The organism is Algoriphagus boseongensis, assembly GCF_004362805.1.
In the GTDB taxonomy this organism is placed as follows: Bacteria; Bacteroidota; Bacteroidia; order Cytophagales; family Cyclobacteriaceae; genus Algoriphagus; species Algoriphagus boseongensis.
On the sequence record NZ_SNYF01000007.1, the window covers coordinates 288,358 to 403,700 of the forward strand.

At 41.4% G+C, this 115,343-nt stretch carries 94 protein-coding genes (2 of these 94 only partly in view); 41 read left to right on the forward strand and 53 right to left on the reverse strand.

Annotation, left to right across the window (positions count from 1 at the left end; genetic code table 11):
* Together ftsH and rsfS are read right to left on the reverse strand one after the other, a co-directional pair.
* On the reverse strand, positions 1-685 hold the start of the coding sequence (gene ftsH, locus DFQ04_RS12710; protein ID WP_133556429.1) for an ATP-dependent zinc metalloprotease FtsH. Its footprint begins 1,394 nt before the window's first position; only the first 685 of its 2,079 coding nucleotides appear in the window; the start codon lies at positions 683-685; its stop codon lies off the left edge, out of view.
* Between the two features lie 67 nt (positions 686-752).
* Positions 753-1,100: a ribosome silencing factor gene (rsfS, locus tag DFQ04_RS12715; RefSeq protein ID WP_133556431.1), complete on the reverse strand. Its 348-nt coding sequence runs from the start codon at positions 1,098-1,100 to the stop codon at positions 753-755.
* A gap of 58 nt (positions 1,101-1,158) precedes the next feature.
* Between rsfS and DFQ04_RS12720 the strand changes: the two genes are divergently transcribed.
* Positions 1,159-1,923: a biotin--[acetyl-CoA-carboxylase] ligase gene (locus tag DFQ04_RS12720; protein WP_133556433.1), complete on the forward strand. Its 765-nt coding sequence runs from the start codon at positions 1,159-1,161 to the stop codon at positions 1,921-1,923.
* A gap of 75 nt (positions 1,924-1,998) precedes the next feature.
* Positions 1,999-3,318 carry an adenosylhomocysteinase gene (gene ahcY, locus DFQ04_RS12725; protein ID WP_133556435.1) on the forward strand — a complete coding sequence of 440 codons (1,320 nt, stop codon included), beginning with the start codon at positions 1,999-2,001 and terminating at the stop codon, positions 3,316-3,318.
* A 48-nt stretch (positions 3,319-3,366) separates the two neighbouring features.
* Here ahcY and DFQ04_RS12730 read toward each other — a convergent pair whose 3' ends face one another.
* Positions 3,367-4,164, reverse strand: a complete 798-nt coding sequence (locus tag DFQ04_RS12730) for a hypothetical protein (RefSeq protein ID WP_133556437.1) — start codon at positions 4,162-4,164, stop codon at positions 3,367-3,369.
* Positions 4,165-4,240: 76 nt separating this feature from the next.
* On the opposite strand from DFQ04_RS12730, the gene DFQ04_RS12735 reads away from it, so the two are divergent.
* Positions 4,241-5,113, forward strand: coding sequence for an SDR family oxidoreductase (locus DFQ04_RS12735; RefSeq protein ID WP_133556439.1), 873 nt, complete (start codon positions 4,241-4,243; stop codon positions 5,111-5,113).
* Between the two features lie 41 nt (positions 5,114-5,154).
* Here the strand turns inward: DFQ04_RS12735 and DFQ04_RS12740 are convergent, their stop codons facing one another.
* The gene (locus tag DFQ04_RS12740; protein ID WP_133556442.1) at positions 5,155-6,216 is read right to left on the reverse strand and encodes a PAS domain-containing protein; all 1,062 of its coding nucleotides are present in this window, start codon (positions 6,214-6,216) and stop codon (positions 5,155-5,157) included.
* 82 nt (positions 6,217-6,298) lie between these two features.
* Here DFQ04_RS12740 and DFQ04_RS12745 point away from each other — a divergent pair, with 82 nt between their 5' ends.
* Complete coding sequence (locus tag DFQ04_RS12745; protein WP_133556444.1) at positions 6,299-6,910, forward strand: HD domain-containing protein; 612 nt, start codon at positions 6,299-6,301, stop codon at positions 6,908-6,910.
* A 36-nt stretch (positions 6,911-6,946) separates the two neighbouring features.
* Here the strand turns inward: DFQ04_RS12745 and DFQ04_RS12750 are convergent, their stop codons facing one another.
* Positions 6,947-7,438: a DUF4494 domain-containing protein gene (locus DFQ04_RS12750; RefSeq protein WP_133556446.1), complete on the reverse strand. Its 492-nt coding sequence runs from the start codon at positions 7,436-7,438 to the stop codon at positions 6,947-6,949.
* A gap of 186 nt (positions 7,439-7,624) precedes the next feature.
* On the opposite strand from DFQ04_RS12750, the gene DFQ04_RS12755 reads away from it, so the two are divergent.
* Positions 7,625-9,898 (forward strand): patatin-like phospholipase family protein, encoded by a 2,274-nt coding sequence (locus DFQ04_RS12755; RefSeq protein ID WP_133556448.1) that lies wholly within the window; start codon positions 7,625-7,627, stop codon positions 9,896-9,898.
* Here DFQ04_RS12755 and DFQ04_RS12760 read toward each other — a convergent pair.
* Positions 9,895-10,374 carry an Mpo1 family 2-hydroxy fatty acid dioxygenase gene (locus tag DFQ04_RS12760; RefSeq protein ID WP_133556451.1) on the reverse strand — a complete coding sequence of 160 codons (480 nt, stop codon included), beginning with the start codon at positions 10,372-10,374 and terminating at the stop codon, positions 9,895-9,897. The two genes, DFQ04_RS12755 and DFQ04_RS12760, sit on opposite strands and share 4 nt — an antisense overlap.
* Before the next feature lie 76 nt (positions 10,375-10,450).
* On the opposite strand from DFQ04_RS12760, the gene DFQ04_RS12765 reads away from it, so the two are divergent.
* The 3 genes from DFQ04_RS12765 to DFQ04_RS12775 are packed head-to-tail and all read left to right on the forward strand — an operon-like array spanning position 10,451 to position 13,686.
* The gene (locus DFQ04_RS12765; protein ID WP_133556453.1) at positions 10,451-11,578 is read left to right on the forward strand and encodes an NAD(P)/FAD-dependent oxidoreductase; all 1,128 of its coding nucleotides are present in this window, start codon (positions 10,451-10,453) and stop codon (positions 11,576-11,578) included.
* Between the two features lie 51 nt (positions 11,579-11,629).
* Positions 11,630-13,087 carry a Na+/H+ antiporter NhaC gene (nhaC, locus tag DFQ04_RS12770; protein ID WP_133556455.1) on the forward strand — a complete coding sequence of 486 codons (1,458 nt, stop codon included), beginning with the start codon at positions 11,630-11,632 and terminating at the stop codon, positions 13,085-13,087.
* Positions 13,084-13,686 carry a 3'-5' exonuclease gene (locus DFQ04_RS12775; RefSeq protein ID WP_133556457.1) on the forward strand — a complete coding sequence of 201 codons (603 nt, stop codon included), beginning with the start codon at positions 13,084-13,086 and terminating at the stop codon, positions 13,684-13,686. The genes nhaC and DFQ04_RS12775 overlap by 4 nt, the downstream gene beginning before the upstream one ends.
* Here DFQ04_RS12775 and DFQ04_RS12780 read toward each other — a convergent pair.
* Positions 13,676-14,290, reverse strand: coding sequence for an IMPACT family protein (locus tag DFQ04_RS12780; protein WP_133556459.1), 615 nt, complete (start codon positions 14,288-14,290; stop codon positions 13,676-13,678). The two genes, DFQ04_RS12775 and DFQ04_RS12780, sit on opposite strands and share 11 nt — an antisense overlap.
* Before the next feature lie 90 nt (positions 14,291-14,380).
* Between DFQ04_RS12780 and DFQ04_RS12785 the strand changes: the two genes are divergently transcribed.
* The 3 genes from DFQ04_RS12785 to DFQ04_RS12795 are packed head-to-tail and all read left to right on the forward strand — an operon-like array spanning position 14,381 to position 16,684.
* Entirely contained in the window at positions 14,381-14,824 is a 444-nt protein-coding gene (locus tag DFQ04_RS12785; RefSeq protein ID WP_133556461.1) for a sugar 3,4-ketoisomerase, read from the forward strand.
* Complete coding sequence (locus tag DFQ04_RS12790) at positions 14,814-15,734, forward strand: hypothetical protein (protein WP_243739680.1); 921 nt, start codon at positions 14,814-14,816, stop codon at positions 15,732-15,734. Before DFQ04_RS12785 ends, DFQ04_RS12790 begins: the two co-directional genes overlap by 11 nt.
* Entirely contained in the window at positions 15,734-16,684 is a 951-nt protein-coding gene (locus DFQ04_RS12795) for a glycosyltransferase family A protein (protein WP_133556463.1), read from the forward strand. Before DFQ04_RS12790 ends, DFQ04_RS12795 begins: the two co-directional genes overlap by 1 nt.
* Here DFQ04_RS12795 and DFQ04_RS12800 read toward each other — a convergent pair.
* The 5 genes from DFQ04_RS12800 to DFQ04_RS12820 form a co-directional block, all read right to left on the reverse strand.
* Positions 16,681-17,739, reverse strand: a complete 1,059-nt coding sequence (locus DFQ04_RS12800) for a M16 family metallopeptidase (RefSeq protein WP_243739681.1) — start codon at positions 17,737-17,739, stop codon at positions 16,681-16,683. The two genes, DFQ04_RS12795 and DFQ04_RS12800, sit on opposite strands and share 4 nt — an antisense overlap.
* Positions 17,740-17,951: 212 nt before the next feature.
* On the reverse strand, positions 17,952-19,169 hold the full coding sequence (porV, locus tag DFQ04_RS12805) for a type IX secretion system outer membrane channel protein PorV (RefSeq protein WP_133556467.1): 1,218 nt from the start codon (positions 19,167-19,169) through the stop codon (positions 17,952-17,954).
* Complete coding sequence (gene porU / locus DFQ04_RS12810; RefSeq protein ID WP_133556469.1) at positions 19,166-22,399, reverse strand: type IX secretion system sortase PorU; 3,234 nt, start codon at positions 22,397-22,399, stop codon at positions 19,166-19,168. Before porU ends, porV begins: the two co-directional genes overlap by 4 nt.
* Positions 22,396-23,088 (reverse strand): CDP-diacylglycerol--serine O-phosphatidyltransferase, encoded by a 693-nt coding sequence (pssA, locus tag DFQ04_RS12815; RefSeq protein ID WP_133556471.1) that lies wholly within the window; start codon positions 23,086-23,088, stop codon positions 22,396-22,398. Before pssA ends, porU begins: the two co-directional genes overlap by 4 nt.
* A complete protein-coding gene (locus DFQ04_RS12820; RefSeq protein ID WP_243739682.1) occupies positions 23,085-23,795 on the reverse strand; it encodes an MBL fold metallo-hydrolase in 711 nt (236 codons plus the stop codon). Before DFQ04_RS12820 ends, pssA begins: the two co-directional genes overlap by 4 nt.
* On the opposite strand from DFQ04_RS12820, the gene DFQ04_RS12825 reads away from it, so the two are divergent.
* From DFQ04_RS12825 to DFQ04_RS12835, 3 genes are read left to right on the forward strand one after another with little or no spacing between them, the layout of a single operon-like run.
* On the forward strand, positions 23,776-24,840 hold the full coding sequence (locus DFQ04_RS12825) for an NAD(P)/FAD-dependent oxidoreductase (RefSeq protein ID WP_243739683.1): 1,065 nt from the start codon (positions 23,776-23,778) through the stop codon (positions 24,838-24,840). The two genes, DFQ04_RS12820 and DFQ04_RS12825, sit on opposite strands and share 20 nt — an antisense overlap.
* A gap of 20 nt (positions 24,841-24,860) precedes the next feature.
* Complete coding sequence (locus DFQ04_RS12830) at positions 24,861-28,148, forward strand: biopolymer transporter Tol (RefSeq protein ID WP_133556473.1); 3,288 nt, start codon at positions 24,861-24,863, stop codon at positions 28,146-28,148.
* Between the two features lie 11 nt (positions 28,149-28,159).
* On the forward strand, positions 28,160-29,038 hold the full coding sequence (locus DFQ04_RS12835) for a YicC/YloC family endoribonuclease (RefSeq protein WP_133556475.1): 879 nt from the start codon (positions 28,160-28,162) through the stop codon (positions 29,036-29,038).
* 9 nt (positions 29,039-29,047) lie between these two features.
* Here the strand turns inward: DFQ04_RS12835 and DFQ04_RS12840 are convergent, their stop codons facing one another.
* The 17 genes from DFQ04_RS12840 to DFQ04_RS12920 form a co-directional block, all read right to left on the reverse strand.
* Positions 29,048-30,616: an N-acyl-D-amino-acid deacylase family protein gene (locus DFQ04_RS12840; RefSeq protein WP_133556477.1), complete on the reverse strand. Its 1,569-nt coding sequence runs from the start codon at positions 30,614-30,616 to the stop codon at positions 29,048-29,050.
* Positions 30,617-30,686: 70 nt separating this feature from the next.
* On the reverse strand, positions 30,687-31,358 hold the full coding sequence (locus DFQ04_RS12845; protein WP_133556479.1) for an energy transducer TonB: 672 nt from the start codon (positions 31,356-31,358) through the stop codon (positions 30,687-30,689).
* A gap of 122 nt (positions 31,359-31,480) precedes the next feature.
* Positions 31,481-32,161 (reverse strand): energy transducer TonB, encoded by a 681-nt coding sequence (locus DFQ04_RS12850; protein WP_133556481.1) that lies wholly within the window; start codon positions 32,159-32,161, stop codon positions 31,481-31,483.
* A 69-nt stretch (positions 32,162-32,230) separates the two neighbouring features.
* Complete coding sequence (locus DFQ04_RS18500; RefSeq protein ID WP_394345583.1) at positions 32,231-32,563, reverse strand: VanZ family protein; 333 nt, start codon at positions 32,561-32,563, stop codon at positions 32,231-32,233.
* A gap of 47 nt (positions 32,564-32,610) precedes the next feature.
* Positions 32,611-32,988: a glycine cleavage system protein GcvH gene (gcvH, locus tag DFQ04_RS12860; RefSeq protein WP_133556484.1), complete on the reverse strand. Its 378-nt coding sequence runs from the start codon at positions 32,986-32,988 to the stop codon at positions 32,611-32,613.
* 55 nt (positions 32,989-33,043) lie between these two features.
* A complete protein-coding gene (gene sov / locus DFQ04_RS12865) occupies positions 33,044-39,982 on the reverse strand; it encodes a T9SS outer membrane translocon Sov/SprA (protein ID WP_133556486.1) in 6,939 nt (2,312 codons plus the stop codon).
* Between the two features lie 210 nt (positions 39,983-40,192).
* Positions 40,193-40,789, reverse strand: coding sequence for a Holliday junction branch migration protein RuvA (gene ruvA, locus DFQ04_RS12870; protein WP_133556487.1), 597 nt, complete (start codon positions 40,787-40,789; stop codon positions 40,193-40,195).
* Positions 40,786-43,059 carry an NADP-dependent malic enzyme gene (locus tag DFQ04_RS12875; RefSeq protein ID WP_208110534.1) on the reverse strand — a complete coding sequence of 758 codons (2,274 nt, stop codon included), beginning with the start codon at positions 43,057-43,059 and terminating at the stop codon, positions 40,786-40,788. Before DFQ04_RS12875 ends, ruvA begins: the two co-directional genes overlap by 4 nt.
* Before the next feature lie 20 nt (positions 43,060-43,079).
* The gene (locus DFQ04_RS12880) at positions 43,080-44,171 is read right to left on the reverse strand and encodes a DUF4837 family protein (protein ID WP_133556489.1); all 1,092 of its coding nucleotides are present in this window, start codon (positions 44,169-44,171) and stop codon (positions 43,080-43,082) included.
* A 100-nt stretch (positions 44,172-44,271) separates the two neighbouring features.
* Positions 44,272-45,663: a LysM peptidoglycan-binding domain-containing protein gene (locus DFQ04_RS12885; RefSeq protein WP_133556490.1), complete on the reverse strand. Its 1,392-nt coding sequence runs from the start codon at positions 45,661-45,663 to the stop codon at positions 44,272-44,274.
* Positions 45,664-45,676: 13 nt separating this feature from the next.
* Positions 45,677-47,104 carry an Asp-tRNA(Asn)/Glu-tRNA(Gln) amidotransferase subunit GatA gene (gene gatA, locus DFQ04_RS12890; protein WP_133556492.1) on the reverse strand — a complete coding sequence of 476 codons (1,428 nt, stop codon included), beginning with the start codon at positions 47,102-47,104 and terminating at the stop codon, positions 45,677-45,679.
* Between the two features lie 19 nt (positions 47,105-47,123).
* Positions 47,124-47,321 carry a twin-arginine translocase TatA/TatE family subunit gene (gene tatA, locus DFQ04_RS12895; RefSeq protein WP_026951369.1) on the reverse strand — a complete coding sequence of 66 codons (198 nt, stop codon included), beginning with the start codon at positions 47,319-47,321 and terminating at the stop codon, positions 47,124-47,126.
* 110 nt (positions 47,322-47,431) lie between these two features.
* Positions 47,432-48,673, reverse strand: a complete 1,242-nt coding sequence (locus DFQ04_RS12900) for a murein hydrolase activator EnvC family protein (RefSeq protein WP_133556494.1) — start codon at positions 48,671-48,673, stop codon at positions 47,432-47,434.
* A gap of 3 nt (positions 48,674-48,676) precedes the next feature.
* Positions 48,677-49,414, reverse strand: a complete 738-nt coding sequence (locus tag DFQ04_RS12905; RefSeq protein ID WP_133556495.1) for a DUF4292 domain-containing protein — start codon at positions 49,412-49,414, stop codon at positions 48,677-48,679.
* On the reverse strand, positions 49,407-51,155 hold the full coding sequence (locus DFQ04_RS12910; protein WP_133556497.1) for a tetratricopeptide repeat protein: 1,749 nt from the start codon (positions 51,153-51,155) through the stop codon (positions 49,407-49,409). Before DFQ04_RS12910 ends, DFQ04_RS12905 begins: the two co-directional genes overlap by 8 nt.
* A 96-nt stretch (positions 51,156-51,251) precedes the next feature.
* On the reverse strand, positions 51,252-52,757 hold the full coding sequence (locus tag DFQ04_RS12915) for a lipopolysaccharide biosynthesis protein (RefSeq protein ID WP_133556499.1): 1,506 nt from the start codon (positions 52,755-52,757) through the stop codon (positions 51,252-51,254).
* Positions 52,758-52,772: 15 nt separating this feature from the next.
* The gene (locus tag DFQ04_RS12920; protein ID WP_133556837.1) at positions 52,773-53,558 is read right to left on the reverse strand and encodes an enoyl-CoA hydratase/isomerase family protein; all 786 of its coding nucleotides are present in this window, start codon (positions 53,556-53,558) and stop codon (positions 52,773-52,775) included.
* Between the two features lie 210 nt (positions 53,559-53,768).
* On the opposite strand from DFQ04_RS12920, the gene DFQ04_RS12925 reads away from it, so the two are divergent.
* From DFQ04_RS12925 to DFQ04_RS12955, 7 genes are all read left to right on the forward strand, one after another.
* Positions 53,769-55,223 (forward strand): NADP-dependent isocitrate dehydrogenase, encoded by a 1,455-nt coding sequence (locus DFQ04_RS12925; RefSeq protein WP_133556501.1) that lies wholly within the window; start codon positions 53,769-53,771, stop codon positions 55,221-55,223.
* A gap of 334 nt (positions 55,224-55,557) precedes the next feature.
* The gene (locus DFQ04_RS12930) at positions 55,558-56,847 is read left to right on the forward strand and encodes a glycosyltransferase family 4 protein (RefSeq protein ID WP_133556502.1); all 1,290 of its coding nucleotides are present in this window, start codon (positions 55,558-55,560) and stop codon (positions 56,845-56,847) included.
* 10 nt (positions 56,848-56,857) lie between these two features.
* Positions 56,858-57,919 (forward strand): DegT/DnrJ/EryC1/StrS family aminotransferase, encoded by a 1,062-nt coding sequence (locus tag DFQ04_RS12935; RefSeq protein WP_243739684.1) that lies wholly within the window; start codon positions 56,858-56,860, stop codon positions 57,917-57,919.
* A 45-nt stretch (positions 57,920-57,964) separates the two neighbouring features.
* Positions 57,965-59,098 (forward strand): DUF819 family protein, encoded by a 1,134-nt coding sequence (locus DFQ04_RS12940; RefSeq protein WP_133556507.1) that lies wholly within the window; start codon positions 57,965-57,967, stop codon positions 59,096-59,098.
* 255 nt (positions 59,099-59,353) lie between these two features.
* On the forward strand, positions 59,354-60,208 hold the full coding sequence (locus DFQ04_RS12945; RefSeq protein WP_133556508.1) for a bile acid:sodium symporter family protein: 855 nt from the start codon (positions 59,354-59,356) through the stop codon (positions 60,206-60,208).
* Between the two features lie 27 nt (positions 60,209-60,235).
* Positions 60,236-60,763 (forward strand): GNAT family N-acetyltransferase, encoded by a 528-nt coding sequence (locus tag DFQ04_RS12950; protein ID WP_133556510.1) that lies wholly within the window; start codon positions 60,236-60,238, stop codon positions 60,761-60,763.
* A gap of 31 nt (positions 60,764-60,794) precedes the next feature.
* The gene (locus DFQ04_RS12955; protein ID WP_133556512.1) at positions 60,795-63,158 is read left to right on the forward strand and encodes a tetratricopeptide repeat protein; all 2,364 of its coding nucleotides are present in this window, start codon (positions 60,795-60,797) and stop codon (positions 63,156-63,158) included.
* Between the two features lie 12 nt (positions 63,159-63,170).
* Here DFQ04_RS12955 and DFQ04_RS12960 read toward each other — a convergent pair whose 3' ends face one another.
* Positions 63,171-64,526, reverse strand: a complete 1,356-nt coding sequence (locus DFQ04_RS12960; RefSeq protein WP_133556514.1) for a glucoamylase family protein — start codon at positions 64,524-64,526, stop codon at positions 63,171-63,173.
* Positions 64,527-64,603: 77 nt separating this feature from the next.
* Here DFQ04_RS12960 and DFQ04_RS12965 point away from each other — a divergent pair, with 77 nt between their 5' ends.
* The 4 genes from DFQ04_RS12965 (at position 64,604) to DFQ04_RS12980 (ending at position 68,006) form a co-directional block, all read left to right on the forward strand.
* Positions 64,604-65,848, forward strand: a complete 1,245-nt coding sequence (locus DFQ04_RS12965; RefSeq protein ID WP_133556515.1) for an alkaline phosphatase family protein — start codon at positions 64,604-64,606, stop codon at positions 65,846-65,848.
* Positions 65,849-65,851: 3 nt separating this feature from the next.
* Entirely contained in the window at positions 65,852-66,262 is a 411-nt protein-coding gene (locus DFQ04_RS12970; protein WP_133556517.1) for a group III truncated hemoglobin, read from the forward strand.
* Positions 66,263-66,375: 113 nt separating this feature from the next.
* Complete coding sequence (locus DFQ04_RS12975) at positions 66,376-67,428, forward strand: hypothetical protein (RefSeq protein WP_133556519.1); 1,053 nt, start codon at positions 66,376-66,378, stop codon at positions 67,426-67,428.
* Between the two features lie 332 nt (positions 67,429-67,760).
* Complete coding sequence (locus tag DFQ04_RS12980; RefSeq protein WP_133556521.1) at positions 67,761-68,006, forward strand: acyl carrier protein; 246 nt, start codon at positions 67,761-67,763, stop codon at positions 68,004-68,006.
* A 74-nt stretch (positions 68,007-68,080) separates the two neighbouring features.
* Here the strand turns inward: DFQ04_RS12980 and DFQ04_RS12985 are convergent, their stop codons facing one another.
* The gene (locus tag DFQ04_RS12985; protein WP_133556523.1) at positions 68,081-69,040 is read right to left on the reverse strand and encodes a DUF1295 domain-containing protein; all 960 of its coding nucleotides are present in this window, start codon (positions 69,038-69,040) and stop codon (positions 68,081-68,083) included.
* Between the two features lie 88 nt (positions 69,041-69,128).
* Between DFQ04_RS12985 and DFQ04_RS12990 the strand changes: the two genes are divergently transcribed.
* Entirely contained in the window at positions 69,129-70,163 is a 1,035-nt protein-coding gene (locus tag DFQ04_RS12990) for an ATP-grasp domain-containing protein (protein WP_133556525.1), read from the forward strand.
* Positions 70,160-70,999, forward strand: coding sequence for a TauD/TfdA family dioxygenase (locus tag DFQ04_RS12995; protein ID WP_133556526.1), 840 nt, complete (start codon positions 70,160-70,162; stop codon positions 70,997-70,999). Before DFQ04_RS12990 ends, DFQ04_RS12995 begins: the two co-directional genes overlap by 4 nt.
* Here the strand turns inward: DFQ04_RS12995 and DFQ04_RS13000 are convergent.
* Complete coding sequence (locus DFQ04_RS13000; RefSeq protein ID WP_133556528.1) at positions 70,996-71,817, reverse strand: glycosyltransferase family 2 protein; 822 nt, start codon at positions 71,815-71,817, stop codon at positions 70,996-70,998. The two genes, DFQ04_RS12995 and DFQ04_RS13000, sit on opposite strands and share 4 nt — an antisense overlap.
* Positions 71,818-72,407: 590 nt before the next feature.
* On the opposite strand from DFQ04_RS13000, the gene DFQ04_RS13005 reads away from it, so the two are divergent.
* Positions 72,408-73,805 (forward strand): membrane dipeptidase, encoded by a 1,398-nt coding sequence (locus DFQ04_RS13005; protein WP_133556530.1) that lies wholly within the window; start codon positions 72,408-72,410, stop codon positions 73,803-73,805.
* A gap of 59 nt (positions 73,806-73,864) precedes the next feature.
* On the opposite strand, the gene DFQ04_RS13010 is transcribed toward DFQ04_RS13005, so the two are convergent.
* The 9 genes from DFQ04_RS13010 to DFQ04_RS13050 all read right to left on the reverse strand — a co-directional run bounded on the left by DFQ04_RS13010 (position 73,865) and on the right by DFQ04_RS13050 (position 85,176).
* Complete coding sequence (locus DFQ04_RS13010) at positions 73,865-76,825, reverse strand: DNA polymerase III subunit alpha (protein ID WP_133556532.1); 2,961 nt, start codon at positions 76,823-76,825, stop codon at positions 73,865-73,867.
* Between the two features lie 226 nt (positions 76,826-77,051).
* Complete coding sequence (locus tag DFQ04_RS13015; protein ID WP_133556534.1) at positions 77,052-78,515, reverse strand: sodium:solute symporter; 1,464 nt, start codon at positions 78,513-78,515, stop codon at positions 77,052-77,054.
* A gap of 16 nt (positions 78,516-78,531) precedes the next feature.
* The gene (locus DFQ04_RS13020) at positions 78,532-79,464 is read right to left on the reverse strand and encodes a dihydrodipicolinate synthase family protein (RefSeq protein ID WP_133556536.1); all 933 of its coding nucleotides are present in this window, start codon (positions 79,462-79,464) and stop codon (positions 78,532-78,534) included.
* 14 nt (positions 79,465-79,478) lie between these two features.
* Entirely contained in the window at positions 79,479-80,486 is a 1,008-nt protein-coding gene (locus tag DFQ04_RS13025) for a sialidase family protein (RefSeq protein ID WP_133556538.1), read from the reverse strand.
* Positions 80,487-80,563: 77 nt separating this feature from the next.
* Positions 80,564-80,920 (reverse strand): helix-turn-helix domain-containing protein, encoded by a 357-nt coding sequence (locus tag DFQ04_RS13030; protein ID WP_133556540.1) that lies wholly within the window; start codon positions 80,918-80,920, stop codon positions 80,564-80,566.
* 3 nt (positions 80,921-80,923) lie between these two features.
* A complete protein-coding gene (locus DFQ04_RS13035) occupies positions 80,924-81,232 on the reverse strand; it encodes a type II toxin-antitoxin system HigB family toxin (protein ID WP_133556542.1) in 309 nt (102 codons plus the stop codon).
* A 34-nt stretch (positions 81,233-81,266) separates the two neighbouring features.
* Complete coding sequence (locus DFQ04_RS13040) at positions 81,267-82,451, reverse strand: glucuronyl esterase domain-containing protein (protein ID WP_133556544.1); 1,185 nt, start codon at positions 82,449-82,451, stop codon at positions 81,267-81,269.
* Positions 82,451-83,890, reverse strand: coding sequence for a PhoPQ-activated pathogenicity-related family protein (locus tag DFQ04_RS13045; RefSeq protein ID WP_243739685.1), 1,440 nt, complete (start codon positions 83,888-83,890; stop codon positions 82,451-82,453). The genes DFQ04_RS13040 and DFQ04_RS13045 overlap by 1 nt, the downstream gene beginning before the upstream one ends.
* 50 nt (positions 83,891-83,940) lie before the next feature.
* The gene (locus DFQ04_RS13050) at positions 83,941-85,176 is read right to left on the reverse strand and encodes a hypothetical protein (RefSeq protein ID WP_243739686.1); all 1,236 of its coding nucleotides are present in this window, start codon (positions 85,174-85,176) and stop codon (positions 83,941-83,943) included.
* 167 nt (positions 85,177-85,343) lie between these two features.
* Here DFQ04_RS13050 and DFQ04_RS13055 point away from each other — a divergent pair, with 167 nt between their 5' ends.
* Complete coding sequence (locus DFQ04_RS13055; RefSeq protein ID WP_133556547.1) at positions 85,344-87,497, forward strand: glycoside hydrolase family 97 protein; 2,154 nt, start codon at positions 85,344-85,346, stop codon at positions 87,495-87,497.
* An 83-nt stretch (positions 87,498-87,580) separates the two neighbouring features.
* On the opposite strand, the gene DFQ04_RS13060 is transcribed toward DFQ04_RS13055, so the two are convergent.
* From DFQ04_RS13060 to DFQ04_RS13085, 6 genes are all read right to left on the reverse strand, one after another.
* Positions 87,581-88,018: a hypothetical protein gene (locus tag DFQ04_RS13060; RefSeq protein WP_133556549.1), complete on the reverse strand. Its 438-nt coding sequence runs from the start codon at positions 88,016-88,018 to the stop codon at positions 87,581-87,583.
* Between the two features lie 54 nt (positions 88,019-88,072).
* Positions 88,073-88,714, reverse strand: a complete 642-nt coding sequence (locus DFQ04_RS13065; RefSeq protein WP_133556551.1) for a phosphoribosyltransferase — start codon at positions 88,712-88,714, stop codon at positions 88,073-88,075.
* Complete coding sequence (locus DFQ04_RS13070; RefSeq protein ID WP_208110535.1) at positions 88,707-89,384, reverse strand: alpha/beta family hydrolase; 678 nt, start codon at positions 89,382-89,384, stop codon at positions 88,707-88,709. The genes DFQ04_RS13065 and DFQ04_RS13070 overlap by 8 nt, the downstream gene beginning before the upstream one ends.
* Before the next feature lie 150 nt (positions 89,385-89,534).
* Complete coding sequence (locus tag DFQ04_RS13075) at positions 89,535-90,698, reverse strand: sialidase family protein (protein WP_243739687.1); 1,164 nt, start codon at positions 90,696-90,698, stop codon at positions 89,535-89,537.
* Positions 90,699-90,771: 73 nt separating this feature from the next.
* Positions 90,772-92,223, reverse strand: coding sequence for a sulfatase-like hydrolase/transferase (locus DFQ04_RS13080; RefSeq protein WP_133556553.1), 1,452 nt, complete (start codon positions 92,221-92,223; stop codon positions 90,772-90,774).
* 1 nt (position 92,224) lies between these two features.
* Positions 92,225-93,655, reverse strand: coding sequence for a sulfatase (locus DFQ04_RS13085; protein WP_133556555.1), 1,431 nt, complete (start codon positions 93,653-93,655; stop codon positions 92,225-92,227).
* 198 nt (positions 93,656-93,853) lie between these two features.
* Here DFQ04_RS13085 and DFQ04_RS13090 point away from each other — a divergent pair, with 198 nt between their 5' ends.
* From DFQ04_RS13090 to DFQ04_RS13100, 3 genes are all read left to right on the forward strand, one after another.
* Positions 93,854-96,280, forward strand: a complete 2,427-nt coding sequence (locus DFQ04_RS13090; RefSeq protein WP_133556557.1) for a TonB-dependent receptor — start codon at positions 93,854-93,856, stop codon at positions 96,278-96,280.
* Between the two features lie 135 nt (positions 96,281-96,415).
* A complete protein-coding gene (locus tag DFQ04_RS13095; RefSeq protein WP_133556559.1) occupies positions 96,416-98,095 on the forward strand; it encodes a sulfatase family protein in 1,680 nt (559 codons plus the stop codon).
* Between the two features lie 44 nt (positions 98,096-98,139).
* Positions 98,140-99,819 carry a sulfatase family protein gene (locus DFQ04_RS13100; RefSeq protein WP_133556561.1) on the forward strand — a complete coding sequence of 560 codons (1,680 nt, stop codon included), beginning with the start codon at positions 98,140-98,142 and terminating at the stop codon, positions 99,817-99,819.
* A gap of 47 nt (positions 99,820-99,866) precedes the next feature.
* Here the strand turns inward: DFQ04_RS13100 and DFQ04_RS13105 are convergent, their stop codons facing one another.
* A complete protein-coding gene (locus DFQ04_RS13105; protein ID WP_133556563.1) occupies positions 99,867-100,304 on the reverse strand; it encodes an RrF2 family transcriptional regulator in 438 nt (145 codons plus the stop codon).
* Between the two features lie 110 nt (positions 100,305-100,414).
* Positions 100,415-100,969 carry a fasciclin domain-containing protein gene (locus DFQ04_RS13110; RefSeq protein WP_133556565.1) on the reverse strand — a complete coding sequence of 185 codons (555 nt, stop codon included), beginning with the start codon at positions 100,967-100,969 and terminating at the stop codon, positions 100,415-100,417.
* 243 nt (positions 100,970-101,212) lie between these two features.
* On the opposite strand from DFQ04_RS13110, the gene DFQ04_RS13115 reads away from it, so the two are divergent.
* Together DFQ04_RS13115 and moaCB are read left to right on the forward strand one after the other, a co-directional pair.
* The gene (locus DFQ04_RS13115; RefSeq protein WP_133556567.1) at positions 101,213-102,460 is read left to right on the forward strand and encodes a pyridoxal phosphate-dependent decarboxylase family protein; all 1,248 of its coding nucleotides are present in this window, start codon (positions 101,213-101,215) and stop codon (positions 102,458-102,460) included.
* Positions 102,460-103,371: a bifunctional molybdenum cofactor biosynthesis protein MoaC/MoaB gene (moaCB, locus tag DFQ04_RS13120; RefSeq protein ID WP_133556569.1), complete on the forward strand. Its 912-nt coding sequence runs from the start codon at positions 102,460-102,462 to the stop codon at positions 103,369-103,371. Before DFQ04_RS13115 ends, moaCB begins: the two co-directional genes overlap by 1 nt.
* A gap of 147 nt (positions 103,372-103,518) precedes the next feature.
* On the opposite strand, the gene DFQ04_RS13125 is transcribed toward moaCB, so the two are convergent.
* The 4 genes from DFQ04_RS13125 to DFQ04_RS13140 all read right to left on the reverse strand — a co-directional run bounded on the left by DFQ04_RS13125 (position 103,519) and on the right by DFQ04_RS13140 (position 107,358).
* Positions 103,519-105,783: a TonB-dependent receptor domain-containing protein gene (locus DFQ04_RS13125; RefSeq protein WP_133556571.1), complete on the reverse strand. Its 2,265-nt coding sequence runs from the start codon at positions 105,781-105,783 to the stop codon at positions 103,519-103,521.
* A 76-nt stretch (positions 105,784-105,859) separates the two neighbouring features.
* Positions 105,860-106,237, reverse strand: a complete 378-nt coding sequence (locus tag DFQ04_RS13130; protein WP_133556573.1) for a hypothetical protein — start codon at positions 106,235-106,237, stop codon at positions 105,860-105,862.
* Positions 106,230-106,604, reverse strand: coding sequence for a hypothetical protein (locus DFQ04_RS13135; RefSeq protein ID WP_133556575.1), 375 nt, complete (start codon positions 106,602-106,604; stop codon positions 106,230-106,232). Before DFQ04_RS13135 ends, DFQ04_RS13130 begins: the two co-directional genes overlap by 8 nt.
* Entirely contained in the window at positions 106,579-107,358 is a 780-nt protein-coding gene (locus tag DFQ04_RS13140) for a hypothetical protein (protein WP_133556577.1), read from the reverse strand. The genes DFQ04_RS13135 and DFQ04_RS13140 overlap by 26 nt, the downstream gene beginning before the upstream one ends.
* Before the next feature lie 239 nt (positions 107,359-107,597).
* Between DFQ04_RS13140 and DFQ04_RS13145 the strand changes: the two genes are divergently transcribed.
* From DFQ04_RS13145 to ric, 7 genes are all read left to right on the forward strand, one after another.
* A complete protein-coding gene (locus tag DFQ04_RS13145; RefSeq protein ID WP_243739688.1) occupies positions 107,598-107,873 on the forward strand; it encodes a DUF302 domain-containing protein in 276 nt (91 codons plus the stop codon).
* 362 nt (positions 107,874-108,235) lie between these two features.
* Positions 108,236-108,814: a TetR/AcrR family transcriptional regulator gene (locus DFQ04_RS13150; protein ID WP_133556579.1), complete on the forward strand. Its 579-nt coding sequence runs from the start codon at positions 108,236-108,238 to the stop codon at positions 108,812-108,814.
* 17 nt (positions 108,815-108,831) lie between these two features.
* Positions 108,832-110,148 (forward strand): TolC family protein, encoded by a 1,317-nt coding sequence (locus DFQ04_RS13155; RefSeq protein WP_133556581.1) that lies wholly within the window; start codon positions 108,832-108,834, stop codon positions 110,146-110,148.
* A 3-nt stretch (positions 110,149-110,151) separates the two neighbouring features.
* Positions 110,152-111,201, forward strand: coding sequence for an efflux RND transporter periplasmic adaptor subunit (locus DFQ04_RS13160; protein WP_133556582.1), 1,050 nt, complete (start codon positions 110,152-110,154; stop codon positions 111,199-111,201).
* A gap of 10 nt (positions 111,202-111,211) precedes the next feature.
* Positions 111,212-114,322, forward strand: coding sequence for an efflux RND transporter permease subunit (locus tag DFQ04_RS13165; RefSeq protein ID WP_133556584.1), 3,111 nt, complete (start codon positions 111,212-111,214; stop codon positions 114,320-114,322).
* Between the two features lie 178 nt (positions 114,323-114,500).
* Entirely contained in the window at positions 114,501-114,932 is a 432-nt protein-coding gene (locus DFQ04_RS13170; RefSeq protein WP_133556585.1) for an RrF2 family transcriptional regulator, read from the forward strand.
* 41 nt (positions 114,933-114,973) lie between these two features.
* Positions 114,974-115,343, forward strand: the 5' portion of a protein-coding gene (ric, locus tag DFQ04_RS13175; RefSeq protein WP_208110536.1) for an iron-sulfur cluster repair di-iron protein. It continues 350 nt past the right edge of the window; the window shows 370 of its 720 coding nt (coding positions 1-370); it begins with the start codon at positions 114,974-114,976; its stop codon lies off the right edge, out of view.

Here is a 115,343-nt window from a genome sequence, read left to right on the forward strand (position 1 = left end):
GTTTGGTGAATTTGGATGGGTTTTTAAGGAATTCTACAATTTCCTGGATTTCTTCTTTTGCCTCATCTAGACCTGCCACATTGTCAAATGTGATTTTGACTTTGTTTTCCGCGTCGAAAAGCTGCGCCCTGGATTTTCCGACATTGAATATTTGTCCTCCAGGTCCTGATGGGCCTGACATTCTTCTCATCATAAACCAGAAGAAAACGAATAGAAGAATCAAAAATCCAAAGCTGCTAAACCAGTTGCTCCAGTTTTCCTCAACAGAAACCGTAAAGGAAATTCGCTGATCTTCCGGCATTTTTTCTTCCAAAGCCTGAAAATCCTCTTGAAACTTGTCCGTGGTAGTTACCTGCAAAGAATAATGAGGTCCAGCCGGGTTGAAAAAGGCTGAATTGGATTCCAGTTCAGTTTTGTATTTACTGTTTTGGAGGGCTGCTGGCTTCAAAGTCACATCGACCCGATTCATATTTCGGATGATTTCAACTTTGGCCACATCTCCTGCCAAATACATGTCTTCAAATCTCTTTTGGGTAATGTCAATTACCGAACCCCGCTGCTGAATCCAGGTTAAACCCAGCAATACTAAAACCGCTGTAATGATCAGCCAAAGCTGAAAATTGGGCTTTTGGGGAGCTTTAGGGACGAAATTCTTATTTTTATTACTGCTATTTTTATCACTCATCGTAGTGTATGTAATTCTGTAAACTTATGCTAAAACGGATTCGAGCCTGTAAAGTTTGTCCGTCAAATTATTTGATTCTTGTAGTTTTGGCGTCTCCCCAAAGCTCCTCCAAACCATAAAATTCTCTCATGTCTTTCAGAAAAATATGGGCGACCACATTGACATAATCCATTAGAATCCACTGTCCGTTTGCCTTTCCTTCCACTTTCCAGGCCGGAGATTCTCCAGCTTTGTGCACTTGTTCTTCAATAGATTTGGAAATTGCATCAATTTGGGTGTCTGAATTTCCTGAGCAAATCACAAAAAAGTCAGTTACTGTATTTTTTATATTTCTGAGGTCCATCACTAGAATGTCTGAAGCTTTTTTTTCCTCCATTCCCTTGACGATTATCTTGCTCAGCCCTTCTGCTGTCATATTTATGAGTTAATTTTACGCTTCGTTCTTTTCCTTATAAAAGACGAACCGAAAAATAATGTATAAAATTCTTGCCAACACGATTTTTTTGGGGAAAGATGTTCTTTTCCTGCCAGAGTGTCACTCAACCAATGACGAGGCTTTGTCAAAGATTAGATTTGGTCAGGCCATTGAGGGCAGCATTGTCATTACTGATCATCAAACTAAAGGAAAGGGGCAGCGAGGAAATACTTGGGAAACCCAAGAAGGAAAGAATCTTACTTTTTCCCTAATCCTAAGACCAAACTTTTTAGATATCTCTGAGCAGTTTTATCTGAACATGATGGTTTCAAATTCAATTTTAAAGCTTTTCCAAGAATACCTTCCTTACCTGAAGGTCAAATGGCCAAATGATTTGATTGTTGAAAAAACGGGGAAAATCGGAGGCATTTTGATTGAAAACACATTTGGGGCTTCAGGTTGGGAGTATGCTGTAGTAGGTATTGGATTAAATATTAACCAGATAGATTTTGGGACATCCACTGCAACTTCCTTGGCTAGACTGACAGGAAATCAATTTGATCTTCAAGAATTATTCAGAATGCTAATTGTTTCCATTGAGCAGGGCTACATACAATTGAAAAAAGGGAAGCATCAGGAAATTAGAAAAGAATACCTGAGGCACCTTTATTTGAAAGATCAATGGGCTGAATTTTCTAAGGGAGAAAATCAATTCCAGGGAAAAATTGTTGATATCACAGAGGATGGGAAACTGATAATCGCTCTTGAAAATGGTGAAAAGGAGATTTTTGGATTGAAGGAAATTACCTTCCCATCATTCTAGATTGGTTTTCAATTCCCGATTTTATAAGGTAACTTTGCGCCTCAATACGATTCTAATTCTTTAACAATCAATACTATGTCAGAAATTAAATCTGAAAAATTTATCCAATACAAAGTAAAAGACATTTCCTTAGCTGAATGGGGGAGAAAAGAAATCAGGCTAGCTGAAGCTGAAATGCCGGGTTTGATGGCCTTAAGAGAAGAGTTTGGTGCTTCTCAGCCATTGAAAGGAGCCAGAATTGCGGGCTGTCTTCACATGACCATTCAGACTGCTGTTTTGATTGAAACTTTGGTGGCCCTTGGAGCTGAAGTGACTTGGTCTTCTTGTAATATTTTTTCTACTCAGGATCATGCAGCTGCAGCAATCGCTGCTGCAGGAATTCAAGTTTATGCTTGGAAAGGTATGACAGCTGAAGAATTCGACTGGTGTATTGAGCAAACTTTATTCTTTGGAGAAGAGAAGAAGCCTTTGAATATGATCTTGGATGATGGTGGTGATTTGACCAATATGGTTTTGGATCAGTATCCTGAGTTAGTTTCTGGAATCAGAGGACTTTCTGAAGAAACTACCACCGGTGTTCACAGATTGTACGAAAGAATGAAAAATGGAACACTTCCATTGCCTTCAATCAATGTCAACGATTCTGTAACCAAATCTAAGTTTGATAATAAGTATGGTTGCAAGGAGTCATTGGTTGACGCGATCAGAAGAGCAACTGACGTGATGATGGCTGGAAAAGTAGCTGTCGTAGCTGGATATGGTGACGTTGGAAAGGGTTCTGCAGCTTCTTTGAGAGGTGCTGGAGCACGAGTGATCGTGACAGAAATTGATCCTATTTGTGCGCTTCAGGCTGCTATGGACGGTTTTGCTGTGAAAAAAATGAAGGATGCTGTGAAAGAGGCTGATATTGTTGTTACTGCTACTGGAAACAAAGACATCATCACAGGAGAGTATTTCAAGGCGATGAAGGACAAGGCGATTGTTTGTAACATCGGCCACTTTGACAATGAAATAGATATGGCTTGGTTGAACAAAAACTATGGCCACACCAAAAATGTAATCAAACCTCAGGTCGATCTTTATGAGTTAGACGGTAAAGAAATTATCGTTTTGGCGGAAGGAAGATTGGTTAACCTTGGTTGTGCTACTGGTCACCCATCTTTTGTAATGTCAAATTCCTTTACCAATCAAACTTTGGCTCAATTGGAATTGTGGCAAAATCATGAAAATTATCAGCCGGGAGTATATGTACTTCCTAAGCATTTGGATGAAAAAGTGGCAGCGCTTCACTTGTCTAAGCTAGGAGTAGAGCTTGATACACTTTCAGATGATCAAGCTAAATATATTGGCGTGGAGGTTCAGGGACCATTCAAGCCTGAATACTACAGATACTAAAATGAATTTTTAGAAATCAAAAAGCTCCGGAATTTTCTGGAGCTTTTTTTATGGCTTAATATCATAGGTTCTCCCATCAGGCAGAATGACTCTAACCTTGGTATTGCAATCTGATCCGGAGGAAAAACTTACCTGATATCCAATATCATTTGATCCTCTGGAAACCTTCCAATTCTCTTTCCCGACAGTTGCTAGAATATAGCCATCACTGTAGCAATTAATATATTTTTCTTTGGCCTCGGTGATAGATTGGGTGAAGTTTCTGCCGGCTGGATTGATTCCTTCATGCCTTCCCACATAACTTATTCCGAATGGGCGAAAGCCAAATCTGGATATGAAGTAGGTGTATCCACCAGAGATGTCAAAACTCAGATTTTTATCAGTTGTGATTTTCAAATTATTAAACGTCTCGGCATTTTGACTGGTAGAAAGTCTGGTGAACTCCCTTTTTCCTTTGATATGAGTTTTTTGATAAGCGTATTCTACATATTCCAAAAACCATAGACCGGGACTTGAGTTAGATTGTGAAAAGTCCAGAATTATTTTTCCAGTTCGGCTTGCAAGATTCGCCTGAGGACAAGAATCGGTTTTGGAATAGTCCAAGGTTATTTTTCTGAGTTGAGTATCAATTTGCATTTCCGGACAGCCAGGAAGACTTTCAGGGAGTGTCCTAAAGAAATCCCCGTAGGTTAAATTTCCCAAATAATTACTTTCCCCTACTATCTCAGAGAGTAGAAAAAACTGATCTGCTTCCTGAACCAATTCGGTTTGAATTTCATCGCTGATGTCCTCGCTACAACTAGCAAGAAACCAAAAAAGAAAAATGGCCAAAAAGGAATATTTCATTTTCTATGCTTGATAAAAGGCTCTTTCAATTAACGGGCTTGATCACTAACTTGTCCAGAAACTAATTGATTTGACTATGAACTTTAACAGTGGAATGCTTCGGGAAGATGCACTAAAAGATAAAAATATACTAATAACTGGTGGAGGAACTGGCCTGGGAAGGTCGATGGGGGAGTATTTTTTGGAGCTTGGGGCAAATCTCGTGATCACTTCCAGAAAACTGGATGTTTTGGAAGGTACCGCTAATGAAATGATGTCTCAAAAAGGGGGTAAAGTAATACCGCTTGCTTGTGATGTTAGAGATATTGCCCAAGTCGAGGACATGTGGTCTCAAGCTACTTCCCAATTAGGTAAAGTTGATGTGGTGCTGAACAATGCTGCAGGAAACTTCATTAGCCCAACAGAGCGCTTATCTACAAATGCCTTTAATACGGTTCTTGATATTGTTTTAAAGGGTACTTCACAAGTGACCCTTACAGCAGGAAAAGATTGGATTGCAAAAAAACAGGCAGGAGTTTTCTTAAATATTGTGACTACCTATGCCTGGACTGGCTCTGGATATGTAGTTCCTTCTGCGGCTGCTAAAGCAGGTGTTTTAGCCATGACCAGATCATTGGCGGTTGAATGGGCCAAATATGGCATAAGATCAAATGCCATTGCTCCTGGGCCATTTCCTACCGAGGGTGCTTGGAGTAGGTTACTTCCTGGTGATTTGGTGAAGAAATTTGATCCTGCAAAGAAAGTCCCTGTTGGTAGAGTAGGGGAGCATCAAGAATTAGCCAATTTGGCTGCCTATCTAGTTTCAGATTTTTCAGCCTACGTCAACGGAGAAGTAATTACTATTGATGGAGGAGAATGGCTAAAAGGAGCAGGAGAGTTCAATAATCTAGACCAAATTCCCCAAGAATTATGGGATATGATGGAGGCTAGTCGCGGAAAAAAGCAATGAGCCCCAAAGTGATTTGGGGCTATCTAAAGGCTAAATGGAAATTAAGAGATATTTGATCCGGAGGAACTAATCCCTCTCTCAAGAATTTCGTTTTGTTGGACCGATTCTTTGATACTTTTTTTCAAGGATTGGTCCAGCATTTTTACTTCTCTTTTTATAATGCCTAAAAGCTTTTGTGCCTCTGAACCGAGGCTTTCGGTCTCCATGATTTCAAGGATTCCGCTGATATTGGCAACCCTGGCTCTCAAGGAATGAGACTGTTGAAAAGCTAGTTCTTGCAAAAAATAATGATGCTCTTTAAGCCAAAGTTCTTGTTTCTTTTTTTCTGTAATATCGATCAATAAACCTTGAACCTTGAGAGGTAAGCCCTCTTTAGACCACTTGGAGGTTTTTCCAAATCCAACAACCCAAGTAACCTGATTCTTTTTTGAAATTAGCCTGAACTCTTTTTTAAAAGGGATATTTCCAGAAGTTTTAAGATGTTGTTTTAATTCTCTGACTAATGGGCGGTAATCTTCTTGATGAATATGCTTTTGCCAGGAAATTGGAACTGAGCTGTTTAAATCTTCAGGTTGATAACCTAGCATCTGAGCCAGGCCAGTACTAATCTGGTCTTCTTGCTTTTCTTGATCGAATTCCCAAAATCCAAGAAGTTTATTTTCCAGTAGGCTATCAAGTATTTCATTTTTCCCACTGTTACCTTCAATGAATTCTCCAAGACCAAGGCTATAAGGCATGGTAGGATCCACAGGATGCCCAATACCCAAACAGGTTCCATAATCTTCTGAAATAAAGAAAAACTCCCACTTTGTTAAAGTTGTGGAGTCTTCTGGATGGTTGATTTTTTGAAGTTCAACCAAAAAGGATTGATGTCTACTTTTCCAGGCTTTTATCCGCTGATTCTCGTATTTTGCCCAATCAGAAGAAAGAAAGCAATCTGTAAAATTGATGGGTTTGTGTTGATGGTCAAAAAGTGTTGGTACTGGTCCAATTCCTGAATCCGAGGAAATTACCTTCCCGGATTTGTCCAAGGTTACTTGCAGAAAATATTCTGAAGTAATCGCCATTTGACTTAGTACGTTAATGGATTCCCAGCTTTGCACGTGGTAAATTTATGGAAATTTAGTTTTAAATTCTTCTAAAGAACAAAAATATTTATTCAAAATACATAAAAATATATTTAAAATGGAAAATCATTCCTTATTTCTTAATAGAAGCGAATTTGGTGACCCAAAAAATCATGGTAACGTTCTTTCAATTCAAGACGCAAAGGGCTTATTAGATGATTGGGTCAAAAATGAAAAGTTGAAAGTCCATATGAAGCAAGTGGCTCATTTGATGAAAAAGTGGGCTGAATTCAAAGGGTATCCAGATCAGATTCAATACAAGTGGTACCTCGCAGGTTTACTTCACGATGCAGATTGGGATCAATGGCCAGATCAGCATTGTAAAAAAATCATAGAAGAGCTGGAGTCCCGTTCTATTGATCCCGAAATAATAAGAGCAATCGCATCCCACGGACATCGGTATTTTGGCGTAGAGCCAGTTTCAGAAATGGATAAAATGCTTTATGCCTTTGATGAGTTGAGTGGTTTCGTACATGCTTATTCTTTAATGAGACCAGAAGGTTACCAAGGAATGGAAGTAAAAGGAGTGAAGAAAAGACTTAAGGATAAGACTTTTGCAGCACAGGTAAGTAGGGAGGATATTTCAGATGCTTCCGAGAGAGCTGCCATATCTCCAGAGGAGTTAATCCAATTTGTGATTTCGAATCAGGCAGATGCAGATTTGAACTAAAAAGAAGGCCTTGATTTTAAAATCAAGGCCTTCTTTTTATTCTTCGTCTGATGTTTCCAAAGGTCTAAAATTTCCTGGAGGAAGCTGCTCTGCTACCTCATCTTTTTCAAAAGGAAACACTTCAATTATTGGACTTTCGGTTATATCCGGAACCCTAAAACTCACCAACATATTACTCAAACTTTCCTGGATACGATCGTAAGCTTGCTTGACATCTTCAGCAGTTACAATCATGTATTGAGTAACTTTCTTTTCTTTCCCAGAATCAGCATCCGCTATCAAATAAGTGACCTTGCACTTGTGCCAAACATCAGCGTCTTCATAAAAGAAGACATCAACGATATTGCTTTTACTGATTCCTGTCACTTGAAAATCACCTCTGATCTGCGAGCCTAATCTGTCATAAAGAATCGCTTCAGCCTCTGTAAAGGATACAGCATCAACCAAATATTGCTCAGATATGCTTTTCAAAAGGCCTTCTTCAGTCTCTTTCGCATACTTTACTTTACACAAAAACCAGGTTCTCATCGCTTCATTTTTTTGAAGTCCGAAAGTACCCTTTCTGAGGCAAAGCCACCAGTATTTTAAGCACTAAAATTCCATATTTTTTTCTTGAGGACTCAATCCTTTGGAAACCAAAAAATTGAGTGGAGGATTGAAAGTGGTATTCATTAGGTTAGGAAAAAGCTTTAACTTAAGTTGCTTTACTAACCCATGAACGAGAAATTTCTTTACAGCTTTCCAATCCAGCTTTTTTTACTTCATCTCCGGAAAAATCTTGCCTTGATTCTGGTTTGGGTGATTTTGGCAGGAATTGTTATGGAGAATTTTGGAGTAACTCTGGGGATTCCTTTTCTTTTTTTAGATCCTGAATATCTTCATCAGACTTCCTGGCTGAGCTTTTTTTTAATGGGTGTGGGCTTGGCTATTCTTACCATGGCTTTCCACATGACAACTTATATCATGGACGGGAGGAGATTCAAGTTTTTGGCGGTTGTGCCAAAGCCTTTTATCCACTTCTGCATCAATAATTCCCTCTTTCCACTTTTCTTTTATCTGATCTACACCATAAAATTTGTGGTTTTCCAATTGGATAATGACTTGCAATCCGATTGGGAAGTCTTGAAATATTATGGGGGATTTACCCTGGGAAGTTTGATTTCCTATACCTTGATTTTTGGGTATTTTTCTTTAACCAACAAGGACTTTTTCGTCCTTTTTGCAGGAAGTGTTGACAAAAGACTGCGTAAAGTCCGTCTGGCCAAAGTAAACCCACTTGCACGAATCAAAACCTCAAAAGAACATGAGGAAAAGGTCCGAACCTACTTGGATGTTCGACTAAAACCACATACGGTTAGGCCGGATATTTCCAGATTTGAAACCATGAAACTCCTTCGAGTTTTTAATCAAAATCACCTCAATCTATTCTTAATTGAGGTTTTCCTGATTGTTTTTGTCTTATTTCTTGGGGTTTTCAAAGAAAAGGAGATTCTCCAGTTTCCGGCTGCCATGAGTGCTTTATTGCTTTTGGCTATTTTAGTTATGCTGGTGGGGGCCTTAAGTTTTTGGCTTAGAAGTTATGCTACGATTACGGTGGTCGTTTTGATGATATTAGGAAATTACTTTTCCAACTTTTCAATTCTCAATAGACCTCATGAAGCATTTGGGTTGAACTATGAAGTCGCACCAATGGAGTATAGTTTGGAGAAATTAGATGAACTTCTTCATCCTGATACTGTCCAAAAGGATAAAACCAACATGATTCAGATTTTGGAGAATTGGAAAGCGAAATTCCCGGAAGATGAATTACCTAAACTAGTGATAGTAGCTGCAAGCGGTGGAGGCCAAAGAGCCTCGCTTTGGACTTTTCATGTGCTCCAACATATCCATAACCTTTACGGTGGAAATATTACCCAGCATACTCAACTCTATACAGGGGCTTCAGGGGGAGTTATTGGACAGGCTTTTTTCAGAGAAATCTATTTTCGATCTCAGTCGGATTCATCATACGATCCTTTAGATACCAAATATTTGGATGAAATTTCAGCTGACAATCTCAATCCCATCATTTTTACACTTCTCGTAAATGATTTACTGATTAGAAACCAAAAATTTGAATATGGAGGTTATAGTCATTTGAAGGATAGGGGTTATGCCTTTGAAAAGCAGCTTAACGACAATACGAAGAGAATTCTTGATAAGCCGCTTTCTGCCTATCGAGAACCAGAATATCAAGCCCAAATCCCATTACTTCCAGTCACTACACTCGTAACCAACGATGGGAGAAAGCTGGTAATCTCTCCTCATTCCATGTCATTTTTGGGCACTTCAATTTTGGCAAAAACCAAATCGGATGAAAAAAAGCAAACCATTGATTTCTTGAGGTTTTTTCGTGCGCATGACTCTGAAAACCTCCGCTTTCTGAGTGCTTTAAGAATGTGTGCGACTTTTCCATTTATTACTCCAAATGTCCAGCTTCCTTCTGAACCTGTCATGGAGACCATGGATACAGGGCTTTCGGATAATTTCGGAATTCAGGATGCCTTGAGATTTACCTATGTTTTCAAAGAATGGATTGCCCAAAATACTTCTGGGGTGATTTTGATAACCATCCGTGATTCGGAGAAAAATATCCAAATTCCTAAGTCTGAACCCTTGAGGATTTTTCAGAAGATTTTCAACCCGCTGAAAAATATTTATTCTAATTGGGATAATGTGCAGACCATCCAAAATGAAGTACTTTTCAATTACATGACCGAATCCATGCCTTTTGATTTGGAAAAGGTAGAGTTTGAATACAATCCCGAACAAGTTCAAACTTCGGATTTATCTGGAAGTCAACAGGCCATGCAGCGAGCCTCACTGAATTGGAGGCTTACCGCGCGAGAAAAAAAGTCAATTCTTAACAGCATTTATACCCCGAAGAACCAAGCTGCCTTGACGCGGTTAAGTAAACTTTTTGATTCTAATTCCTTACCTGATTTTTAGTAGGCTATCCCCATCTTTTTGTAAATAAAGTGCATCAACCAAGCTGGTCCGATCAGCAAAAATTGGATGTCTTTAAAAAAAGACGGTTTTTTTCCTTCGATCTTATGCCCAACAAACTGGACTATCCAGGCCAAGACGAATATCCCCAAACTGATTTGCCATAGTTTTCCTGGAAAAGTAAGGTTAAGGAAATTGGCTAAGGCTAAACAAAAAGCTGAAAATAACAACATCCCCAGAGTAAGAGGTGCCGAAAGTGACACGTAATAAATCAAAACCAGAAACAAGGTGATTGTAGCCCAGTTGGCTAATTCACCCAGAAAGGAAAGAGATTCTCCGAGAAATCCAGAAGGAATACTATAGACCAGTCCGACAATGCTGAAAAAAATTGCAGGGACACAAATCCAGTGAATCAGCTTGTTGGTGTGATTTTGATGGCTTTCGCCGTATTCAGCCAAAAGAGTATCGATTTTTCTCATGGTATTTTGGGTTGATTTGGATTAGATTGTATCAAATTACGGAAGCAAACCTTAAAATAAACCTATTTTAAAAAATATGATTAGTTACTGGGAACAGAAAAATTTTTTAACCTATGATTTAATAATTGTCGGATCTGGATTTACCGGGCTTTCTGCAGCAATCCATTTTCAGAAAAAATATCCAAAAGCAAAGGTTTTGGTTTTGGAAAAAGAAATTTTTCCCACCGGGGCAAGTACCAAAAATGCCGGATTTGCCTGTTTTGGAAGCTTGACAGAAATCTTGGATGATTTTTGGACCATGACGCAGGAGGAAGTGCTCCAGCTTGTAAAAAAGCGATACAAAGGCCTTCAGGATATTAAGAAGCAGTTTGGGGAAAAAGCTTTGGGATACAAGCATCAGCATGGTTTTGAGCTTTTGGAAGAGGATAGTCTACAGGCCTTGGATCAAATGGATTACCTGAATAAGCTTTTGAAGAAGACCTTTAAAAAAGATGTTTTTTCATTAGTCAAAAAGCCTCAAAAACTCGGCTTTTCCGAAAAGGTAAAAGCAGTGGTTGAAAACCAGTTTGAGGGAGAATTGGATCCTGCAAAATATTTGAATTGCTTGTGGGACATGGCCTCAAGACTTGGGGTAAAAATTCTCACAGGGGTCTCAGTGGTTGAAATTGAAAAAGATACCGGGATTGTCCTTGCCGAAAACGTTGGGAAGTCGAGGACTTTTGAGTTTAAGGGTGAAAAAATCGGAGTTTGCACCAATGCCTTTACCAAGAAACTCTGGCCCGAGTCAGAAATCAAACCCGGCCGAGGACTCATCCTTCTCAGTAAGCCTTTGGAAGAAAAAATTCCCTGGAAAGGGGCTTTTCACATGGATAAGGGATATGTCTATTTTAGGCAAATTGATGGGAGATTACTTATCGGAGGAGCTAGAAACAAGGATTTTGAAAAGGAAAATACTACAGAATTTGTGGTAAATCCTTTGATTAAAAATCATCTGGAAACTTTGGCAAGAGAGGTGATTTTTCCAGGAAAAAACTTGGAATGGGAAATGGAATGGACTGGAATTATGGCATTTGGCTCTAAAAAAATCCCATTGATTCAGGGTATTGGGGATAAAACCGCAGCAGCTGTTCGATTAGGAGGGATGGGAGTTGCTATTGGATGGCAGGTCGGGAAAGATCTTTCGAAGCTTCTTTCCGACAGGTAATTGGTTTTTTTTATTTAGATTGTCCGTTCAAATCTTGAGTAAAATTTGTAGATGAAAGGAATCCCCAGAGCTCCCAAAGTGCTCGATGCGCTAATCCCCCTAGTTTTTTTAATAGTCCTTTTGGCTGTCAATATCCAGGTTTTCGGAACAGATGGTTTATCAGGTTCCAACCAAATCGTGCTAATTCTCTCTGCGACTGTAGCTAGCTTGGTTGCTATTTATCGTCTTGGATTTTCTTGGGAAACATTGCAGGAAGGAATGATAAAAAGTATCAGCGCAGCAATGAGCAGTATTTTGATACTATTTCTTATTGGAGCATTGGCTGGTACCTGGCTTCTGAGTGGGATTGTTCCTGCCATGATTTACTACGGACTTCAAGTCTTAAGTCCTATCATTTTCTTGTTTGCAGCTTGTTTTATCAGTGCTATAGTTTCTGTTTCTACAGGTAGCAGCTGGACAACTGTCGCCACAGTTGGGGTTGCTCTTTTGGGAATTGGCAAAGCATTGGGATTTGAGGAGGGAATTATTGCCGGAGCGATTATTTCTGGGGCCTATTTTGGAGATAAAATGTCCCCGCTTTCTGATACGACAAACCTTGCGCCGGCCATGGCAGGAACGGATTTGTTTACGCACATCCGGTACATGGCTAAAACAACCATCCCATCCATCTTGATCACTCTAATTCTTTTCATTGTGATCGGCTTAAATTATGATACAGGGGGAAATGTAGATGACGTTAAGGCGATTTCTAGCGTGATTTTAGACAAGTTTAATATCACTCCCTGGCTTTTCGTTGTGCCAGGGTTATTGCTATTTCTAATCATCAAAAAAGTCCCTGCGTTGCCTGCCTTGCTTATCGGGGCTTTACTGGGAGGAGTTTTTGCCATAATCTTTCAACCTGAAATTATTGCTGAAATTGCCAACGAGCAGGGAAGCTATACTTATTTGTCATTCAAATCCGTAATGATGGCTCTTTATGGGGAAATCAGTATTGTCACAGATAATGCCATTGTAAACGAACTCTTGGTGACAGGGGGAATGGCAGGGATGCTAGATACCATATGGTTGATTGTCTGTGCGATGATTTTTGGCGGAATTATGGAAGAAAGTGGAATGCTAATAGTACTGGCAGAAGCTATTATCAAGAAGGTTCACAGCGTTGGTTCATTGATTGCTTCTACTGCTGCAACTTGTGTATTCTTCAATATCACCACATCTGATCAATATTTGGCGATTTTGGTTCCGGGTAGGATGTTTGCAGATGTGTATAAGAAAAGAGGACTAATGCCGGAGAATTTAAGCCGTACCTTGGAAGATTCTGCTACAGTGACTTCGGTTTTGGTTCCCTGGAATACCTGCGGAGCTACACAGGCTTCGGTTTTGGGTGTTGCTACCTTGGTGTATGCCCCTTTTTGCTTTTTCAATATAATAAGCCCATTTATGACCATTCTTTACGGATACTTTAAAATCGGTATCCGTTACATTGAGCCGGAAGAAGAATTGGTATGATCCCGTATAGTATTACAAAAGAGGAAATTAATGAACTTCCCCTAGGTCAGTTTGAGGGGGATATCTATTTGATTGATCAAATCCAGGATGTAGAAGAAGCTGTGGATTTTTTGGAAGATCAAAACCTAATTGGCTTTGATACAGAAACGCGTCCGACCTTTAGAAAAGGCCAGTTTAATCACGTTTCCTTGCTTCAATTGTCGACTGTAAATCAGGCTTTTCTCTTTCGCCTAAATTCAATTGGTTTCCCGGATAGCTTGAGAAATCTCCTGGAAAAAGAAAATTTGGTCAAAATTGGAGCAGCCGTCCATGATGATATCAAGGCCCTGAGAAAGCTGACAGATTCTTTTCATCCCCATTCCTTCTTTGATTTGAATGATGAACTGAAAAAGGTTGGATTTCACAATGTAGGAGTTCGAAACCTCTGTGGGATGGTCCTAAAAATGAGAATTTCCAAGGCCGAACAAGTGTCTAATTGGGAGGCTGAAAAATTGTCTGAGAAGCAAATGCGCTATGCGGCAACTGATGCTTGGGCTTGTCTGGAGATTTTCAAAGTACTTCAACAAGAAGGGTACTTGGATTCTCTTTTCAATCGGTAGAAAGGGTTAGGTTTTCCACGAATTCTAGCTGAGCCAAAACTTGATCCTTTAATCCCGCCCTGAATCTTAGGGTCAATTCACAATCCAGTTCCATTTTTTGGTTGATGATTTCTAAGTCCAAGCTTTTGACCACTTTCATGACTTCATTCATACTGGGATAGGGAAAAGTAAGTTTCAGCTGTTCCTGCACAAATTCTCGGATGATTTCATTTTCCTCGATCGCCAAAGCAGCCGATTGCCGATAGGCTTGGATCAATCCACTTACCCCAAGTTTGGTACCTCCAAAATACCTGACCACGACGATAAGAGTATTCGTTAATTGATTGGATTTGATTTGCCCTAATATGGGATCTCCAGCGGAATGATTGGGTTCTCCGTCGTCATTGGCGCGGAAATGTTCCCCGTCTTTTCCCAAAATCCAAGCATAGCAATGATGGGAAGCATTGTAGTAAGTTTTTCTCAAGGCAGAAAGCTCCTCTTTGATTTCCTCCTCATTCCTGACTGGAAAGGAAAAGTACAAGAACTTGCTCCCCCGATCTTTGTATAAGCCATTGCTTTTTTGGGCAAGGGTCAGGTAAGAGTCATCACCAAATGTTTCTTCCATTTTGGAAACTGCAAATTTGATTCTACTGGAAAATTAGAAAATTAACCCTAGCCTAACCTCCTCTTCATCTCTTTTCTCTTAATTTTAGCTATGATTATCCCTGATTTAAAAAGATTAAAACAAGCATACCAAAGGGCAGAATTGATTTCTGTCCCAAAGATTGGAAATGAATTGGGACAGTTAAGTTATTGGGAAAACATGGATCTTTTCCCCAATGGGATCTTAAGGAGCTTTTGGATCACGGGTGTGCGCAAAGAGGAAATCCGTGGAAAGCATGCGCACTATAAGGAAAACCAAGTGATTTTTGCCTTGAATGGAAAGCTTTGGATTCGGGTGGAAGGATTGGATTCCAGTATCTCGGAATTTACCCTGAGCAGTCCTGAGCAGGGATTGTATATTCCCCCAATGAATTGGGTAGAAATTCAATTTGAGTCCGAAGCTTGTTTATTGGGGCTTTCGGACAGGGCTTTTTCAGAAAACGATTACATCAGAGACAAGAATAAATTTGGAAGCTTACAAACAAGTGAAATCTGATTCTTTTTCCCTTCGGGTAGTTTCTGCCAATGAGGAGCGTTTTCCTTATTTTCTGAGAAAATATTCTTCCCCTAATTTTTCTCAGTTACTGGATTTTCAATGGATAAAAAAGTCCAAGATTCACGTTTCAATGACCTTGGCAATTTCTGAATCAGGAGAAGCGTATTCCCTGCCTCAATCTCCCTTTGGAGGAATTTGGGTAGAGGAATCCATAAGCCTGGAAGCTTTGCTCGAGTTTATCCAAGCTGTTTTGGAGAGACTTAAAGAGATCAAAGTTCATTTAGTAAGGGTAATCCAGGCTCCAAAACAGTATGAGGAGCATTCGGATTTGATTAGCTATGCTTTACAGGAATCTGGTTTTCATTTAGAAAAACTTACGAGCCATCAATTTTTTATAGGCAAAAAGAGGATTGGGAAATTTGTCCAGAAGTCTTTGCCGAAATATTTGTCAAAACTGAAAGAGAACAATCTCAATGTCAGGATAAACCCAATCCAGAATTTTTCTTTTCTAGAAGAAATCCGGCTTTGGAATGGTCAGAAAGGGTATGAGATGAATTTTGATGAAAATCGATTGATCCAGCAGGTTTCAGAATATCCTGAGCGATATTTTTTGATTTCGATCTCTGATTCACGTCAGGAAAAATCCATAGCCCATTCTCTGGCGGTAAAATTGACCCCAAATTCCTTTTACTATTACCTTTCAGCCATTGATCCAAAAAGTCAGGCAAAGGGTTTGGGAGAAATCCTTTTGATGTATCTTTTCAAGCTGGCAGAAAAGCATAAGGCAGAGTTTATCGACTTGGGATCATCTGAAAGTGAAGCCGGTCCTAATCATTCTCTGATTTTCTTTAAGTCCAGGTTTTCCAACGATATTAGCAATAAATCCTCTTGGTCCTGTTTGATTAAGTAATGAGAACCACCGATCTAGTCTCGATTATTTGCATTTCCTATAACCATGAATCATGGATTGAGGAGACTTTGGAGGGTATAAAGGAGCAGGATTATAGTTTTTTGGAACTCTTCGTGGTGGATAATGGAAGTCAGGATGAAACTCCAGAAAAAATTCAAAGATGGGTCGATAAAAACTCCCATTTACTTTCCGTTCAGGTAGAATTGTTGAAAGAGTCACAGCCTTATTGTCAGCTTTTTAATCAAATTTTGGCCAAGGCAAAGGGGAAATATGTGATTGACCTTTCTGGGGATGACGTCATTTTTCCTGATCATATTTCTGTCAGTGTAAACGAATTAAAGAAGGCTCCTTATGCGGCGTTTTCTTTTTCTGATGCATACATTATTGACTCCAGAAATGAGGTAAGCACGTTTTATCCAAGAAATACCGCGGGAGAATTAAAAGATGAGATAGAGCTGTCGAATATTTATGAAGTGGTAATCAAGCGGAGTTTTATATGTGCTGCTACTATTGTTTTCCAGACAGAAATTTTGAGAAAGGAGGGAGCATACGACCAGTCTTTGTATTATGAGGATTTCGATATTCAAGTGCGTCTTACTCGAAAATACCCCGTAATTTTTTCAGACCACATTGGAGTTCTAAAAAGAAAGCATGAGGATTCCATGTCGGCTGCCCAATACAAAAGGTATAATTCGCCAATGCTTCCCAGTACGGTGAAAGTCTGTAGGAAAATTCAGGCAATGAATTTATATCCAGAAGAAAATATCGCTTTAAGGAGCCGGTTAAGATATGAATTGAAACATGCACTTTGGTCTGCAAATTTCGGCCCAGCTAGAGAGTTGGTTGAGATTGGGAAAAGTATTGGGATGAGAGGATTAACCTTCAGATTTTATACTTTCTGGGCTAAAAATTCCTTCGATCTTTCTTGGCTTTACGAGTTGCTGACCTAGCCTACTAATACTTCAATAAATTTCTCTTTTGAGAAATATTTCTTTCCTATTTCCAGGATGTCCGAGGAATTGAATTTTCGGAAAAATTCTAGTTGACGCTGATAAAAGGAAAAATCCTCTCCAGAAAAATGAACGGCTTTGAATCGGTCTACCAGATCAAATGCATTACTAAACTTCCCGAGCATTTGTCCGATGAGGTAGTTTCTTACCAACTCAAGCTCATCCTCGTCTAAAGGAACCTCGCACAAAAGTCGAATTTCTTTATCAATCTCCTCAAGTACTTCTTGTCTAAATTGCTTTTGGACATCAGCCGAGATCACCCAATAGTTATGGTCATCGATCTCCCCAAGAGAGGAAAAGATCCCGTAGGTATGCCCCTTATCTTCTCGGATATTTTTGATCAACCGTGAACCAAAATATCCTCCCAAGACGGTATTAAAAACCGTTAGCGGAATATAATCCGGATGATTTTTGGGTATGGACCAATTTCCCAATCGAATACTGGTTTGAACGGAGTCGGGTTTTTCTTCCTGGCAACTTTCAATGCCTTCAATGGAATATTCAGCTATTTTGGATTCTAAATCAACTTTGGGAATAGCTGATAGTTCTTCCATCAGCTTTAGAATTTCTTCAGAGTTAAAATCCCCGGAAACGAAGATTTCTGCTTTGTTCCAAAGTTTGGTCTGGTAGTAATCCAAAAGGTCTTCCCGATTTACCTCATCCAAATGGCTTTCTAGTGTTTCCTGTCCATAAGGATGCTGGCTTCCAAAAAGGCAATTACGGAAAAGCATGGAAGCTCGGGAAGCATTTTTCTCCCGCTCCATTTTCAATCCTATTTTTCTTAGGGCTTTCTTTTTCTGAATTTTTTCTTCTGGAAAAATCGCCTCTATAAACAAGGAAAGAAAAACCGGCAAAACGGAATTTAAATGCTTTTTGGTGGTAAGGAGATTAATTCCTTCCTGAGAAAATCCGGAAAAGGGATGAACCTCACTGGCATGAAAATCGAAAAATTCGGACAGTTCTTCTTCAGAAAACCTTTGGGTCCCTTCAGTCAAAAGCTGTAAAGTAAATGAGGGAACCTGAAATTTTGAAAGGGGTAAGTGAAGTTTTGAGCTTTTGCATATCACCTCAATCTTGACTGCTTCAAGTAAGGGAGTCGAAAAGAGGAAAACCTTTATTCCATTTGATGTATGAAACTCAGTGGGATTTGAAATATCAAAGTCCCCCGGAATAACAAATTCGGGAGCCTTGGATCTGTCAAGTAGCATTAATTACTGGAAATGGTGTAAAGAAGAGAGAAACGAAGTGTTTCTGCAAGTGGGTGATTTTGTGTTTGAGGAACTAGATAGGAGAAATCAATGCCGATTCGGTTTAGATCTAGACCCAAGCCCATCGTGAAGTATTTTCTTCCGCCCTTACTTTGGTTTTCGTAAAAATATCCGGTTCGAAGAGCAAACTTGTCAGCGTACATGTATTCTGCACCAAATGATACGGTAAACTCTTTCATTTCTTCAGAAAATCCATCCGGAGCATCTGCAAATGAACCAAACATACCTGAAATCAAGGCTCTATTAGGGTCTTTTCCCGCCTGAATGATCAGGTTTCCATTTTCATCTGTGGCCAATGTTCCATCCTCATTGGTAAGATAAATAGGAGGGGTTGGAACCAGCAGTTTATTCAAATCCAAGGAAAGGAAAAGCTTATTGTTTTCGTCAAAGAAAATCCCGTACGTAGTTCCTATTCTAAAATTGGTCGGAATGTAATCTAGATCTTCAGCGCTGTTGTAGGTGATTTTTGGACCGATGTTGGTAATTGCAACGCCCCATGCCCAAGAACCTTCTTTGGATCCGATGATGGTTGGTTTTTGATAATAAAGTCCAATATCCGCTCCCACACTTATTCCTGCTTTTGCTTCATTTCCTCCGGTTGAGTTAGAAATATTTCCAGAAAGGTTGGAATGAATGAATCTAGCTGAAATGCCCAAGCCGAAGTTTTGCGAAAGCTTTCTGGAGTACGTTCCGCCGATTGCGATATCTCTAGGATTGAATTCTCCTAATTCGTTTCCTCTTCCATCTGTCAATTGGATATCTCCCATGTTGAAGTATCTCAAGTCAAATGAAAAAGCAGAAAACTCGTCAATTTTCTTAAAACCTGTCAAATAGCTCAATGACATATCATTTACCAGCTTCCCAAGCCAAGGGGAATAGGACAATGAAAAACCTAAATCGTCTTTGATGAAAGCAAGTTTTCCTGAGTTCCAATGAGCTGAGTTGGCGTCTGGGGAAGTGGCTACACCTACATCACCCATTCCTGAATGTCTGGAGTCTGGCGCAAAATTTAAAAAAGGCACAGCAGTAGTGATCACACGTCTGTTAGGATCTTGACCAGAGATGATTACACTGTTTTGTCCAAAAGTTGAAAAACCAGCCAATAGCAATCCAAAAATCAAACTGCCCTTCTTGACTATATCGGTTCTTATTTTCATTCGATTACCAGTTTCCCGCTTCTAAAGTCCGAACTTAAGTCTAGTTCTGATTGAAGCCATAAGTTGTAAATATAAGTTCCTTTTGCTGGAATTTTGGTTTGGTTTTGGAAAAATTTCCAAGACAAATTTTCAATTTTCTCCTGTGCTCTGACTAAACGAATACTCTCCGAAAATAGTATACTTCCGCTCAAAGAATAAATCTCTAAAGTGAGCAAAAGGTTTTCATTGGGTCTATTATGGGTGATTTCAAAGTTGGCTTTTTCAAAAGCCGGATTAGGATAGACCTTGTGGGAAAGAATTTTTGCGCTCCCGCTCCCACGTATTTCCACTTCAATCGTTTTTCTACTTCCGTTACCCACATTATCCCAAGCAAAAATCTCAATGCTATTCAATCCTTCTTTCAAGCCATTAATCCTGGTCGTTAAGCTTCCTTTTTTATATTCCCCATTTTGCGTAATGAATAAATTACCCAAATACTCGGGATTAAGTTCGTTTACTCCAACGGAGAGCAATTGGTTCGGGTTGAACGCTGATACATTTATTCCACTTTCATCTTCAAGCTCGAGGGTTAATTCAATTGACGTAGTTGGGAAAATGAAGGGAGGTGCGGCCAATTGGTTGATTTTAGGAAGTATTTCGGGACCTTTGGTATCTGAAGGAATGTCAGATTCTCCTCCAATGACGATTTCTTTTACCCCAAATGCTTCTTGCCCCGAATTTTCTTCCCGGGCAAGAATCCGGATTTTTCCCATTCCAAATTCTGGGTTTATGTTTTTTGGGATAAAGAATCTTGATTCTAGATTTCCCGAATTAACCTTTCCCCTTCCTTTGAAAATTAGAGTTGACTCCTCTTTGAAATTGGTTTTAGAACTCTCATCACCTAAGGTTTCAACTTCTACAGGCTTATCCCTGATTTCAATTTCATAATCTCCATTGAACCCAGATAAGTTAGCCTCGGTGAGTGGATCGATGACACTTGCTTTTAAGATTATTTCCTGAAATGAAGAAAGGGTATCTGCAGGATTTTCATCACCAATACTTTTGATCTCGTCTAATTTGATTCCCGATTCTGAGAGTGGAAGTTTTAAGCTAGGATCGCCGATTAAGGCAAAATTTCTATTCAGGGCTCCATTCTGACTCTTGTTCTTGGTGTTTTTGTAAATAGTCCCCAAATCCTGATAAACCCCATTTTCCTTTTTGAGAAACTCCTGGATAAAGGCCTGATTGAGTGAAAAATTAATACTACTAAAAACTGGACGGCCAGTAGATAGCAATGAAATAGCCCCTTTGCCTTTGGCAAAAAGTAATTCTTCAGCCGCTGATCGAATAAAAGGGCTATCAAAACGTCCAAATTCACAAGTCGCCGTCATCCAAATAGCCAATCGCTTCTGGGTTGCCCAATTTTCTAAATCTGAAACCTTGAATATTTCCTCCGCGGTTAGGGTAGTTTCATTGCCATGTCCGATGTAGTTCAGCAAAAGTGTGCCTTCGTCTAAAGCCTTTTGCAAGGCCATTTTAGCTTGAGGTGAGGATTGCTGTGTTCCGTTTTTCTCTTGCTCAAATCTATCGAGGTAAAGTTTAGAGCTTAAGAATTCCAGATGGTTTTCTGCAAGGTAGTTTGCGTGATTTTCAGCATCTCTCAAATGAATATTATTGTCTCCATCATCCGCCACAAAAGTTATATTCCTTTTCCAATCACCTTTCTCGGGTGAAGTTTCATAGGCGATGATTTTTTCTATGCTTTCGTTGGCCTCAGTAAAATTTATAGCAGGAATTCGCCCTATCCCGATTTTTAAAAGTTCATCCCCTTGGCGATCTTCTTTCCATTCTCCTTGTCCCCAATCCAAAAGGGCATAATAATCATCTGAACTATAGGTAGAAAGTGGGTCAAGGCTACTTCTGCTGGTATAAATAGGCACCAAGTTTGGCCTTCCTCCAAGAATTCTTTTGTAATCAAATGTGCCTTTTCCAAGGATCAGAACATTTTTCAAAGTTTTTCCTTGATGATATTCCCAAGCGATAAAATTGCGAATAGCGCTTACATCTCTATTTCCATAGCCAAATGAATCGAAAATATCCTCAAGACTTACAACTGAAGTTTTCAGCCCAAGTGATTGCTTATGACTTTGAAGTTTTTTAGCGGAGGAAAGTAGTGAAGATGGAGCGATAATCAGGAAAGCAGATTTGCTCGCTGATTGTCTTAACTCAAGACGAATTGGGCCTGAAATAGAAAGCTTGGGAATTTCATTACTTGAATATATGGCCCAAGATTTTCCTTTTGAAAAAGATCCTTCCACTGCAATAGGAGAATAGAAATCTGAGATTTCTATAGCAAAAACACCTTCAGGAATTTGAATGATTTGTTCCTCAAAATGCCTGAAAACTCCATTTTTCCAATTTTCTCTTGTGAATGGAACTGCCACTGTCACCTGATCTAAAAAGCCAGCCGAATTGGAGCCGGTACCTTGGTAAGTAAATCGGAGTTGGGAAAGTTGACCTCCCGAAGGTGCGAATTCAATTTGAAAATCTCTGGGATCACCTTTAATTCCATAGATATTAGATGAGATAGGGGAAAATGCGATTTCCTGGATGAGCTGATTTCCGGTCAGCATTCTCATCGTACTTGAACTTGTGGATTGGCCCATGACTCGGGAAGAAATAATCCAATTTTCCGAAGCCTCAGATCGTAATCCGAAATTCAAATTTAGACTTTGGCCTTGTCGGATGGGGAGGGAGTACCATTCTCTTCCTGATTCCAAGATGTTGGTTATCTCTTCTTTTTGAGAAAAGAAGCGATAAAGAACTTGGCTTGATGGAGTAGTTTCGCTGATGGATTTTTTTTCTATTCTTTTTGGATTGGCCTTTTTCCCGATGAGATAACTCAGCGTATCGGTGTACAGATGATGCTGATAACTGATTTTTTGATCTGGGCTCCATTGGATTTGATGAGGACCTTGGAGAAAAACCAATAATTCATTTCCATTTTGAAAAGAAGGGATTTCCTGCAAAGACAATTGGATTGAATCCAATTTTTGAGGCAGCATGCCTGGGAAACCATAAAAAGTAAGTTCTGAAAGATCTGAAAAACCCAATTTTCTAGCTTCCTCTAAGGAAACTTTATAAATCCCGGATTCTACAACTTTTGCCTCAAAAAATTGAGCATTGACCGCACCGGACCAAATTATTCCGATTCCACAAAAGATATTCTTGATCCACCTGATGCCGCTCATTCACGCCCTATTGCATTTTCAACTAGAGATAATCCAATATACGCTAAGATGATCAAAGGGATTCCTCCCAATTGTAGAATTGCAAAGGAAGCTAAACTGATAACTATCAGAAGAAAGCGAAAGAGGTTCTCCCTGATTTTGAAATTTTTAAACTTCAGTGCGATTAATGGAATCTCAGCGATTAAAAGAATTGAAAAGATCCATGCTATTCCAATAAGAATAAATTGAGAATTCAGGACTTCACCTACCTTGGGCCAAAGTAGAGCTAAATGAGGCAGAGTGCTGATAAATAAAGCATTGGCTGGAGTTGGTAATCCAATAAACCGATCACTTTGTCTGGCATCCAAATTGAATTTTGCCAATCTATAGGCAGAAAGCATGGGGACAATAAGAGTCAAATAAGGAAGCCAGTTTTCCGGATTTGAGCTTTCAGCCATTTTATAAAGAATAAATCCTGGTAAAACCCCGAATGAAACTACATCAGCCAAGGAATCCAATTCCTTTCCAAGATTACTTTGAACTTTTAGGATTCTCGCCGCCATTCCATCCAAAAAATCGAATCCAGCAGCCATCAAAACGAAGATTGCTCCGGATAAAATCTCACCTTTCAAAACAAATATTATCCCAATAGCTCCAGTTAGAAGATTGAGCAAGGTGATGGTGTTGGGTATGTGTGCTTTAATTTTCAATAGCTGGCTCTTTCTCCCACAAAGGGGTTGTGAATTCTTTCGAAACCTACGGTTGTTTCCGGTCCATGGCCTGAATAAATGACAGTTTCATCTGGAAGTGAGAATAATTCAGACTTTATTTTGGTAAGCAAAAGATGGTGATTTCCTCCCGGAAGATCAGTTCTGCCAATGCTTGCTCTGAAAAGTGTATCGCCGCCGATGCATTGTCCACTTTCCTTATGATAGAAGACCACATGTCCTGGGGCATGACCAGGAACGAATAAAACTTTCAATTTTTCCTTTCCGATAGCGATTTCTTGTCCTTCTTCTATGAAGTAGTCTCCTTCAGAGGATTCATATCCCTGAAATCCATAATTCGGGGCATAAACTTCTACAGATTTCAAAACGGGTACTTCATTTTTATGCAATCCCAATTGAAGATTCCATTTTCTTTTTACCCAGGCATTCCCCAAAACATGGTCAATATGACAATGGGTATTGAGTAGCAATTTGGGTTCTAGTCGGTTCTCTTGGATAAAGTTTTCTAATTCAGTCCTTTCCGCGTGAGTGAAGCATCCTGGATCGATGATGGCGGCAATTCCATCTTCATCGTGGATGACATAGGTATTTTCCTGAAATGGATTAAAGGTGAATTTGTGGATAGAAAGCATAGGAAAAGTCCTCTGAAGGACGGCAAAATAAGGAAATATGGATTTACTTTGGGCCATGGAACTTGATTTTTTACTTATTGGACAAGGCTTGGCGGGTACGGCTCTGGCATACAGGCTTGAGCAGGCTGGAATGCGGATTTTGATACTCGACCAGCCGGAAAAAAATCAAAGTAGCCGTGTGGCGGCAGGTTTATATAATCCAGTCACAGGGAAAAAAATGGTGAAATCCTGGATCGCCGAAAAGCTTTTTCCAGAGCTTGAGCAATTTTATATAGAGTTGGAGCAGAAAATCGGATCCGACTTTCTCATTGAAAAAAATATCTATCGACCCTTTCTTTCCATCGAGGAGCAAAATGAATGGATGGGACATTCCAGTGATCCTTTGATTCATCTGTTTATCGAAGAAATTTTCACAGAAAGTCAACACCCCGAACTCCGAGATCCCTTTGGAGGAGTTTTGTTGAAAAAATCCGGATGGCTTGATATCCCAACCTATTTGGAGGGAATGGCTAAGCATTTTGGAGAAAAATTGAAGCTGGAAAATTTTGAAGAGGAGTTGTTGGAGAAAACATCCAATGGATGGAACTACAAGGATTTTTCCTTTCGGGGGATAATTTATTGCAATGGCTTAGCGGCAATGAAGTCCAGGTTTTTTTCTTTTTTGCCTTTTGCTCCGGTGAAGGGGGAGATTTTGGAGGTGGAACAGGATTTTGATCCAGCTTGGATTATCAATCGGGGAGTGTTTCGAGTTCCTTTGGAAGAGGGAGTATTTCGCGTGGGATCTACTTACACTTGGCATGATTTGGAAATTGGACCAACAGAAAGTGCAAAAAATGAGTTAATTACCAAACTTGAGCATCTCGTTCGAGTTCCTATAAAAAGTATCAAAAGTCATCGACATGGAATCAGGCCAGCGACAAAAGACAGGAAACCATTTTTGGGAAAACATCCTATCGAAGCTGGCGTTTACATCTTCAATGGATTTGGTGCCAAAGGAGTCTCATTAACTCCATACTTCAGTGCGATGATGAGAGATTTTCTTATTGAAAATCGACCTTTGGACACTGAGGTAGATATCAAAAGGTATTTTAAGTATATTTAAATCTGATCAAATTTCTTCGCATGCGGTTCACAGTTTTGCGGTTTCTTTTAGTACTTGTTTTAATGTTTGCAGGGTCGCTTGCTTATGGGCAATTCGATCAAGAGCGGTTTGGAAAAAACAGGGTTCAGCACAAAGAGATCAAATGGTATTTTTATTCCTCGAATAATTTTGAGGTTTACTATTACGATAGAGGAGGTCCTCATGCCAAAATGGCTATTGAATATTTGGAGGCTGAGTTTGATCGATTAACTCAAAACATAGGCTATGTAGCCTATACCAAACCAAAAATTTACATCTACAATTCCCCAGAGGAAAGACTTCAGAGTAATCTCGACATCAATGCCAACCAATATACCATTGATGGTCAAACAAAATTTACTCGGCTTATCGCTGAAGTCGCATATAAAGGAAGAATAGACCTGTTTAAGGAAGATTTAATTCAAGCTACCTCAAAAGTTATCATCAAAGAAATGCTATACGGGGCATCTGTCTCCGATGCATTTCAATCTAATTTGGTTAATGATTTCCCTGAATGGTATATAGATGGAATCTCTCTCTACTTAGCTAAAGGATGGAGCCGTGAAATGGATGATTTCATTCGCTACTATTTGAAAGAAAATGATAATCCAAAAATTTTAAGTCTTACCGGAGCAGAGGCTGGCTTGGTGGGGCAATCCATTTGGAACTATATCGCAGAGCGGTACGGAAGGAGATATGTTTCCAGTATTTTGAACTTGTCTCGAATCAATAGAAATGAAGAAAATAGTATTGCCAACACAATTGGCGTCAATGCTAAAGTGTTTTTTGACGACTGGAAAAGTTATTACCTGAAGGTAAGCGAGCCTGTTTTTTCAACTTTTAAGGAGGTAAATACCCAATCGTCAGTGGCAAATACATCTTCCAGGATTGGAGGTTCCATTGCAGATATTAAGTTTAGTCCAGATGGGCTAAACCTTGCCTATGTAATAAATAATGGGGGAAAGTTTAAAGTAATTGTAAGAGAGCTTTCTTCTGGTTTGGAGCAAACTGTTTTTGCAGGAGGCGCCACCTATGATGAATTACCTCCTAATCTATATTCTCCCGTTGTTGCTTGGAGAGATTCTGCAAATATTGCAATAGCATCCTTCAAAAGAGGTTTTACCACGTTGAGGTTGCGGTCAATTGACGGGAGCTCCCAGGATAAGATTTTCCTCAGAAATATTACTCAGATTACCAGCCTGAGCTTCAATGAAAAAGGTACCAATATGGTACTATCGGCGATTTCTAACGGAAAATCGGATATCTACACACTGAATGTTAGAGGACAAGGGAAAAGGCTAACCAATGATCTTTTCGACGAGTTGACCCCAGCTTTTTTGAATGACTCAACAATCATTTATTCTACCAATTTTACCGAGCTCCCGGATTCGGTGATGACCGCTACGCCTGACCTGAAGGTGCTTCCTGATATTTATAACCTATACATGGTTCAGGTGCAAAAGGATACCACAATTTTCACCAAGCTTACCAACACGAATAGCAAGAATTTGTTGCCTCGAAAGGTGAATAATAACACGATGGTTTACCTCAGTGATTTAAGTGGGATTAATAACCTGATGAGGCTAAATATCGGAAATCAACTATCAAATCAGATTTCAGCTTTCGGTAAGAGTGTAGAGGTATTTGATGTAAATAGCCGAATGAATAGAATGGCTTATTCTATCCGAGATGGAAAGACTGCTCACCTATTCATAGAAGGATATAGTGGCGCTGATCAATTTACTCCAAGTACCCCAAGAATCCAGTTGGCTCAGGCAAAGGATTTAAATGAACGATTGGCTGCCAGGAGATTATTGGAGGCAAGAGCCAACCAAACTGAAAAAGTAGAAGAAGAAAAACCTGCTCCAGTTCCAGTTCAGGAGATTAAAGCAGATACAACTCAAAACAAAACATCTTCCATCAGTCTTGAAAGATTGAGATTCGAAAATCGCCGTGGGGTCAATACTGAAAATTATGTTTTTGACACCCTGCCTCCGACGACTCCTCAAGTTCAAAATGCAAATGAAGGGAATAGAGTCAGTTTATTGGATGCCTTTAGAAGACAAAGTCTGCAAAAACGTGTGACGGGTCCAAGACAGATGGAACCTCAGTTTTTTACCAATAATATCAATACACATTTTGTTGTCGATCCACTTAGAGGATTCGGAATCAGCATGAATGGTAAAATGACCGATATCCTGGATAACCATGTATTTATGGGAGGAATAATGACTTCATTGGATTTCAATTCCGGAGGGGATATTTGGTTTGAATATGAATACCTGAAAAGTCGCTTGGACTTTAGAGGCAGGTTTGATAGGAAAACTATCCGAGTCGAGGAAAGTGATATTACCTTCCAAAAATATGTTTTGACTAAGGTAGAGGCTGGGGTTTCCTATCCACTGAATATCAATTCCAGGTTCTATGCAGCTCCATTTGTTGCCAAAACCCAATATTTCAACCTAAATCCTGATTCTATCATTTTTGGAAAAGACCCTGACCAGAACCAGTTTAATGTCAACTATGTGGGTGGGAAGGCAGAGTTTGTCTACGACAGGACTCAGCCTTTAGGGCTTTATACTTTTACAGGTTTGAAAGGAAAGGTTGGTTTTGTTCACTACCAAGGCTTGAATAATGGAGATAGATCCTTTAGCAATTTCTATTTGGATTTGAGAAACTTCCAGAGAATCCATAAGAATATCATTTTAGCTTCCAAACTTTATGTGGGTTCCTTTATGGGGAGAAATCCTCAGAATTATTTGGTCGGAGGCATGGACAATTGGTTATTCAATGATTTCTATCAACCACCGGCAAATCGTCCTGAACCTTCTCCAGTAAGAAATCCGACTGGTTCTGAAAATTCCAATTTGCTTTTCGCAGAATTCGTTGATTTAAGAGGTTTTGACTACGATGAGATTCGGGGAAGAAATGTGATTACTTTCACCACAGAGCTTAGGCTTCCGGTTTTCTCCTATCTGACTAGAGGAAATATTACTTCCAATTTTATCCGAAACTTCCAATTAGTCGGTTTCTATGACATTGGCTCCGCCTGGAATGATTTCCATCCTTGGGAGAAAGTAAATGATCAAAATACGGAAGTCATCAATACCCCAGGATCTCCATTTGAGATCACTTTGAATAACTTTAATAATCCTTGGCTTCAAAGCTATGGCGCCGGATTACGAACAGTTCTGTTGAATTATTATGTAAAATTTGATGTAGCCCGTCCAATTCGAAACTATCAAACAGAAGATTTGAAGTTTTACTTTACTTTGGGCTATAATTTCTAATCCCCTAAAAAATGATCAAATCAATGACCGGCTTTGGAGTAGCCGGATTGGAGAATGAGCAAATGGTTGTTCAGGTAGAAGTTCGTTCGCTCAACTCTAAATTTTTAGATTTATCCATTCGTAGTCCAAGGCAGTTTGCCGATAAAGAGCCTGAAATCCGGAATTTGGTTCAAGCTCATTTGGATAGGGGAAAGGTGAATGTATCGATTGAGTTTTTAACTAAAGGGGGACAAAATCTTCCAGTCAGCATTAATGAAGAGCTTTTTCAGACCTACTTTAAAGAGTTTAAGTCTTTGGCTAATTCAGTAGGAGAGGAGCCAAGTGACTTGTTTAAACTAGCACTTCAAGCGCCAAATGTAATAAATACAATCCCACAAGAGCGAGAAGAGGGAGAGGAATGGGAATACGTGAAAAAGGTATTAGATGAGGCTCTTATCAAATGCAATGGATTCAGAAAGGACGAAGGGGCATCCCTCTATAAAAAGCTCCATGAAAGTATTGAATTAATTCAGGTGGGCCTTGAGAAAATCAAGATTGAAGATCCTCAGCGAAAAGAAAAGATCAAGCAAAGAATCAGAGGACATTTTGCCCAATGGATGGAGGAAAATTCCTTTGATGCCAATCGATTTGAGCAGGAGTTGATCTATTATTTTGAAAAGATAGATATTACCGAGGAACTCGTCCGTTTAGAAACCCACCTAAACTATTTTCTTCAAACTATGAAAGAGGATAGTCAGCAAGGGAAAAAACTAGGATTTATCAGTCAGGAAATTGGCAGGGAAATCAATACCATTGGTTCTAAGGCCAATGATGCCGAAATCCAAAAACATGTAATCCTGATGAAAGATGAATTGGAAAAGATTAAAGAGCAGTCTTTAAACGTCCTTTAATGAGGACTTTTACTGCTTGTTCTTTCGGATGACTTTCCCAGGAGTCTTACCAGACATTGCTCCATATTCCACGACTATAATTCCATTGACAATCACGTAATCGATACCCTTTGGGTATTGATGTGGATCAATGTATGTGGCTTGATCTATGACTGTATTGGGATTGAATATGCAAAGGTCAGCAATAGCCCCAACTTCTATTTTTCCACGATTCTTTAATCCTAAAACCTGAGCGGGGAACCCTGTCATTTTATAAATAGCCATTTCCAATGGCATTATTCCCAAATCTCTGGAATAATGGCCCAAGACTCTAGGGAATGTCCCATAGGCTCTAGGGTGTGGATGGCCATCGCCTGGACTGCTAAGCCTTCCATCTGAGCCAATCATAGTCATGGGATGTTTCATAATATTTTCCACGTCTTTCTCATCCATGGCGTGGTATATGGCACCAGTTCCTCCATTCAATTGCGCCTGAATGACCAATTCTGCTCCATTTTCTACTGTAGGTTCAAGTCCAGATTCTATGGCCCAATCATGCAAGGTTTTCCCCTCTAATTCTTTGTTCCAAGAAACTCTGGAAAACTGAATTCTCCGAAGGTCACTACCTCCCCGGTCATTTAAAATATTAAAAATAATCCCTTCTTTAATTTTCTCTCGAAGCTGGGGGTGATTTACTCTTTCTTCAAATTTATCTCCCTCCAATGCCCAACTGGGAATCAAAACGCTTATTCCTGTATGACTTGCTGCATAGGGATATTGGTCCATGAAAATTTCTAAACCCGATGCTCTTGCAGAATCTACCAAAGCCAGAGTTTTGGCACTTTGCCCCCACATTTTTACCCCAATTGCTTTATGATGGGTTAGGATAACGGGGATTTTGGCTTCCTGTGAAATGAAAATAGCTTCTTGCACCGCATCAATCAATCCTAATCCCTCCTCCCTCAAATGACTGGTATAAATGCCACCTTTCTCGGATGCTTTTTTGGACAAAGAGATGACTTCATCCACTTTTGAAAAAGTACCAGGCAAGTATTTTAGACCTGTAGAAATTCCAAAGGCACCTTCTTCCATGGCTATTGATACCATTTCTTCCAGCTGATTTAATTCTTCCTCGGTAGGATCCCGGTCTTCCATCCCCATGATTTCATTGCGGATAGTATTGTGCCCCACTAAATAGCCGACGTTTAGCCCTAAAGGAAATGTGTCTAAAGAAGAAAGGTATTCTCCAAATGGCCATGGTCCTCCGCCATCTGGTCCGCCTAAGGAAAAAGTAACGCCTTGTCGGACCAGGCTTTCCATTTGCGGCAATTCTTTAATAGGCTCAAGATGTGTGTGCATATCAATGAATCCAGGTGCTACTGCAAGTCCAGTCGCATCAATGGTTTCAATGGCCTTTTTATTTTTTAAGTTTCCTACAGCCACAATTTTCCCATCTTTTACTCCTATATCTCCAGAAATGGATGTGGCTCCTGATCCATCATAAATATTTCCATTTAGAATTACCAAATCAAATTCAGGTTCAGTATTACAGGCCATAAGAAAGAGTAATGGCAGGAAGAGGGAAATTAATTTTCTCATAAGAAAGTCCGGGTGTTTGTACCAAGATAAAAAGAAAAGCCTGCATTTGTCTTGCAGGCTTTTGAATGAATTATTGAAGCTTAAAGCGGATAGGAATCGTCATCCTTGAACGGACTGGCCTTCCTCGAAATCTTCCAGGTTCCCATTTTGGGGAATTTAAGATCACTTGCATTGCTGCATTATCCAGACCTTCTCCGGCTGACCGGACCACTTCTGCATCCTCGATACTGCCATCCAGATTAATCACAAATCGAATAAATACAGTTCCTTCTATTCCTGCTCTTTGCTCTAGTTTAGGATAAGAAAGGTTTTTCTTGAGATAGGCATACCAAGCATCCATTCCTCCTTTGAAACTTGCCTGAACCTCAGTGTAGTCATAGATCTCATCGCCTTTGTCAATTACCGGCGGCTGATCATCAAGTTTGATTTCGGGAATTTCTGTTTCCGGAGAAATATTCAGGTCAAAGGTGATTTTATCCTCAATTGCTTCATCATCCTCAATCTCTTCAAATTTTGGAATCTGAATTGGATCTGGTTGCCTTGGAGGTTCTTGAATAGTTATGGGTACCTCGAAATCATTTAAATCAAGAATTCCATTTTCAAATTCTAAAATAGGTTTTTCTTCATAAGACTTCCATTCGAAAGCCACCAAAACAGCGCCGACTGAAATCATCAGTCCCAAACTAAAAAAGGCGTGCGTCCATCTGTGGACTTCCTTTTTGGGATTTTTTTTGGTTTCCATGCTGATAGAGAATTAGTGTATTAAAAATTTAATCAAAACACTTTAGATCAACTAATTCTCTAACAATTTTTAAGATTGGGTAAGTACAAAAAAAAAGACCCGATTTCTCGGGTCTCATTATTTTAGCTCAGTTTAAATCTGATTGGAAGTCTCATTCGAGTACGAACTGGACGACCTCTTTGCTTACCTGGTGTCCATTTTGGAGCCTCGCTTACTACTCTTACCGCTTCTTCATCGCAACCTCCACCGATTCCTCTAAGAACTTCTACGTCTTGGATTGAACCGTCAGTGTTGATAACGAAAACCACGATAACAGTACCTTCGATACCCATTCTTCTTGCTTGAGTTGGGTACTTTAGGTTCTTGGAAAGATACTGGTTCCATCCAGACATTCCCCCTGGAGGTTCAGGCTGGTTTTCCACTACGTCAAAGATTTCGTCTGCCTTTTCTACTACGGGAGCTTCAGCAATCACTACTTCTTTAATTACGGTGGTTTCCTTCACGTCCACGTCGAAGTTTACTTCAATTTTCTCATCGATCTTAACCTCATCTGGAATTTCCTCAATGATAGGCTGTTCCATTGGTGGAGGTGGTGGAGGTGGAGGTGGCTGTTCAGTGATCGGCACATCAAGCAATTCTTCGAAATTATCATTTACAGCACCAAGATCTTTCAAGTTGCTATCGTCAAATGATTTGTATTCGAAGGCAGCAAGTGTGAGACCTACAGCTACTGCCAAACCAAGGTTGGTGAACATTCCCACCCTGTTGGTTAAGTCAGCACTTGGAGTCTTTTTTGCTTCCATGAGTTAATTGGTTTTTATACAGGTTAATCTTTTCGATTTTAAGCTAACAATTTTAATAATAATTGAAGATTATTCCAAGATGTATTTGTTAGATGGCACCTTAAAATATATCAATAAACCAGAAATTGCTCCTAGGACATTGACAATCATGTCTAAATAGTCAAACGACCTATACGGAATAAATTGTTGTAAATACTCGAGAATTATTCCAACTCCCACCCCAAAGATCAAGAAATTGATCCAAATCCTGGTACTAGATAGGCTTGGAGTTTTTTTCTTTAGACCAACTCCGCACCATAAATAGCTTTGAATTGTGAATACAATCCAATGGATGGCTTTATCCTGAAAATTAAATAAATCAACTTCAGGAAATGTAGTTCCCGGGCTTAACATAGCCCGCATCAGAACCGCTAGCCAACTTATGGCAAGAATTAGTCTCAATTTTTTTCTTATTCTCCAACCAGCTCAGCGTAAGACGCAGCATCCAGCAAATCTCCAGGAAGGTCCCCTGTGATTTTTACTTTCACCATCCATCCGCCTTCGTATGGAGCTTCATTTACCATTTCTGGTGAGCCTTCTAATTCTTCGTTAAACTCAATGATTTCCCCAGTTACTGGCATGAATAGATCAGAAACTGTTTTCACCGCTTCTACTGTTCCAAAAACTTCACCAGCTTCGATGGTTTCACCCACTGTTTCCACTTCTACATATACAATATCGCCCAATTCTTTCTGAGCGAAATCAGTAATTCCGATGGTTGCGATATCACCATCAATTTTTACCCATTCGTGGTCTTTAGTGTACTTAAGGTCTTGAGGAAAATTCATTGTTTGTTTGATTTTGATCGAGCCAAAATTAAGAGGTTTCAGATCAGTTTAAAATCTATTGAGATAAATTAAATCGTAATTGTCCGCCAAAGGCAGTAGAAGTCCTTCTGTAGACTGTTGTCACTCGAGGATCATTAATGGTTCTTTCGAAATAGATCGTAAGATTTAAGTTTTGATTCACCACATATCCAATGGTTGGACGAAGGTTGATGTTTAGGTTTCCGTTGGTTACGGTGCTCTTTTCATCAATCTTATGCTGGACTTGGATAGTATTTGAGATTCGTGAATCCAGCCTGAGTTGAAGGTCATTTTTCAAGACTTTTTGGCTTCCTTGAATTTTGAAAGGAACTTTCACCCCAGCCTTGGTATAGGCAAGTGTTAAACTCACATCACTGCTTTTCTGCTCAGTCACCTGTGAGTTGGAAAAATTCAGACCTAAGTTTCTTTCCTTATTGTAATTCATTGAAATATTAAAGCGATCCTTGGTTAACAAGTCCACTCCGATCAAAGGAGCGAATCGCTCACTTAATACCACCTGGTTGAGGACATAGATTGGAATAAATTGTCCATCAGTATTGGTGATGCTTGGGTTTTGTATCCTTTGTAAGCTGTTGAAAAGCTCCAATCCTTGCTGGTATTGCAAGGAATTCGAGAAATTACTTACATCATAAGTCGAAGCATACGAGTGGGTAATATTGATGCTGCTAAATTTATCACTCAATCCTTTCAATCTGGAAAGTCCCCGATAATCCAATCTCCAGTTTGGTAATGGAGTTTTTGGGAATGGGTTTAAATCCATTTGATTTGGATCCTTTCCGGAATAGGCTGCCAAGAAAGAAGGAATCAACACGTCTTGCCCATTGATTCCATATTCACCTTGCCCAGAATTGGCATTATCCAATCTAGATTTTATGGTAAACCGGTAATTCTCAAAATCATTAAAGAGTGCAGATCGGTTGTCCGGAAGGAATTTTGAGAAGGTAGTTCCGATCATAATCGTAGTGATACTATAGGAACCTAAACGATTTGGACCGATAGGTTCGTAGGAGCCAGGATTGTCAGTTGAATTTCTGAAAATCTCCATGTAATCACCTATTTCTCTTTTTCTTGCTTCAAGTGTTACCCGGAAATCTTGGAAAGGTTCTACCAAACTGGTCAATCGCAAGTTCATGGCCCGATTTTGCCTAAAGGGTTGAGTTAGTTCAGGACTTGGAGCCAAGTTCCCTTCATCGGCCAGATCAAATCGGATATTTGGATTTTGACTTCCGAAAATAAATGCCCATCCAGGATTGTCCCAGGCTCTATCCATGCCGAGAAGACCTGTATTTGGCATATATCCCGGAAGGAAGGTCCCTTCAACTACTCCATAGTTAAAAGTGACCTCCTTGACCATCATCAAGAATTTCAGCAGCTTATTGCTAAAAGGAGTTCCAATTGTGTCTTCAGCTGTCACTCCGCCTCGTCCCGGAATTGTCGGACGTTTTGGTGCATTGAGAGCAGCTAATTTTTTGTTTTTATTGTAGAGTTTAATCAAATCAAATTTCCCGGTCAGATTTTGATCTCGGGTATTTTGAATCACATTACCCAAGGTGTCCTTCTGTCCAATTGAACCAGTTAGCCATGTGTAAGAAGTTACATTTCGATAATCTGTTTGAATCCAATCCGTCAATGGGATTTTGTTCAATGGAAGCGTATAGTTGATGGTAATGGTATGGTTGTAATTTGTGGTTCTGCCAAAGCGCCAAAAGTTTTGTTTGACCGAATCTCTTTTCGCCTGAGTATCCAAATCCCCTTGAGGCTCATCAATGATTGCCATCGCTCTGGATGCAAAATCAACTCTTAGATTATTCGAAAGATCCCAGTTAATATTAAAAGTTCGATTCATAAAGAATGACTTTTGGAATAGAGGATCCACTCCCGAGGTGCTCAATCGATCATTGCGGTACTGAGACCTTATGAATCTTCTATCCACATCAATCCTTGCCAATAGGAGAGTAGGGGAAAGGTTAAGATTAAAATCTTTTATAAGCTTCAAATAAGGGGAATTTAATCCCTCAGATTTTTTGAAAGGTTCAATTCGCCATTCCTTAGGCTGATAACTGTAAGTAACATTTCCCCGGTTGGTTTTGAAACTATACCCTTGAATCTGAGCATTGGTTTGGGTGACTATTCCCGAAGCATAGGAAAAAGCGAAGTTGGAAAGATCATAAAGCCTATTTGGGGACTCAGGATTTTTCTTCAGCTTTCTAACATTGTTGAAGCTTAGATTTCTTCGCTGTAATTGGTCTAGGGCAATATTTCTGTAATTGGTTCGGTCTGCGTCAGTTTCAAATTTTGCCAAAGCCAATTCGAACGGTACATCAGGATTGAGCGGATCATATTCCGGTCGGGTAGAAGATTTTTCTACTGAAAAATACATCGGGATACTTACCCCCAAAGCCTCTGGAAGAAGTTTGTTTACCTCCACATTGGTAGAGATATCATACTGAGTCGTTGCTGATCTGGTTCTCTGAGAAAGTCTGGTTTCCAATCCTCCAAACCCAATGGAATTGTGTCTCATGGAAGCAGAGACCACAGCTACATCTGCGATTTTTGCATTTAGGAAGGCATTTGCGGCATAGCCGTTATTTTTTGTGAACCCTGTAACTCGAAGTTCATTTGCCCACATGCAAATGGATTTCGAAGAACCTATTCCAGTTCCGGGATTTCTTACCCCGATCATCATGCCTTGCACCTGACTTAGTTCGGGTCTTCCTACCACGGTGACTTTGTATTGCCTGATGGTTTGGGAATAAGGTAAAGTCAATGGAGACTGGGAGTTATCCCGGTCAATTTTTACTCCGACGATTTCCTGGATGGCTATGTCTATTTCGTTCTCTTTTGGCCAAACGATCGTTGGATCATTGGTGCCAAGAGGAGAAATAAGTAGCGGAAGCTCAATTTCATAATAGTTGTCCGTGTAGTCAGTTCCGAGTCTCAAGAAAGCAGTCATTTCTCCATCCAAAGCATCTTCGCTATTTGCATGGAAAAACATCTTTAGCCGCTCATACTGAACCAGATCAATGGTTAGATTTTTGAATACTGCACGCGAATCTTTTGGAGCCAAGTCCTCTACACAAACCCGAAGAGATTGTTCATTTAATCTTCTTTCTACGGTCGAAGTATTATCTCTGTCTCGATTAATTCCTGGAGGAAGTACATAAGGACTTTGTTTATCACTTCCTTGGGAATTTTGCTCAATGGAAACCACATCAACTGTCACATTTGAAATATCCGGTTCCGGGATTTCAAAGAATCCTTTTTCAAATAAAGATTCCTGGAAAATTCTCCACTGGCTACCCACCATTCTGAATTCAGCCATTCTCAAAACAACTGGCTGCTGGAAATCCGTCAGGTAGGTTCTGATCCAACGAATAGATTTAAATCCAGTAATGTCGCCTTGAACCCGATCTGGCTGTCGAACAGGAATTCTAAATAGATACCAATTGACCTCATCTCCATTTTCATTGTGAGTTACTCGATCGACGATGTAATTTTCACCCACATTGAGTTGGCCGGGTCTTAAATCGATCTCGTATTCGTAATAATTTTCAAGTTCGTTGATGGTATTATCTGTGTTGAGATCCTCGTTGTCTGGATTGTTCGTTCCTGAAGGAGTGTATGGAAGGTTTGGATCTGCAGAAACAGGAGTATTTCCCTCCATTCCGTTGAATTTCTTATAACGCTGAAGAATTTTTGCGTTGGCTTCGTCAAAATTGTTTCCTAAATAATACTGGAACTGATCTCCAGATACGTCCTGTAAAATGGCATTTTTAGCTTCTTGAGAAACATTCAAGCGATCTAAGAACCTTGACTTAAAATAAGTTTGCTCATCGTCATTTTTTAATCCATCCAGACCCACATCTTGATTTACTCTAGAAGATTCAGAATTATCAAAAGCTGGAATCAGGAATTGTTCTCTGGTAATCCTTCCCCATTCATTTTGTCCGGTTTCATCTGAATTGCCATCTGCTGGAAGTCCATTTTCAAAAGCATGTCTTCCATCACGCATCACGTCCTCAGAAATGTCACCCAAATTCAGGAAAAGCTTTCCTCCCGTGGTATTGTTTTGGTTAAAAATCCCATCGATTACTCGTCCATTTTCTCCAGAGATAAAAGGATCCATAAGCCAGAACTCGATGTATTCGATATTGGTTCGGTCAAAGTCTACCTCCGTGGTAATTGCTCTTGTGATCGCACCATAGTTAAGTCTAGGATTGGGAAGCAGTCCATTGGTGTTCAAATTTGGATTGTAGTTGAACATCCCGCGCTCTTGAGGGAAATAGGCCAATTCCAAAAGAGGCTGAGGCACGATGATTACATCTCTGTCCTGATTTTTGAAAATCTCCTGAGGGACTACCCGTCTCACGTAGTGATTTCTTCGATCCTCGCCTGTAATATTAGAAGGAACCCCTGGGCCACTTTCTCTATAGAAAATATTATCAATGTTGTACCAAGCCAATCTGGCTCTTCGGTAGGTATTGCCCAGATTGTCCTCAGTGGATTGGCTGAGATCAAATTTATTATCAGGAGTGGCAGGAGTAGACCCAAGTTTCCAGGTTTGATTGGCCTGGCCGCCTAGATAAAATGGTGTCACCGCTGCCTCAAAATCATCAATATAGGAGGCCACATCTCCATCCACTCGATTTGAAGATCCAGGGATTAGGTGGGCAAATTCAGCATTGAACTGTACGAGGGATTTTTCTTTGGTGTCGGTAAACGGTAGGGCATCTGCAAGCTTGGTCAGGAATCTGGACTCATCATTGAAATTCACATCCAATCCCCACAGGCTGTTTCTCAGGGTCTCATTTCCAGTGGCAATACGGGTGATGTTTGGCCGCTCATTGAGATACATGAAAGTACCCCCGACATTTAGTTTTTTGCTGGCCAGATAATCCAGCCTTGTTCCAATAAGACTTCTTGTTTGAAAGGATACCAAATCGGCTTTTTCGAAGCTTACATTGATCTGCTTTCCTGATTGCAAAATCGCATCATTGATGATTACCAATCGACCCACATTGTAGTCGATGGTATAATCTACTCCTTCGGAAAGCGGAATATTTCCGGCCTGTACGATCACAGAACCCGGAGCTATATTTAATCCAGGAAGTTGAATTTCACTGGCAGAACCAGCTGTCAATCGTCCCTTGATAAAGTATTTATTCAACCTCGTCACCAATTCAGCATCTGCCTGGGTCGTACGGTAAAGGGTGTCATAGACATATTTATCCTTTAGGACAATTTCTTCTGCATTAAATCTCCTATCCAAGTTTGAACCAAAGGGTTCCAGAACAGGAAAAATCAAAAGTCCTCTGTTGGAGATCATGGTCAGCCCTTCTACAAAGTCAAAGTTTCCGTCTGGTGCCGGGTCATTTTGAGGGTTGAGATTATCCAAACCCGTTAACCTGATCAAAGGAACATCCTTAATATTAGCACCTTCCAAAAGAGATGGGTTATCCAAACCAGTTCGGTCATCTCTATAAATGATTTGAAGCTGGAATCCATCTCTCAAAACCTGACTGGCATTGAGACTGTAAACGTTTTTCATCATCAAATCCCAGGTAGGAATTCGAGTATTGATTCTTGCAGGTCGAAGGAGTTTCAAGAAAATCAATTCATCTTCTGCCCGAACCTGATAGTCTTCGGTCAATTCCCCGACTTTAAAAACCTGACCATTGTAGGTGTATTCGTAAGAAACAGCTAAGACTTCATCATTCTGTAGTCTTCGAAAAAGGGATAAATAACCAAGCTGTGGATTAAAGAAAAATTCGGAGGGGTCCAATTTTCTGGCCCCGTTGATTTGCTCAAAATCGATTCCTTTTCTCAATCCTAAATCAGATTCCATGGCTCTGGCTCCGGTGTCAAAAGGTCTGTAGCCTGGATTTGAAGAAATATTGGAATAAAGAAGGTTTGCTCCATTTCCTGATGGAGCATTCGGATTACCAGGACCAATGCTGGGGTTATTCGGATTGTAAATTACCCTGCCCTCACCCAAATCCAGGAAGGCTGCAAAATTTCTCAGGGTTTCCGTATTGGTAGCCCTGTTCATAATGTAGACCTCAATACGGGTAACATTGACTCCAGAAAGGACTTGAGGCAATCCTCTCAACCAGCGCTCATAATTGTCTCTAAAGAAATGAGAAAGGAAGAAATGCCTATTGTCATCGTATTTAGAGGCTTGAATTTCAAACCCTCTTCCTTGTCCATTGGCATCGATCACCAGATTATCTCTTCTCCCTCTCTGGGTGGAAGCGACTGCTGTCACATTTAATTTTCCAAAACGCATTTGGGTTTTTACTCCAAATAGGTTTTGAGCACCTTGGATTAGCCTGTTTTGCACAGGCATACTGACGTTGCCTATTTCGATGGATTGGATGATGTCTTCATCGAAACCATCGTATTCCACTTTTAGCTGATTTTGAAAATCAAAGGAGTTGTTGGAGTCAAAATTTGCGGAGATTTTCATTTTCTCTCCTAAAGACCCATTTACAGCCATTTGAATCTGCTGTTGGAAATTGAATCCGCCATTTTGTTGCTGACGAATAGGAAGGGTAGGGTTGTCCACTCTTCTGAAAATTCCCCCAAAATCAAGATTCACATAACCTGTCGGAACGATATTGATGTCACTTCCCCCGAAAATTCTATCAAAGGAAGGGCTTACTGTCAGAGGCGGAATAAGGTTTCTTCCTTCCACGGCACTTTCTCCATCCATTCCCCTAGCTCTGGTTCTCCAGTAGTCCTGCCTAACCCGATATTCCTGAATTTTGGAAAATTCATCAAAATCATACTCCTGCTCATTCCCTAGTCTGGTGCTGTCGATCTGGTCCAGAATGTTGTAGCGAAGCGTTGAATCAACTTTGATTTGAACGTTTTGGTCGACTGGAGGACTTGGGAGAAAGGGAGATCTTTGTCGAAGAAATGGGTTGGAGTAGGGGAAAAGCGGATTCGTCCTCATATTTTGCCAAAGCAAAAAAGATGGGGATAGTCTTCTGAGGTTTAGGGAATCCTGCTTGGCTCGGGTACTGTCAGTCGGGGAAGTCTGTTGAGCTAGGAGGGGTGATCCTATGAAAAGAAAGCTCGACAGGACCAAAACGACAGGAACCAGACTCCTAAACTTCCTCCTGCAAAAAGTCAGTATCTCCTGAAAGATCAATCCAGATTCAAATTAAGGTGTCTTTAAAGATGCTTTAATTAAATCTTCTAAGGAAATTTCTCCTGTGGTTTTTTTGAGAATTTGAGCGATATTTTTCTCTGCCACAGCTTTTGGAAATCCCAAAGTAATTAAAGCTTGTAACGCCTCTTCTCGGATTTTATTACTTGGGTTGAGGAAACCTAGAGGAATGGAAGGGTCAGAAGTTCCTGATTTTCCGATTTTATCTTTCAACTCCAAAATAATTCGTTGGGCAGTTTTGGCGCCGATCCCTTTTACAGCTTGGATTGTTCCAACATCATTGCTTAGAATCGCATGCTCAATTTCCTCTGTTGAAAGGGAAGATAAGATCATCAGTCCGGTATTAGGCCCGACACCGTTGATTGAAATCAATAACAGAAAAAGACGCTTTTCAGACTCCTCTTTGAATCCATACAAGGTATGAGCATCCTCCTTAATATGAAGAAAAGTCAAGAGTTTGATTTGCTCCTCGTCCTTGATTTTGGAGAAAGTCTGAAGCGAGATTTTTACTTGGTAGCCGACTCCACCTACATCAATGATGACATAGGTGGGGTCTTTGAATACCAATTTTCCGCTTAGATAGGCTATCATAAAACGTTTCCTGAGGATTGGGCATCTACCACGGCAATTGCTACCATATTCACGATTTCTCGGATAGAGCTTCCCAGTTGTAAAATATGAACTGGTTTATTCATTCCAAGCAAAATTGGTCCGATTGCCTCAGCATTTCCCAATTCCGCCAAGAGTTTATAAGCAATATTGGAAGAAGAAAGATCTGGGAAAATCAGGGTATTTACCGGTTGATTAGCTAGAGCTGAGAAAGGATAAACTTCCCTTTGGATCTCCTGATTAAGAGCCACATTGGCCTGCATTTCACCCTCAATGATCAAGTCTGGATATTTTGCTTTTGCCAAAGCTGTAGCTTTTGCCATTTTGTCGGCAGTATCACCTTTAGCAGATCCAAAATTGGAATATGACAACAAGGCAATTCTTGGCTCCATATTGAAAAACTTCACAGCATTAGCCGTAAGTCCAATAATATCCACCAATTCTTCTGCGGTTGGATCGACGTTCACCGTCGCATCTGAGAAGAAATAAGGGCCTTTTGGAGTATTCATAATATACATCCCTGCCACCCGATTTACACCAGGTTTTACTCCGATTGAATGAAGAGAAGGAAGGATGGTTTTAGGATAGTCTCTGGTCAAACCCGAAATAAAGGCATCTGCATACCCGTATTCTACCATCATCGCTCCGAAGTAATTTCTCTCCCTTACAAATCTTTGGGCATCGAAAATGGTCATGCCTTTTCGCTTTCTTCGATCATAGAGAAGTTTGCCAAATTCCTCCAGCATATCTACTTCCTCCATCGGATCGATGATAGTCACATTCGCCAAATCCAAAGAATTACTTTCGATTAGGGAAAGGATTTTTTCTTTTTTACCCAAAAGGATTGGAATGGCAATTTTTTCGTCCCGGATAATCTGAGCGGCCTTAAGAATTTTCAGGTTGTCAGCTTCTCCAAATACGACTCGTTTCGGGTCTTTTTTGGCTCTTCCGATTACCACTTGCATCAATCGCTGATCAATACCGATCCGCTTTTGCAATTCCAGTTCATAAGCTTCCCAATCCTCGATTTGCTTTTTGGCAACTCCAGAATCAATAGCGGCTTTTGCCACTGCAGGGGCGATGGTAGTAATTAGTCTCGGATCAACTGGTTTTGGGATAAGGTAAAATCTTCCAAATCCAAGGTTGGTTTCTCCGTATGCTTTATTTACAGTTTCAGGAACGGGTTCTTTGGCTAGTTTCGCAATTGCCCTTGCTGCTGCCAATTTCATTTCCTCATTGATGACTGTGGCTCTTACGTCCAAGGCTCCTCGAAAAATGTATGGGAAGCCCAAGACATTGTTTACCTGATTTGGATGGTCAGACCTTCCTGTAGCCATGATGACATCCTCTCTGGCCTCGATGGCGTCCTCATAGGAGATTTCCGGATCAGGGTTGGCCAAGGCAAAAACAATTGGGTTAGGGGCCATGGATTTGATCATTTCCTGAGAAATGATATTTCCTGCAGAAAGTCCCAAAAACACGTCTGCTCCAGGTAAGGCTTGAGCTATTGTATGGATATCAAGAGACGTGGCAAATTCTTGGTGAATATCCAAAATTTCTGGTCGGTCGGTGCGGATTACTCCATCCTTGTCGCAGACAATAATATTTTCTTTTTTGACGCCAAGACTGACATAAAATCTAAGACAGGAAATTGCCGCAGCTCCAGCGCCGGATACAACCAATTTGATATCCTCGATATTTTTTTCAACGATTTCCAAACCATTGATCAAGGCTGCTCCAGAAATGATTGCTGTTCCGTGCTGGTCATCATGCATGACCGGGATATTCATTTCCTGCTTCAAAGTCTGTTCGATTTCAAAGCATTCCGGAGCCTTGATGTCTTCCAGGTTTATCCCCCCAAAAGTAGGCTCTAGGGATTTGATGATCTGGATAAGTTTTTTGGGATCGCTTTCATCGATCTCCAAATCAAACACATCAATTCCAGCAAATTTCTTGAATAATACACCTTTGCCTTCCATTACAGGTTTTGAGGCAGAAGGTCCAATATTCCCTAATCCAAGTACTGCTGTACCGTTGGAGATTACAGCGACAAGATTGCCTTTGGTGGTGTATTTGTAGATTTTTTCCGGGTCAGCTGCAATTTCTTTGCAAGGTTCTGCTACCCCAGGAGAATAGGCCAGTGCCAAATCGAGCTGACTGGAAACTGGCTTGGTTGGGATTACTTCAATTTTTCCGGGAGAGCCCTGGCTATGGTAATTGAGGGCGTCTTCTTTTCGGATTTTAATAGCCATAAATGGGTGGTTAGTCTGGGTTAGGCACCTTGGTTTTCGGTCCAACTGACATTTGTCTTCAGAAGAATGGTTTGTATTTCCCGAAGGGCATCTCGATGAACTTCGTTCGGGTAATATACAAATCCTTCCATGTAGTAAAGTTTGCCTTTTTTCTCATCCACCATGATATAACCCAAATAGGTCCCTCCCATGCTGATGTTGTTAGTCCTCCAGGTGCCTCTGATTTCGACCGTAAAATTATCATTTATCACCATGTTTCTGAACGCGGGTGGGATTTGTTTTTCACTGGTCACAAAAGAATCAGGGTTTTCAGGATCTCCAAAAATGTGGGTTTTGGTGATGGAGTCTCTGAGCGCCAGGATGTTTTCAGGGAAAGTTTGTTCCTCTGAAGTGTAATTTGTTTCGTAAAAAAACACACTAATATCAGGACGTCTTTCTGTAGGGGAGGGCTGTCTCAACCAAAGAAAATCATCCTCTACTTTCGCTATTTGGTAAGAAACAGGAGGATTGATTTCAATGCCTAGGTTATCCTTAGCTTCTTTTTGGGCTGCGGAATTCTTTCTGGCCAAAAGACCTTTTTCCAGTCTCCCTCTTTCTCTAACCTCAAAGAGATTTTGAAGGCGGTCTCTATTTTTCTTTAGATTGGCGATAAGCTCTTCCTCGTTATTTCCAAATAAATACAAGACCTCCTGACCCACTGCATATTCATCCTCCATTCTTAAGGAAAACAAGTTTGGATCAGCCGCAGCTTTATCCTTTGACTCTTTGGAAAATTGGGAATTGATGATTTGGCTTCCGGGAGTTTTATCATCAAAAGTGGTGACGTAAACTAGGTTAGTGAAGTTTTTAAGCATTCTGGTCATTGCTGCTGGATCCACACGATGTACTTTAAACATGGCTTCAGATCTGAGCATTCCAGGAAGATCAGCCTCGAATATTTTTCTTAATTCTTCCCCAACAGGGCCTGCCCATTTTGCAGAATCAATAGCTAATACGATTTCACCAATAGAGCCTTTGGCCTTTGGCTTTGAACTAGAACCCATTCCTTCTTCTCCACATGAATAGAGGATAGCTGTAAGGGCAATTATAAAAGGGATAATTATCTTCTTCATGTTCCTTTAGTTGAACTTTTGATAAATATAAAGATTATCGGCCTGAGGCCTTCCGGGGTGCTTAAAAAATAAGTTAAATGATCCTAAGTAGGGATGATTCCTAGCCTATAATCAACTTCTGGCCTGGCTTGATGTTGTTAGAATTCAGGTTGTTCAATCTTTTAATCTGCTCCACAGTCATGGAATGCTTTTGAGAGATGATCCACAATGAATCTCCAGGTCGGACAGTGTAAGTTTTGCTTCCTCCAGAATTGGTGTTTTCAGCAAGTGTAGAATTTTGAGAGGATCTGGAATAAAGGTAAAGCGTTTGTCCAACTCGAATAAGATTGGAATTTAGGTTATTCCATTGCTTGATTTGAGTAATCGTTACTCCATGCCTGTCTGCAATTTTTCCTAAAACGTCACCGGATCGAACTTTGTAAGTCACCCGATTAGAGTTCGAAGAAGCTACTGCAGTTTCAACTGGGACTACATTTAAATTGGTATTTGAAGCCAAAAGAACTTGTGGCTGATTACCAAGAGAATCACTAATCCAAGCCAGGTTTTCCTTCAGGAAAATGGATTTGGATTTTGGAATTCTAATTTCCATGGATCGATTGGTCTCCGGGATTTTTCGATTCTTAATAGAGGGATTGAGTTCCTCCAAGTCCTTGATACAGATGTCTGCCAATTCGGAAAGTTTTTCCATTTGGAAAGCTCTTTCAAATCTGATCTTTTCGTATTCGATAGGGTAAGTGGGCTCTTCCAAATGGAAATTATGCTCTTCCAAGTGATTTAGGATATAGAGCATGGCCTGGAATTGAGGAACGTATCCTCTTGTTTCTTTTGGAAGGTAATTATAAATGCCCCAAAAAGTGGTTTTTCCTCCTGATCTTCTGATTGCTTTTCGGACATTTCCCGGTCCGCAATTGTAAGCAGCTAAGGCTACTTCCCAATTTCCGAACATTCTGTAAAGTGACTTTAAATATTTAGCTGCAGCGTCGGTTGAAAGTTCAGGATCCATTCGGTCATCTACGTCATTGTTGACATGCATGCCATACATCCGACCTGTTGCGGGCATAAATTGCCAAAGCCCCATGGCGCCAACTCGAGACTTAATCTGAGGGTCCAGACCAGATTCGATGATGGAAAGAAATTCGATTTCCTCTGGCATTTCGTGTTTTCTCAAGGTCTCTTCAAACATTGGGAAAAACTTGTCCTTTCGGGCTAGGACCATTTTTGTGTAGTCTCTATTGCGAACGGTAAAATATTGGATAAATGAAAAAATCCGGTCGTTTAGCTCAAAAGGCATCCCGGTCTTCATGGCCTTGATTCTTTGCTCTACTTCCTCGTAGGTGAAATCAGGGATGTATTCGTAGTGATAATTTGGCATTACTTCTTCTGAGAAAAGTTCTGCCGCCTCTAAGGGTTCGTCCTGTGAAAAAGCTTCGTTTAAGGGGATCAAAGCAGCAACAAGGGCTGCTAGGATTGTGCTTTTCAAAGTCTTTTTCATGTTGTATTCGGGTTTAAGAGGTAATCTGAGTTATATAATTACTAAAAGCATAAAGCTCAGCTTCTTTGAATGAGTTGGCCAATATCTGTAGCCCAATTGGCATGCCAGACTTGTCTTTGCCGTTTGGTAATGAAATTGCCGGTACTCCCGATACTGAAGCTTGGACTGTGAAGAGGTCTTCTAGATACATTGCAACTGGATCTCCACTATGCTCTCCAAACTTAAACGCTGTAGTTGGCGTAGTCGGCATGATAATATAGTCAAAATCAGCTAAAAGATTTTCAGAAAAGTCTTTAATTAATCTTCTTACTTTCTGAGCCTTAGTGAAATAGGCGTCATAATAGCTTGCCGAAAGAACGAAAGTCCCCAACATAATTCTCCGCTTCACCTCTTCGCTAAATCCTTCGCTTCTCGTCAATTTGTACATGGATTCCAAATTGTGTGCATTTGGAGTTCGATAGCCATACTTCACCCCATCAAATCGAGAAAGGTTTGAGCTTGCTTCGGCTGTGGTGAGAATGTAATAGGTAGGAAGGGCGTACTTCAATAGCGGGAAATGAACTTCCTCAACTTCATGTCCTTCGGCTTTCAGTTTTTCCAAAACTGAAAGCGTGTTTTCTTTAATTTCGGGTTGAAGGGCAGAAGAATCAATTGTTTCCTGGATATAGGCGATTTTCACTTTCTTATCAAAGTGAAGCAGTTCGCTGTATGGGTGGACTGGTTTTCTGGAAGAAGTACTGTCCATTTCATCATGGCCAGCCATAATTTCCATCACTAAAGCATTGTCTTTGACTGTTTTTGAAAAAATGCCAATGGTATCAAAGGAGGAGGCATAAGCAATTAAACCCCAACGTGAAACTCGAGAATACGTCGGTTTCATCCCGATAATCCCGGTAAAAGCTGCAGGTTGTCGGACAGATCCGCCTGTGTCAGTTCCTAAAGAAACAGTGCAAAGATTGGCCTGAACGGCTACTGCAGATCCTCCAGAAGATCCTCCGGGCACTCTGGATTCGTCCAGAGCATTAAGTACTTTTCCATGAGCAGAATTTTCATTAGAGCTGCCCATGCCAAACTCATCACAGTTGAGTCTTCCAATGATAATTGCGTCTTCATCAATCAGTCTCTGAACTGCAGTCGTTGTAAATTGGGAAATATATCCTTTGAGGATTTTGGAAGAAGCATTGGCTTCCTGGCCCTGGTAATTCAAGACATCTTTGATGCCAACAACCATTCCGGCTAGCTTACCGGCCTTTCCTTTGGCAATCTTTTCGTCTAATTGATCGGCTTTTTCCAGAGCGGATTGCTCATAAACATCAACGAAGGCGTTGAGATGCGCCTTCGTTTGGATGTTTTTTAAGTAATACTCAACGATTGCACGGCAATCAGTTTCTTTCTTTTCGAGCGATTTTTTGATTTCGTCGAATGAACTAAATTTCTCCAATGTTACTTGGCTTAGGGGATTACTTCTTTTTGTCTTTCAGCCCATCTTCAAGATCGTTCTGAATTTCTTTGGTAGCATCTTTGAATTCTCTGATGCCACGACCCAATCCTCGGGCCAATTCAGGGATCCTTTTTGCACCAAACAAAAGGAGGATTACCAGGATAATTAAAATCAAAGAACCTCCGCCCATGTTTTGAATGAAACCTAATGTAGTCATGATGGTGTGTGTTTAAGGATATACAGGTTACAAAGATACAACTGTCGGTCGCTTAGCCAAGGTTCCCGCGACTTCTATTAATCTTTTTTATGAATGTACGATTTTTGAATCTATTTGGATGTAATCCATGCTGCGGGGTCCATGATTTGTAGACCTTTCCAAGTTTCGAAGTGAACTTCAGCCTGCCCTTCAGCATTGGTGGATACCTGTCCGATGGATTCTTTGGCCTTTACATTCTGGCCAACTTTTACCGATACAGATTTTAAACGACTGTAAAGTGTGAAATATTCTCCGTGCTTAATTATAACAGTCAAGCCAAATCCCGGCAAGGTGGAAATCTTACTCACTGTCCCATCGAATACTGACCGAACATTAGAGTTGGGCTGGGTACGAATTTCCAGACCATCGCTGTCCAATACAATTCCTTTCAAGGTCGGGTGAGGGTAAGTTCCGTAACCAATTGAAACAAATCCGGTTTCTACAGGCCAAGGTAATTTACCTCTGTTTCCAGCAAAAGAACTTGATAAGGCCGCAGCTTCAGGTGTCATTGGCATGGAAGTACCAGCACGTTTGGTCGTAGTACTGTTGGTTTTATTGGCTTCGGCTTCAGCTCTTCGGATTTCATCTTCGATGGCAGCTTTGATCATTCTGTTGAGCTGCTCTTGCTGCTTTTTAGTCGCTGCGATCTGTCGCTGGATATCTCGTTCTTTTCTGGAAAGTGTATTGACCAAGCCTTGCTGGTCTTTTCTCATTTTTTCCAGCTTTTCCCGCTCAGTTCGCTCTTCTGCTAGGACAACCACCTTCTCTTCTTTTCTCTGATCCAGCAAAACTCGTTGTTCGGCCAATTCAGCAGTTAATTTCACAATTTGCTCGGCTTGCTGTTTTCGGCTGTCGCTGTACTGCTTGAGGTATTTTAGCCTCATGTACAATTGATTGAAATTTGTTGAGCTAAACACAAAAGCCACGATCGATAAGCCTCGATTTAATTTGGATGAATTGTAAATCATCCTTGCATATTCTGCTTTTAGGTCCTGGAGTTGCTGCTCTTGGCTTCGGATTTTTCTTTCTGTTTCCTCAATTTCCTGATTGATCAACCTAACTTCCCGATCCAAGGTATTTACCAATCGGTTTTGGGTTTGAAATTGCTGGGTAATGGCATTCAGCTCACCGATTGAGGTTCTTTTTGTGGCTGTTGTTTGTTTAAGAATAGCGTCAAATTCTCTCAATCTGGCCTGTACTTCGGCTTTTTCTCGCTCCAGTTCCTCTCTGGATTTTTTTGTCTGAGAAAAAATTTCCCCTGAGAAATAAGTCAGACAAAAAATAAATAAAACGGTGTATTTCAGAATTCTCATAAATCAAAATCTGAAAGGAAAGCTAAGTGGACTTGAATTTGGATCAATGGATGTCCATTCTAAATGAACAATAGTGGTTTGACTTCCCTCTGGAAGTCTGTAGGCAAATTTAAATAATACCTCTGCCGGAAAAGGTTGGGAATTTGCATCCAAGAACTTTGGAAAACTCGCCAAAAGGGAGCCCCGGTCATCCAAAGAATTTGAACTCATTTCAGAGACTTTTCTATGGGAGGTTTCCACTTTGCTGAAATAACGGACTCCGTTTCTTGTTTGGGTCAATTCGTACTTTTTACCAACCTTAACCAATCTGTCCTGATAGTCGAAAGGGAAGGGAGTATTGGCCCAGAGGATATTCTGAAAAATCTCCAAGGAAAGTTTCAAACCATACAGCCGCTCGAATTCTTCATAGGTTAAGTTGACATCGTCTTGCCCGACTCTATCCCGAATTTGGATTTTCTCCTGAGTGAAAAGTCCTCTGATTGCCTCCATTCCCATTCCCGGGGACATGGTAAACCAAAGTACACTATCTTTTTTAGCCCGTAGACTGAGTGTTCCTCGCGTTATTTTTCCGGATTCTTCCTCAATTACGATTTTTGCTTTGGCACTTAGGTATTCATATTCAGCCTCTACTGGCTCGAATTCCTTCATTTCTTCTCCACCATCAAAAAGAATTGTCTTTTTGGAACAGCTTGCCAAGGAGACTAAGCCGAAAAGAACAAGGGCTGCAAAAAGTTTATTCATAGTATTTTCCTTCTTTGATTTTCTTGTTCAGGTTTTCAGAAGCCTCGGGATTTCCTTCCACCTTTTTCCACCAGGAAATAGCCTCAGAAACTTTGCCAACATGGTATAAAATGTCTCCGTAGTGCTCCATGACTACTCCACTTGGGTCCGGATCATTTTCTATGGCCGTATGCATGTATTTCTGAGCTTCTTGATAATTCCCTATTTGAAACAAAACCCATGCATAGGTGTCTAAGTAAGTTGAATTGGTTGGGAATTTCTTCACTACCTTTTCCGCCATCGCTTTGGCCTTATCTAAGTTCTTTTTTTCTAAAGAAAGGAAGTAAGCGTAATTATTCAAGACCTGCTCGTCATTCGGATTGAGGGAAAGGGCTTTGTCAAAATAATAATATGCAGAGTCCTTCTCACCTAGATTGTAAAGGCTGTTTCCTAAAGATCCAAAAGCTACTTGGTCGAGCTGTGGGTTTTTGCCTGAGTTAAGTTCCAGAGATTTTTTAAGGGAATTGACGGCAGAAGAATCCTTCTTTTGAGCGGATTTCACAACTCCATCATAAAACCAAAATTCCGGTGCTTCTGGAAATTCATCCACACCAAGAATGGTGTAAGTTTCCAGCTCTTGGAAATTGGCATTTTCCCCAAAGGAATTCAAAATCACTTGTTCAAGGATTGCTGGGTTTTTAGGATCAGCCTGAATGGATCTTTTATAGAATTCAATCGCAGATTCCATATTTCCCTGCTTTTTCCTTCGCTCTCCAACAGCTTCCAAAACTTTAGCATCGTTTGAATGAAGCTTTAACATCTTGGTTTCCAACTGATCCAACAATTGATCTCTTTGAGTAGTCTGAAGCTCATTTAGGATAGAAATAAAAGTTTTGCTTTTCACCTCAGGATCTAAGTCAGGATTATCAAAGGCTGAAATCAAATTTTCTAGAGCCAGTTCATTTTGGCCTTTTTCCTTTAATAGGGTATAGGCAGCCATTCTTAGCTCAGGCTGATTGGGGTACTTTGCAATTTCCCCTTCCACTAGATTTAATGCGTCATCCAATTTCCCGTTGTTGTAAAGGATTTCGACTTGGTTGAGCACATAATTGGGATTGCCGGGAAAAGCCTCGATGAGTTTTTGTCCTTCATTTAAGGCACTTGGAAGGTTATTCTTGCGGAGATAAATTCTTTGCTTTTGCAAAGTAAAAGGCTCGCGAACTCCGTAATAATCTTCGGCTCTGTCCAAAACGACAAGTGCTTTATCGAACTCTCCGGCTTGCAGGTAGATAGATGCAAGATCGAGGTTGTATTGCTGATTCTTTTCGGTATCCGAGGTCAATCGATCCAAAATCTCAGCTGCCTTGAGCGGTTGCTTTAGATTGGTGAAAATCTCTGCTTCCATCAGGGCGTAATATTTATTGTCTGGGTCAGCTAGTGTGGCCTCTTCTGCAAATGGAAGGGCTTTTTCAGGTTGGTTGTTTCGGACAAGGACCTCAGCAATTTTGTAAGAAATAGCCGGTTCTTCGGGAGAAAATTCCCTTGCTTTTTGAAAATAGAAATAGGCTTTTTCCAAATCACCCAAGACAAGTGATTTTTCGCCTTCGATAAAATATCGGCTTCCTTTGGTCTTGTTTTCTTGGCGCTTTGCCTCTTTCTTGGACAATTTCTCCTGAGAAAAACCCTCAGGAATTCCTAGAAAAATTAGGCTGAATAAGAAAAGATAGGGGATGAATTTCACTTGCTTTTTTGAATGCAGCATTTAGGTACAAACATAATGCCTTTTGTGGAATTGGCCGGTTTTTTACCCAGTAATCCTCGTTGGTTTTAGGCTAAATTTCCTTCAATCTTTGAGGACTTATCTGGGGCTCCTGCGGACAAACAAGGCTTTGATTTGGTTTTTATCCAAAACGAGAATCAGTCCCAAAAAGATGAGGATCAGGAAATTTTTCAACATAAAATTCAGGATTTCTGATTCAAGGTTTAGGTAAAAACCTAAGTAGCTCAATCCAAATGCGCAAATTAGATAGATGAGCCCTTTGGAAGTTTGGTAAGGAATGGGGTAGAATTTTTGTCCATAAAAGTAGCAAAGCCCAGTCATGACCAAATAGCAGGTCAAGGTGCTCAAAGCACCACCCATATACCCCCAAACTGGAACCAAAAACCAAATAACCAAAACACTGACCACTGCCCCGGCCAAGGTGATCCAAAAGCTGTACTTGGTTTGGTCGGTGACTTTAAACCAAATTGAAAGGTTAAAATAGACGCCCAAAAGCAAATAGCCCATCAGTAAAACTGGGACTATGAAAAACCCTTCAGAATATACCGTGCCCTTCAAAAATAAAGGTCCAATCCAGAACAAGTTTACCGAGATGGCAATCATCAAAATCGAGCAGAATAGAACAAAAGCATGCATTACTTTGGCATACAATTCCGGAGAGTTTTTATCTGTTGATTGCTTAAAGAAGAAAGGTTCGGCGGCATATTTAAATGCCTGGATAACCAAATTCATCAAAATGGCCAGTTTGAAATTGGCTCCAAAGACTCCAGCAGCCTCTCTGGAACTCAAACCAGGATAGTAATTTTCAGGAAGCACGTATTCAAAAAGCAATCGGGAAACCAGTTCGTTGGTGACCCCTGCCAAGCCCATAAATAACAAAGGGAGGGAATAATTCCACATTGGGCCAAGAATGCTTTTCTCCAACCCAAATCCGAAAAATCCTGCTCTCCACCAAACGTATGGGATGATCAACCCATTAGCCAGCAGGTTGGAAAGAAGAATATATTCTACTCCCCAATTTTCGTTTAGGCCAAATCCCGTAGGATTGATTTGGCCACTAGAAGCCAATTCAGGAAGCCAAACAATGAAAAACAGATTGAAAAAGACATTTAAAAGGATGTTTATCAACTTGGCTCCGGCAAAGTCGAATGCTTTATTGTCAAGTCTAAGTTTGGCAAATGGGATGGCTAAAATCGCATCAAAAGAAAGGATCAATGCTGTCCAGCGGAATAAATAAGCCTTTCCTGGGTAATCCATTACCTGAGCCAACCAAGGTGCGGCCAGATAAACTCCAGTTCCCAATGTTAGCGTCGAAAGGATAAGAAGGGTTTGGGTACTTCGGTAAACGGTTTGAGGATTGAGATTTTTTCCTGTTGAAAATCGAAAAAAAGCTGTCTCCATTCCATAGGTGAAAACAATGTTTAAAAAACCGATTAAAGCATAAATCCCGGTAAAAGCACCTAAAGCCGCCGTATCCAGATAGGCGGTGTAGATGATGATTAATAAAAAATTGATGGAACGACCGAGGATACTGCTCAGTCCATAAATAGCCGTTTGACCGGCAAGTTTTTTCAGGTTGCTCATGGAGTAGCGAGGGGCTTACTCTCCCTTGAAAACCGGCTTTCTTTTTTCCAAAAATGCAGAGGTTCCTTCCTTATAATCTCCGGATTTGACGCATCTGGCAAAGCTATTGGCTTCAGTTTGGTAGCCGTTTTCTTCTGAGAGATAGACTGCATTGACACAATCTACTATCATGCCAATTGCCAAAGGAGCCTTGCTCATGATTTTTCCAATGATTTCCTCGGCCTTGGCAATAGCTTCTGCTTTGGTAGGAAGTAAATGATTCACCAAGCCAAGATTTTTGGCTTCTTCTGCGCCGATCATATCTCCGGTCATCATCAACTCAAAGGCTTTTCCTTTTCCTGCTAAAATCGTCAAACGCTGAGTACCCCCATAGCCAGGGATGATTCCTAAATTGACTTCAGGCTGACCGAATTTTGCATTTGCAGAGGCAATCCGCATGTGGCAAGCCATGGCCAATTCACATCCTCCGCCTAAAGTAAATCCATTGGTTACCGCGATCACAGGCTTGTGACAATTTTCAATCATCGCAAAAATCTCCTGTCCGTTTTCTGCAAATTTCCTTGCATTCACCTCATTCAGATTGGCAATTTCACTGATGTCTGCACCTGCCACAAAAGCCTTTTCTCCTGCTCCGGTGATGATTACTGCTTTGATAGCTTTATTGTCTACCACCTCTTCAAAGATCGATTTAAGTTCTTCAAGAGTATCGAAATTCAATGCATTTAGCTTGTCTTCCCGATTGATAGTGAGGTAAAGGAGTCCGTTTTTTTCTTCGGTCAGGATATTTGCAAAATCTGCCATAAAGACTAAGGATGTGAAAAGCAAATATACGGTAAGGGCATGCAAAGCCAAACTTGATGCCTTTGAATTATCCAAAATGCCTTCATTTTTTGACTTTTAAATAGAAAATAAACTGAAAGATTCCCGGAGAATAACTGAATTCCATCGGGTCAAAAAAGCATTTTTGATTACTTTTGCCGTACGAAAATTTCAACTAAACAAACTACCCTTATGTCCTCCAAAAGAAAAATTACAGTTGCATACGGCGACGGAATCGGTCCGGAAATCATGAAAGCCACCTTGGCTATTCTGGAAGCTGCCGGAGCTCAACTGGAATACGATGTGATTGAAATCGGTGAGCAAGTATACCTCAAAGGGATCAGTTCAGGAATGGAACCTAAATCTTTTGATTCTTTGAGAGAGACCAAAGTTTTTTTGAAATCACCAATCACTACCCCTCAGGGTGGAGGATTTAAGTCCTTGAATGTAACTACCAGAAAGTCTTTTGGATTGTACGCCAATGTCAGACCCTGTAAGGCCTACGCCCCATTCATCAAAACCCATTTTCCAAAAACTGACTTGGTGATCATCCGAGAAAATGAGGAAGATCTTTACGCAGGTATCGAGCACAGACAAACTCAGGAAGTTTACCAAACTCTGAAACTGATTTCTCAGCCAGGTTCTGAGAAAATCATCCGTTATGCTTTTGAGTATGCTAAAAAATATGGCCGAAAGAAAGTGACCTGCATGACCAAGGACAATATCATGAAATTGGCCGATGGTCTTTTCCACAAAACTTTTGACGAGATAGCTAAAGAATATCCTGAAATTCAGACAGAGCATAAAATCATCGATATCGGAACGGCTTTGATTGCAGAGCGTCCTGAAATTTTTGATGTGATCGTTACGCTCAACCTTTATGGAGATATTATTTCCGACGTAGCTGCCCAGGTGACAGGTTCTGTAGGACTTGGAGGTTCGGCAAACGTTGGGGAAGAAGTAGCGATGTTTGAAGCTATCCACGGTTCTGCTCCAGATATCGCAGGTATGGATATGGCCAACCCTTCCGGTTTGCTGAATGGTGCGATCATGATGTTGGTTCATATCGGTCAACCTGAAATTGCGGAGAAAATTTCCAATGCCTGGATGAAGACCTTGGAGGATGGAATTCATACCGGAGATATTTATCAGGAAGGTCTATCCAGCAAAAAAGTGGGAACTCAGGAATTCGCACAGGCGGTGATTGAAAGATTAGGTCAAATGCCGGCTAAAATGATTCCTGCTTCTTTTGACAAGGAAGACACCAAGCCAATGAACGTGAAGCTTAAGCCTGTTAACAAGGCTAAGAAAGAATTGACTGGTGTGGATGTATTTATCGACTGGGATGAGGACGGAAGAAATCCAAATGTGATCGGTGAAAGATTACGTCAGGCTAATGTTAATGGACTTCAATTGCATCTGATTACCAACAGGGGAGTAAAAGTTTTCCCAGAAGGTTTGAAAGAAACATTCTGTACAGACCACTGGAGATGCAGATTCAAATCCGCTGACGGAAGAGTGGTTTCCCATGATGAGGTTTTGGCTCTATTGGGACAGATCCAAGGACTTGGATTTGATTTCATCAAAACTGAGCACCTATACACTTTCGATGGAGTCAGAGGTTATTCTTTGGCGCAAGGGGAATAAAGTGAATTTTGGAAAACAACAATGGAGTTGATCACCTTAGTTTTAACCATAGTTTCTGTTTTGACAGGTCTGGTTGGTGTTTCAATTATCTTTTGGTTGCTTTTCACAGGCCTTATTAATAATGATCGGAAGAAAATGGGTAAAGCCGTTAAAGTCTTGTTCATTTGCGCTGGTGCTATATTAATAATTCAAATCGTTCAGTTTGCCTTTGCGATCTTTTAATAGAGTTCTATAAATATTTGAATCTGGCTGATAATTGGGGAGAGGAAACTTTCCCCTTTTTCTTTAGACTCATTTGTACTTTGTACTTTGTACATGGTACTTTGGTATTTCCATGCAAAAGCAAGTCCTCATCATTACGTATTATTGGCCACCCAGTGGAGGTTCCGGTGTTCAGCGTTGGTTGAAATTTGCCAAATACCTTCCAGAAGCTGGATGGGAGCCTGTGATTTTCACTCCTGAAAATCCAGATTTTGATTTGAAAGACGAAAGTCTCCAAAAGGAAATCCCTACAAGTTTGGAGGTTATCAAATTTCCGATTTGGGAACCATACCAGCTTTTTTCCAGGGTAAAAAGGAAATCCAAAACTCATCCAGGACGACTTTTGGAGCAAAAGGAAAAAGGGTTTTTGGAAAAGGCTGCCATCTGGATGCGAGCCAACTTTCTGGTACCGGATCCTAGAGTTTTTTGGGTGAAGCCATCTGTGAAATTCCTGCTTGATCTGGTTCAAAACGGACAATATCAGGCAGTAATCACGACTGGACCGCCTCATAGCATGCATTTGATCGGAAGAGAACTCAAGCGAAAAACCGGACTGACTTGGATAGCTGATTTTCGTGATCCTTGGTCTCAATGGGAGTTTTTGGATAAACTCCCCATGGCAGCTCGAATTCGGAAAAGACATTTGCAACTGGAGGAGTCTGTTTTAAAGGAAGCCGATGAGGTCATTACTATTTCTCCAACTTTTCAACTTGATCTAGAGAAATTATCCCATCGCAAAATTCAGCTCCTGACGAATGGGTTTGACCCTGCCGATATCCCTTCCGATTTTTCTCCAAAAGCAAAAGTGAAAGAAAAGCTTCATTTGGTTTACACCGGAGTGATTGATGCAATCAGAAATCCAATTCCCCTTTTAAAAGCAATCAAGGAAGAATTTCAGGGAACAGGGGAGGAAGTTGACTTCACTTTTGTAGGGAAGGTTTCGGATCCTGTGAAGGAGTTTGTAGCCGCTGATTCTTGGCTTGTCAATCGCATTCATTTTCCGGGTTACGTTTCCCATGGGGAGGTTTTTGGATTTTATGCGAAGGCCGATGGCCTAGTTTTGATCCTCACCGATACCAAAAATGCCAAAGGAAATATTCCGGGTAAGCTATTTGAATACCTGGCTACAGGAATCCCTATAGTTGCTTTGGGTGATCCTGAGGGGGATTCAGCGCAGATTTTGAATCAGGCTGAGGGTGGAAAAGTCATTCGGCATGAGGATTTTGTGGGGATTCAGGTTGTTTTGCGGGAACTGATGGATGGAAAAGGAAAAGGCGGAAATTCACCTCAATTCGCCCGATTCTCCCGAAGATCTTTAACTTTTGATTTAGCCAAAATTCTGGATGCTCATACCCTTTCTTGATCTAAAACGAATGGATTCCAGCCTAAAGGAAAGGCTAAAGGATCGCTTTGAGAAGGTGCTTGAAGAAGGGATTTTTTCAGGAAGGCTAGAGGTGCAAAATTTTGAAAATACAGTCTCAAAATTTCTGAAATCTTCCTATTCGATTTCTTGTGCCAATGGGACTGACGCTTTGGAACTCGCCCTTCGTGCCCTGAGTATCGGTCTGGGTGATGAAGTGATTGTTCCCGCTTTAACTTGGGTTTCTACTGCAGAGGCGGTGGTTTTGGTTGGGGCGAAACCGGTTTTTGTGGATACGGATGAGCAGGGATTGATTTCTGAAGACTGGCCAAATGCCATGACTCCAAAAACCAAAGCAGTTATTCCAGTTCATTTATATGGGAAAATGGTGGACATGGAGCCCTTGGTTCAAAAAGCTTCTCAATCTGGGATTTTTGTTATCGAAGATGCAGCTCAAGCTTTTGGGGCTTTTCAAAAAGGCAAAGCAGCTGGAACTTGGGGTGATGTGGGTTGCTTAAGTTTTTATCCCACCAAAAATCTTGGAGCCCTTGGTGAAGCTGGAATGTGTTTAACTCAGAATTCTGCTTTGCCTGAAAAAATCCGACTCCTACTCAATCACGGACAGCCAGTTCGGGATCAACATGAACTTGTTGGAAGAAACAGTAGAATTGATTCCATTCAGGCAGCATTTCTGAATGTAATGCTGGAAGATTTTGAAGGAAATCAAACAAGGCGAAAGGCAATTGCTAAGTACTATTTGGAAGAGTTTTCCGGAATTTCGGATTTGATTTTACCGGAAGGAATTTTAGCCGAGGACCATAATGCACACCTTTTTGTTGTCCAAACCGAGCGAAGGGATGAATTGAGAAGACATTTGGAAAAAATAGGGATAGGAACAGCGATTCATTATCCAAAGATCCTGCCTGAGATGAAGCCTTTTTTAACATTAGAAGGAGATTTCTCAATTTCAGAAAGGCTTTCAAAAAAGATTCTCTCTATTCCGCTGAACTCGCATTTGAATTCAGATGAGGTAAATACGATTATTCGGGAAATCAAAAGTTTTTTCTTACCCTAAGATTAATAGTCGAAATGCATTGAAGTATTTTTTCTATTTTCCCCAATGAGCTTTTCAGACGAGCCGATATTTATTGCAGGGGTACTATGCATAGGCGTGTTTTTCGCGCAATGGCTGACTCGTTTTTCTTGGGGAAAGACCGTAGGGACTCCGATTTGGGTGATTCTCTTTTGTGCCCTTTTTTCCAATATTGGAATTATTCCAAGTGCAATGGGTGGTAATCCAGTTTATGATGGAGTTTTCATGTATCTCGCCCCTTTGGGGATATTTATTGCCTTATTGGAAGTTGATTTGAAAAGTGTCAAAAAAGCTGGACTTCCCTTGCTCTTGATGTTTTTGTTAGGATCCTTGGCTACGGTTGTAGGTGTTTTGGTTGCTTGGTTTGTCGCTAACCCTGAAGCTAAGATTGGGGATTTGGCTCCGGCTGTGGCGGGAATGTACACTGGGACCTATATCGGCGGCTCCATCAATTTCAATGCGGTTGCATTGCACTATAAAGTGAATGAGGCGGGGAATCTTTTTGCCGCGACTACCGTGGTGGATAATCTGATTGGTACACCTTGGATTATTGCCACCTTGATTTTGCCTAAATACCTGCAGAAGCTTTTTCCTAGAAAAAAGCTTGCTTCCGCTCAAGGAACTGAGAAAATTCAATCCATAGAACATATCTCCATTTCCTCCTTAGCTTCCATTTTGGCCCTAGGTTTATTAGGAATGACAGTGAGCAAAGTTTTGGTTTATTGGTTTCCCAGTGTTCCTGAAATTATCTTTTTGACCACCCTTGCCTTGATTCTAGCTCAGTTTCCGTCTGTGCAGCAACTCTACGGAAAACATACAATTGGCTTTTTCTTGATTTTAATTTTCCTGGCTGTGATAGGTACGCTTTGTGATTTTGGGGCATTAGCTCAGTCGGGAGATATTGCAGGTAGTTTATTGCTGTTTGTTGGCGTTTTAGTCGCCGTTCATGGCTTGGTAATTTTTGGAGTTGGCGCACTATTCAAAATGGATTGGGATGTGATAGCAGTTGCTTCCCAAGCCAATGTAGGAGGAAATACGACAGCTATTGCAGCTGCTGAAAGTTTGAATAGGCCAGATTTATTGATTCCGGGGGTTCTTGTTGGGAGCCTTGGCAATGCGCTTGGAACATATATTGGCTTTGCGGTAGCGGGGTTTTTATAGAAGCAAGTATCAAGTATCAAGTCGCTGGTAACAGGAGGCAAGATTCAAGAAGCTAGACACAAGAGGCTCGAAATAACTTCATTATTTGGCGTTCATCATTCGATGTTCGAAATTGATTCAATAATGGATCAAATTCAGAATTATCGAAAGATTAAAATTTCGAATATCGAACTCCGAATGTCGAATATCGAAGTAAACTAGAGGCTACACTCAACATCAATAACCCAATAACATTGCCCACTAACCCAAAATCCTATGGAATCCAGTGTTTTAACTGAGCTTTTTCTGCCACTTGCTCTTGCAGTGATTATGTTTGGGATGGGCTTGAGCCTAACCTTGGAGGACTTTAAGCGGATTTTAATCTATCCTAAAGCGGTTACTTTAGGCTTGGTCAATCAACTAATATTGCTGCCTTTAGTGGCCTTTTTCATAGCCAAATTATTTCAACTCCCTCCAGAACTTGCAGTGGGATTGATGATTTTGGCAGCCTGTCCAGGTGGAGCCACTTCTAATTTGATTACCCATCTGGCAAAAGGAGATTCGGCACTTTCCATCACGCTTACTTCCTTTTCTTCTTTGATCACTGTGATCACGATTCCATTCTTAGTTAATTTTTCCATCGTTTACTTTATTCCAGGAGGAGAGGAGCAAAAGTTGGAGATTTTAGGAACAGTCATCGCAGTATTGGCTATTACAATTATTCCTGTTGTCATTGGAATGTTGGTGCTAAGGAAAGCTCCTGGACTAGCTCAACTATTGGAAAACCCGTTCCGGAAGTTTTCTACCATCTTTTTTGTGATCATTGTTGTCGCAGCTTTTGTTAAGGAAAAGGATAACCTGGTTCAGTTTTTTATCGATGCGGGGCCAGCTTCACTGGCTTTGAACCTGGCTACTCTTGGACTTGGATATGGCTTGTCAAAACTCGCAGGATTGGATTTCAAACAAAGGCTGACTATCGCCATTGAGTCAGGAATCCAGAATGGAACATTGGGGATTACGATCGCAGCTACTTTGATTGTAAACTCCGTTATGACCATCCCTTCGGCGATTTACAGCTTGATTATGTTTGGGACTGCTGCTTTAATTATTTTGCTGGGTAATCGCAGATGACTTCCAGCCATATTTTAAATAGCCTCTATGAATTCACCTAATTTTCAAATAAGACTCACTGAAATTTCAGATATAGAACGACTTGTAGACGTCGCAAGAAAATCATTTTTACAAGCTTTCACAGCAGGGAATAAACTTGAGAATGTTGAGGCTTACCTAAATGAAGCTTTTACCTTAGAAAAACTTGAAGAAGAATGGAGAGACCCAAATTCAAAATTTTTTATAGCCATATCTGGGAGTGAAATTTTAGGTTATTCAAAGCTTAATTTAAATCCTGCACAGACCGATATCCATGATCCTGAAAGTTTGGAGATAGCCAGGCTTTATGTTTTAGAGGAATATTTAGGCAAAGGAGTGGGGGATCTTCTGATGGAAAAGGCGAAGGAATTTGCAAAGCAAAACCAATTGACCTATCTCTGGCTGGGAGTTTGGGAACATAATCCCCGTGCTATCCGATTTTATGAGAAAAAGGGCTTTAGCATCTTTGGAAGTCACCCTTTTCAATTTGGAGATGAGTTGCAGAATGATTTCTTGATGCGCTTTGATTTGGAATAATCTGTATTTTCAGGCTTGAATCTTTTTCCCTATGAAGTTTAAAAATCAGTATTGGGTAATTCTTATCGCTCTTTTTGGTGCACTTCTTTATCTCCAAACCATACCCTATGGCTATTCGGGAGATGATGGGATTTATACCTATTTCAATCGAGTCACCCAATTGGGCACAGAAAAATGGACCGAGTTGTTTCAGTTCGGTTCCATGAATTTTATTGAAATCAACCCCACAAATTCCAGTATTTACCGGCCTTTCACCTTGCTTACTTTTGCCATTGAACGGCAATTGGTTGGGGAATTTGATGCCAGCGTGGGGCACACGATAAATGTGATTTTATATTTTGCCTTGCTCTGGGTCATTGGATCGTTTCTCTTGAAGCTGGGTGAAAAGCGTCAACTCCCTGGTTGGATCGCGCTTTTGATTCTGGTTCTTTATGCAGTACACCCGATTCATACTGAAGTGGTAGCTTCGGTAAAAAGCAGGGATACGTTACTTTCTTCTTTATTTGCCTTTTCAGCCATTTTGATTTGGTTTTCTAATTCTGGAAAACCCAAACCTATCCAATGGGGCATCATCCTGGGCTTGTATTTTCTTTCCCTTCTTTCGAAAGAGGAAAGCATTCCTCTAATGGCGCTGGTGTTTTTGATCTCTTGGTTTTTCCTGAAAAATGATTTTAAAAAATCCATTCAGGTTACCCTGCCTTTTCTGATTCCTTTTGGAATTTATATGATCCTGCGCTCGATTTTTCTAGATCCAGCCTCTGGGGACAGCTATGGAAGTTTGGTGAATTCAGTCCTATACGCGGCCTCAGGCTCAGAGTGGATTGCGACCAATTTTTATATTTATCTGCAGTACCTGAAACTTTTGCTAATCCCTCATCCCTTGTCTTGGGATTATTCCTTTAGCCAAATTGCTATCCAAACTTTTATCAGTCCTTGGGTGTGGCTAAGTTTCTTGGTTTTTGGGGGATTAGTCTATTTTGCAATCAAAGGCTTTAAAACCAGAAGCCTCTACAGTTTTGGAATTCTTTTTTACCTTACGTCTTTCTCAATCTTTGCCAACTTGGTTCCTTCCTTGATTATAGGTTCCAATTTGGGTGAGCGGTTCATGTTTATCCCATCATTGTCATTTTGTTTTTTGGTGGTGTTTGGACTATATGATTTCTTTCAGAAAAAAGCTCCTAATCTGGGCATAAAAGGAGTTTTGGGTCTCGTCTTATTTATTGGGGTGCTTTTTTCATGGAAAACAATTGCCCGCTCCCAAGTTTGGGAAAGTAATATGAGTCTATCTTCCTCCGGAGTGGAGACTTCCCCGAATAGTTGGAGGACTCATATCATGTATGCCGAGGAGCTAAGGCTGCAGGGAAAAGAAATTGAAAAAACCAGCGTGGATTCAGCCAAGCCCTATTTTGAAAAGGCTGTGTTCCATTACGATCAAGGATTTGACATTTTGGGAGAGCCTAATCCGGTACCCCAATATTACAATACCTTGGCTGAATCGCTTTTAGGATTAGGGGATTCAATTCGTGCGGAGGAAACTTTAAGATTAGCTACTACAAAAGCGCCAAAGTTATTTTTCGGTTGGTTTAAGTTGGCTTTATTGGAATACGCTAAGGGAAACTATGAGGAGGCAAAATTCATGTATCTCAAAGCCTTGGAAGCTCAAAAACCGGATCTGTATTCTACTTATAAGAATTTGGGAAATACCCATTTGAGACTGACAGAAAATCAGGAGGCAATTTTAGCTTTTGAAAAAGCTCGAAAAGAAAAATCAGACCCGGAAATCGAGCGATTATTGGCGTATTTATACACTGATTTGGGAATGCTTGAAAAAGCGGCAGAGTTCCAAATCGACTCTTTAGGGAATGTGGAGGAAACTAGATTTTTGCTCGCTTTACGGGCTGGAAATGACTTTTTTGAGAAAAAAGATTATCCTAAAGCCATTCAAAATTACCGGAAGATTGAGGGTGATTTTGAAAAATTCGGAGGAGCTGCCAAGTATCCAAGCTATTTTGCGGCGTTCGGAAAAGCACTTATTGAAAACAGGGATACGCTTGAGGCAAAAAAGCAGTTTTTAAAAGCATACCAAGTGGATGCTTCAAATCATGTTGTGCTAACCAATTTGGGGATTATTGCACTTCTGAAGGACAAAAGGTATGCTGAAGCTGAGCGGTATTTCAGGGCTGCTGTCAATGCAAACCCTGAGGATCCTTTTTCGGCCAGAATGAACCTCGGAACTTCTTTGCTAATCCAGAGAAAGGAAAAAGAAGCTATTGTCGTTTTGGAGGACGCGCTAAAATATGGCTCAAGTCCAGCTGTTTTGAATAATCTTTATTTGCTCCATACCGCCACCGGGAATCCAGAAAGAGCGGCCTACTATAAAGGTTTGATGCAATAGGTAGTGATTCTCTTAGGGAATTTGGAAGGAGAATCCCAGTTTTCTCAACCCTTCTTGGACTTCAGGAGCTTTCATAAACAGCTTCCAACCTAAGCCTGATCTGTAGTTTTCAATCATGGTAACCATCGGGCCTTGGTCTATGGCGAGGTATTGTTGCGGGTAGAAATTATGCTGGGGACTCATGGCATCGTAGAATCCATAAGGGCCAAATACCTTTTTTCCATAATTCTCATAAAGGTTCCTGATGACTTTCATGGACTCTTCGGGAGTATAAACTATGGACGAAACGGCCGCCGTAGGAGAGATTACTCCTGTGTCATTTCCAGGGCGGTGAGCATTGTAAAAGTTAATGGAATAAGAGGCGGTTAATCCCCAAAGGTCTTCTCCATACCCTTTAAAGTTCCCGGAGTTATTTATACACCAAGCCCGGTTGATGAGGGTTTGATTTCGATTTTCCTCCCAGTAATCGGCATATTGATCCTTAAGTCCTTTAGGATTTAAACTTAGATAGGAATAATGCGCCCAAAACAATGGCCCTCCCAGTTCTTCAGCTCCGTTGTGTTTCAATTGTAAAGGGAATCCAAATCCTCCGGCTTGAGCGGCTTTGATTCCACCCGATCTTGCCCAGCCTTGGTGGTAAGCTTGTGGATCAATAGTATGGGAAGGGGAGGAAGCTGCCAAGACATAGGTGATCAGACATTCGTTGTATCCCTCCAGAGGAAAATTCATCTCCCAACCAAAATTTGGAGACCAATGCCAGTAAAGCACCTTTTTGTCTCCTTGGGTATGCCAAGTCCAATCCATTTCTTTCCAAAGTCGGTCAATCCTTGCAGCTAGCGCCTTTTCAGCTTCATTTCCTTCTTTGAAATATTCTCTTACCGCCAATAATCCTTGCATCAAAAAGGCTGATTCGACTAAGTCAGCACCATCGTCCTTTTGGGAAAAAGGTTTGACTTTTCCGGTTTTTCCATCCAGCCAGTGCGGCCAAATTCCATGGTATCGATCTGCTTTTTCTAGGAAAGAGACCATTTTTTCAAATCGTTTCAAGGCATCATTTCGAGATATCCACCCTCGTTCTATCGCTCCCAAAATCCCAACTAAACCCATCCCTGTACCTCCTGTGGTTACGATATGGGCATCATTATCCGGGTAAATTCCATCCATATGGATTCGCTCAGGAGCCATTCCGGAATTAGGTTCTGCACCTTTCCAGAAATACTGAAAAGTATAGTATTGAACGGTGTCTAGGAGTTGCTCATCAGTCAGCTTAAGGCTTGAGGAAGAATCGGGCATTCCTTCTTTTTTCGTGGGATCGCAGGAGAAGAAAGTCAGGATAGATCCGAGCAAAATGCAAAAGGAAAATTTCATGTCTTTGGGGCTTGGCATCAAAAGTTAAAAATAGATTGGTAAAGAAAGGGTATCCAGATATTTTTGAAAGAAAAAAGATGCGACGAATTCTCTTTTTGTTTGCCTTGGTCTTTGGATTTCAGGCATCACTTTTCTCTCAGGAGAAAAAACCTATCGTGATCCTAATTTCGCTTGACGGATTTCGACACGATTATGTCGCAAAATACCAACCTGAAAATCTTTCCCGATTCATTGCCGGAGGAACTCAGGCCAAATCAATGGTTCCATCTTTTCCATCTAAAACTTTTCCTAACCACTATACCATTGCCACAGGAATGCGACCTGAGCATCACGGGATCGTCGATAATTCCTTTTACAATCCTGAAAAAGACCTGGTTTACAGCTTAGGAAAGCGGGAATTAGTCACTGACGGATCTTGGTACGGAGGCACTCCGCTGTGGGTATTGGCTGAGCAAAACGGGATGAGAAGTGCCAGTTATTTCTTTGTGGGTTCAGAGGCGGCAGTTCAGGGAGTGAGGCCCAGCGAGTATTTTGACTACGATGGACGAGTTCCAAATTTGACACGGATATCTAAAGCCTTCGAATGGCTTCAGCAGCCCGATTCTCTTCGTCCTCAGTTGATCACCATGTATTTTTCTGACATGGATGATATTGGTCATCGATTTGGCCCTAACAATGAAGCTCAAATTTCAACTCGGCTTAAACAGCTTGACCATGAGTTGGGCGCTCTTTTCGAAGGGGTGAAAAGTCTCAATCAAGACGTAAATATTATTTTGGTTTCGGATCATGGGATGGCCGAAGTGACTTTGGAAAACCGAATTCTTTTGGATCAAATTGTTGCCGGAATAGACGCCAGAGTGGTCAATAGCGGTGCTTTGGCCCATTTGTATTTGAAAGATCCAAAGGAAAAGGCAAAAGTCCTGAAAGAGCTTAGAAAGAAAACCGGAGAGTTTAAAATCCTCGATCCACGGGATTTGGAATATTACAAAGACCTCGATTCCTACGGAGATCGAATTGGGGATATTTTGATTTTGGCCAATGTAGGCCACTATTTGGTTGATGATCAGAATTACCTTGAGGTGGTGGCTAGAAGAATGAGAATGGATGGATCAGATGCCCGAGGAGAGCATGGATTTGATCCTCAACACCCAGATCTTCATGCAATATTTTATGCCAATGGACCACAGATCAAGGAAGGATTGACCATTGATTCCTTTGATAATATCCATGTCTATCCTTTGATCTGTAAAATTTTGGGACTTCCTGTTCCTTCGGATATCGATGGGAAATTGGAGGTTTTAGAGCCTATTTTGAAAGACTAATGCATGAAAAGGCTGGAAATTCAGAGTCGGGAAGAGGTTGATTTTTTAGTGAGGAGATTTTACGAAAAAGTCAGGGAGCATGAGTCCTTGGGTCACATTTTCAATGAGGTTGTCAAAGATTGGGATCATCATCTGGTTCATTTGTCAGATTTTTGGGAAATGATTTTACTCCAGACAGGTCCAGGCAAGGGTAAGTTCAATCCTACAAAAGTTCATCAGGAGGTAGATAAAAAAGTAAATCACAGCATTTCGCAGGCTCATTTTGGCAATTGGTTGGAGCTGTGGTTTCAAACAATCGATACTTTTTTCATGGGAGAGACTGCTGAATTTGCGAAAGAACATGCCAGAAGAATGGCGCATATGCTCTTTTTGAGAATTTGGGAAATGAGAGATCAGGATTCGAAAATCAGCTAATTAGTTGGCGAAAAGTTCTATTGGCAAAATAGATTTTTGATTACGATTTTCCTTAACTTGTTGGTTAACACCATCTTTTTTGAGGTGGATTTCTTCACCAAACAAGAAATACCATGAACCTAAAACCATTCCGATTACTCTTTTGGATTGTTGCCGTATTTTCCATCCAATCCGGGTTTGCTCAGGAAGAAAAAAGAGAACGATTGTTTGATTCCGAGGAGCCTTTGGCCATGAAAATGTCTTTTTCCATTAAAGACTTGAAGGCCAATACCAATGACTCTGTATTTATGACTCAGGAAATTGAAGTCATGGGAGTAGGGGGTGATTGGGAAACCCTTCCTTTTGAAATGAGAACTAGGGGGAATTTCCGATTGGATCGTTGCTTTTATCCTCCCATGCGTATCCGAATGTCCAAGGATGATGCAAAAGGCACTTTGTTTCAAGGCAACCGAAAATTGAAATTGGTTTTGCCTTGTGCCAAAACCAAGGGATCTGATTCTTATGTGGGCAAGGAATTTATTGCTTACAAAATGTACGATGAGGTTTCGGAGTACACCTTTCAAACCCGATTGGTAAAAGTCACCTTTGTCAACACAGATGATAAAAAAGCCGAGCCAACAGAGTTGCTTGGGTTTTTGATCGAAGATGATGAAGATGCGGCTGAGCGATTTGAGGGGGAAGTGATGGATGGGAAAAAGATTGCTCCTCAAATCATGGCTGATACGGCGACAGTGATTCATGACTTTTTCCAGATGATGATTGGGAATACTGACTGGTCGGGCTTGTATCAGCATAATCAAAAGGTAATGAAGTTGGATGCCCAGACGGTGGTTCCATTTGCCTATGATTTTGACATGACCGGCTTGGTCAATCCCCCATATGCGCAGGTCAATTCCAATATTTCAATTACTAAGGTTACAGAACGGCTTTATCGAGGTTTTTGCAGAGATCAATCTGTTTTTGATTATGCCCGTGGTATTTTCTTGGAGAAGGAAAGTGATATCATGGGAGTTATTGATACTTATAGTGCCTATTACACAGAGGCCGATGCCAAGGCAATGCGATCTTTTGTTTCCGAATTCTTTACTATTCTCAAATCTGATAAAATGTATCAGGATAAAATTGTCCAATCCTGTAGAAAGCCTGACGGAACTTATGGTTTTTAAAAAATGAGATGATACGTTTTCTCGTGATTTTTGCATTTTCTGCAAATCCGAGTACCTAGCAAAACTCCATTTGCAATTTTTACTAAAATCAAGAAAGCCTGATGAGAAAAAATCAGCAGGCTTTTTTCTTGGTGAAAGTAAATTTCACTTATCAATCATTTAGCAATCTATAAAGTGAACAAGGGTGATTTTTTAAACGAATTTTTTGCACTTAATCCCCCAAGGGAAGGGAGCTAACTCCTTTAACCATCTAATTTTGGCGCCTATTTTTTAATCTTATCCCCTTAATCCAAAATGAATTTTCTTTTCGTATTTCTCAGAAATCAAATTTTATGAAAGCTCAACTGAAAAAATCAAAGATTATGATTTCGGTTTTCAACGAGTTTGGAATCCCGATTACTGGTCCAAAAAAGGCACTTAGGTTTTATTCCGATATTCAGGTTGACCGATTTTATGTGGAAGGAATCTTATTTGAATTGGAAACACGTCTCGGAGTCCTTTTAGAAGATGAGGATAACAGCAGAATTAAATCTCCTTTGGATGTAATCAGGGTTTTTACTAATAAGATTACTGCCTAAATGGGAAACTAAGATTCGAGAATCTTTGAAATCAAGATCTAAGTCTTTTGATCTTACCCAAAATAAGAATTGGTTTAGGTTGACTCCGGGGCTAAATCGGGTTCTTTCTTAGGTTTTAGCTTGGGGATAAACCGGGGGACTCTATCCTGATAAGCTGAATACTCAGGATATTTGGATGCGCTGATTTCCTCGCTGAAATTGGAACTGCCTTGGAAAAGAATCAAAAGTAACAGGCTTCCAACCACTGACCAATTGAGCCACTGTCCGGAAGCTACCGCCGAGAAAAAGTAAAAACACACCCAGATTCCTTGTTCCCCTAGATAGTTGGGATGTCTGGAAATCGCCCAAAGCCCTTTGTCTAAAAATCCTTTTGCAAAATCTCCATAAAGTAATTTTCCTTCTCGAATCAATTTCCATTTTTCACTTTGGTAGGCCCAGTGCTGCTCATCAGCAACCAGTTCCAAAATCAAGAAAAACAAAACTCCTCCAGTAACTACAATATCCCAAATCCCCAAAGGCGCACCATCAAATTGAAGCGTTACCAGCATAGGGAGGGTGAAAAGTAATATCAATACATTTTGATAACCAGAAATGAAAAACAGATTGAATAAGGTCCATTTCCATCTGGGCTGGAATTCTGGCTTTTTTCTGAGAATCTCCCAGCGATAATCTTCCTCTCCCTCCCAAAATTTCAAGCGATAAGCCCCTTTTCTAGCGAAGTTATAGGTCAGCCTGACTCCCCATGCAGTGACCAATGCCGCCATCAAAATCATTCTGGGGCTGAAATCCCCGTAGTACGCCATCACCCAAGCGTAAATGATTGGCAGGATGCTCCAGTACTTATCCACTTGGCTGTTGTTTCGGGTGAGTTCCCCAACAATGAAGCAGTAGGCAATGGAAAATCCGCAGATATACATCAAGGTATTTAATGCTTCCCATTCCTTTTCACCAAGAGGTATTCCAAAAAGATAGGTGAATACTGGAACTACAAGTAAAGTAAAGATCAGAATTAAGGAGGTTTGGAGTATTTTCATGATCTCAAAATCAAGAATACTTTCTATTTTCGCAACACTGTTTTGCAGTATATACCTTTTACCCAATTAAACTCTTGAGCTTTTTCTAATGAGAAGAATAAATGTGTTGTTAATAAGCACGGGAAGTTTGGTGGGGCAGAATCTTTTGGAAATCTTCCGCGATTCAAGAAGCCATTTTTATTTAGCAGGGACTAATTGTTTGGAGGACTTTCATGGAAAATCTGAACTGGACCAGTTTTTCTTGAGCCCTTTGACAAATTCAGAAGCATTTATTCCTTTTCTGAAAAGTTGTTTTGATAGTTTCCAACCAGATTTAATCATTCCTTGCAGAGATGAAGAAGCAGTTCTTTTGGCCAAAATGTCAGAGAAAGATCCGTATTTGAAAAGCAAGATTTCGCTCACAGATGCAGGATTGGCTGAGAAATTCGAAGATAAATTCCAAAGTCATCAATTGTGTCAAATGCTCGATTTGCCTTTTGCGAAGACGGTTTTAATGGAAAAAATTAAGGAGGGATTTGATTTTGAATTCCCGGTAATTGTAAAGCCTAAAAAGGGATTTGCATCAAAAGGTGTTAGAATTCTAATCAAGGAGAATCAATTGAAAAGTCTTAATTCACAAAAAGATTTTATTCTTCAAGAATACCTAGGGGAATCCCAAAACCCCCTGTCTCAAATGGAAGAATTCCAGCATATTGGATTTCCATTGCATTTTTCTTTTGAGGAAATCAAATATTCAATTCAGATCCACCTGGCGAAAAGACTTGAAGATTCCAGTTGGTTTATTGGTAGGCATCTTATGAAAAACGGAGTCAGTTTTGAAGTCGAGCGATGGGTAAATCCAGACTTGGAACAGATCGCAAAAGACTCCTTGGGGAAATTTCATCCGTTAGGATTCAGGGGCCCATTAAATATCCAATTACAGCGGGATCGGAACGGATCATTTAAGATATTCGAATTCAATAGCCGATTTACGGGAGCCACCCATGCCCGATACTTATTAGGCTACAACGAATTGGAACCGGTACTTCGAGACCAGGTTGGATATTCTCCATTTGAAACACCCAAAAATTCCATAGTAAAAGCCCGAAAAGTATTCCAAACCATAGGCATCTCTTCATTATGAACCAGCAAGAATTAAAATCCACCTTAGATAAACAAGGTTTTGTGCTACTGAACAGTGGGATTTCCTTGGAGGAATTTGAGGCCTTCTCGAGTGAGGTTGGGGGAAGATTTATCCAAAAGGAAGAGAAGCATACCGTGATCGGAGGGAATAGCGGCAGAGATCTGGTAGGCGAAAAAAAGTCTGTCTTTACAGCCACAGGCTTGAAGTCAGGACACGAGGTCCCATTGCATGGGGAGTTGTATTTTCAAAATTCTAATCCGCCGGATCTCCTTTGGTTCTATTGTGAGCAGCCTGGAGATTGGTCTGATTCTACCTGGTATTGTGATGGAGTGGCCTTGTTTGAAAGCCTAAGCTTGGAAACACAAGTCTATTTGAGAGAAAACAACTTTGCTACCTACCATCGTTTTCACCCCAAATCTGTTTGGCAAAACCTCTATGGGATCGAAAGTCCGGCGGAATTGGAAAAGGTTTTGGCTACTAACTTGGTTAGGATGAGGTTTCAGGCTGAGGACGAATCTGTTTGGACTGCCTTTGATTCTCCAATTCTCCAGAAAAAGGGAAAACAGTGGGCATTTATAAATAATATTCTCCCCTTTGGAATCCGGGAGATTTTTCACCCCGAAGAGACCAAGTCATACGTGGAGTTTGGTCGGGATGCCAATCACAAAAAAGAGATGATTCTTGAAATCCACGAATCAGCTAACAAACTCACCCAAGAGATCCGTTGGGAAAAAGGCATGCTGGCCATTATTGACAATAAGAGAACGCTCCATGGTCGAGGCAAGGTGTCTAACTTTGACCGAAAGGTCTATGTAAGAATGTCCTATTGGACTTAATTGGAATATTGGCGAAGCACTTTTTTCCCCAGATATCCCATTAATCTAAGCCACTTTATTGGGTCTCGATGTATGTACCGAAACTGGTACCAAGCCGACCAAAACAGTTCCTTGTTTCTGGATTTCAACCCTTTTTGGACGTGATAGCTTTTTTCATTTTTTCGATAAAATGAACTTGGACAGTCCCAATGAACTAAGCCCCCTTTGGTTTTGAAATAGCTGAATAGCAGCAAATCCAAAATTGGGCCCTTTGTGGCTGCAGGTGAAGAGAGGAACTCTCCCAGATCATTTCGAAACATCCAGTTCGATACATGGCCAGAATAGCTCATTGTATCCAATCTGTCTTTTGGAAAAAATCTTGGAGTGAAAGTGAACTGTCCTGAGAGGTCCTTCTCAGGAGTTTTTGAAGCCATTAAGTATTCAGAACTACAGAGAAATGCATCTGGATTATCTTCGAGTAGTTCTACTTGTTTCTGGAGTTTGTCGTGACTAAGCCAACAATCATCCCCGTCGAGCATTGCTATGTATTTACCATTGGCTGAGCGAAAGTTTTCCAAGTAGTTCGTTCGCCCGGATTTACGGCCAAGCAAAGAGATTTTGTCTTTATCTTTGCGTAGAAAAAGCCTAATCTTTTCAGGGTATTGGTAGGCATATCTTTGGCAGATTTCCCTTGTGCCATCCTTGGAGTCATCTTCTCCCAGGATGATTTCGAAAGCGAAGTTTGTCTGTTGAGCCAATACACTTTCCAGACATTCTGATATAAATGAGGCATGCTGAAAAGCTGGAATGCAAACAGAAACCAAAGGTTGCTCTTTCATAGGTCGAAAATAATTCTAAATTCTGGAATTAACTTTCCTGGATAATTTTTGAAAAATTGGCCTTAAAAATATCCATAGGACTCCAACTTCCATCCGAGCTTATTGCCTTCTTTTTATTCATCTCTATCCGATAATCTATGTTCTTTAGGTTTATTACCGATTAAATGAAGCAGAAGTTCATTGAGTAACTGTTAGATTCTTTACACCTTAAATATTGTCTCCACCTTTATTTTAATTTCCCTTTTTAATGTGCAGGAACAATTGGAAAATCCATTTGACAAGGATGGAATTGATGATATTCAATTGGAAAAGTTTGATTTAGACCTTACTTTTTGAAAAGACTTCAATAAGTCGATTCTGACTTTTAACAGCATTTATTTGATCCTGGAGTACTTTCATTTCAGAGGTTGGTGTTAGTTTTTTTTAGTGATGTTTGCCAGAATTTTCGCTTGTTTATTTGGGATTGGCAGTTTTTAAGTAAATGGGGTTAGTGATCAAAAATTGTGGGATTAATTCCGAAAATTATTCAAGGGCAAGTCTTTTCTTGCCGCATTTTTTAATCCAAGAAGAAATAATTTTTCAAAAAAAACATGCAACAATTCGAATTTGCCGACTGGCATGTACATCCAAATTTGAAAACTTTTGGGCATACTTTTGATCCTAAGCCGAATGGCAATAGTGATTTATGGAGATACAAAAAGCCCGGTATTTTCTCCAAAACACTAAATAGACTTACTGGATTGACGAGAATGTATCAATCTACTTTTTCATCCATGAGTTTGTCGGGAGTTAAGATTGCTTTTGTCTCTTATTATCCCTTTGAAAAAGGATTTTTTGTCAATAAGAAATTCAGTGACTCTGTCACAGCGTATATCGCAAACATTGTAACCGGGATAGGATATCAGCGAATTCGACATCTTCAGAAACAAGAAAATTACTTTGGGGAACTGAAGGCAGAATATGAATTTGTCCTTTCCACCGATCGATCAAAAAATATTTTTGGCGAGGAATTTCAGTGGCAAATGATCCGAAACTGGAATGAATTGGCGATCACGATCAATCAAAAAAACTGTTTGGCGATAATTCCTACTATCGAAGGAAGTCATGTTTTCAATTCTGGTTTGGAGGATTTTGGAAGGCCAACTTGTGCCAAAGAAGTAATAAAAAATGTAGAGTTCTTAAAAAGATGGAAAAACCCGCCCTTCTTTATCACATTCGGACACAATTTTGGAAATGATTTTTGTGGGCATGCCCCAAGCCTTGAAAAGTTAGGTCCATTGGTAAATCAGAAGCCCCAATGCCAAACAGGGTTTACCAAATTGGGTTGGGAAGTTTTGGAAGCGCTCTTAAGTAATAAAAATGGGAAGCCAATTCTTATTGATCTAAAGCATATGAGCTTAAAGGCCAGAAGGGAATTGTACGCATGGAATAGACAAAGACCTGAGGGCATGAGTCCACTTATCGTAAGTCATGGCGCTGTAACAGGCTGTAGTTGGGATAAAATGAATTCTTTCTCTTCCCAGTTTTTTTGTTCGGATGAAATCAATTTTTACAATGAGGATATTTTAGAGGTGGTTCATTCAGGAGGCTTTTTTGCCTTGCAATTGGACGCGAATAGGCTAGGTGTTCCTAAAGTCATCAGGAAGCCTCTTTTTTTGAATCGGAAAAAGAGGTTGCAGCACTCTTGTAAAATTATTTGGGCTCACTTAAGACATATTGCAGAGTTGCTGGATAGTTTTGGACTTCCAGCTTGGGATCATTTTGGGATTGGCTCCGACTTCGATGGCACGATTAATCCTTTGGATGAGATTTGGACTTCCGATGATTTTACTGCAATGGCTAATATGTTATTGGGTGAAATTGAAAAATATCTGAGCAATCCAAATTCCTTGGTTATGCTTTCAAATAAGTTTGCAGAGCCCAATGAGGTGTTGAGAAAGTTTTTGATTGGAAATTCCCTTCGCTTTTTAGAGAAGAATTTCCAATAGGGGAGTTTAATGGGGTTTCTGTGTTGATTGAATTTCCCTCAGGAATCTTGCTTTTTGGGTTAGTCACCCGCATTCCAATACCCCATCCGTTCCAGTTTCTCCACTTCGATAGAATAGAAACCGAATTCTTCCACCACCTTTCCTTCGATCCGGTAGATTGCCCGACCTTTGAAAGGATACTTTTTTACCACGGGAGGGAAATGTACCGTATCGATCCAGTCTCCATCCCGATCCAAAAAGGTACCGAAGTTCATCACCTCTCCCTTGACTGTTCGGGTATATTTGACCGTGACGAGGTAGCCTAATATCATCACATTTTTCCCCAAGTATTGGGTCATTTCCCGGGCTTTGATGCCTTGGATGCTTTGGTCTTTGACCAGATGAAAAGGGGAGTCGAGCGGAAATTCCAGAATATCGATCTGATCCAGAATCTCCTGCCGGATATCCGTTTCGTCCAGATCGGGTACTTCCGGGGGCTTTTTGCCAAAGCTGATCTCTCCGGTTCGGAATAGCTCATTGGTATGAACCACTGTGCTTCGCTTGTTTTGTAGAAAATGCGCCTCCCAGAGAAGTTCTTGCTTGGTCTTTCCGGTAAATCGAAAGCAAGTCATCCGGATCAGAATCAGCAATTGCTCCAGACCGATCTCTACACGAGCCACAAAGTCCGCTAAACCCAGAAAAGGGCCATTTACTCGCCGCTCGGTAAGAAGCTTTTCCACCGTAGCTTTCTCCAGGTTTTTCATATGGATAAAGCCCAAGAAGACGGTCTTACCGGTGATTCGGGTGAGGTATTCGCTTTCGTTGAGGTGCGGAGCCTGGATAGCTGCTCCGTTCATCCGGAGTTCGTGAACGTAGAACTCGGTATGGTAAAATCCCCCGAAATTATTGATCACCCCGACCATAAACTCTAGTGGGAAGTAGGCCTTCAGATACAAGCTTTGGTAGCTTTCTACCGCAAAGGAAGCCGAATGCCCCTTGGCGAAGGAGTAGCCCGCAAAGCTTTCAATTTGATGCCAGACCTCTTTGGCCACTTGATCTTCTCTTCCAAGCTTCTTGCAGTTTTCGAAGAACTTGTCCTTCACCCGCTGAAACTCATCCTTAGATCGGGATTTCCCGCTCATACCTCGTCTCAGCACATCCGCTTCGGCCAGACTTAGCCCGGCAAAGTAGTGGGCGACCTTGATGACGTCCTCCTGATAGACCATGATCCCGTAGGTCTCCGGCATGATGTCCGCCATCACGGGATGTGCCTGTTTTCGACGCTCCTTGCTGATGTGGCGCAGAATGTATTCCCGCATCATTCCCGAGCGTGCTACTCCGGGCCGGATAATCGAACTGGCCGCGACAAGCTCCAAATAGGTGTCGGCTTTCATTTTGGCCAAAAGCATTCGCATGGCAGGAGACTCCACGTAGAAGGCTCCGATGGTATGCCCGGTGCGCAGATGTTCCTTGATTTTGGGATCTTTTTTAAACTTTTCCACTTCCCGGATATCTACTTTTACTCCTTGATTTTGGTAGATAATCTCCAGACTGGATTTGATGTGTCCCAAGCCGCGCTGACTCAGGATGTCAAATTTGTGCAAGCCAATATCTTCCGCGATATGCATGTCGATATGCGCAAGCGGGAAGCCTTTCGGAGGCATATCCGTCGCGGTGTAGTAGTGCATGGGCTTGTGCGAAATCAAGATCCCACAGGCATGGATGGTCAGATGCGAGGGCATATCGTGCAGCACTTGCGAGTACTTGATGATCAGCTTGCCAAACTGATCCGGCTCGTAGCCTTCCTTATCTGCATGGTGGATCAGCGACTCGATGTCCGTCTTGGGGAGACCAAAAACTTTGCCCAGTTCCCGTAGCATGGAGTTGTACTGGAAAGTGCTATAGGAACCCAGCAGGGCGACATGTTCTTCCTTGCCGGCATTGTATTTCCGAAAAATATAATCCGTCACCTCATCCCGATCCGTCCAACTGAAGTCGATGTCGAAGTCGGGGGGATTTTCCCGATAGAGATTGATGAATCGCTCGAAATACAAGTCCAGCTCGATCGGATCCACATCCGTAATTCCCAGACAATACGCCACGATGCTGTTGGCACCTGAGCCCCGGCCCACATGATAGAAGTTGCGCTGCTGCGCAAAGGTGATGATGTCGTAGTTGATCAGGAAATAGGAGACAAAGCCCTTCTGCTGGATAAGTTCGAGTTCTTTGTCGATGCGTTTGGAGATTTCTGGGGAAAAATCCGGATAGCGATGTAGTGCACCTTTGTAGGTTTCCTGGCGGAGAAAATCAAAGTCTTCCCAGTCTGAACCCAGAATGTCCCGGCGGTTTTTGACGGCTTGGAAATAGAAGGAAAACTGACACTGCTCCAGTAGCTTTTGGGCATTAACTAGGAGGTAGCTATGACTTTCGCAGCGGGCGATCAAGTCCGCATAGGAGTAGAACTGATCGGTGATATCCGCCTGCTCTTCGGTTGGGAGCTTGCTAAGTAGCGTATTCAGGTCCATGCTGCGCAAAAGTCGATGCGCATTAAACTCGAGCTTGGAAGTAAAAGTGGCGGGCTGTAGTAAGACCAATTTTTCCTTTCTCCTGTACCAAGGCGAAGTCAACAGCTTATTGAGTTGGCTGGGATGTATGCCGATGTATTCATTTTCCCGCAGGGGGATGGCTTTTTCAGAAAAAGGATAGACCACAAAGCTGTTTTCAAACTTGGGCGCCTTAGCCTTGAACTCACGCTTGTGAACCAGGTGCTCGGAGAGGTGCTTGTTCAGTTCGAAAAAGCCCTCTTGATTTCGTGCCAAGCCGATGTATTGCTGTCGGACGCCATTGCGAAAATCGATGCCAATGACAGGGTGGATGCCGGATTTTTGGGCTTCCCGGATAAAAGGAAAAATCCCGGAGGTACAGTTGATGTCCGTGAGGGCGAGGGCATCTAATTTTTTGCCCTTCGCCTCAGCGATCAGCGCTTCCACAGACATCGTCCCGTATTTGAAGCTGAAGTGAGAATGGCAGTTGATAAACATTTTTGAGCTATGATTTTTGATTTACGAGGTGTAGAACCTTTGAGGTTTTTGAGACCTCGAAGGTTTGGGTATTAGGAATTACAAATCGTAGGATAGAACCTCGGATAACAAATCCCGAGGAGTTTATAAATGTTAATTATTTTAACATTTATGTGTTTATAATGTAAACAAAAAGTGTCTCCTCAGATCAAGAACAAGGAGAATTTTGAAGAAAAATGTCGGGAGACTATTTTTTCGTGCGTAGCATCCCCAAGCCAAATCCTACCACAAAAATTGTCAAGGTACCGACTACGATGGTCATGTTTGTATGAAGTGGATTGGCGAGGGTTTCAGGGAAACCGTTTTTCACCCAATTCGAAGAAAGACTCATCCAGGCAATCACCAAAACACCCAGCACCACAGCGATGAGGGCCTGAGGTTTTTGGGTTTTGGACAAAAGTCCCAAGAGGAAAAGACCTAAAATTCCCCCACTGAAGATGGAGGCCAAAGCCCACCAGGCATCTAGCGCACTGTCCACCCCATTAAAAGCAAAGCCCACCAAAATGCTCAGAACTCCCATTCCCAGAGAAGATAATCTCAATACTTTCAAAGAAGTTTTTTCGCTGGGATCGGGGTGAATGTACTTTTTGAAATGATCGGAGAGGATCACAGTCGCCGAACTGTTGATGCTGGTAGAAACTGTGCTCATCCCTGCTGCAAAAATGGAGGCGATTAACAGACCAGTAATTCCGGCGGGGAGTTGATGGACGATGAAGTAAGGAAATACTTGGTCACCTGCTGTTCCTTCTGGCAGCAATCCAGGTTGCGCTTGGTAAAAAGTAAAAAGAGAAGTGCCGATCAAGAAAAACAGAAAAGAAACCGGTAAATAAAGTAGACTTCCTAGCCAGGTAGATTTTTTGGCCTCTTTTTCAGTTTTGGCAGTCAAGTAGCGCTGCACATAGCTTTGGTCAATGCCGAAGTTTTGCAAATTGATGAAAAGCCCATAAACCAAAATCATCCAAAAGGTGGAGGTGGTAAAATCCACTCGGAAACTTCCCAGACTGAATTTATCCGACTCCTGAGCTATCCGGAAAATCTCTGGAAAGCCACCCGGAATTTCCCAAAAGATCACTCCCAAACAAGCCAAAGCCCCTCCAATCAGGATTATTCCCTGCACCGCATCCGTCCAGATTACGGCTTCAATCCCTCCCATCATGGAGTAAAGAATCACACTTATTCCAGTGATGAAAATGATCATAGGTATACTCCAACCCAACAAAGCTTGCATAGGCAAGGCCAGTAAATACATGATTGCACCCATCCTCGCCAACTGGGTTAGAAGGTAGCAGATCGATGCATAGATTCTAGCCCAGGCTCCAAATCGCTGTTCGAGATAGAAGTATGCTGATTCACTGCCTAGATTCCTGTAAAGCGGGACGAAGTACTTCACCGCGATCCAAGCCGCTAAAGGAATAGAAAGACTGAACACAAATCCATTCCAATTGCCTGAATAGGCATTTCCGGGTAATGCTAAAAAACTGATGCTGCTGACAAAAGTCGCAAATATGGACATTCCAATTGCCCAAGAGGGTAGTCTTCCTCCGCCTGTGGTAAATTCCTTAGACGTTCGTTTTTTGAAGGAAAAGGATACTCCAAAGCCGACAATAGCCAAAAGGTAAATGAGGAAAATAATCAGGTCCAAAACAGGCATTTATTTGGCAGCAATTCTATGAGTTGAGCGATTGATTAACCTTTTCTTTGACTAGGAGAAAGTTTTCTCTGAGCTCAGACTTTTCCTTTTCTGAATAAGCATACAAGGGTGGAGCCAAAATACCCTGGCAAAGTCCTTCAAAACTCATCGCAGCCTTTAATCCTTTGAGATAGCTGGATTTATAATTCCCGTTTTGGTAGATGTAATGGCTCAGGAAAAGTATGGTTTCCTGAAGTTTGGTCAACGTTTTCTGATCTCCTTCAACAAATGCCTCATAGGCATTTACATAAAGTTGCGGGAATAAATTAGCTCCTCCCGTGACTCCTCCATCTCCTCCTAATTCAAAAGAGGGGGCTAGAATTTCCTCTGGACCAACAAAAATTTTAAATTCCGGATAATCCCTGAAGCTTTCACATAGCATTCGGAAGTAAGCCAAATCTCCGCTGCTGTCTTTGATCCCGATAATATTTGGATGCTTAGAGAGGGCTACTACAGTGGGGATGTCAATCGTTATTTTAGTATGCGAGGGCATATTGTACAGCATAATTGGCAAATCAACAGCATCCGCTAATTGGAGATAATATTTTTCCAATTCCTCTTGTCCGATATTCATGTAGAATGGAGGAGCAGCTACTAAAGCTTGTGCTCCTGATTCCTTGGCGATTTGGGCAAGGTCAAGACTTTCAACGAATGAGCATCCTGTAATTCCCACCAGAACAGGAATTCTTTGCTTTACCTTTTTGCAGGTAAGTCGAATCAAATCACTCTTTACATCTTGGCTGATTCCGGCAAATTCTCCTGTAGTACCCAGAATAAATATCCCATGAACTCCGCCCTGAATCAGGTACTCAATTAGCTTTTCTGTATGCATTCCATCCAGTGACCAGTCCGAATTAAGTGGAGTGATCATGGGTGGGATTATTCCATGGATTTCTTGGATAGGTTTCATAGGCTGGCTGAAAATCAAAGTTTAAGATGCATGTATTTGATTTTCTCCCGTTGATAGGTGTAGGAAATATGCACAGTGCCGTCTTGAGCTTGGATAATGGCAGGGTAGGAGAATTCACCTTCTTTTTCATCTTCTAGCACCAAGAGTTCTTCCCAGTTTTTGCCATCAGAAGAACCCAAAAGACTCAACTTATTTCTTCCCTTGGGAATGGGATTACAAACCAAGAGATGATATCCATTTTTCAAAGTGACTGCATCAATTCCAGAGCCGTTGTGAACCAAGCCACTGGACTCCAACTGCGACCAGGATTTTCCATTATTCTCAGACCAAGCGGTGGCGATGACCCCTTCTTGAGTTCGAGTAAGGACTTGTAGTTTCTCTCCTCCATGAAAAAGAATTGTAGGTTGGATAGCCTGAAAGGGACCCGGAACTTCCACTTTTTTCCAAGATTTCAATTCCGGATCGGTAAATTCCATGTGCGTAGTCCAAACACCGTTTGTTTCGAAACTAGATGGGTGTAGCAAGTTGCCATCTGACAGGACGACGGTTTTATTTTTCACCGGACCTAGAAAGCCGGGAGGGGTTTGAATGGCTTTTGACCATGTTTTTCCACCATCATCGGAAGTTTTGTATAGTCCCCACCATTCCCTGGGGTTGGGACCTTCTTTGTAAAAAAGAACCAATTCACCGTTGACTTTTCGATGTAAAACCGGATTCCAAGTTGGGTTTCTGAAATCTTTGTTTTCGATTCCATTTGCTGCTTCTTGAGGGGTGGACCAGGAGCCATTTTTTCTCAAGGAAGTGAAAATATTCACATCAGGATGTCGCTCATAGGTACCTCCAAACCAAGCAGCAAGAATTCCCTCGGGAGTTTCTACTAAGGTGGATGCATGGCAGGAAGGAAAAGGGGCTGACTCGTAAATAAAGCCTGAAAAGAGAATTTCAGGTTTGGGTTTTTCCCATTCGAGTTGAAAAGGGAAAAGAATCCAAAAGGATAAAAAGGATAAGATTAGGTTGTGCATGGGTTTATTCGAAAAGACTTACTCCAATTAACAAAAAAGCCGGACTAATCTGAAAAACTATCCGGCGGTGACCTGAATCAGGAAAGTAAAATCTCAGCTGGTATTTTCAGTTCTTTATGAAAAATCTTAGCGATCTCAAGTGTCATAGGTTTTCTTCGATTCAAAATTGAAGAGATATATCCTTTGCTACCGATTTTTCCTACAAAGTCTTGATTTTTAACTCCAAGTTCCTCCATTCTTTGCTTGATCGTTTCTATGGGATCTGGATATGGTATAGGAAAATTTTGGTCTTCATAAGCTTTGATTAAAACCAAAGCAATTTCCAATTTTCTTCCTTCAGGACTGTCAGGTTTAATCTTCTTATCCAATTGTGCATTCACCCAATCTAATGCCCTTTCGTATTGCTCTTCTGATTTAATTACCTCTAGTTCCATAGCTTACTTTTTGAATGAAATGGTGGAAACATCTATTTTATCATATTCTGAATGAGTTCCAAACCACTTGATTTGAATCACCTTGTATTCAAAAACGATCCTAACAACCAATCTAAATTTATTACCCATGATATTAAATACCACTCTATCATCTTTAACCAAACTTGCATTTCCGAAATGCGCTTTCAATTCATTGAAATTTTTTAAGTCCAGATTGATCAATTCGTGATACCATTGAAATAGGGCATTTGCTGCACTAGGATAGCTTTTGGAATATTCTAATAGAGTTTTCCTAGTTATGATATTAAACATACAAAAATTCTAAAAAGTTTTCTATTAGTAAACCTTATAAATTTTCCTTCACAAATTCCAGAAAAATCCTCCAATCCTCCCAGATTAAGTCATGCTTGCCTTCCCGGATATGGTAGCCAACCGATTCCAAATGAACAGGGCCGGTGAGTTGCTCAAACTCGGTCTGGAATTCAGCCTTTTTCCCATAAATCTCAGAGTAAACCCTGCTGCCCAAACTCAAGCCCAAGTATTCACCTTTTGGATCAGCCCAGCGATCTTCCCGTGCACTTGAGTAGTATACTGCCCTGGGAGCAATCAATCCCGGAAGCATGTGTTGGTCGAGTGGGAGTTCTTCTTCATGATCATTGTATTTTCGGAAGTTATCCGCAAACCAGTAAGGGAAGCGTCGATTGATGGCTTCGACTGTTTCTCCATATTTTCTTCGAGAAAGAGCAGCGCCTCCGCATCCGGATTCATTGGCATAGGTGATGGCCCAGCGAGGATCGTTCGCAGAAGTCCATAGAGCGGTTTTGCCTGTTCTGGAGTGGCCCACCAAAACCGATTTTTTACTGTCAATTTGAGGATGTTGCTCAAAATAATCCATGGCCCGCATTGCTCCCCATCCCCAAGCACCGAATGCTTTCAGTCCATCAGGTTTTCCTATTTGTTCTGGATAAAGGGTAGAAATAATGCCTTTTTGATAGGATTCTGTTAAATCAGGAGCCACGGTTTCCGCATGAAAGGATGCAGTGGCAAAACCTCTTTCAATGAGTTCTTTTACCGGCCAAAATCCCTCCTCATTTAATTTTCCGTCTTTATATTTTGGCAGGTAATTGATCAGAAGAATTACCGGAAATGGCCCTTTGCCAGATTTGGGTAGGAAAAGGTTAAGTCGCATGGCATGAGTTTTCCCATTTCTATTTACCGTGATATTAACTTCCTCGAGCGATGCCAATTCAGGATAAGGATTGCCGGTTTCATTTGCCAAACTGAAACTGATTTCATCAAAGTCTTTGGGTATAGTTCCATAGACTTCTGATTCAAATAGTCGGAAAATCTCAGGTCTTCTGATGCCTTCCCAGTCCTCTTTGGTTTGTATTAATTTCCCTTTTTGACTAATGAAAATATCCGGTAGACTCAAGGCAGGCACCTTATTTTCATCATAATTAGGCTCAGTTTGGGAGTAGATTTCCATAGAAAATAAAGTCAGGCAAAGTAGGGTCAAAAGTTTTCGATTCATTACTCAACCATTTTGGATTTGGGTGAAACAAAAGGCTCAAACGGATAAGTTTTCGGAAGGACTTCTATCCCTGAAGTGACTTTGAGCGGAGTTTCTCCTGCATAGGTTAATTCTACAAAATAGCCTCTAAATCCAGATTCTGGACTTACCATATTCACAATTACCTCTCCTGATTCAGGTACGGGAATTTCCTCGGCTGTCCAATTTGGACCAAAAACATCAATTCTGAAGTCTCGGGACATTGGGTTGTAGGCTGACCAAAGTTTGATGCCAGTTGGCTTGTTTGAAGGGTCAAAGCTTACCTTTATCATCTCCCCATCAATTTTCCATTCATAGTTTGGTCTTTTTGAATTAGTAAGAATGGAATTGTAGAAAGAAATCAGATTTGGCAATGCATCTGAATCTCCCACATCGTGGCCAAAATTTGGCACATACATCACGTGCTTTTCGCCGGGAAGACTATCCCAATAAAACTTCCAGCTGTCTGGTTGGAAAAATTCATCCCCTGCGGCATTGATCAAAAGCTTGGGCATATCGAAATTTTCCCGGAAAGAATAAGGCTCAGTAATTTCCAGCATCCGGTCAAATTCAGGAGTTCCTACCCAATCCATCACCCCTTCTCTCACATAATCTCCCACGGCAGGAGCCCAAAATCCATAATTTCTCCAATGGTGTTCAAAAGAAGGAACCAAATTGAGCAGGTCAATCACCACAGGTGTGATGGCAATCACCCGATCGTCAACTGCTGCAGTCGTCCATGTAGTCCATCCTCGTTTGGATGCTCCACCCACCACGAAATGCTTTAAGTCCTTTTGGTAATTGGTTTTGACCACATCCGTAACTGCATCCATGGCCAACTTGGCCGCTTTGGTCATCGGGAATCTTGCCAGCCAAATCGCATCCTCGTCTTTTGCTCCACCCTCCAGAAATTTTCTCCAACCATAAGAAATAATCTCATCCTCATATCTTTCCCCGAATGTGTCATTGGCAAAAGTGATGGGCTGAAATGGCACGTTATGGATTTGCGCGACAATAGAATTGGTTTGGGTAGCGGCAGCCAAAATCAACTGATCAGGACTCTCGGGCATTTTGGAATTGGTACTCCCACCTCCAATCCAAAGCATACCAGTTTCATAAGGAGTATCCTTAGGAACAACAATCGAAACCCAGTGCCACCATTCGGTTTGGTCTACGATATCCGGAGTCAGCCAATGTTGAGAATACATTTTCAGGACTAGGAAGTCGTACTTTTCTCCCGGTACAGAATGAACTATCTCGTAGCGATAGGTGGAGTCTGAAGCCTGGACATAGTCTTTAAGCAGCGTGTTGGATCGGGGAGGGGCTTCAGGAGTTTCCTGTGATTTTTTACAGGAAAAAATCAAGCTAAGCCCCAAAACAGCTAATATCAGAGAGCTTTTGGTCATGAAGAATTTGTTCATAGGTGAAGGGTTTTTTGGGTTAATTTTTTGAAAAAGGGAGACTTCGATTTCTATTTTTCAAATTCTACGATGTATTCAGACATGTATTTTCCTAGGTCGGAGTATTTGAAAAAGAGTCGAGCTCGCTTTCCGATTTTTAGGCTGGTATTTTTCTCAGCAATGTCTTCAGGAGTGTTCAGGGGCTGAAGCGAAGGATACCAAAGTACATGTCCGGGCTTTTGTACCAAAAGCTGAGGGCTGGTCCAATCTTGAGAGTTACTTCCCTCTCCCAAATCCCGGTGAGGATTGAAGGAAATGTAAAGTTTATCTCCAATCCACGATTGGCCTTCTACATGGCCCATCAGCATCACCCAGCATTCAAGGTAGGTGTTCCAGCTGACCGAAGGTCCCCAGTGAAATCCACCTTGAGGGGAAGATGCTGGACCTCCTCCTTTTTCCTTAGGGATTTGTAGGGAGGAGATGGGGCTTCCTATAACATCCCAATCAGCCGCAAATGCCTTTCCATCCCAACGTTTTGCCTTGCCTTGGGGATCCTCGAGATCTGAGATTTTAATTCTGGCCACACTGATACATTGGCCAGAAGCTTCAGTATCTGGAGAATAGGTCGCAGCCTGGTATTCTCCGGGATAGCTATATTCTCCATAGAAAAGATAGAGATAATCATCTACTGCCACGGCGCTTGGATCGCCAACTCCACCTGCAAAAGTTTTGGAGGTGTTATGTGGCTTCAGGATCATTCTTGGCTGCTTGTCTTCCAGAAAAAGCCCCTTGTTTTCCCAATTCCAGCCCCCATTGGTAGATTTCATTACACCGATTCTCGGGACAGCAGCCGGAGTGATTCGATCGGTCAGACCCAAAGGCCAATTTTCATCGATATAACCTTCCCCCGTTTCTGGATTGAAGGGTAAGGTTTCGGGATAATTTTCATTGTGGTAAATGGCATAAAGAGTTCGACCTGAAGGATCTCTCTGATCTTGGTAGACAGTTTCAAACCAAACCGCACCATGAAGTCCAGGTTGACTCACAGGGGCATTTTTTGGCAGGGTAGGTGCAATGTATTTTTCTGCGGGGGTACTGAATACCTCATCGGAATTGGCACCGGAGGCAAATTTCAAATCCTCTGCGAATCCCCAAACCGGGTCTTCTCCATATTTACCGGGAAAAATCCTCAGCGTATCACCCACCCAAGCCTCCGCCATATTGCAATCCACAAAATTGTTGAAGTGGAAAGTATCCGTAGGGACAAGACGAAAAGATGGAATGGTAAAGTCAGGAATCTCGGCCATTTTTTCCTGGGTTTTTGGTCCGCAGGCGAAAAAGGTTAGACACAAAACGAGCATCTGAGCCCGAATTGGCAGAAAAGTATTTTTAGGGGCCATTTTTACACTTAGATTTGAAATTGATTCAATCTAAGAATTTCACAAGACAGAAACACTTCTTTTTGCTAAGCTTTATGTATACCAAAATTTCAATCCCGAACAGATTCCGTTTATCTTTTCTATTCTTGCTTCTTTTTTGGGGAAGTGTTCAGGCTCAGGTGCTTACTTCTCCCAGCCAAACGCTGGAAATGAAGTTTTCGCTTTCAGGACAGGGAGAGCCTGTTTACGAGGTAAACCTGAATTCCATTCCCGTAATTCTCCCTAGTAAACTGGGTTTTGACCTGAAAAATGATGACATCGATTTGTTAAATGGATTTCAGGTGGTTTCTACCAAAATTGATTCTTTTGATGAATCTTGGAAGCCAGTTTGGGGCGAGGAAAGCCAGATTCGAAACCATTACAATGAACTTTTGGTGGAGCTCTTGCAGAATTCTACCGGAAGAAAAATGCTGATTAGATTCCGTCTTTTTGATGAGGGTTTGGGTTTTCGCTATGAATTTCCCTTGCAGGAGAAAATGGGCTACTTCGTAATCAGTGAGGAAAAAACTCAGTTTGCTATGACCGGGGATCATAAAGCTTTTTGGATCCCCGGAGATTACGATACCCAGGAATACGATTTTACCGAATCCAAGCTATCTGAAATTCGGGGCTTGATGAAAACGGCCATCACACCCAATGCTTCCCAGACACCTTTTTCAGATACCGGTGTCCAAACATCCCTGATGATGAAGTCAGCTGATGGATTTTATATCAATCTCCATGAAGCGGCCTTGATTGATTATCCTGCCATGCATCTTGAATTGGATGATCAAAACATGATTTTTACATCGCATTTGACTCCAGATGCTCAAGGGGATAAAGGTTATCTGTATACCCCAACCACTACTCCTTGGAGGACGATTATAGTAAGCAAAAATGCAGGGGATATTTTGGCTTCGCGGATTACCTACAATCTCAATGAACCTTCTAAAATCGAGGATACCTCCTGGATTAAGCCCATGAAATACGTGGGTGTTTGGTGGGAAATGATCACTGGAAAAAGTTCCTGGTCTTATACCAATGATTTCAAAGCGATCAAATTGGGAGAGACGGATTACTCCAAAGCAAAGCCCAATGGAACGCACGGAGCTACCACAGAAAATGTAAAGAAATACATTGATTTTGCAGCCAAGCATGGGTTTGATGGAGTATTGGTAGAAGGCTGGAATGTAGGTTGGGAGGATTGGTTTGGGAATTCGAAAGACTATGTGTTTGACTTTTTGACTCCCTATCCTGACTTTGATCTGAAGGGAATTTCGGCTTATGCCAAAGAAAAAGGAGTGAAAATGATCATGCATCACGAAACCTCCTCCTCAGTCCGAAACTACGAGCGGCATATGGATCAGGCCTATCAATTAATGAAAGACTATGGCTATCCTGCTGTCAAGAGCGGCTATGTGGGAGATATTATTCCTCGTGGAGAATACCATTATTCCCAATGGCTGGTCAACCACTACCAATATGCCATTGAAAAAGCTGCCGAATACCAGATCATGGTCAATGCCCATGAGGCAGTTCGTCCGACAGGTGTCGCCAGAACCTGGCCTAATCTAATTGGGAATGAATCAGCAAGGGGTACGGAATATCAGGCTTTCGGAGGTTCAAAAGCGAATCACGTGACAATCCTTCCCTTCACCCGTCAAATCGGCGGTCCTATGGATTACACCCCGGGAGTGTTTGAGATGGATGTCTTCAATGGCTCCCATGTCAATAGCACATTAGCCAATCAGATGGCTTTGTATGTGACCTTGTATTCTCCTTTGCAGATGGCCGCAGACTTTCCTGAGAATTACGACCGATTCCCAGATGCTTTCCAATTCATCAAGGATGTGGCTTTGGATTGGGAAAAGAGCGTGTATCTGGAAGCCGAGCCAGGTTATTTTGTGACCATTGCGAGAAAAGCCAAAGGAACAGGAGAATGGTTTGTGGGAAATGTGAATGGATTGGATGGTCGAATTGGAGAAATAAAGTTTGACTTTTTGGATCCCGAAAAATCCTATTTGGCCGAGATCTATGCAGACAAGGCTGATGCCCACTTCAAAACCAATCCTCAGGCCTATGAAATCAGAAAAGTGTCTGTCAACGCAAAATCTGTGTTGAAAGAGTATTCTGCACCAGGAGGCGGCTATGCCATCCGAATACGGGAGGCTAGCAAGGAAGAGCTAAAAGGAATTAAGAAATTGAAGTAAAAAGGCGGGGCTTTCCCCCCTTTTTATTTTATCCATGAAAGAGGTTTTGAAATAATCCAATTTGTTATCCAAATGATTCTTAATCAACTCTCATAGGTGAAATGATCCCTGACCATAGCAAAAAGCTGGTTTTGGGTCATTTTATTGGCGTCTTTCATGATTATTCTTGTGCCTTGGAATTTCTTATTGTTATTGATCTGTTTGAAAAACTGGTTTTTTGTAATTCCTGGACCAATCAATAACAACTCTTTAATTCCTACCACCTTTTCTTCCAGTTCATTGAAGTATTTTTTCAATTGATTTTCTTCAATGTTATTCCTCTTTTTTTCATTGTTAAAAGAACCTACTTGAGCATTCATAAATTGAGTCTTATCGCTGGTTTCGCCTTCATAGCGAACGTGGCTTTCGATTGGGGATTCAATTTCTTCTACAGTACATGGATGGTTTTCAAAGAAACCAATCAAAGTAGCATGGCTTTGATCTATCCATATTCCTGCCTTTTTGGGATGTTGAGTTTCCATGGTTATTGGGTTTTTTAGATAATTTTTCCCATTGAAATCCCATCACTGCAATGGTCAATGGGAACTAATCACTTTCTCATGTTTTCTCAAAAATCCCAGAGTTTCCTCATCGGTCAGATTTGAAAACCTCTGATATCCTTGAGACACCGCCCGGAAGTCTTCCGGAATCTCTAAAATCAAGACCTCATCTGCCATCTTTTTCAGTTGTAATTCAGCTTCCCTACCTGATATGGGAGCTGCTACAATGAGTTTTTTGGGATGCTGTTTTTTACATAATTCCAAGGTTGTAAAGAGGGTAGATCCGGTTGCAATTCCGTCATCAACCACGATGACTGTCCTATCATTAAGTTGGGGAATGGGTTCACCCTTTCTTAGCAATTGAACCCTTCTCTTGATTTCTTCCAACGCTTTATTTTTGATTTCCTCCAATTCCAAAGAGCTGATTTCTGAATTGACCCAAGGAGAGAGATATAAACTTCCATCTTCCGCCAAAGCACCAATTGCAAATTCAGGATTTAATGGATAGCCAAGTTTTTTTGAAATGACAGGGACTAATTCTGCATGCAATTCTTCGGCAACATAGAAGGCCGTTTCTATTCCTCCCCTTGGAATACCAATGATGATCGGATGTTCACCTTGATATTTTTTAAGTGACTTTCCGAGCTTAATTCCGGCATCTTTTCTATCCTCAAACATTTTGGCAGGATTTGGAATGCACTTTTTCCGAGTTTGACTTACCTGCTTCTCTAATCACCTGAAAAATCCAATTCATAGATTCTTCAGCTACTTCTTCAAGCTTTCCTGGTTCTTCAAAAAGATGCCCAGCTCCTGATATTATTTTCAAATTATTTCCTTCAGGAAAATGCTTGTAACAAGCCTGATTTAAACGCAAAACTTCTTGATCCAAGCTACCCACTATCCATAGCATAGGGCATTTCACCTCAGGAATATGATCCACCGCATAATCCAATCTTCCTCCTCTTGAGATTACTCCGCTGATTTTCTTTTTTAATTTTCCGGCTGCTGCTACAGCTACTGCTGCACCTGTGCTTCCCCCAAAGTAAAAGATAGGGAGCGAGGCTATTTTTGAATTTGATTTTATTGATCGGGTTAACTCAATTAGCCGATCTGTTAAGCTTGGAAGGTGGAAGTCTCCAGTTTCTTGTTCAATGGGAGTATTAAGGTCAAAAAGTAAATTGGCAATTCCATTTTTATTGAAAAACTGAGAAATGCAGTTATTCCTGGGACTGAATCTACCACTCCCACTTCCATGTACAAATAGTACCAAGGCTTTCGGCAGATTGGGGAGAAATAAATCTCCTTCGCGGTATTTTCCACCAATTTTCAACTGACACAACTCCTTCATAAATTGGTTATTTAAGCAATTGAAGGAAGTCAAAATCAATGACTTAAAAAATGATTTTGGTCACATAAGGAGCTGCTTTCTGCCTGATAAAAACAGAGAAATGTTCTCTGAAATTATGGATAGGTGTTTTTTTAGAGAGTTCCGAAAAAGCTATTCTTTCCACTTAATCTGTTTGAAAACTAATTGGTGGTAATTATCCCTTTCATACAAAATCCCCAAAGTCTTGTCATCTATATTGACTAGGTCAGAATAAGCTGTCCAAGGAAGTTTTTTGGACTCTGAGGTGAAATCCACTGGAATCACATGGTCCCAGGTTTTGCCTTCGTCATAGCTAAGTTTTATTGTTAGGTAATTTCTTTCTTCAGTGTCAGCCGCGTTTGAATGTGCGAGGATGGTATTTCCATTTTCCTCGCCAATCGCCAAAATCGAAGCCTGGCAAACTGGATCGGGAAGCTGCTCTTCGAAGTATTCCTCATCCCAGGTTTTTCCTCCATCTGAGGAGAAGGCTAAGATTCTTTGCCTAATGTTTCCTCTTTGATTTCTGGTGCTCATGATCATTCTACCTCCAGAAAGCTCAGCTGCTATGGATTCATTTGAGCCGGGAAATCGAATTGATTCTGATAGCCAAAAGGTTTTTCCCTGATCATCTGTAAAAAATCCATGGGCCAGATATTCGGAGAAATTCTCCTGCGGTGGACCCACTGAATGATTGGCAGCCACAAAGATTCTTCCTTTGAAAGGACCTTGCTGAAACTGAAAAGCATGGCCGGGAGTATTGGCATAATGTCTCCAATCTTCAGGATTGGTGTAGGAGGGGTTGAAATCAGGATTATTGGGTTTGTGAACTTGCAGGGTGATATTAAGAGGCTGCTCCCAAGTTTTTCCCAGATCGAAAGACTTCATCATCCATGCCTCACGAACACCCCGGTTCATTCGGATATCAAATTCGTGGTTATTTCCCGTATTGTAGAAAAGATAAACGACGCCCTGAGGATATTCAGGATCAAAAAGATCCACCACCGGAGCTGGATTTCCAGCTTGAAGGCTGTCATAATCCACCAATGTTTGAATGGGAGACCAGGTAAAACCTCCATCCAAACTTCGCTTCATCACCAAATTGACGTCTCCAAAATCATCACTTCCATTTACTCTTCCTTCTGCAAAAGCTAATAAATCTCCATTGGGAAGGGAAATGATAGCTGGAATCCTATAAATGGCATGTCCTTCCTTTCCTGCCTCAAAGACGATTGTTTCCTGAGCCAGAACAAGATTTTGGAAAAAAAGAGCAAAAATGAAAATTAAGAATCGGGTCACTACTAGGCTATTTTGGGTACCAAAAAGTAGGGATTTTTTGGTTTTAGCCTAGGATTTCCAAGTCACTTTTGTTTCAATTTTCTCTAAAATATCTCATCAAAGTATATTCTGGCTGCCACTGATCTGGCTTTCTTTTCAGGGTATCCGGATTGTACGCCATGGGTTTAATCACCTTTGCTGTAAATGAAACTGTATCTCCAACCTGGGCTTGGGATTCCAAAAGCAGGGAGATCATTTTTTCCTTTTGAACCTGAAATGCACTGTCTTCTACAAGATTATGGAGTTCGTCTGGATCATTTTCCAGATCAAAAAGTTGAGAATAATCCCGTTCTGGATAGCGAATAAACTTCCATTTCTTATCCCGAATTGCACGCACGGTATGTCTATAGGCAGTAAACATTACTTCTCGGACAGATTCCTGCTCACCTTTTAAAACAGGAACCAGACTTTTTCCCTCCAGATTTTCCTTTTTCGGCAATCCAGCTAGTTCTGCCAAGGTAGGATAGAGGTCATGGATATATGCGAAGGCGTCGAATTCCTTTCCTTTTGGTACTCCAGGTCCTTGAATGATCAGAGGAATGCGCATGCTATGTTCATAGAGATTTTGCTTTCCCAAAAGTCCATGACTTCCCACTGCCAAGCCATTGTCAGCGGCATAGACAATGATGGTGTTTTCATACTTACCGGACTCTTTCAGAGCCTGAATGATTTTTGCTATTTGACTATCCAAGTGTGTAACCAAAGCATAATAATCCGAGAGAATCATCTGGATCACTTCCTGTTTTCTGGGCCAGCCTGTGAGGTTTTCATCACGAACTGTCAGTTGGTCAAACTGAAATGGATGAAATGGCATGTAATTTTTTGGCAAAGGGATAGAACCGTCAAGATAGCGATTGATGTAACTGGCTTCCGGAGAGTAAGGGTCATGAGGTACAGTAAAAGCCACATAGCAGAAAAAAGGCTTTGCTGAATCCTTTTGCGACTGAATAAACTCGATGGCAGATTGGGCAAAAACCTCAGTGGAATAGCCTTTTTGAGTTGGTTCTCCTAATTTTCCATCGGCCCCAAAATCCCTCAATGGAAGATCGTAATGGTTGGCCATGCCACCTAAATAGACATTTTTGGCTTGCTGGAAACTAGCTTCGAAAGCTTCCTTCTCATTATGCCATTTCCCTGTTCCAAAAGTGGTATATCCAGCTTGGGCAAAGTCCATAGTCATGGTATTTACCCCCTGAAGCTTATCGTAAACCCGAAAAAGATTTTGCCCACTAAAAAGCATAGCCCGGCTTGCCATGCAGATGGCTCCGTGATTTCCTCCCATCACATAGGCATGGGTAAATCGACTCCCATCTTTCGCCAATTGGTCTAAAGTAGGTGTTTGGATATAAGGGTTACCAGAAATCCCCAAAGCATCTGCACGCTGATCATCGGCAAATAGGAAAAGGACATTTGGAGCTTGAGGAGTTTCTTTTTCCTTACAAGCCCATGACCCAACTAAGAGGAGAAATAATGCTAGTTTCTTCATATCAATAGGTTTTACCTAAGTCATTGGTCTGAACTTCTTTAATTTTTTGGGCCAATAATGCCTTCATGGCTTCTACCTGAGGTTTATAAAAGTCCACTAGAGCTAGATTTTGAAACTGACCGGGGTCTTGGTACATGTCAAAAAGTTCAACTCCTTCTTCCCCGTTTTTCCCATATTGGATATAGGCCCATTGCTCGGTTCGAATCAAAAAAGTCTCTCCTCCCTGAGTGACAGAAAAAGCGAACTCTCTGACCTTTTTCTTTGGATCATTCAAAATAGGCTTAAGACTTTTTCCTTGTAAGGCATTTGGTATTTCATGTCCTGTCATTTCCAATAGAGTGGGATAGAGGTCGACGAGTTCAGCAAAAGAGTCGCTTGATCCCGGAGAAATTCCAGGGGCTTTAATAATCAAGGGAACCTTTACTGATTCTTCTTTCAGGGATACTTTCATCCAAAAATCATGTTCCCCCAAATGAAATCCGTGATCAGAAGTGAAAATCACAATCGTGCTTTTTTCCAATCCCTCTTTTTTCAAGGCGTTTAAAATCTTTCCAACCTGCGCATCCATAAATGATACCGAAGCATAGTATCCGGCAATTGCCTTTTGCTTTTGCTCATAGCTCATTTCTGAATTTTGGGTGGTCACGTAATTGATGCCTTTTTTTGGAATGTCATCCCAATCTCCTTCCACGATGGCTGGTGGCACTATTTTCTGCCAGGGATAAGTTTGAAAGTAATTCTCTGGAGTCACAAAAGGCACATGTGGCCTGACTAAGCCAACAGCCAAAAAAAAGGGTTGATCCTTATGTTTCTGGATCAGTTCGATTGCTTTTTCAGCAGTTTTTCCATCCGATTGTGCCAAATCTCCTCCTTCGGACTGGACGATGGTCATGACGTTTCCCCCCTTTCGTTCTATACTTCCATCTGGATTGTTTTGTGCCAATTCGGCTTTTCCAGGAGATGTCCATTCAGGTCCTTGGGAGTTGAATCGCTCAGTCCATGAAGCAGGATCATCGGTACCATCACTTCCAGTTTCAATATCAATGGGTACACCCATGTGGAAGATTTTACTCACTCGTGCGGTGTAGTAGCCTTTGGATTTAAAAAACTCAGCCAAGGATTTTCTAAAATCTCCTACATTTTCTCGTCCACTGATATAGCCATAGGTTTCTGTAGCGCTTGGATAATAGCCAAACATGAAAGAAGCTCTTGAAGGCCCACAAACTGGATATTGGGAATAGGCTTTTTTAAACACTACTCCCTCTGAAGCTAACTGGTCGATATGGGGAGTATTTACGATTTGATTTCCATAAGCTCCCAGCGCATTAGCGGTAAGGTCGTCCGAAATAATCAGCAGGATATTAGGTTTCTCAGTTTGAGAAATAGCCGAAAAGGAAAGAAAGAGAAGAAAACCGGCTAGGACAATTCTCATGGAGTCTGATTTTTTGAAAGGGAAGATAATCCTATTTCCGACTTTTTGAAAAAATCCTGGCGATCCTAATGGGTAAAGAGTTCGCGGAAAAAGGCATTTTAATTTTTATTTGGATTTTTTCTAAATAAAGATTGACTCGAAAAGGTTTTGCTTTTATGTTTGCATCGTTATTTGAAATAAGTCTAAATAAATACAGCGATGCGATTCATTTATAGTCTTTTGGTACTTGGTTTATTATTGTCGACAGAGGCGATTGCCCAAAAGAATTTACTCCGAGGAAAGGTAACTGACGAAAACAATCTGCCTATTCAAGGCGCTTCCGTTCTGCTTGGCGGTACAGTTAGAGGTGTTCAGACTGATTTGGAAGGGAAGTATGAGTTGAAAGACTTTCCAGCCGGAGAATACAAATTAGTAATTAGCCTGGTTGGTTTTGGAACATTGGAAAAAGGGTTCTCCATAGGTGAAAAAGAAACCAAAACCTTAGATATTATCCTTCAGGAAGAAGAATTCCAATTGGCTGAATTCAGAGTTTCGGCAAGTCGAGGCATTTTATCTCAAAGCAATATGCCAGAGGTCAGTGATTTTCAGATCAATGCAGGAAAGAAGAATGAAGTAATCAAGCTGGCTGAAATCAACGCCAACCTGGCGATGAATAATAGCCGCCAGATTTTTGGCAGAACTCCTGGTATTTCTATCTGGGAAAATGATGGTTCAGGAATTCAGTTGGGCGTTGCCTCTCGGGGTTTGAGTCCCAATCGTTCTTGGGAATTCAATGTAAGAATGAATGGGTATGACATCACTCCTGATCCTATGGGCTATCCAGAGGCATATTTCACACCTCCAATGGAAGTGGTGGAGGAAATCCAAATTATCCGAGGAGCTTCTTCTCTACAATATGGGCCTCAGTTTGGTGGCTTGATGAATTTTGTCTTGAGAAAGCCAGATAAGTCCACCCGATTTACCGCAGAGAGTTTGAATACTTTCGGTAGCAATGGACTTTTTAGCTCGTTCAATTACGTGGGTGGTACAGAAGGAAAGTGGAATTATACCGCTTACTATCAAAAGAGAAGAGGTGATGGCTGGAGAGAAAACGGATTTTTCAATACCGATCACGCACACGTTGAAGTCAACTATGCCGCCAGCAATCGACTTAAGCTCGGCTATGAAATGACCTACATGACTACTGAAACCCAGCAACCTGGAGGTCTAACTGACGCTCAGTTTGAGGAAAATTCTCAGCAAAGCTCAAGAAGCAGAAATTGGTTTAATACTCCATGGTTTATTCCTTCTTTGTCTGCAGAATATTTAATCTCTCCAAATACAAAATTGAGTTGGAAGGCATTCGGAACTTTTGCCGAGCGGAATTCTGTAGGTTTTATGAGGCCGATCAACCAAGAAGATGATTTTGGTAATAGACAAGTCGACAGAGATTTTTATACTACCTATGGTTCAGAATTGAGGCTTCAGCACAATTATGAGCTTTTTAGTCAGGAGCAGACCTTGATGAGTGGATTGAGATATTTCAATGGAACCATCGATAGAAAACAGTTAGGAACTGGAACAACAGAATCGGATATGGATTTCTCTGTGGCTGATGGTGACTACAGAAGAAAGTTAGATTACAACAACATCAATTTTGCAGCCTTTGCTGAAAATGTCTTCCGATTCAATGAGAATCTTTTGTTCACTGCCGGATTGAGATTGGAAAACATCCAATCGAATATGGAAGGACAGTTGAATGTAAGCAATGGAACTCCACAGCTTTTGAATCCTGAAACGAGATCCAGAACATTTGCCTTGCTGGGTTTAGGTGCCGAATATCACTTGGGTAAAAACACAGAGTTTTATTCCAACTTCTCTCAGGCCTATAGACCAGTTTTGATTTCTGACTTGACTCCTCCTGCCACCACCGATGTGATTGATCAAAATCTACAGGATGCTAGAGGATATAATTTCGACTTTGGCTATAGAGGTAAAATCGGAACCTATTTCAATTTTGATGTGAGTTATTTCTTCCTGAATTATGATAACCGAATCGGGACCATAGCTCAGGCAAATCCAGATGGATCGATCTATAATTTCCGAACAAATTTGGGAAGATCAGTTAGCCAGGGATTTGAAGGGTATGTGGAATTTGACCCAATCACTGCCTTCTTCGAAAGTTCAAGATTTGGATACCTTCACCTTTTTGCGTCAGTAGCTTTGGTTGATGCTACCTACAGGGATTTTGAAGTGACTTCAGTAAGTAACGGAGAAATTACCGTACGAAACTTAGAAGGGAATCAAGTAGAAAATGCTCCCAAAAGAATCAACCGATTTGGAGCAACCTATAGCTTGGGCAAGTTTTCCATGACTTGGCAATTGAGTGACATTGGAGAAGCTTTCTCTGATGCCTCAAACACTGTAACTCCAAATGCAGCAGCTACAGTTGGTTTGATTCCAGCATATCAAGTTCAGGATCTTTCAGCCAGTTGGAAAGTTTGGAAGCAACATACCCTGAAAGCCGGGGTGAATAACTTGACTGACGAAAGATATTTCACCAGAAGAGCAGGAGGGTACCCAGGTCCTGGAATTATGCCGGCTGATGGAAGAACCTTCTATTTTACTTTGGGTCTAAAATTCTAAAAATAAACAGGTGGGTAAAGAAAAGCCGCTTTCTAACGGAAGCGGTTTTTTCTTTTTATGGAATAATTCTTTGAGTGGCAGGTTCACTTGCCTAAACTTTTTTACTTTAGATAAACTCACTTTACCCACCATCCTATGAAGCTTGTTTTTAGAAAAGCATTAGTTGCACTTTCATTACTTGCTTTGGCTTCCTGCAAGCAAGAGACCCCTCCGCCATCTAGGCCCAATATCGTCTTTATCATGTCTGACGATCATGCCTATCAGGCCATTTCTGCCTACAGCAATCATCTGATTGAGACTCCGAATATCGACCGGATAGCCAAAATGGGGATGCTTTTCACCAATGCAACGGTGACCAATTCCATTTGTGCTCCTAGCCGGGCGACGATTTTGACTGGGAAGCATTCCCACCTTAATGGAAAAGTCGACAACCATTTTCCTTTTGATACTACCAATGTGACCTTTCCCCAGCTTTTTCATGATGCAGGTTACCAGACTGCCATGTTTGGAAAGTTGCATTTTGGAAATAATCCCAAGGGTTTTGACCAATTCAAAATCTTACCTGCTCAAGGAGTTTATTACAATCCCGTTTTCATCACCAAAAATGAAGGGGAGATTACGGTTCCGGGATACACGACGGATATCATCACCGATATGACTTTGGATTGGCTGGAAAAGGAAAGGGATAAAGAAAAGCCTTTCCTTCTCATGTATCTCCATAAGGCTCCGCACAGGGAATGGCTTCCTGCTGAGCGACATTTGGAAGAATTCACCCAACGAACTTTCCCTGAGCCATCCACTCTTTTTGATGATTATTCCGGAAGAGGAAGAGCGGCCAAGGAGGCTGAAATGAATCTTCTCAAGCACATGAACTGGGCTGGCGATTCCAAATTATATCCAGAAGTCATGGATGAATTGGGGATTCCAGATGCTTCTGGATGGGATAAGGCGGCTTTTCAAAGAGAGGTAGGAAGATTGGATTCCTCACAGCGAGCCAATTGGGATAAATATTATCGTCCGATCAATGAAGCGTTCAAGAAATCCTATGCTTCCATGTCTGAGGAGGACCTTATGCGCTGGAGATACCAGCGCTACATGCAGGATTACCTGGGTACAATCAAAGCGGTTGATGAAAATGTCGGTCGGGTTTTGGATTATTTGGAAGCAAATAACTTGATGGAAAACACCATCATTGTTTACACCTCGGATCAGGGATTTTATTTGGGAGAGCATGGCTGGTTTGACAAGCGATTTGTCTATGATGAAAGTTTTAAAACACCGCTATTGGTAGCTTGGCCTGGAAAAGTTAAGGCTGGTACAAAGAACAATGAAATGGTCCAGAACCTGGATTTTGCTCAGACCTTTTTAGAGGCTGCGGGGATTCCGGCTCCAACAGATATGCAGGGAGAGAGTCTAATTCCTCTATTGACAGGAAATACCGAAAAATGGACCCGGGATGCGGTTTACTACCATTACTATGAGTATCCATCAGTCCATATGGTAAAGCGCCATTATGCAATTGTGACCAAGGAATACAAACTGACCCATTATTATTTTGATACCGACGAATGGGAATTGATAGACCGAATGAAGGATCCTCAGGAATTGAAAAATGTTTATGATGATCCTGCTTATGCTGAGATTAGGGCTGAATTGCATGAAAAACTGGATGGACTCCGAAAAAAGTATGGGGATAACTCAGAAATCTCTCAGCGCTATCTGGATGAATATTTGGATCACTTGGAAAAGACCAGACAGTTTGGGGGAGCCAATAAAGAAGTCACAGAGAAGATTCTTGAAAACAGGAAAAAATAGGCGTCATTTCCTTGTTTTTACTTCAATAACCTAAGCACTAATCTATGAAGATCATTCAATGGACTCTAATCTGGCTGTTTTCAGGATTGGTTTTGATTTCCTGTAGACAAGAAGAACCAAAGTCAGAAAGGCCAAATATCATTTTCATCATGTCGGATGATCATGCCTATCAGGCCATTTCTGCTTATGATAATAAGCTGATTGAAACCCCAAATATTGATCGGATAGCCAAAATGGGAATGCTCTTCACCAATGCTTCGGTGACTAATTCCATTTGTGCTCCTTCTAGAGCCACTATATTGACAGGGAAGCATTCACATATGAATGGGAAAATTGATAATTATTTCCCCTTTGATACCACCAATGTGACATTTCCACAGCTTTTTCAGGCTGCTGGATACCAAACTGCCATGTTTGGCAAGCTTCATTTTGGCAACAATCCCAAAGGATTTGACCAATTCAAAATATTACCCGGGCAAGGCTCCTATTACAATCCTGACTTTATCACCAAGAATGAAGGAAATGTGAAAATTGAAGGGTATGTCACAGATATCATCACGGATATGGTTTTGGAATGGCTGGATAAGGAAAGGAAGAAAGAAGATCCTTTTTTGCTTTTCTATTTGCATAAAGCCCCGCACAGAAACTGGATGGTAGCTGAGCGGCATATGGAGGAATTTACTTCCAAAATTTCCCCTGAGCCTGCCACACTTTTTGATGATTATTCAGGAAGGACAAAAGCCGCAGGTGAAGCGGAAATGAATATCCTCAAGCACATGGGTTGGTCTGGTGACAACAAGCTTTATCCTTATGTGCTCAAGCAATTGGGAATTGCAGATGTCGGCGGATATGACACCTCTCGTTTCATTGGTCAGATGAATCGTTTTACTCCCTCCCAAGCGGAAAGCTTCAATAAATACTACAATCCCATCAGCGAGGAATTTATCAAGGCCTATCCAAGCATGAGCGAAGAGGATAAGATGCGTTGGAAATATCAGCGATACATGCAGGACTATTTGGGTACAATCAGGGCTGTAGATGAAAATGTAGGAAGGTTGTTGGATTACTTGGAGGCCAATAATTTGATGGAAAATACCATCATCGTCTACACTTCTGACCAAGGGTTTTACTTAGGAGAGCATGGTTGGTATGACAAGCGATTTGTCTATGATGAATCCTTCAAAACTCCTCTTTTGGTTTCTTGGCCCGGAAAAGTGGCCCCAGGATCCAAGTCTGATGAATTGGTTCAAAATCTAGATTTTGCCCAGACGTTTTTGGAGGCTGCGGGAATTCCGGCTCCATCAGATATGCAAGGTGAAAGTATAATTCCTTTGCTCACCGGAAATACCGAGAAGTGGACTCGAGATGCGGTCTACTACCATTATTATGAATACCCTGCGGAACATATGGTCAACAGGCATTATGCTATTGTGACCAAGGATTACAAGCTAATCCATTACTATTTCATAGAGGATGAATGGGAGTTGATTGATCGGAAAAAAGACCCTATGGAACTCAAAAATGTATATGATGATCCAGTCTACTCAGAAATAAGGGCTGATCTCCATAAGAGGTTGGATGCATTGAGAGAAAAGTATCAGGATAATACAGCTACAAGTGAAAAGTATATAAATCAAATCTTGGATGATCCTGAAACGAGAAAGGTTTTTGGGATAAGTCCTGAACAAGCAGCCGAAATCAAGAAGAAGAGAAATAAAAACTAAACTAGATCAAAGAGCAACCCGGAAATAAAAAGCCGGGTTTTCTCGTTTTACCCTAGGTCGGATAATCTGGTTTCTCCCTTAATTACCTCCACTGCTAAGAGTTTTAAGCTTTTGGATGTAAGCATTCGTTCTAGGTCTTGCCTAACCTTCACTATCTCAAAATGAAGAGGGCAGGGGTTCTTTTCCGAGCATTTGGGGAGTCCGAGTGAGCATCCTGAAAACAAGCTTTCTCCATCCATTACTTTTACGACATCTTTTAATGTAACCTTTGCATGGGTTTCATCTACATAAAATCCTCCATTTGGCCCCTTAATTGAGCCGATCAGGTTTGCCTTTGCAAGGTTTTGTAAGATTTTCGCAGTAAATGGAGTTGGAGCACCAATGGTTGGTCCTATTTCTTTTGCACCGACAATTCGATCTTCTAGACTTTGTGTCCAAATGAAAATAATGGATTTGATGGCATATTTTGAAGCCTGAGAAAACATAAGAGACTGTTTTGTCTGAAATATAGGCCCAAAATAAGCAAAAGAAAAAGTTAAGGATCATCGATCCCTAACTTTCCAATTAAGAAAACCATAATAATTTGAAATCTTCTTTATTGAGGAATTAATACTTGATCTACCACATGGATAATCCCATTTGAGGCTTGAACAGTACCGATGATTTTAGCTCCATTGATGCTGACAGTCCCATCTTCTGCTACCATTATAGCGACGGATCTACCATCTGCAGTGCCTAAATTTCGGCCATTGACAAAGTCTTCAGATTTGTAAACACCCAATAAAACATGGTATTCTAAAATATCACGGAGTTTTCTTTGGTTTTCAGGTTTTACTAAGTCCTCCACAGTCCCCGCGGGCAATGCATCAAAAGCTGCATTTGTAGGGGCAAAAACAGTAAATGGACCCACATTGGTTAACGCGTCCACGTAATCTGCAGCTTTTAAGGCTGCCACCAAAGTAGAATGATCTGAAGAACCAACTGCTACTTGGACAATGTTAGGATTTGATACGTCATCTTGGACTGCAGATTGCCCGAGACCAGGGGCTATTCCGGCTGTACTTGAGCTTGACGTGTCAGTTGACTGGGTTCCGCACGATAATACAAGCAAAGCCCAAAAGACAATAAGGGGATAAAGCAACTTTTTCATAATCTGGATATGTGGGGTTAATATTAAGATTTACTTGTCGGTTATTATTTTTGGTTTTGAATGTATTGAATCCGATATCAAATTTATTTTAATAAAAATAAAAGACAAATAAATCCTTTATTATTTTTTTAGACATTGAAAATTTTTCAGTTTAAGCGGGATTCTTAGCTTTGCTACTGTCCTTTACAGGATGTTTAATTTGTCTAAAGGAGTTTTTTATCGGTTTTGGGTATGCATATCAATATGAAATTTTGGAAAAAACTAAATGCAGACGAGCGGCTTCTAAGAGTTCAATCAGCATTAAAGGATAATGTGGATTTTTCAAAAGATGCTAGTTTGGGTTATCCAGCTTCACGTTTGGATGAACGGGTTTTTTCCAACGAGTCTCTTTTTCTAAGAGAAATGCCAGTTCTGAGTACTTTTATAGCCAATCCAAATCATATTGGTTGTCATACCTATGGAACATCTGAATATGCTTTCAAAGGAACCCAGGCAATTGAGCGGGAGGTGCTGAATATGATTGCAGTGGATTTGTTTAAAATTCAGGAAGGAGAATTTGACGGATATATTTCACCTGGAGGTACTGAGGCAAATGCCCAGGCTTTGTGGATTTACCGAAATGAATTCATGAAGAAGTTTGGCGCTAAACTAGACCAAATTGCAATTCTTTCTTCTGAGGATACCCATTATTCTATCCCCAAAGCCGCTAATTTGTTGATGCTGGGTTGGATAAAAATTCCTGTCCAGTTTCAGACTAGAGAGCTTACTGATGAACAGGTCAGACATGCTATAAAACAGGCCTTGTCAGAAGGAAAAAAATATTTCATTGTGGTATCTAATATGGGTACTACCATGTTTGGTTCTGTGGATGACCCCAAAATCTTTACTAGGATCCTCAAAGAATATCAGCTCCCATACAGATTACATATAGATGGGGCCTATGGAGGATTTGTTTATCCTTTTGGTGATTTTGAAAATGAAATCAACTTTACTAATCCAGATATTTCATCTATTACCATAGATGCCCACAAAATGCTTCAAGCGCCTTATGGAACCGGGATTTTTGTTTGTCGAAAAGGATTGATTGATAATGTTTTAACGACTGAAGCTAAGTATGTGGAAGGGATGGACTTGACCTTATGTGGTAGTCGATCTGGTGCAAATGCAGTTGCCGTTTGGACAATTCTGACTACTTATGGTCCTCATAAATGGTTTGAAAAGATTTCTGTGTTGAAGATGCGTACTAATTGGCTTTGTAAGCATTTGGAAGAATTGAAAATCCCATACTTTAGAGAGCCTGAAATGAATCTAGTAACTCTTCGATCCGAGGCAATTCCCAAAAAGGTTGCCGAAAAATATACCTTGGTTCCCCAGACTCATGACGAATCCAACCAATGGTATAAAATCGTATTGATGGATCATGTAGAGATAGAACATCTGAAAGATTTCATTCAGGACTTAGTAAAATCAAAAAGCTTAAGCTCCCAATAATGGTCAATATCACCCCCAAAAGTTCCACACTTAGAAAAGCCGTTGCGCAGGCGATAGTGAAGGTAAGTTTACCAGAAACTATCTTGGCCATCCGGAATCATACGGTTCCCAAAGGTGATGTTTTGGAATGTGCACGAGTTGCGGGTTTGTTTGCTGCAAAGAGGACAGCGGATATGATTCCTGATTGTCATCCCCTCCCGATAGAATTCACTTCGGTGAACTATGAGGTGGGAGATATGGAGATTAAAATCCTAGTGGAGATCCATACGATTTATAAGACCGGTGTGGAAGTAGAGGCAATGCATGCAGCGTCGGTTGTAGCGCTTACTATGTATGACATGCTTAAGCCAATCGATAAGGGAGTATCAATCGAACAAATAAAGTTGCTTGAAAAAAGAGGAGGGAAGTCCGACCGGCAGGGAAATCTAGGTAAAGAAATTAAGGCGATTGTGGTAGTTTGTTCCGATTCTATTTCAGCAGGAAAAGGCGAAGATCGTGCCGGCGAAGTGATCCGTGAAAAACTGGAAAATCATGGAGTAAAAGTTTTGGAAAAATTGATCATCCCGGATGACCGGGATCAAATCCAGGTAGTTGCAAAAAATGCTTCAAAGGATGGAGTTGATTTATTGATATTCACTGGTGGAACGGGGCTTTCGCCGCGTGATGTTACACCCGAAGCGCTAGAAGAAATTTTAGATCGAAGGATTTCCGGAATCGAAGAAGCCATTCGCACCTATGGACAGCAGCGTACGCCGTATGCTATGCTATCTCGCTCCATTGCCGGGCTGATCGGAGAGACCTTAGTACTTGGTCTTCCCGGATCGACCAATGGGGCATCGGAGTCCATGGATGCAGTGTTTCCTTCTGTTCTCCACATCTTCAAAGTGATGGAGGGTGCGAGGCACGATTGAGAAATGTGTTTGAAAGGGAAAAAACGGCTGTTTTATAATTGCTGTTTGTCAAATTGAGCGAAATCGAAGTGCGATTGAATCAACTGCATTTCGACTCCGCTCAGGAAGACACTAATTTGCCTTTTGAGATATTCTCGTATTAAATGATCAAGGAAACTTAAAGCTCACCATCACAAAGTAATTTCTCCCAGGTGCATACATCGGAGTTTTGTCCGCGCCGATAGGTCTGCTAAGATGCTCGTAATAGGTCTCATCAAAGATATTTTGGACACCACCTTTGACCAGAAGTATTTTTCCGATAGGATACCTGACATCCAGATCTAGCAAAGTGAAGCCTGGAGTGCTTCCCTCTCCAAATGCCTCAGAAACCCGCTCTTGAGCAATGACATGCCTTAGGTTGATACCTGTTTGAAGTTTCCTATCAAGAAACTGTCCCAAGATTCCATACCTCAAATCCAAAGGAGCGATTTCGGGAAGTGGAGCATCTAGCACCAAATCCTGTCCATAGGTGTACGCAAGGCCAAGTGAGTGACTGAGATTGCCGGTCAGTTGCTGCTTGAAGTTTATTTCAATCCCAGTTTTCACCGCTTTATCCACATTCACATATTGCCTTACACCAGGACTTGTCGCCAAGCGTGGCTTTAGATTTGTTTTGACGGAGGAGATATAGTCGGTCAAATATGATCCGAATAGAGTGAGTTCCAGGGAGATTTTTTCACGGCCATATCCTAGCACAAGATCCAGCTCATTATTGGTTTCCGGCTTGATCTGAGGATCTCCGATGAGTTCCCATGGATCCATACCCACTGCCAAATAATTGATGTATCGCTCCAAAAGACTTCCACTTCTCCGGACACTTGCGGCCCAGATTCCGAGGCTGAATACTTTGCCCAAGTCTCGCTGTGCTCCAATGCTGATACCCGGGTTTAGCTGGGTATCTCCCATTTCAGGATGAAGTTGGATAAACTCTTCTGCAGGATTATTTGCGATAGCTTCATTTATTTCCAATCTTCCGGAAGCAGTGATTACAGTACCTCCTAAAGGGAATAGATAGTTTGCAAAAAAGCCCGTCTTACTAATCTGGGAATCCTGCCAGATATTATCATAGAATACTTTTCCGGCCATTGGCCCCATGGTTATCACTCTAGTCCGGGTTCCGTCAGCAGATTCTTCTTTGTAATCTACTCCTGCGTAAAGTTTTCCTTGGGCAAACTTCCACTCTCCTTCACTTCGGAATCCCCAGTTTTGGGTGATGGCTGGTGTGCTCGCATCCATCATCCTTGGTTCCCGGAGGAGGTTGTCCATGAGATGATCGACTTTGGTGAAATAGACTGAGTTGGTCCATTGAGCTAGCGATTTGCCAGAGAAAACCCGGGTATGCTTCAGACTTCCCATCCAGGTGTCATCGTTGCGGAGATCCATACCCAGAGACGGGAAATCTACGTTCCGTGCAAAATTTCGATTGACAGTGAACTGGACGAGGTCTCGATTGGTCGCTTGAAAATCAGCATAGATTCCCAAAGTTCCTCTTTTGAAATTGGCAGGAACAGGATTTCCGTCCCCGTCGAGGTAGTCACTCCCCACAGAATAGCTTCCTAGGACGCCGATATCATAGTTTGAGCCTTGGAAACCTATCCGAGCATCATTTCTCCAGACATCACCATTGGTTTCAAACATTGATGAAACCCGTCCATAGATCCCCGGGTAAGAAGTGAAATTGGGCGTTTCCTGAATGTAGTTGATTGTGCCACCGAGACCTATGCCATACCGGAGTGCATGGGGGCCTTTGAGGATTTCCACTTCACGGATTCGATTGAGTGCGATTTGGGAAGTAGGAGGGTCCATGCGGTTGGGACAGGCAGCATTGGCAGATTGGAGGCCATTGACAACGATATTGAGTTGGTCGTACTTGAATCCACGCATGACCGGATCAAAACCAAAACTGCTGCTTTTGCGGATTCCGGAGACGACAGGATCCAGTCCGAGAATTGCCCCGGCATCGTGGTGAAGGCGCTCCTGATCCGAGATGAGAATTTTTTTGTCTTTTTCCTCGGACATTTTCAGGGAAATGACTGATACCGGTTGCAGCCCATGGAGCTGCTCTTGACGGGAAATTAACCCTGAGTTTGCAGCTTCGGCTACCTCTTTGGGGTCGAGAGTCCAGCTGCCATAGCTTAGATGGCTGAGATAGAGCCATGTTTCTCCATCTATGAGAAGCGTGATTTGACCATTTTCGTCAGAGACTCCTCTTTGAAATCCATACCGATAGGTCACGCCGGGAATACTTTCCTGGGATTCAGAGTCTTTGATTTGTAAGTTTTTTGTTTGCTGCGCAAAAGCAGAAGAAAGGGTATAAAGTACCAGGGCAAGGGCAAAAATCATCCCTACAGCTGGCTTGATGAGCTTTTTCATGATTATGATTTTGGTAAACAATTGGGACAAAAAGTCCTAAACCGACCAATTGGTCAGTCTTTTTCTCTGGAAAAAATCAGCTCTGAGGAGGGTGAAAAAAATCAAAAGCAGAACCTGTGGCCAGATTAAATTGATCAAATGGGGTGTAGGAAAATTCCAAGTTGACTGTTGAATGAGGGTTTAAAGGTTCAAAAGTGACTTGTTCAACGAAAACAAGTCTGAGCTCTTCTAGGGTAATCTCGGTCTGGCCTTCAGTCTGATTTTTAGCCTCTGAAAGTCGCTTTCCCAATTCGCATTTTCCGTCGCATTGGAGTTCGGGTTTATCCTTGTTGATGCAATACAAAGCAGTGATTTCCTCCCGGTCCATGTAAAAATTTACTTGGATAAATGTATACCCCATCCCATTGAGCAGGATCAAAACGATCAGGACGCTATTTAGCACAGCTTTAGCCACGAGTGTTCAAAATTGGTTCAGGGTTTTCTGTTCTTCGGTGATTTAGGTTACCATCGCCCCCTTTTTTCCGGATTTTCCAAATGACAATTCCTGCCATCAGCCCAAATTGAATCAGAATCAGATAGCCATTGGCGATGCCGAAAATTTTGCGAAGCTCATAAACTTCAAGAAAGCCAAATAGAATTCTACCTGCTAAACTGACTTGAAAAAGCGTCCAGGACACCCATAGAATCGGGTGATATGGTGTCTTCCTGATGCCGAAGATGGTTGGGAAAATGATCGGGGCATGAGCCCAAATCATAGAGAAAGAAAAGCCCAAAAAGAAGGTATGGAGAATCAAATCATAGAATAGAGGATGGTTTTCCAAAACAACTAAAATGATCCCCTGCGTACCAAGCCAAAGATATCCAGTCCTCAATCCAATACCCAAATATCGAAACTGACCGTTTTTTTTTGACGAGGACTTTGGCTATATCGAAAACCCAAAGCCAGGCAGCTATCAGCAAAATTCCTATTCCCAACAGTTCATTTCCCCAAGTATGGAAAGGGACAAGTAGACCAATAAATACAAGCACTAAATGAAGGGATAGGGCATTCTTCGCCCAGGGAACCACTGGTAAATACTGACTTAACTCCAGCCTCTCTCCTACAATAGTGAAAAGTAAAAATCCCATCCACAAAGTAGTCCCCGCTGCAACCAAGCCGGATCTCCAGGTTATGAAATTACCGATAAACCAAAACATGGCTCCGGCATACAGTAGATAAGTATGTAAATAGGGCTTTTTGACCGATTGCAAATGCATGATGATTCCCAATCCCAATGATCCGGCAAGTAAAAAATAGAATCCAATCTGGATCATCCCGGCGAGAAAAAAGAACAAAGAAAGCCCTGTCAGAAATGGGATTGCCAGCCAGATTTTTTTCTTCAACACCATAGCTCGCTCAAGTGAAATCAGCGTTCCCAAAAATCCCCCGACCATCAGCAGGCCGTGATTCAATCCTGCCGAAGCGACTGGAATCATGGGACTGCCCAGTCGGATCCATCCACCTGAAATGCCTCCCAAGAGTCCCAGCAGAACCAAAGGAAGTAGTAAGTAGGGTTGGGATAATTGGAATTTCATGACTTTGCCTGCCTTAGATCAGCGAAACTGACGATTTGCATCTCTTCAGAGTTGAATCTGAAGCAAAGATATATCTGGTTTTTAATAAAAGATAAAAATATCCGATAATATTTTAAAGGAATGACTGTAATAATTAATTAGACCATTTGCGTCCTAAGTTTGATGCAAAAATTCCTATGTATTTCTTATTACTGAATTCTGCTAATAACTTTTAGAAATTCGTGCTGAAACAATATCGGATGAAAGCATCTCTTAAAGATCACAGGCAAAAGGTCTACCAGACAAAAGACACCACCAAAGTAGAAGCTGGCCTAAAAGAAGTTGGCTTTGGTATTCTCACCGAAATTGGCATTCAGGCCACAATGAAGAAAAAACTGGATAAAGATTATCCTCCTTTTCAGATTTTAGGAGCATGCAATCCGGTGTTTGCGGATAAAGTCTTGACTGCCGAGCCGAATGTCAGTACGCTGTTGCCCTGCAATGTGACCATCCAAAGTCTTGGAGGTGAAGACTAGGAAGAGACCATCATGGATCCTGCCGCAGCAATGTCTGTGGTCCAAAATCCTGCAATCGAGTCTTTGGCAGGAAAGGTAAGAGGCAAGCTGATGAGTATGCTGGAGAGTTTGTGATTTAATCCAGATCAACTGATTTTCGAATTTACATTCTGGGCTGAGGGAATCTTTCCTTGTAAGTCTTCCAAATTTGGGAGACTTTTTTTGTGGGTTAGGGAGTTTAGGCAAAAAGCCATTTGCGGCTCAAAATCAATTCCTTTTTCTGAAGAGGATTGAGTTTATTTTATTCAAATTAAAATCCAGAAAAATTTTGCGTGAGGAAGAAATTTATTTAAATTTGTTAGTAAATACTCACTTACAATACTATGCCCATTTCAGAACGCCAAAAAGAAATCATCGATGCAGCAGGGAAAATCCTGACGCAGTCTGGTATCAGCGGATTGACGACCAAGAATCTGGCCAGGGAGATGGGATTTTCGGAGGCTGCGATTTATCGGCACTTTCCGAGTAAGGAGGCAATCATTCTCGCTATGTTGGGTTTTCTGAGATCAAATATGGATTCGCGTCTGGCTGCGGTAAACCAATCTCAGGGATTGGAGGAACGATTAAGAGCGATTTTCTCCAGTCAATTTTCCTTTTTTACTCAAAACCAGCACTTTGTTGTAGCGGTATTTTCCGATGGGTTATGGGAAGAAAGTGGACAAGTCAATCAGGCAATTTTAGCCTTGATGCAAACGAAGATGAGATATCTCCTCCCACTGATTCAGGAAGGTCAAAGTCAGGGCCTATTCAAATCATCTATTTCTTCAGAACAAATTGCTCATATAGTATTGGGAGCATTTCGTCTTCACATGTTTAAGTGGCGCGTTTCAGGGTTCAGTTTTGACTTGGTATCATCCGGTGAAAAGCTGATTGATTCAATTTTAGAAGTTATTAAAGGCTAAAAAAAAATTTGCGTATCATGTTAGTAAATACTCACAAACAAATCTTCCTCACCTTCCTGATATTTTTAATGGGATGGTCGGCCAAAGCGCAGGTATGGACGCTGGACCAATGCCTGGATTCTGCGCTTCAGTACAACAAGTCTCTGGAGATGGCAAGGAATCAAATTTCGGCAGCCGACTTGAAGCATGCCGAGTCCCGAAGTCAATTGTTGCCCAAGCTGATGGCTTCGGGTGATTACCGGTATTTTACCGAAATACCCTATCAATACCTTCCTCAGGCTGCTTTTGGAGGTCCGGAAGGTGTCTATAAACCGATCCAGTTTGGGGTTCCGCATAATTTTTCGGCCAATCTTTCGCTGAGGATGCCGATCTATGACCCGCAGGTTTTGGCAGGAATCCAGATTTCTGAATCCTATCAGGAGTTGGCTGATTTGCAGCGGGTCCGAACCGAGGAGCAGGTGTATTTGGAAGTTTCCCATCTGTACTACAATGCCCAGATTCTTAAAAACCAACTCGATTTTCTCCGGCAAAACCAGGCGAATGGGCAAAAACTGGAACGGAATACCCGATTGCTTTATGGACAAAAACTGGCCACAGGAACAGATCTCGACAAGGTCCTGCTTCAAAATCAGCAGCTTGCGGCTCAAGTTCTCCGTCTCGAAAATCAATATCAAATAGTAATTCAGCAGCTGAAATTGAATATCGGGCTGTCACTCGAAAAGGAACTGGAAATCAATCCGGAAATCCTGTTGCATGAGGAAAGTATTGTCGATCCGGTTTTGACCTCCGACTTTAAAATTCAGGAGATTAAAGAGAAAACCGTAAATCAGGAGCTCCGCGCTTTGAAGCAATCCAAAATTCCAAGTTTGAATCTGATTGGAAATTATGGTACCACTGGCTTTGGATATAACGGGGCTCCGGAGTCTTTTCTGAAATTTTACCCAGTGAGTTTCATTGGTGCACAAGTAAGTTTTCCAGTATTTAATGGTACGATTACCACCAAGAGAATAAAGCAAAAGGAACTGGAGCTGGCTAATGCTTCCATCCAAAAAAGTCTGATTCAAGATCAAAATCTGGTGCAATATCAATCTGCAACTCTTCAGCAAAAAACGGCTGAAAGCCAGATTCTAACTTCACAATCCCAAATCAAACTGGCTGAATCCATCTATGCCAAAACACTCCTCCAACAACAGGAGGGACTGGCAACCTTAACAGACATTCTACTTGCTGACAATGCGCTTCGTGATTCGCAACAGCAATACCTCAATGCTTTGGTGGACTACCTCAAAGCAACCCTCGAACTCAAAAAATCCACAGGCACTCTTCTTAATTAATCCATGAAAAAGATACTATATATCCTCATTCCTTTGGCTATTGTAATAGCCGTGGTGGCCAAGTTGGCGATGAACAAAAAGATCGCTACTGAGCGGGTGTATTCCTATGACCGTGATCTGGCTATTCAGGTCAATGCGCTGAAGGTTAGTGCTTCCAGTGTACAGCCGGAATATGGTTTTACCGGGACCTTTGAACCCAACCGGGAGACCAAATTGAGCGCTGAAGTGCAGGGAAAAGTCAATCGGGTGTTGGTGGAAAATGGCAGTCTGGTCAGAAGAGGACAGGTGCTGATTCAGCAGGATGATGCCTTGCTTCAGCTCCAACTTAAATCCGCTCAAGTCCAAATCAACGGACTGGAAGCAGATCTCAAGCGCTATCGGATTCTTGTAGAAAATGATGCGATTCAGGGGATTCAGCTTGAAAAAACCGAGATGGCGATGGAATCCGCTCAGGTTCAGATTAGCACGCTGAAAGAGCAAATCAGTAAAGCGGCTATCCGAGCGCCTTTTGATGGGGTAGTGACAGCCAAGCTGACCGAAGAAGGGGACTTTGCAGCTCCCGGAAAACCGCTGATTCAACTCACCGATATCTCAAAACTTAAATTGACGATTCAGGTGCCTGAGCAGGATTTGAAGCTTTTTGAGCAGGGAAAAGAATACCAGATTCAGATTCCAGGGCTTTCACAGGAAGCAACCGGTAAAGTCAACATGGTTGGAAGTCGAGGTAATGCAGGAAACAGCTTTCCAGTGGAAATCATCATTCCAAACACTTCAAAGCAGGAAATCAAGGCGGGTATGTTTGGCGAACTCAAGATGAAAACGGAGGCAGGACAATCAGGAATTCTGATTCCTGCAGTTGCGATCCTTGGTTCCGATCTTTCACCGCAGGTGTACTTGGTAAAAGACGGGAAAGCAGTCCTTCAAAACATCCAAATCGAGAAGCGATTCCCGGATCAAGTTTTGGTCAGATCAGGTCTGAGCGAAGGAGACGTGCTGATTGTCGGAGGCCTGATCAATGTCTTTGAAGGTGCCAATGTAACCGCCAACTTCTAATCCTCGCGACATGAATATCACATCAATTGCTATCAACCGACCCTCGCTGATCATCGTTTTGTTCAGCTTATTTATCCTGCTCGGCTACATCGGTTACACCAATTTGTCCTATGAATTGATGCCGGATTTCAATCAGCCTGTACTCGTGATCAAAACGGTCTATCCGGGTGCGGCACCTGAAGAGGTGGAAAGTTCGGTTTCTGAAAAAATAGAAGATGCACTTTCCAATCTGGAGGGAGTGGACTATTTGATCACCAAATCCCTTCCGAATGCTTCGGTGGTGATCGCCAACATGAAATACGGGGTGGATCTGGATCAATCCATGCTGGATGCGCAACGCTACATTGATAATGTCCGAAAGGATCTTCCTGATGAGGTTTTGTCTCCGGTGATGAGTAAAGTTTCTCCCAATGATCTGCCGATTATGTCCATCACGGGCACGAGCAAGATGGGAAGTACGGAATTTTACCAGCGGATGAAAGATGAGTTTTTGCCTCAAATCCAACAACTCAAAGGAGTAGCGGAAATCACCATTCTGGGAGGTGAGCAACGGGAGGTGCAGGTGAAAGTAGATCAGGAAAAACTCCGCCAATACAAGATTTCTCTGCAACAGGTTGTGGATGCTATCAACCGTTCGGGATTGGATATTCCGGCCGGTGTAGTGCAGACTGACAAGGAGCAAAGTGCGGTAAGACTTACCGGAAAGTTCAAAACGCTTGAAGATATCCAAAATGTGCAGGTCGCGATGCCCATTCCGGGTTCGCCGATTTATGTGAGAGATTTGGCTGTTGTGAAAGATGGCATCCGAGAGATCACTTCCATTAGCCGGTACAACGGGCAGGAAGGAATAGGAATGATGCTCAAAAAGCAGGGAGATGCCAATGCCGTGGATGTTTCTAAGGCAGTTCGGGAGCGATTGGCTTTGATCGAATCACAAAATGCTGACGCTGGGGTGAAGTTTATTATCGCGGATGACAGTACTGACAATACCATTGCAGCGGTGGATTCGGTGATTTTTGACTTGATTTTGGCTGTGATTCTGGTTTCGCTCGTGATGCTTCTCTTTTTGCGAAGCTTCAGAAATTCGCTCATCGTAATCGTAGCAATTCCGACGTCTTTGGTGACAGCTTTTGCTGTGATGTGGATTTTGGGCTATACGCTCAATCTGATGACTTTGCTTGCCATGTCGCTGATTGTCGGAATCTTGGTGGATGATGCCACGGTAGTTTTGGAAAATATCCAGCGACATCTCGATATGGGTAAGGATAAGCGGGTGGCTTCGATGGAAGGAAGGATGGAAATCGGATTCTCCGCACTATCGATCACCTTGGTAGACGTGGTGGTTTTCCTTCCAATCCTCTTTTTACAGGTGTTTGTAGCGGATATGCTCAAGCAATTTTCTGTGGTGGTCATCACTTCCACCTTGACCAGTTTGCTGGTTGGATTTACGCTGACTCCGTGGATGGCTTCCCGAATTGGAAAATCTGAGGACCTACAGCCTACTAATTTCTTCAACCGTTTTTTGATTGGGTTTGGGCATCAATTGGATCGGTTTGTGGCTTGGTACGGCCGTCAGTTAGACTGGGTACTGGAGCACAAACTGGCATTTGCAGGGATCGTTCTGGGGCTTTTTGCAATGACCGGAATCATCATGAAGCAAGGAATCATCGGAAAGGAATTGATCGCAACCGGAGATCAGGGCAAGTTCAGATTGTATCTGGAGTTTGATAAATCCACCTCTATTAAGGAAAACAACCTCAAAACCTTGGAAGTCGAAAACTTCCTGCTCCAGCAGCCTGAGGTTGCTACTATCTTCAGTAATGTTGGTGGGCCAACCACAGGAATAGGAAGCTTGGGAGTGGGGGCGGCCTTCAAATCAGAGTTGACGATTCAACTTAAGGACAAGAAAGAAAGAGGAGATATCCCGACTGAAACCTATATGGAAAATATGCGGGAGGAGCTAAAGAGGAAGTTTCCCGGTGCCAGTTATTCCATAATTGCTTTGGGATTGATCCCTAGATCTGCTCCAATTGAGATGACCGTCAGCGGTCCGAGTACAGAAGCAGTAATGACTGTGGCGAACAACCTCAAAACCGTGGTAGAAAATATCCCCGGGGCAGATTATGTGAAGCTTTCTGTGGAAGAGGGAGGCTCTGAATTTCAAATCATCCCAGATCAGGATCGATTACAGCGGCTGGGATTGAATAATGCTTTTGTCGGATTGAATGTGCGAACTGCACTTACCGGAAACGATGATGCTACGCTGACTGAGGCAGGAACAGAATATCCGGTGCGGATCCAGTTGGATAATTTCAACCGTCAAAACTTCGAAGATGTAAAGCGTTTGACTTTGGTGAATCCGGCTGGAATACCCATTGAGCTTTCCCAAGTAGCAGCTATTGTGCAGGACAAGTCACCCTCACTTTTGGAGCGGATGGACAGACAGCCTGCAGTGACACTGACAGCAAATGCACTGGGAAGACCATCCGGAACAGTGGCCGATGATGTGGTCGCATATCTTAAAGAAAATCCACTACCAGCCGGGGTCAATATGGTTTGGGGAAGTGATATCAAAAGGCAAAATGACAGTTTTGGGGCTTTGGGATCAGTTTTATTGATTTCCTTCCTCCTCATTTACTTGATCATGGTGGCCCTTTACGATAGCTTTATCTATCCGTTTGTGGTGCTTTTCTCCATTCCCGTTGCTGTGATTGGAGCCTTTTTAGCACTTAATCTTTCAATGAATAATCTCAGTTTGTTTGCTCTTCTAGGCTTGATTATGCTGATGGGCTTGGTAGCCAAAAATGCAATTCTGATCGTGGACTTCACGAACCAACTCCGTGAAACAGGTATGGAAGTGAAGGAAGCACTCAAGAAAGCTGGTCAGGGAAGAATGAGACCGATTTTGATGACGACACTATCCATGGTGATCGGAATGCTGCCGATAGCCCTGGCGACTGGCACGGCGAGTGAGTGGAAAAATGGATTGGCTTGGGTAATTATAGGAGGCTTAATGTCTTCCTTGATTCTGACAGTCTATCTAGTTCCGGTTGTTTATTTAGCCGTGGAAAATTTGAGATTGAAGTTGACCCGAAAAAAAGAATCAGCCAAAGTATTTTGATTCTGATTGAGATCTCAGCTTTCAGTCTGAGAAAAAGTTACTGATTAGGATTAGTCAAAGCCTCCATTTTCATTAGAAAGTGGGGGCTGATTTTTTTTATCACTATAAAAAAATATTACAGGATATTTTTATCCTTTAATATATTCTTTTACATTTGATCATCAATTCAACTTAAGTGATGTTTTCCAAAGCCTGTAAATATGCCATCAATGCGATGATCTACATTTCCACCCTGCCGGGGGGAAATGATCGGGTTAGCTTGAAAGACATTTCAAAGGCGATCAATTCTCCTGAAGCGTTCACTGCAAAGATTTTACAGGTACTAGTCCGAGAAAATTTACTTTCCTCTATAAAAGGCCCAAATGGCGGTTTTGAGATTCATGAGGATGGAAGAAAGACGCAGCTCTATCGAATCGTGCAAGTGATTGACGGGGATCAGATCTTCATCGGTTGTGCGTTGGGCCTTGAAAAATGCTCAGAAGATCATCCCTGTGCTGTTCACAATAAATTCAAAGCAATCCGTGAACATCTCGCCGGAATGATGCTGACTACTTCGCTGGAGGATATGGCCAAAGGGATAAAAAATGGAACCAACTTCTTAAAGATTTAAAAAAAATTCAATTTATAAAGGATAAAAATATCTTAAATATCATGAACGAGATCGCAGAAAAGAAAGTAGGAAGCATTGTGGCGGGGAATTTCCGCACTGCTAAAATCTTCACCGATTATGGAATTGATTTCTGCTGCAAGGGCGGAATCAAACTCAGTGAGGCCTGTGAGAAGAAAGGCGTGAATCTCGATGAAATCACATCCGAACTCGAGCAAGTGGTAAAGCAACCGGATGAAACGCATTATCAGGACTTTGGCATGACTGATTTAGTAGATCATATTGTCAATGTTCATCACAAATACGTGGAGACCACCATTCCAGCTCTGAAATTTTATCTCGATAAAATCGCAAAAGTCCATGGCGATAATCATCCTGAGCTTTTAGAGATCCGGGATGAGTTTTTCAAGACTT

Excerpts from the sequence above, each read along its gene's own strand:
- DFQ04_RS12990 (WP_133556525.1), top strand. The coding sequence starts at position 69,129 with ATGAGAAGAATAAATGTGTTGTTAATAAGCACGGGAAGTTTGGTGGGG.
- DFQ04_RS13085 (WP_133556555.1), bottom strand. The coding sequence starts at position 93,655 with ATGAGAATTGTCCTAGCCGGTTTTCTTCTCTTTCTTTCCTTTTCGGCT.
- DFQ04_RS12975 (WP_133556519.1), top strand. The coding sequence starts at position 66,376 with ATGAACCTAAAACCATTCCGATTACTCTTTTGGATTGTTGCCGTATTT.
- DFQ04_RS12765 (WP_133556453.1), top strand. The coding sequence starts at position 10,451 with ATGATTAGTTACTGGGAACAGAAAAATTTTTTAACCTATGATTTAATA.
- DFQ04_RS12880 (WP_133556489.1), bottom strand. The coding sequence starts at position 44,171 with ATGAAGAAGATAATTATCCCTTTTATAATTGCCCTTACAGCTATCCTC.
- DFQ04_RS13070 (WP_208110535.1), bottom strand. The coding sequence starts at position 89,384 with ATGAAGGAGTTGTGTCAGTTGAAAATTGGTGGAAAATACCGCGAAGGA.
- DFQ04_RS13115 (WP_133556567.1), top strand. The coding sequence starts at position 101,213 with ATGAAATTTTGGAAAAAACTAAATGCAGACGAGCGGCTTCTAAGAGTT.
- DFQ04_RS13125 (WP_133556571.1), bottom strand. The coding sequence starts at position 105,783 with ATGAAAAAGCTCATCAAGCCAGCTGTAGGGATGATTTTTGCCCTTGCC.
- DFQ04_RS12930 (WP_133556502.1), top strand. The coding sequence starts at position 55,558 with ATGCAAAAGCAAGTCCTCATCATTACGTATTATTGGCCACCCAGTGGA.
- DFQ04_RS12820 (WP_243739682.1), bottom strand. The coding sequence starts at position 23,795 with ATGGCCCAAAGTAAATCCATATTTCCTTATTTTGCCGTCCTTCAGAGG.
- DFQ04_RS12835 (WP_133556475.1), top strand. The coding sequence starts at position 28,160 with ATGATCAAATCAATGACCGGCTTTGGAGTAGCCGGATTGGAGAATGAG.
- DFQ04_RS13090 (WP_133556557.1), top strand. The coding sequence starts at position 93,854 with ATGCGATTCATTTATAGTCTTTTGGTACTTGGTTTATTATTGTCGACA.
- DFQ04_RS18500 (WP_394345583.1), bottom strand. The coding sequence starts at position 32,563 with ATGCGGGCTATGTTAAGCCCGGGAACTACATTTCCTGAAGTTGATTTA.
- DFQ04_RS13040 (WP_133556544.1), bottom strand. The coding sequence starts at position 82,451 with ATGAATCGAAAACTTTTGACCCTACTTTGCCTGACTTTATTTTCTATG.
- porU (WP_133556469.1), bottom strand. The coding sequence starts at position 22,399 with ATGAGCGGCATCAGGTGGATCAAGAATATCTTTTGTGGAATCGGAATA.
- DFQ04_RS13080 (WP_133556553.1), bottom strand. The coding sequence starts at position 92,223 with ATGAAGAAACTAGCATTATTTCTCCTCTTAGTTGGGTCATGGGCTTGT.
- DFQ04_RS12845 (WP_133556479.1), bottom strand. The coding sequence starts at position 31,358 with ATGGAAACCAAAAAAAATCCCAAAAAGGAAGTCCACAGATGGACGCAC.
- DFQ04_RS13060 (WP_133556549.1), bottom strand. The coding sequence starts at position 88,018 with ATGGAAACTCAACATCCCAAAAAGGCAGGAATATGGATAGATCAAAGC.
- DFQ04_RS12720 (WP_133556433.1), top strand. The coding sequence starts at position 1,159 with ATGTATAAAATTCTTGCCAACACGATTTTTTTGGGGAAAGATGTTCTT.
- DFQ04_RS13170 (WP_133556585.1), top strand. The coding sequence starts at position 114,501 with ATGTTTTCCAAAGCCTGTAAATATGCCATCAATGCGATGATCTACATT.
- DFQ04_RS13025 (WP_133556538.1), bottom strand. The coding sequence starts at position 80,486 with ATGCACAACCTAATCTTATCCTTTTTATCCTTTTGGATTCTTTTCCCT.
- rsfS (WP_133556431.1), bottom strand. The coding sequence starts at position 1,100 with ATGACAGCAGAAGGGCTGAGCAAGATAATCGTCAAGGGAATGGAGGAA.
- DFQ04_RS12830 (WP_133556473.1), top strand. The coding sequence starts at position 24,861 with ATGCGGTTCACAGTTTTGCGGTTTCTTTTAGTACTTGTTTTAATGTTT.
- DFQ04_RS13140 (WP_133556577.1), bottom strand. The coding sequence starts at position 107,358 with ATGAAATTCCAATTATCCCAACCCTACTTACTACTTCCTTTGGTTCTG.
- DFQ04_RS12920 (WP_133556837.1), bottom strand. The coding sequence starts at position 53,558 with ATGGCAGATTTTGCAAATATCCTGACCGAAGAAAAAAACGGACTCCTT.
- moaCB (WP_133556569.1), top strand. The coding sequence starts at position 102,460 with ATGGTCAATATCACCCCCAAAAGTTCCACACTTAGAAAAGCCGTTGCG.
- ruvA (WP_133556487.1), bottom strand. The coding sequence starts at position 40,789 with ATGATAGCCTATCTAAGCGGAAAATTGGTATTCAAAGACCCCACCTAT.
- DFQ04_RS12965 (WP_133556515.1), top strand. The coding sequence starts at position 64,604 with ATGCGACGAATTCTCTTTTTGTTTGCCTTGGTCTTTGGATTTCAGGCA.
- DFQ04_RS12825 (WP_243739683.1), top strand. The coding sequence starts at position 23,776 with ATGGATTTACTTTGGGCCATGGAACTTGATTTTTTACTTATTGGACAA.
- DFQ04_RS12795 (WP_133556463.1), top strand. The coding sequence starts at position 15,734 with ATGAGAACCACCGATCTAGTCTCGATTATTTGCATTTCCTATAACCAT.
- DFQ04_RS12900 (WP_133556494.1), bottom strand. The coding sequence starts at position 48,673 with ATGAGAATTCTGAAATACACCGTTTTATTTATTTTTTGTCTGACTTAT.
- DFQ04_RS12980 (WP_133556521.1), top strand. The coding sequence starts at position 67,761 with ATGAAAGCTCAACTGAAAAAATCAAAGATTATGATTTCGGTTTTCAAC.
- DFQ04_RS12960 (WP_133556514.1), bottom strand. The coding sequence starts at position 64,526 with ATGAAATTTTCCTTTTGCATTTTGCTCGGATCTATCCTGACTTTCTTC.
- DFQ04_RS13145 (WP_243739688.1), top strand. The coding sequence starts at position 107,598 with ATGAAAGCATCTCTTAAAGATCACAGGCAAAAGGTCTACCAGACAAAA.
- DFQ04_RS12970 (WP_133556517.1), top strand. The coding sequence starts at position 65,852 with ATGAAAAGGCTGGAAATTCAGAGTCGGGAAGAGGTTGATTTTTTAGTG.
- DFQ04_RS12945 (WP_133556508.1), top strand. The coding sequence starts at position 59,354 with ATGGAATCCAGTGTTTTAACTGAGCTTTTTCTGCCACTTGCTCTTGCA.
- DFQ04_RS12760 (WP_133556451.1), bottom strand. The coding sequence starts at position 10,374 with ATGAGAAAAATCGATACTCTTTTGGCTGAATACGGCGAAAGCCATCAA.
- DFQ04_RS13015 (WP_133556534.1), bottom strand. The coding sequence starts at position 78,515 with ATGCCTGTTTTGGACCTGATTATTTTCCTCATTTACCTTTTGGCTATT.
- DFQ04_RS12985 (WP_133556523.1), bottom strand. The coding sequence starts at position 69,040 with ATGAAAATACTCCAAACCTCCTTAATTCTGATCTTTACTTTACTTGTA.
- DFQ04_RS12905 (WP_133556495.1), bottom strand. The coding sequence starts at position 49,414 with ATGAATAAACTTTTTGCAGCCCTTGTTCTTTTCGGCTTAGTCTCCTTG.
- DFQ04_RS13155 (WP_133556581.1), top strand. The coding sequence starts at position 108,832 with ATGTTAGTAAATACTCACAAACAAATCTTCCTCACCTTCCTGATATTT.
- sov (WP_133556486.1), bottom strand. The coding sequence starts at position 39,982 with ATGAGGACGAATCCGCTTTTCCCCTACTCCAACCCATTTCTTCGACAA.
- DFQ04_RS13065 (WP_133556551.1), bottom strand. The coding sequence starts at position 88,714 with ATGTTTGAGGATAGAAAAGATGCCGGAATTAAGCTCGGAAAGTCACTT.
- DFQ04_RS13050 (WP_243739686.1), bottom strand. The coding sequence starts at position 85,176 with ATGGCCGAGATTCCTGACTTTACCATTCCATCTTTTCGTCTTGTCCCT.
- DFQ04_RS12875 (WP_208110534.1), bottom strand. The coding sequence starts at position 43,059 with ATGGCTATTAAAATCCGAAAAGAAGACGCCCTCAATTACCATAGCCAG.
- nhaC (WP_133556455.1), top strand. The coding sequence starts at position 11,630 with ATGAAAGGAATCCCCAGAGCTCCCAAAGTGCTCGATGCGCTAATCCCC.
- DFQ04_RS13010 (WP_133556532.1), bottom strand. The coding sequence starts at position 76,825 with ATGTTTATCAACTGCCATTCTCACTTCAGCTTCAAATACGGGACGATG.
- DFQ04_RS13005 (WP_133556530.1), top strand. The coding sequence starts at position 72,408 with ATGCAACAATTCGAATTTGCCGACTGGCATGTACATCCAAATTTGAAA.
- DFQ04_RS13100 (WP_133556561.1), top strand. The coding sequence starts at position 98,140 with ATGAAGATCATTCAATGGACTCTAATCTGGCTGTTTTCAGGATTGGTT.
- DFQ04_RS12925 (WP_133556501.1), top strand. The coding sequence starts at position 53,769 with ATGTCCTCCAAAAGAAAAATTACAGTTGCATACGGCGACGGAATCGGT.
- DFQ04_RS13165 (WP_133556584.1), top strand. The coding sequence starts at position 111,212 with ATGAATATCACATCAATTGCTATCAACCGACCCTCGCTGATCATCGTT.
- DFQ04_RS12950 (WP_133556510.1), top strand. The coding sequence starts at position 60,236 with ATGAATTCACCTAATTTTCAAATAAGACTCACTGAAATTTCAGATATA.
- DFQ04_RS12840 (WP_133556477.1), bottom strand. The coding sequence starts at position 30,616 with ATGAGAAAATTAATTTCCCTCTTCCTGCCATTACTCTTTCTTATGGCC.
- DFQ04_RS13000 (WP_133556528.1), bottom strand. The coding sequence starts at position 71,817 with ATGAAAGAGCAACCTTTGGTTTCTGTTTGCATTCCAGCTTTTCAGCAT.
- DFQ04_RS12750 (WP_133556446.1), bottom strand. The coding sequence starts at position 7,438 with ATGAGAACCTGGTTTTTGTGTAAAGTAAAGTATGCGAAAGAGACTGAA.
- DFQ04_RS12910 (WP_133556497.1), bottom strand. The coding sequence starts at position 51,155 with ATGCTGCATTCAAAAAAGCAAGTGAAATTCATCCCCTATCTTTTCTTA.
- DFQ04_RS13105 (WP_133556563.1), bottom strand. The coding sequence starts at position 100,304 with ATGTTTTCTCAGGCTTCAAAATATGCCATCAAATCCATTATTTTCATT.
- DFQ04_RS13150 (WP_133556579.1), top strand. The coding sequence starts at position 108,236 with ATGCCCATTTCAGAACGCCAAAAAGAAATCATCGATGCAGCAGGGAAA.
- DFQ04_RS13045 (WP_243739685.1), bottom strand. The coding sequence starts at position 83,890 with ATGAACAAATTCTTCATGACCAAAAGCTCTCTGATATTAGCTGTTTTG.
- DFQ04_RS12745 (WP_133556444.1), top strand. The coding sequence starts at position 6,299 with ATGGAAAATCATTCCTTATTTCTTAATAGAAGCGAATTTGGTGACCCA.
- DFQ04_RS13035 (WP_133556542.1), bottom strand. The coding sequence starts at position 81,232 with ATGTTTAATATCATAACTAGGAAAACTCTATTAGAATATTCCAAAAGC.
- porV (WP_133556467.1), bottom strand. The coding sequence starts at position 19,169 with ATGAAAATAAGAACCGATATAGTCAAGAAGGGCAGTTTGATTTTTGGA.
- ahcY (WP_133556435.1), top strand. The coding sequence starts at position 1,999 with ATGTCAGAAATTAAATCTGAAAAATTTATCCAATACAAAGTAAAAGAC.
- DFQ04_RS12755 (WP_133556448.1), top strand. The coding sequence starts at position 7,625 with ATGAACGAGAAATTTCTTTACAGCTTTCCAATCCAGCTTTTTTTACTT.
- DFQ04_RS12785 (WP_133556461.1), top strand. The coding sequence starts at position 14,381 with ATGATTATCCCTGATTTAAAAAGATTAAAACAAGCATACCAAAGGGCA.
- DFQ04_RS12885 (WP_133556490.1), bottom strand. The coding sequence starts at position 45,663 with ATGAAAAAGACTTTGAAAAGCACAATCCTAGCAGCCCTTGTTGCTGCT.
- DFQ04_RS12780 (WP_133556459.1), bottom strand. The coding sequence starts at position 14,290 with ATGGAAGAAACATTTGGTGATGACTCTTACCTGACCCTTGCCCAAAAA.
- DFQ04_RS12850 (WP_133556481.1), bottom strand. The coding sequence starts at position 32,161 with ATGGAAGCAAAAAAGACTCCAAGTGCTGACTTAACCAACAGGGTGGGA.
- DFQ04_RS12940 (WP_133556507.1), top strand. The coding sequence starts at position 57,965 with ATGAGCTTTTCAGACGAGCCGATATTTATTGCAGGGGTACTATGCATA.
- DFQ04_RS13110 (WP_133556565.1), bottom strand. The coding sequence starts at position 100,969 with ATGAAAAAGTTGCTTTATCCCCTTATTGTCTTTTGGGCTTTGCTTGTA.
- DFQ04_RS13020 (WP_133556536.1), bottom strand. The coding sequence starts at position 79,464 with ATGAAACCTATCCAAGAAATCCATGGAATAATCCCACCCATGATCACT.
- DFQ04_RS13055 (WP_133556547.1), top strand. The coding sequence starts at position 85,344 with ATGTATACCAAAATTTCAATCCCGAACAGATTCCGTTTATCTTTTCTA.
- DFQ04_RS12995 (WP_133556526.1), top strand. The coding sequence starts at position 70,160 with ATGAACCAGCAAGAATTAAAATCCACCTTAGATAAACAAGGTTTTGTG.
- DFQ04_RS13095 (WP_133556559.1), top strand. The coding sequence starts at position 96,416 with ATGAAGCTTGTTTTTAGAAAAGCATTAGTTGCACTTTCATTACTTGCT.
- DFQ04_RS12935 (WP_243739684.1), top strand. The coding sequence starts at position 56,858 with ATGGATTCCAGCCTAAAGGAAAGGCTAAAGGATCGCTTTGAGAAGGTG.
- DFQ04_RS12735 (WP_133556439.1), top strand. The coding sequence starts at position 4,241 with ATGAACTTTAACAGTGGAATGCTTCGGGAAGATGCACTAAAAGATAAA.
- DFQ04_RS12730 (WP_133556437.1), bottom strand. The coding sequence starts at position 4,164 with ATGAAATATTCCTTTTTGGCCATTTTTCTTTTTTGGTTTCTTGCTAGT.
- tatA (WP_026951369.1), bottom strand. The coding sequence starts at position 47,321 with ATGACTACATTAGGTTTCATTCAAAACATGGGCGGAGGTTCTTTGATT.
- DFQ04_RS12775 (WP_133556457.1), top strand. The coding sequence starts at position 13,084 with ATGATCCCGTATAGTATTACAAAAGAGGAAATTAATGAACTTCCCCTA.
- DFQ04_RS13030 (WP_133556540.1), bottom strand. The coding sequence starts at position 80,920 with ATGGAACTAGAGGTAATTAAATCAGAAGAGCAATACGAAAGGGCATTA.
- DFQ04_RS13160 (WP_133556582.1), top strand. The coding sequence starts at position 110,152 with ATGAAAAAGATACTATATATCCTCATTCCTTTGGCTATTGTAATAGCC.
- gcvH (WP_133556484.1), bottom strand. The coding sequence starts at position 32,988 with ATGAATTTTCCTCAAGACCTTAAGTACACTAAAGACCACGAATGGGTA.
- DFQ04_RS12955 (WP_133556512.1), top strand. The coding sequence starts at position 60,795 with ATGAAGTTTAAAAATCAGTATTGGGTAATTCTTATCGCTCTTTTTGGT.
- DFQ04_RS12915 (WP_133556499.1), bottom strand. The coding sequence starts at position 52,757 with ATGAGCAACCTGAAAAAACTTGCCGGTCAAACGGCTATTTATGGACTG.